A 115,343-nucleotide genomic window follows, 5' to 3' on the forward strand; every position below is an offset into this window, starting at 1 on the left:
GCAGCAAATCTTGGTGTCCTCAAAATTGCTCACAGTTCCGGTATGAAAATACTAACCGACAGTCCCCTGAATGTATTCAACAAACACAGTCTTCATGCACTTGAAGAAAAAGGGGCAGACACTGTCACACTCTCAACTGAAATGAATCTTGGACAGATTACTGATATCGCAAAATATGGTTATTGCGAATACATTGCTCATGGACAGATTCAGATAATGGAGTCTGAACACTGTCTTATAGGCGGTGTGCTTGGGGAAAAGGATGAGAATGGTTTCAACTGTACTTCCCAGTGTAAGAGTGGTAGCTTTGAAATAATCGATGAAAAAGGATTTGAGTTCCCTGTCAAAACAGATTCCCAGTGCAGAACGCACATCTTCAATTCGAGGGAGCTCTGCCTTCTGGATGATATTCCCCAGCTTATCAAAGCAGGTCTTTCAAGACTCAGGATCGATGCAAGGAATATGGATGATTATAACGTTGGCATGGTCACAAGGGCATACCGGGCTAATATTGATGCTTACTACTCAGGTGACACAAAACACATCTGGCAGGGAAGTGATGTCAGCGAGTTCCACACCAGGGGACATTATCACAGAGGTGTGCAATGAGAGTGTTCCTTTCAGCATCTATCAGGGGTGGCAGGCAGATGCTTTCCACTTACATGGAGATGTGCAGTTTCCTTCAGGATAGCAGACATGAAGTTCTTAGCTGGCATGTTGCTGACCCTGAACTTGAAAAAACAGAGTCCTTACTTTCAGAAGAAGAAATATACATAAGGGACATGGATTTTCTTGAAAAAAGTGAGTGCCTGATAGCAGAAGTAAGTACACCTTCAATTGGTGTTGGTTATGAGATCTGCAGCGCGCTTCAGAGAGAAATTCCAGTGCTTTGCATGCATGTTCCTGAAGCTAACGTTTCTGCAATGCTTCTTGGTGATAAGAGGATAATCTGCAAAGAGTACCAAACAATTGATGAATTGAAAAGAGAGATGACTAATTTTCTGAGTGATGCAAACAAACTCTAATTTTTTAGCAACGATTAAATACTTATCATAACAATATAAAAGTGGTGATTATGGCAGTTGAAATAATAACTCTTATAGTGGCTATAATAGTCGCTGTTATCCTCTGGAAGGTATTGAAGACAATAAAGAGCATGGTTATCAACACAGTTCTGGGTCTTGTAATACTGGTTGTTGCAAATCTTGTACTTGGCCTCAATATAGCTTACACATGGATAGTTGTTCTTGTGTGTGCAATTGGTGGAGTAGTAGGAGCACTTCTTATTATTGCGCTGAACTATCTGGGAATCGCATTCTAAAGACGCGCAATTACTCTTATTTGATGGCGCCTTTGAGGTTCGCCATGAAACTTTTTTTCTGATACAATGTCTTTCATTTCTATTATTTCAAATCCTTCGAGCAGTGATGCCAGTTCATCACGTGTGAAATAATGATATATTATACCGTTTTTTCTGATGAAAGTATCTTTTTCTACGGACTCGCCTCCATACCTCATATCTTCAGTTCCAAAGACTTCCAGCACAAAAACAGCGCCGCTTTTCATCACCCTTTTGATCTCAGAAATAGCCTGTTTTCTTTCACCTTCCAGCAGGTGCTGCAAAACTCCAAGACAAAGAATTGCATCAAATGAATTCCCAGAAAATGGAATTGAAGTGATACTTGAAGCAAGGCATTCAGCTCTTTTGTCAATTTCAACATTGCTTTTTATGAGATATTCCCTGGCTCTCTGAACCGCAGTTGGTGAGACATCAGTACCGATAGCATTGTATTTACGGGAAAGTGGTAAAAGGAATCTGCCGTTCCCGCAACCAAGATCAAGAATTAATGAACTGGAAGAAATTAATCCCTCCAGCATTGATATCGACCGGGGACCACCCCAGGTCACATGTTTGTATTCTTCATCCCAGGCAAGAAAATGAGACTTGCCCTGAAGGTCTTTGCCCGGGAAAGAATTGTTTGGCATAATCAGGATGAGGGCTTATACTCTGCTGCTTCCTTAAAGCGCATTGCGAGGAAATCCTTTTCAAGTGATGAAAGGAACCAGCCTGCCTTTGGACCTGAAGGCTGCCCCAGCACTGAAACATATATCGCCTTAAATAGTTCCTTTGGATTTACTTCAAGTGATTCTGCATCAACATTTAGTGACTCAGCCATCATTGTATTCAGTTCAGAACCTGCTTCCTTTGCAGAGTATACAAGATTGTGGTAGTCCTCACCGTTAAGCTCATCGCTTTTGTCAAGAATGGATGACAATGAACTGAGGAAAGCTCTCTGGAGATCGTTAAGCTGTGCAGTACTTACAGGAAGCTCTTCCTGGACACTGAACTTTGCATTATCAGGAGCGTACATCTCAAGCCAGTTGCCGACATTGTCAGTAAGTTCGCGTATGCATTTCTCGTTGCTGGTGTCGTATCCTGCTCTCTTTACGATATTCATTATCTTATCAAAGTCACCTGCAGCAACCTGGTAGATTGTTGTCATGTGCTTGAATGGAATATCTGTGTGGCAAAGTCCTGCTGCGTGTGAAAGCTCAATCATTCTCCTGTCATAATCTGTAGCCTTCTCGCTTGAGTGCAGGCGTTCAAACTCATCCACAAGTGTGAGCAGGGGTAATGCAGGATCGAACCTGATATGCTTTTCAGGTTTTGTACGGATGATAAGGTAACGCAATACTTCAGGTGGCACCACCTTGAGCATATCTGCAATTGAAACTACAACACCTGTAGACGATGACATTGCACCTTTCTTACCCAGCATAATCCATTCATAGACTATCGGATGTGGTGCCTCATAACCAAATATCTCTTTGGCAATAGCAACACCGGTATCATATGAACCACCTCTTGAAGCATGGTCCTTACCGAATGGCTCAACTGTAACTCCAAGTGCCTTCCACCTTGCAGGCCAGTCAACACGCCAGGTAAGTTTTCCACCGCCTTTCATCGGGACTGTACCCTTGCTTCCACATGAGCATTCATAGTCCACAGTCTCAGCATCGATATCAAAGCCTGTTACAGTGGTGGTGTTTACCTTTCCACAGTCATTGCATATAGGATTGAACGGGTTCCATGTATCTACCGGAGTCTTGCCAGATTTCTTCTGCAGGATTTCTGCGATCTCATCCTTTTTCACAAGAGCCTGCTTGATAGCTTCTACGTAGACACCTTCTTTGTAGAGCTCATCTGCCCTGTAGACCTTTGGGTGTATTCCCAGATGTTCAAGGGCTGTGAGGAAAGGCTCAAGGAAGTGTTCGGAATAATTCTTGTGTTTGCCGCATGGGCATGGAATTTCAGAAAGTGGTTTGCCAACGTGGGGCGCATAACTTTCGTCCAGGAAAGGATAGACCTTTCTTAATGGGTCGTATGTGTCTGCAATGTAGATGAACTCGACATCAGCATCTTTATCTTCAAGAGCCCTGAATGCTACATCTGCAGTTACGACCTCGCGCATGTTACCAATATGAATGTGACCTGAGGGTGTGATACCTGTTGCAACAAGGTGCTTCTTGCCTTTTGCCAGCACCTCGTCTGCGATGACATCTGCCCAATGTGTAATATCTGCCATGATTTCACCGATTTATGATGAGAATATAGTAATGTCCGGATGCTCCGGAGTCAGTAACCTTAGATGATTGTTACTATTATAATCTTTGCTTAAGACAAAATTCCTGAAAGGGATCTTATAAGAGTTTTTTGTCCGTTTGCGGACAGATTCCCACCTCATATAATTGCAACACGAAAGGTATTAATAAAAATTTACTGTTCAGTTTAATATGACCCGTATAACCGAAAATATGCACAGGATTTCATTAAGCACCTCTGAGGATATTTTCAATATGAAAAACCAGCGGGACCCGGAGAGCAACGAGCTCTGGCCATTTCTGGTAGTCCATGCAAATCATGCCACCATCAACAAGGAAGTTGTCGTATATGATGATGAAGGTGTGTATCAGGTATATACAAAAAAAGTCATGTCAGAACTGGAAAAACTACAAGATAATAAATAATCTGGAACTGGCACCAGTGCGTTACCAGTAAGTCTTGAAGTTCAGGAGTTCTTCTATCGTATCACGATCCTTATCGAAGAACCTGTAATCTTTTATCAGGTTTCCATTGTAACTGAGAGTATCTATATAACCGTACCAGTAAACGATCATACCGGTACCGTAATTCTCTTCATACTCCCTGAACTGTTTTTTAATGTAATATTCATGCTCTTTCTCATCACCGAAAAGAGCTTTGCTTTCTATCCAGAAAATGTCGATACCATCGATTACAATCTCCGAATCCAGCAAAAAGTCAGGAGTTTTTGAAAAACCTTCATCCCTCAGGTCATTCTCTGACCTGTATGTTATTTCGTGCTCAGTAAGCCACTCAGCAAGAATGGATTCCCCCATTTCACCTTTTTCAGCATGTAACTCATGAGCTTTCGGGGAGAAGAAAAAATCTGATTCCATAGCTGCAATTACTTCTCTTTTAAGACGTCCTTCGGGCTGTTCATCAAGATTTCTGATAAAACCTTTCTTAGGAATACCCATTTCCTTGAGCAGCATGGAAACAATAAGAGTTGCAGGAATATCATTCTTTTTTGCAATCTCAATGATGCTTTTTCCTTTTTTCCATTGCCTCAGGTGCCTTGGAGACTTACTTTTTACCCGGGAAAAATTTCTCTTTACCTTTGTGACGGTTTTCTGATTCAATATGGAATGGATAGTACCTATAGGCTGTGAGAACTGCTGCGATAATTTCTTCACATCATCTACGCTTTCCAGGTTTTCGTATATCTTGTTATAAGTCTCAATATCCATTCTCATTCAAATCCTTCAGAATACATTCATTACATCTTTTTCTGCCACAATAGGCTTTTGAATATTCAACTATGAGAGCGTGGTATTCCTTATAGATATCTACGTCTTTTGGAAGTTCTTCTTCAAACCTTTGCTGCAGCTGCATGTAGTTACCTTCAATTCCAATACATTTCATCATGCGTGTGGTGTATGCATCTATTACAAACTTGGGCTTGTTGGCAGCATAGAGCACGATGCTGTCAGCAGTTTCATTGCCAACTCCTTTCAAAGACAGCATGGTTTTCCTGAGTTCCACCACAGGCAGGGAAAATACATTTTCCATACCATTTTCTGCAAAAAAAACTGCAATTCCCTTTAAACGGGAAGCTTTTTGCCGGTAGAAACCGCAACATCTGACAAGTTCCTCAATAAGCCCGGTATCAGCTTCAGCAAGAGGCACTATTTCCAGAAGACTATGTTCCTTCAGGCCTTCTATGGCTTTTTCCACATTAGTCCATTTTGTCTGCTGCGTAAGCATAGCCCCAATAACAACTTCAAAAGCCGTATCAGCAGGCCACCAGTATTGAGGTCCCAGTTCATCCAGAAGCAGGTCATATACCCTGCAGAGTATTCCAGACGTCATGACATTTAAGAAGAGTTAGTCCCAGAACTTTTCTTCGTAATCTTCCGGAAGATCGTCCATTAATTTATCCAGAGATTTTTTGCTTTTATTTTCTTCCTCTGGTCTTTCTTTGCGAGCCTCAAAGACCGTTGTATCCTTATTATTTACCACAACTTCCTCGCGGCCCACAGGAGACATCGGTTCTTTTGGTGGAAGCCCGGCAATCTCTGTAAGAGCTTCTTCAGGAACTGACTGGCGCTGAAGATGTTGACGCTTTTCAGCACTTACTCCCGATTCAGGCCAGGCTTTTCTTTCTTCCGGAGCTTTCTTTTGGAGCCTCATGCGCGTACTTTCAGCATAAGTATCTTCCATTGGAGTTGATCTTGAAAACTCTTTGTGAGTTGAACTGTACCCGATAACGCACTGCTCGTCCCCTGTACGCCACTCTACTACGTAAAGATGGCAGGCTTTTTTCTTACACTGGGAAACTCCGTCTTTGGGACAAACATCGGGCAACGTCATTATAATACCTCAATATATTAATGTTCAGATACTTCTTAAAGCATTGGCTATAAGGGGTGCCACACTGACACAACTCTGTACCTTTTCTATTGTGTCGGTAGCTATAATATCTTTTACCCCTGCATTGTACAGGCGAAGCACCGCATTTCTTGCAAGAACCGGGTGTACACATGCAAGATAGACATCTTTTGCTCCCTGGGATTTCAGCAGTTTGATAGATTCTGCCATGGTTCCACCGGTTGCGATCATGTCATCAATAATTATGATATCCCTGTCCATCACATCGACATTTTTTGCTTTGATAGTAACTGAATCACCGGAATGCCTTGTCTTTTCAAGATAATCATATTCCAGTCCTACATCGGCTGCTGTGTTCTCTGCAAGATTAATTGCGCCCTTATCAGGTGAGACAATGAGAGGATTGCACAGGTTCAGTGATCTTATATGATAACCCAGCAGGCGTGAAGCATCAAGGTCAAATGCATCAGCATTAAAATAGTTCAGAACACTTGCCTCATGTATATTCACTGTAAAAATCCTGTCTGCATTAATTGTCCTTGCAATAGCCCTTGCAGTTATTGGTTCACCGGTTTTGAACTTTTTATCCTGTCTGGCATATCCCATGTATGGGATAACCACATTGATGACAGGTGAATCCTCGCAGGCATCAATAAGCTGTAATAATGCAACAAGATCAGAATCCGTTGTTGTACTCTGGATAATAGTAACTTCATCCACGTCCTCATCAAGTATGCGTGAATACAGTTCGCCGTCAGGGAACCTTGTGAAGTCACAAACAGTAGGCTCAATGTTAAGTTCTCTCGCAACCCTTGATGAAAGAGCCTGGGATGCTGGTCCTCCAATAATTTTCAAATAAATTACCTCTTTAAGATTTAGTTGTTTTTTAAATATGATAATTGATCAGTGTAATTTGAATGCTTCCTAATGCACCCCTCAAATACATTAGTTTTGGTTCATTTTGACTTTCTCAAGAACCTTGATATTTTGAATTCCGGTAGCAGGATAATTACCAGTCTCGTCTTTTTCTGCAGACTTGACCATATCCCACACAGTCAGCAGGGCAACTGAGACACCTGTAAGCGCCTCCATCTCAACACCTGTTTTTCCAACGGAACGCACCTCTACAGTTGCACGGACAATATTCCCATGAATTGAAAAGTCCACATCCACCTTGGTAATTGGAATCTGGTGACACATAGGAATAAGTTCCGGTGTCTTTTTTACCGCAAGAATTGAAGCCACGCGTGCGGTGGAGAATACATTTCCTTTTTCAACGCTACCCGAGCGAATCTTCTCAATGGTTGCATCATTAAGGACTATTTCCCCGGAAGCTATTGCCTTTCTCACAATGATATCCTTTTTACTGATGTCTACCATGACCGTGCGGTCGTTCTCAATATGTGTGAATGTAGCTTCCAATTAATCACCGTTTTTAATCAATTCTAATATTTTGTCTCTGCAGGTAATCCTCAATAGTAGTATTTAGTTGTTCTTTCAGACTGCGAGCCTCATCAATTGAAAGTTTAAGTATTTCCTCATCCCTTCCATGACTGACAATGATACGTATCCACTTTCTTTCAATATCCACACTAATTTTTCTGCTTTCCTGCCCCATTATAATACACCTGATATAACATCGGTAATCCGATCAATTATATCTGTCGCAAGCAAACCGTTTCCTTTTTCCTGAAATGCAAGGTCTCCGGCTGCGCCGCTGATGAAAACCGCACATAAAGCCGCATCCATTGCATTATTGACTGCAAAGAGGGCACCGGTGATTCCGGTAAGAACATCTCCCGTGCCACCAACCGTCATTCCGGCATTACCTGTCCTGTTAAGCCGGGTGACTGAACCATCGGAAATGACATCAATTTTTCCTTTCAGAATAACTGTGACAGCTTTATCAGAAGCAAAGCTGCCTACAACAACCTTTTTAGAATCAAGTTCTTTTGGAACAGAGGAGCCTGACAGACATGAGAATTCAGCAGAATGTGGTGTCAGAATGAATTTACCCTCACTTTTTACGGGTAACTTCAACCCAAAAAGCGCATCCGCATCAACAACAGCTTTCCTGCAAAGAGGGAGAAGTTGCTCCACCGTCTCCAGAGTTGCAGAGTCTCTGCCAAGACCAGGACCAATTACAGCAACATCATGAGTTTCAAGGAGAGTTTCAAGAACCGGAATATTTGAAGGATTTAACCTGTCACCTTCAAGTGGTATTACAATAAGATTTGGTGAAAACGAAGCAACTGTATCGGCAACATTTTCCGGCACAGCAACTGTTACGATATCAGCGCCGGTCCGAAGTGCTGCCATGGCTGCAAGGGCCGGAGCACCATAATATGCACCTCCGCCGATAACAAGAACTCGGCCTGAATTACCTTTATGAGCTTCTCTGTTTCTGCGTGATAGGGATATAAGATCACCCATGCCGACATATTCTTCAGCATCTTTGCATACACCTATTGGAACAACTTTTACCAGGCCGGTATATTTTTCAGAATCTGGAAGTTCAAGACCTGTTTTCATCCTGTGGAAAGTGATTGTCAAATCTGCAATCACGCTTTTGACAACTTCTGCACCATCCATATCATATCCCGAAGGAGAATCTACAGAAATAATGTATGAATTAGAAGAATTTATCAGGTCAATTGCAGTTGATTCTGGCTCTCTGGGAGCACCTTTTATTCCGGAACCCAGGATTCCGTCAACAATAATATCATTGTTTTTCCAGCCAGGGTATTTTTCAAGTTCTTTTGAATCTGCAATTTCTATCAGTTCTGTAAGACCGCTGTACCTGAGAAGAGAAAAGTTCTGTTTTGATTCTTCCGTCCTTATACGAGATGAGTGACCAAGAAGTATCAGTTTTACTTCATAGTTCCTGTTCATTGCCAGATGACGTGCAGCAACAAAGGCATCTCCTCCATTATTTCCCCTGCCGGCTACAAAAAGAACTTTACCATACCTTATTTTAGACATAATTTCCCGGGCAATTGCAGCACCGGCATTTTCCATAAGCTGCACAGGGCTTAAGCCAAGATATGCGCAATTAGCATCAATTGAACGCATTTTAGAAGAAGTGATAGAGAACATAGTTACCTATTTATTCCTTAGTTTGCATTCTATTTATCAGTTAATGTATTATTTCTGTTATTTTATTCAAAATTGTTTTATGCAAATATGACCCTTAACCAGATGGAGGTTATTCTATTAACAACGTTGCAAAGGAGATTAACGCAACTGACAAAACTAAAATCAAACCCACATACCTGATTCTTGGTAGTGGTAGTTTTGGATTTGCATTAGCCAAGGAACTCAGGGAACTTGACAAAGAGCTTATTATCGTTGATAAGGACTCACAGAAGGTTGAAACACTACGTGAGGAAGCATATGAAGCTCTGGTTGGTGATGTAAGTGATCCTAATCTTTTTGAAATGATCAACACCAAGAACCTTGCAGGAATCCTAATCCTGAGTTCTGATCCAAAGGCAAACAAAATAGCCCTCAAAAATGTCAGGGAAAAGGTATCACCTGATATCTACTGTGTGGTTAGAGCTCCTGATGTAATTAACATGCAGGAAATGGAGACAATTGGAGCAGACCTTGTAATAATGCCTCCAAGAATGGTGGCAAAATCCCTTTCAAGATCACTTGAACGTGCAGAAGCTATGCGCAGAGGTAACAAGCTCACTCAGTGGTTTGAGACAAATAAGGGGAAAAAACTCGGTATTGTTGTCCACGATAATCCGGATCCTGATGCTATTTCCAGTGCCCTTGCACTGAAAACTATTGCATCATCTTTCAATGTACTTGCAGATATTATTTATCACGGAGAAATCGGGCATCAGGAAAATAAGGCGTTTGTGAACCTTCTTGGAATTGATCTTTTCAGGTCTGAAGATGTTGGATTTACAAATTACGAGAACCTTGCACTTGTGGATTGTTCAATGCCTGGTGCAAACAACTCGCTACCACTTGATACTCATGTGAATATTATAATCGACCATCACCCACTTCCTGATGCTGACATAGATGCAGACTTCATCGATATCAGACCACATGTAGGAGCTTCTGCTACAATTCTCACAAAATACCTGCAGGAACTCAATATAGATATTGACAGTGAGCTTGCTACTGCACTGCTCTATGGTATAAGAACCGACACCCTTGATTTTAAGAGAAATACTGATTCTTCAGACCTTTCTGCAGCTTCATATCTCTATCCGTTATCTGACCACGATATACTGGAACAACTGGAACGTCCTTCAATGTCAATTGAAACTCTGGACGTACTTGGGGAAGCTATTAACAGCAGACAGGTAATCGGAAGTTATCTGCTCTCTAATGTGGGAAGTATCCGTAACAGGGATACATTGCCACAGGCAGCAGATTACCTGCTTAACCTTGAAGGTATTTCAACATCAATCGTATTCGGAGTGACTGAAGAAAAGATATACATCTCTGGTCGCAGTAACGATATCAGAGTTAACCTTGGAGACGTCATGAAAAGAGCTTTCGGTGAAGATGCAGGTGGCGGACATGCAACTGCTGCAGCTGCACAAATTCCACTGGGAGTATTCAGTGCGTCCAAAGACCGCCAGACACTGTTAAGACTTGTTAATGAAGCTGTCGTCAAGAGATTCCTGGCAGCTGTCGGTGTGGAAGAGAACGACGAATAATCTCTTCTATTCTGCTTTTTTGGAAATACTCGTTTGCAAAGATAGTAGTGTATTATACCTAATCAGAGGTATATAACATTAAATAGATGATATAATATCAATAAATGGTTGTAGATTATTGAATCAATAACAGCTATTTTAATCAAATTGACTTCTTTTCGCAAACATACGGACAATAATATGTGTGACCATACGTGCGAATACAAAGATTACGTATTAATCTGCATAAAGTGCGTGTGTTTACAAAAACATACTGACAAAAATTGGATATTACCTTATTCATACTGCACTCATCACAAATAAATTCAAGAACATACACAACACAATCAGTTTTTGAACACATAGCTCTGAAAAAGTCATACCCTATGAGTGATAAATGATCAAAACATTCAGATAAGCAGATGAATGAGAATTTGAAGGAAATCCTGATTGATGAGCTTGAATCTGAACTTGGTGCAGCTAGAAATATCAATGTGCAGCAACTTGCAAATGAGATTCAAAATATAGGATTTCAATGCATGATCTGTGGGAAATGCTGCCGCAGGGATTTCGGGGATAACAGGGTTGCAATAAACACTTCAGAGATACATGATATTGAGAATCAGAGCGACCTTAGATTGGAAGAGATTGCGGAACCATTTGTCGCAGAAGTCGAAACCCCCGAAGAAGAGTGTGAGATTAATGAAGCCGACGGACTCATCGATGAAGACGGTAATATACACACATTCGGATGGATGCTTCGTCGAAAGGAGAACAGAGATTGTTCTTTCATCCCGGATGAAACCACTGATAACAAATGCAGGATCTATAAACTAAGACCTCTTTTGTGCAGCACTTACCCCTTCTACATGGAAGGGCTCAAACTCAATACTTCAGAATGTGAAGGCCTTGGAAAAGAAATTGGAACTCAGCAAAGTTATGAACTTGCAGAGTTACTTGTGAAAAGATATATTCTGGAATTAGAAGACACAATTCTTACTTATAAGAATTACAATGGTTTCAGAACCGGGGAAAATGGCAGAATTATTGCAGAATCTTACCTGAAGCAAGGATACTTAAATTACATCGTCCATTATAGTGAGGGAAGTTACAGGATAGTAAAAAATATCTAAGTTTACCCTAAATTTGACTTAAAATTTCACTTAATTCCAATTTATCGATTGATTTATAATGAATAAACATTATGCAGGAATAAACATGTCCACTAATAATGAACCTATGACGATCTCTGAGAAGATCTTTTCGAAGGCTGCCGGGAAGACGGTAAAAGCCGGAGAATTCGTACTGGCTAATATAGACAGGGCAATGACCCACGACATCACCGGACCTCTTGCAGTAGATGGATTCTACGAGATTATGAGGGACAAGGAAGAGAAGAAGGTATGGGACCCTAGTAAAATAGTGATACTCTTCGACCACCAGGTTCCTGCAGACTCACTTAACGCTGCACAGAACCACATAATGCTCAGGAAGTTCGCAAAGGAGCAGGGCATCATCAACTATGACGTTTATGAAGGTGTCTGCCACCAGGTCATGCCTGAAAAGGGACATGTCAAGCCAGGAGACCTTGTAGTAGGTTCAGACTCACACACCTGTGCATACGGTTCACTCGGCGCATTCTCAACAGGTATCGGCTCAACTGACATGGCAGCAGTTTTTGCATCAGGAAAGCTCTGGTTCAAAGTACCTGATACAATCAGGTTTGAAGTTGAAGGAAAGCTTCCAAAGCACGTCTACTCAAAGGACATTATTCTCCACCTCATTGGGGACGTAGGTGCAGAAGGTGCAAGATACAAGGCAGCAGAATACGCAGGTTCAGCTATCAGCTCACTGCCAATGTCCGAGCGTATGACCATCTCCAACATGGCAATTGAAATGGGCGGTAAGGCAGGTATCATTGAAGCTGATGCAACTACAGAAGCATATCTCAAGGAAAGAATACCAGAATATGAGTTTGACCCATACTGGAAATCTGATGAAGGCGCAGAATGCGAGCTTCACAAGTATGATATCAGCAACCTTGAGCCACAGGTTGCATGTCCACACAATGTAGACAACGTTAAGCCTGTAACAGAAGTTGAAGGCACAAAGGTTGACCAGATCTTTGTAGGTTCCTGTACAAACGGAAGATTTGAGGATATCGAAGTTGTTGCAAAGATGATGGGTGACGAACCTGTTGCAAAAGGTGTAAGACTTCTCATAATACCTGCATCAAGAACTGAATACATGAAGATCCTCAGGGCAGGCTACATTGAACAGTTCATGGAAGCAGGTGCAATGGTAGAATCGCCATGCTGTGGACCATGTATGGGAGGGTCTTTCGGACTTCTCGGAGACGGTGAAGTAGGACTTGCAACATCCAACCGTAACTTCAAGGGACGTGAAGGTAGTCCACAGTCCTTCGTATACCTGAGCTCACCAGCAACCGCTGCAGCATCAGCACTCACAGGAGAAATCACAGATCCGAGGAAGATCTGAACTCCACCCTTTTCTTTCTTTTTTTCAACTGTGAGACCACAAAAGATATATTAAACAAATTTAATGATAGTTCCAGACGTTGGTATAACCAACACGGTCCCGTCATATTGTGTGTGGATTACAACCAACGTCACTATAACTGTTTTTTTGGATAATACCTTCTAAACTTACCGTATAGGTTGCCCGTTTGAACTGTGCGCTAAAATACACCATAAAGATGTAATATGATTACCATCTATCAGGAAAGGATAAATCATGCCTGAAACTGATCTCTCAATATTTAACGAGCTTTACGACATAATAAAAGACAGAAAGGAGAATCCTTCTGAAAACTCGTATGTATGTTCCTTACTCAGTCACAGAAAAGGTATTGACAAGATACTTGAAAAAGTAGGTGAGGAATCAATAGAAACAATTCTTGCTGTAAAGAGTGAGAACAAGGAAGAAATTATCTACGAATCATCAGACCTTTTGTTCCATCTTATGGTTATGTTTGTGGCTAAAGGAATAACTCTTGATGAAATTGCTACTGAGCTAAAGAAAAGAAGAAAATAGTTCTTTTGAACTATTTAGTCAACTATATTTAATACACTAGCTCATGGAATACATCCTTCTTAGAAAGAACTCCTTTTGGCATACCATCATAGGACACCAATAAGAAACCGATATTGTGATTGTCAAACATTTTCACAGCATCGTAGAGGGATGTTTCTGCATCAACAGTAATAAGATCACGGGTCATGATATCCTTGACCTTTGCAGTCATTTTACCGCTTGCTACGGCATCACCTATATCGGTGAAAGTAACTACACCAAGGATAATCTCTCCGTCCATTACAGGAGCACCGTGTATACCATTATCAACAAGTATGCGTGCAGTTTCCTGAATGGAAGCATTTTCACTAATTGATATCATGTTAGTGCGTGCATAGTTCTTAACAGGCTTCTTTGGCAGGGATATCATCTCATTTATTGAGAAAACAAGAGTGTTCTGGGTATCATCCCTTCCTACTATTTCCCCGCGTACGACCAATTTGTTTACTGGCGTAGGGCCTGCCTGGACAAGATCACCCTGTTCAAATCCCTTTATGTTACCAAGTACTTTTATCATACCATGGCAAAGATCAGGGTGCCTGACAGTGGTAAAACTAATCTCAGCTACTGTTGCTCCGTCCACAAGCTGATCGTTCCTGAAAATAGGAACACTTGCTTCATGATCCATTGCTGTGATACTTAAAGCTTCATAGGCCTCGCCTGTAGCTTTATATCCGCCCTTTGGACCAGGGACACCTTCAACGAGCCCGAGGACCTTCAGAGATTGCATCTGATTCCGGACTGTACCGGGGTTCCTGCTAATGAGCTCTGCAATTTCTTCGCCTTTAACAGCTCGATCTTTTTCTCTCTGGAGATTGATCAATGCAATAAGAATATCTTTCTGTATAGGAGTCAGTTCCACAAAATCACCGGGTCCATAAACTCAAATATAGTTTATAGATACTCTAAAGAGATATATAAAATATAGTATAGTATCTCTGCCAGATGACCTAAATATGACATTTTTGAAAGATTCTGTTTCCATAAAGGTTATATTTATAGGAATAGGGATTTATATGTTGAAGTGATTTGAAGCCACGACAGGAAGAAACATGATTTTCGAGAAAATTAATACAGTCCAGACATCCGAGGAATTACTGGACAAGGCATTCAGAAGGGCAACAAGAGCCATGTCCGGAAAGAATATCACTGGAAGAAAAACAGCAATTGAGGCTAACGAATCAATGATGCTGACAGCTGGTAATATACTCACGGATAACCTGAAAAATATCGTTAGAAGATTCCCTACTTTTGAGAATCTGCCACCTTTCTATTACGAACTGGCAGACGTTGTTGTGGGCGTTGACGACATGAGAAAATCCCTGAGCAGGCTTGACTGGGCCAGCGCAAAGATACATGAAGTTACAAGAGACCACGTAGGCAAGATTAGAAGAGCAAGAGACCCTTTACCTGTCAGAAAACAGTGTTTTGGAAGACTTTCATCCATTATGCGCTCAATTGACAAAGACCTTATTTTCCTTAACGAGTCACGTAATAAGCTCAGAAAACTGCCTTCAGTTAATGATGAGCCAACAATTGTTGTTGCAGGATACCCGAACATTGGAAAATCCAGTTTCGTTACTAAGGTAACCGGGGCAACTCCTGAGATAGCATCATACCCATTTACCACAAAAGGGGTTTCTATCGGACATTTCTTTGTTGGTAATGACAGGTATCAGGTAATGGACACACCAGGTCTTCTTGACAGACCAATGTCAGAGCGCAATGAAATAGAGCTCCAGGCAATCACAGCATTGAAGAACCTCGATGCAGTAGTTCTTTTCATTATCGATGCAACGGAAACATGCGGATATGAAATTGAAGATCAGAAACGCATGCTTGAAGAAGTTCGCAAGGAATTCAAGTTGCCTGTACTTGTTGTCGCTAACAAGGCAGACTTACCACAATTCAGAGATCTTGACTTCGTGGACATGAAAATGTCAACTGCAACCGAGGAAGGCATTGAAGAAGTCACTTCAACACTTATAGAGATGGTCAAAAAGGCTATCGCAGAAAAAGAAGTAGTTGAAGAAAATGAGATTATGGATGACTATTAAAGTCATCACAATACTTTTTCCATAATATCAAGAGCTTGTTTTAAATTGTCCATTGATGAAGCGTAGGAAAGACGGATGTGCCCTTCTCCCCGGTCACCAAAGGCAGTACCCGGGACAACTATCACTCCGTTTGAAATTAATTTTGATGCAATCTCTGCTGATGTAGTTCCTTCCGGAATTTCAGGGAAAGCATAGAATGCACCTTTTGGAGATTCACATTTAAGGCCAATTGAATTCAGACCTTCAACAAGCATATCCCTTCTACCCTTGAACTCATCACGCATTGCATAAACAGAATCCATTGAGCCTGAGATTGCTGCGTATGCAGCCTTCTGGGCAATTGAATTAGCACATGCCTGCACATACTGGTGAACCTTGATCATCTGCTCGGTATATTCTTTTCTTGCAGCAACGTACCCAATTCTCCATCCAGTCATTGAGAATGTCTTGGATACTGCATTAATAGTAATCACGTTGTCTGAGAACTGAGCAGGACTGACATGCTCACCTTCATAGGTGAAATGCTCATACACTTCATCGGAGATTATTGTTATATTGTGATCATCTGCAATCTCGGCAAATGCTTTCATGTCGCTTTTGCTCTGCACAGCACCGGTTGGGTTTGCAGGAGAATTAATGATTATAGCCTTGGTTTTCGGACCGATATTCTCCATTACAACTTCCGGACTTATCGTAAGGTCATCTGCAAGAGGAAGAGGTGTAACTTTTCCACCCATGATGTTTACCAGAGAATTATAGGACACAAAACCCGGATTGGCTATCAGCACATCATCTCCGGGATTTACCAGGGATGCCATGGCAAGCTCTAAAGCTTCTGAAGCACCTGATGTGACAATTATCTCATTTGGTGAGACTTCAAAATTGTTCTGATCTTTGAATTTGGAACTCAAAGCCTGTAGAAGTTCAGGAATTCCCGGGCCAGGCGTATAACCTGTAAATCCTTCATTGATGGCATCAATTGCAGCCTGCTTAATGTGCTGCGGTGTATCAAAATCCGGCTGTCCAAGACCAAGATTAATAGAGTTTGGGCCAGCACCTTCAAACATCTTTCTTATCCCGGAAATATCAATACCCAGGACCCTCTGTGCGAACTTCGAATCAGGCATGTTATCACTTAGCTTTATTCAATATTTGTGTGTCTTGACTTGAGATCTTCCTCAGAAGCACCTGTTATGAAGATGAGTTCTGCAATAACAGCATCAAGGAATACACTTGAAGAGGTTTCAAAAGAAGTGCCAAGTGGAGTAAGATAAGTATATTCACCACGCATGTGACGTTCAACATAGCCACCTGCGTCATCCTTTGATCTTCCCGGAAGGACTATTGTTGTGTCGGATATTTCCCCAAGAACAGATTCCTTGTTGGATGTAATTGTGACAAGTTTTGCGCCAATCTCTTTGGCAACTCTTCCAAGGTTTGCAATGGAGCGGGTCTGACCTGAACCTGATATTGCTATTACAACATCATCCTTACTGACAGCAGGAGTTGTAGATTCACCTACTACATGTGAGGTCAGTCCAAGGTGCATAAGTCTCATGGCAAAAGCCCTTCCTACAAGACCTGAGCGCCCTGCACCCATTACAAAAATACGTTTGGCACCCATTATATCCTCAAGCATCTGCCTGACAGAATCCTTGTCAAGTTTGTTTGCTACGGTTTCAAGGTGTTCAGCCATCAATAAAATAGAAGAAGTTAAGTATTTGCATTCAGTTAAGTGGATTTCTTTCATCAGAGGTCCTCAATAAATCAATCAGAAATTGTAATATCACTTTGTTTTTCTTTTGCATCGTCCTTATAATTGATGCTTTTAAGTTTCCAGCCTTCGATATTACTCAACTCTTCATACAAACGCATGATGTCAGAGTCATCTCCGGTCCAGTAGCAGTCTAAGAGCGTGTCCTTATCTTTAAGTTCTTCGGTTATAGAAGCTGCAAGTTTGTAAAGAGCTTTTTTGCTGGAAAAAGGAATATTGAAAGTAGTTCTGTAACCCTTTTTTGACTTTGCATAAGACACGAGAACGTATCCATGGCTTTCAAACTCCATTATTTCATCAAAGTCACATATGAGTTCAAGTTCATGGACAGCCGAATGATCAATCCTGGAAATACCAAGAAGTATCTTTCCTATGACTACATCCGGCGCCTGCCTTCCAAACCATATGGAAATTTTACCGTAGGTACAAACTACGTTCACATCATCTCTCCCCATCTCAAAAGAGGAAAGGGAGAGATATGGTGATATTTCGTATTCTTTACTTGATTTCTGACCCATTTATTGCTTCACGCAAATTACTTGTTTGTGGAAATGAGTGCGCTGATCATATTGCGATCCTTTTTCAGGGTCTTTAACTGATCAGCAGGTCCGATAACAGTCAGACGCGTCTTAAGAGCATTCTTTTTGAGGATCTTTCCTATGAAAGAGGTATCCACTTCTGACGGGTAACTTTCCATCTCAATACCGGAAAAACCGTCTGGCTCAATAAGAGTCATTGTCATCTCAATAAGGCTTGCCTCCTCTTCAGGGCTCAGGCCTTTTTCAAGGACCAGTATCTTTCCGCTTTTTACCTCATCAATAATAAACCTGACCTTTTCCACAGGTGACATTTGTGATAATCTGTGCTCTGATACAAGATCCATCTGGAAGCCCTGCATTGCGATCACCCGAACCTCTTTGCAAGTTCTTCATAGAAAGTCTCTATGTTCTTTCCCTCCAGAGCTGATATTGAAACCATTGGGTGCTGTGGGAAAGCATCCCTGATAGTTGAAGGTGAAGCTTCCGGAAGATCGACCTTGTTAGCAACTATTAAAAGTGGAAGGTTCCTTGCTTCCATATTACCGATAACTGTCACATTGACCTGTGTAAACGGATCCTCGGTAGCGTCCATAACAAGAATTACACCATCAAGGTTCTCAAGCCACTTTACAGCTTCAATGACACCTTCTGTGGCTTCCTTTGCACGTCTTTTGGACTCAGCTTCATCCATACCCTGCTCCATGAACTCATGGAAATCAATCTTTGTGGCAAGCCCGGGAGTATCAATAATATCAAGTGTGATGGAACTGCCATTGGTTTTGATGGTTACGCCTTCCCTGCGCCTCGCCCTTCTTGTTTCGTGAGCAACATGTGATACTGAACCCATTGCGTCACCGGTCCAGTCTCTTAGGATCCTGTTAGCAAGAGTTGTCTTTCCTGCATTTGGCGGACCGTATATTCCAATACGGGCATTCTGTTTTTTGAACAGTTTTTTAAATAGGTCTGAAAAATTCCTCTTGAACGATGTGATTACGCCCATTCATTCCCTCCGTGAAGTAGCATTATATTATATAATGGATAATTTTAGTAGTATAAACACTCATTGACATATAATTTTTATTATCTGAATCTGCAAATAGTCCGTTTTTACTACATTTAAGCCATGTTTTTGCATTATATGTTCTTAGACATTGCAGAGTTAATAGCAATTTCAGCTATATTTGAGCCATAATCACCTGTTCGGTCTATACTGTCAACGACTGTGCCAAGGGCAACTACCGTTCCATAGGATTTGATCTTGAGAATGGAAGCATTCAGCTTGTTGATCATTGGAGACATGCGGGCAACCCTGTCAATGACCTGATTTGCAAGATCAACATCAGAATTATAAAGGGCATCAATTGAATCTTCAACTACTTTCCTTGAGAGCTCAGATGTTGACTCTATCATCTCCATGATATCATCAGGAATTGGTTCACTAAGTGTACTTGTGACCTTTGCAATCTTACGTGCGTGGTCTGCTATACGCTCAATAGGGCCTGCTGCCATCCTGAGGTCATGATATTCATCAATTGAAGTTTCTGCTGCATCAGGTAGCCTTGCACCACGCAATATTGAACGGAATTGTTTTGCAATCAGTAAGAACAATCTGTCAACGTCATCATCCCTCTGGTCCACATCAAGTGCAAGATCTGCATCCAGCGTCTTGATAGCTTTTATTGCATCAATATGCATGGAATTGGAAATCAGGTACATTCTCCTTACACTCTTTTTAATGGATATTTCATCAGGATTTAGAAGATCCTGAATGACCACTTTTTTAGCAGTTTCTTCAATTATTTCAGGGCCAATAAGCTTGTAACACATACTACGGACAATATTCTTTTGTTCCGCCAGTATTCTGTCTGCTTTTACCTCAATGATGTCAGAACCTGCAAGATAAGCCGCTATCATGTCCCTGATCAGCGCATCTCCCATACTTCCGGTCACATCTATCTGTATTTTTCTTACCGGAGGAGCATCATGTATAGGGTCTATTACCAGTTTCCCATCAGGCTGAGGCTGTAAAGTGACTCTGCTGCCTGTTTTTATGCCGACTTTATCGGCCCAGGTTTTTGGAAGAGAAATAATATAAGTGGAACCACCTGTTTGCTGAACTTTTCTGGTTTCTATTGAAATCCCTCATTTATGTTTATAGATTACTTGAATATATAGAACACAATGTAATATATAGGCACTTCCCTTTGTACAAAAATATATATCTTGTATTATACAATAAGGAACTATGCGATTTTTGAGAATCAAACCGGATGATATGAAACTATTGAGAAAAATAATGCCATTCATATGTCTGGCTATTCCCTGGGAAATTTATTTTTATTCTGCATATTCCAAAGGTTGGGGAATTAAGTTCTCTGTATTCTACGCTAATTTTGATATCAATTACGGGACGATCTTTGTTAGTATAATCAAGCAGATGACCCTGCTTTCCATGGGAGGTTTCCTGCCATCCATAAGAACTATTGGATGGATTCTTGCATCCTTAATATGCATAGGACTGGCTGCTTATGAACTTTTCAAAGACAGAATTGAGAATGAAATCAACACAAAAACAGCAGCTTACATGCTAATAGTATGCGGTATCCTCTCACTGATAAGTTCTCTTGCAGTATGGAACAGCAGTTTCAAGACCCTGCCAATTGCTCCCCTGTTTTTCGGAGCATTTGGATACATATTATTGCAGGATACAGGGGATGAGGCACTCGATTGAGTTGATCTTCACATTTATATCCGCAGAAGTCGTGTTTCTGAAGGATACTATCAATGTGGCAAAAGAGATCCATTCAATCAGAATAACTACCATTGTCCTTGGTCCTTTTACGTAAAAGGGATGCTTTTTTACTTCGTCAAGCAACCTGGAAGAAAAAGAGGATAAAAAATGTCTTTCAAAAGGATATACGGATTGCAGGACATCAACTATATAGTTACAGAGAGAAATGAGTGTATTCTCATTTTCTGATCCCATCAGACAAAAATGAAGGGAAATACCCGAATGATCAGAACTGTAGTGTGGAGGAACACACTTTCTATTAAGCGGGAAATTACATATTGGAACTATATGCAAACCAGAAGTGCTATCTCTGTTTCCGCATGCCACCATGTAACCATACCCCATGAATTAAATGGCAGATTTTAATGGTGTTACTCATGTATCCGCCAACTTTGCAAGCACTTTTTTGAATGAAACTATTCACATATATATTAAATTTCCACTAACAATAGTTTAATAACTCTTTTTTTATGACCCGTATAACAAGCTCTTACAAAAATTATATATAGATAAATATTAATAACTGAATAATTACGGAAGTTTACAAAGATGATGCCATCACTGGCATCTGTATTGCAGGTACAAACAACTGGTGCAGGCCATTTATAGCTGGTTTTTGATCCGGTCTGAACAATTGTAGCTTTGGCTTTAGTAGTTCATTAGTATAATATTATACTCAAAAAATAATATTAGATAGCGAGAGCCCTTTTATTCATATGAGCTCGAACTGTACAATAAGTCTTCCGGGTTTTCCAGTAAAGAAATACGAACAAAACTACAACCAGCCACGCATTGATCCAACTCCCACTATCAATCTTCTTAAAAGTTCCATACTGGTTTCATTTTCCGGAGCATTGAGAATACATATTGCATTCCTGTTGCTCCACATACAATCAGTCTTTTTGAACTGTCTTGCAGGAGGATTGATAATTTACGCAGTCTACACTTTAGACAGAGCATTGGATTCTGAAGAAGATCTGGCCAACAGACCTGAATTAAAGGGAGCTTCAAAGAAAACTGCCCTGATAATTTCGCTTATATGTTTTTTAATTGGAGCTGCTATTCTTACGGTAAATGGCCTTATACTCTTTGCATTTCTCCCTCTAATAACAGGTTATCTTTACAGCAAAGGTGCAAAAATAGGCAAATTCAATCTCAAGCTTAAAGGCGGACTTGGGATGAAGAATATCGTTGTTGGCACAACATGGGGAGCTTTCATAGCAGGCATCGCAGGAATCTACGCAGCCAACATGATTGCACCTTTTATAGTCTTCGTTTACTTTGGTCTCAAGCTCTTTGTCAATTCTGCCATATATGATTTCAAGGACATAAAGGGTGACACACTTGCAGGAATAAAAACACTACCAGTCGTTCTCGGGCAAAAAAAAGCAAAAATAATGTTGTTCAGCCTGCATATCCTATCCCACATTATACTGTTAATGTCCATTATTGCAGGAACACTGGCTTTTGAACCTATAATACTTGCCTACAGTTTCATCATCGGACTGCTGTACATTAAGAGCTTTGCAGAACCGGTGGAAGTTGAAACAAAGAACAGACTTGCCAGAAGACTGTTCTTAATAGATGGTGAATCAACCACTATAGTTGGACTCAGGACAATTGCAAGCGGGCTTATAGCCTGAAATTCAGATAGATGTGACCTTGCGGGATTTGTTACGATAATAATCGAAAAGGTCACTTCCCCATTTTATTGCAGACTTATCATAACCTACCAGATCATCCCTTGGATCATAAGTATCAGGATTAAAGAACAATGACATGGAGAAAAACATATCGCTAACTACAAAAGCAAGTTTAACATCGTCTATGACATAAAGCTCCGTTTTTGAAGCATTCAAATAGAACTCCAGTTTTTCACGGTGCTCGTCCCTTACCTTTTGAAATACATTTTCAGTAAGTATCAGGGAAGTCGGCACATCTTTATTAGCAAGCTCCACTACAAAATCAGGATAAGTTGGGATAAATATAGAGGAGACTCCTTTGATAGTTGTAGATCTGAGGAGATTTTCCACAAATATTTTATGGGACTCATAAATATTCTCTATACTTCCTGATACTACATCGCATTCTTTCAAAGCTATGAGATCATTAAGTAAATGCTGGGGTATGTCTTCCAGGTAATGCTCTTCCCAGAAAGACTCGTTTTTCTCTATTGTTTCAATAATATCCAGAAAAGGTCTGAAATGGTGGATTATAGCTTTTCCAATGGGAGTAATCTGATAATCCTTATCTGTTTTTTCTATCAGGTTATGCTCCAGCATTTCCTTAATTCGCGGGGAAATTTCTGGAGAGGATACATTAAAATAGTCTTTTATATCGGACAATGTACATGACTTTTCTTCAAGTAAGAACAATATATCCTTTCTTTTTTCGGAAAATGTCAATATACTTAAAAGTCCCTTTGACTTCAAGTTTCCACCTCATTTTACGTTGAATACTCTATCCAACCAACAACTACCAAGTTAATTATATAAAAGTTGTTTAATGGGTAATAAGTGTTTTTGCTTAAAAAGTAGCAGAAGACAATTTTTAAATATCACAAGTAAATTTTAATTGATTTATATACAATTTTAATGGAAAGAAACTGAAAAAAATTAATTACCAGATAATTGGAATGGAGAATAAAAAGTAAAGAAACACTTCAATGTAAGAAGTGTCTCATTCCTGTGAAAACCAGTGATACACCCAATCTGTTAGCTGTATCAATGACTTCCTGATCCCTGATGGATCCTCCGGGTGAAAGAATATACATTATACCATTTTCTTCTGCATGCACAACACTGTCATCGAACGGGAAGAATGCATCTGATGCCATTACGCATTTAGCGAACACATCATTGCAATAGTCCTCATATGACATTTCAGGACTCTCACGGTCGTACATGACCTTCAGGTTCTCACGTGCCTTTGTAGCAGCAAGTTTCCTGATTGAATCCACCCTGTTTGGCTGTCCTGCACCCATTGAAATCATCATGTAACATCCGTCAACATATTCAAATGCAAGGGTAACTGCGTTTGATTTCACACATTTGCATGCATGCATGGCAAACTCGGAAACTGCACGAAGATCTTCAGGATACGGAGTTTCTGTCACACAATCCCATTTATCGTAGATACCTACATTGCGGGACTGTTCAAGTATACCACCGATAACAAACTTGTAGGTATTTTCAACCTCGAATGGCTCGTTAAGTTCAGGCAATTCAAGCAGACGGAGATTTGCACTCTTGTTCTTGAGATATTCAAGAGCATCCGGCTCAAATCCCGGAGCAAGAATAATTTCAACGAATTTACCATTGAGGAACTCTGCTGCCTTTAGATCAAAAACAGTGTTAGTACATATTATACTTCCATAAGCTGAGATAGGATCGCCATCCCATGCTGCACCGAGTGCCTGCAAAAGAGTGTTGCCGGTTGCAAGACCGCATGGATTATTGTGCTTTACAATTGCCACTGCCGCATTGGAACAGGATAATTCCTTAACGGTCTGGAGTGCATTATCAGCATCAATGTAGTTGTTATAGGAAAGTTCTTTCCCATGAAGCTGTTTTGCATTGGCAAGTGAAGGTCCGGTTACACCGTCCTCTTTGTAGAACTTAGCAGCCTGGTGCCAGTTCTCCCCATATCTGAGGGTTACGCCATCCTTGTAACTTAGACGCAACACTTCTTCTCCAAGAAGCTCCTTACTCAGGTATGTGTCTATAGTAGCATCATAATCTGCTGTGTGTCTGAAAGCCTTCACAGCAAGCACTTCTCTTGTCTTCTGGGATACGACTCCTGTTGAACGGATCTCTTTTAAGATGTGCCCGTAATCATCAGGGTCACATACAACGCTTACATAACGATAATTCTTAGCTGCTGACCTGAGCATCGCAGGTCCGCCAATATCAATGTTTTCAATAGCTTCATCAAGCAATACGCCTTCTTTTGAAACCGTGACCTCAAAAGGATAAAGGTTGACCACTACAAGGTCTATCATTTCTACTTCTGCTTTCTGGGCCTCTCCCATATGATCATGGTCGTCCCTTATACTAAGGATCCCACCATGAATTCGGGGGTGGAGAGTTTTTACCCTGCCGCCCATCATTTCCGGGAAGCCCGTAACATCCGACACGTCCATAACCTCAATACCTGAGTCACGAAGCATGCGGGCAGTTCCGCCGGTAGAGATGATCTGTATATCCAATTTTTCGAGTCCACGAGCAAAATCTACAATTCCGGTTTTATCAGAAACGCTGAGCAGTGCTCTTTTTACCAAAAAATCACCGTATAAGATTGGCGAATATATACTAAAAGGTTTCTGGTTGGATCAGGAATTGAATTTGACAACAGGACAAACACTTATACACTGACCACAGTGTGTACACCTGTCATTAATGATAGCAAGTCCCTTCTTTATTTTTATGGCACCGGCTGGGCACTTGCCAACACAGACTCCACAGCCACTACAAAGAAGAGCTCTCCTGACAGAAAGTTCAACCTTTCTCATGAGCCTGCGCGCAGACTTGTCAGAGTCACTTCTGGCAGTCACGCTACCTGAAGCAAACACCTGAGCACGGTCTTCGTCTTCAGTTACCATTGCAACACCTTCCATATACGAGCTGTTTCCAACCGCTTCAAGCATTCTGGTGAGTTCCAGTCGGTTGATATCAACAGGCCCGTCAAAACCACCTTCTGCAGAGATTCCACCCTGCTTACATGGACGATAACCTGTGGTTACAGTGAAATTGAGACTATACTCATTCTTACTTTGTGGAACAAGGTTGATTCCTTTTTTCTTTGCAATCTCTTTCAACGGAGCAGGCAGGTCTTTCCATCTCCAGAAACCGTGCTTCACCCATTCCTCTGAAAGACCCATGCGTTCTGCATAGGAAAGCAAGTAGTCATTGAGCTGTTTCTCCATTTCAGGATGGGTTTCCCTGAGTCTGTAAAGGTCAGCAACAGAGCAGGACGGGCATAGCCAGCAGCCTATCCTGTCAAATCCTTCAGCGTAAAGCGGGTTGTAGAGCAGGTCATTCTTGAAAATGTAAAGCCAGACATGCATTGCAGTCCAGTTCTGAATAGGAGCAGCTGCCACCTGGTTACCTACCCATGGGTTCTTCCAGACACGTTCACTCTTTGCCCTTGTGTCGGATTCATACTTTCTCTGACCGATGAAAGTGAGACATCCGTTATCGTAATTATCATTGATTATCTGGGTAATTGGTCCAAGTTTACACACTTTACAGCACCAGCGAACCTCAACGCTTGGAGGACCGAAGCTGTCAACTGAATCCCAGAAAGCATTTCCAGAGTTCAGCATATTCAGGGTTTTGCCATAAGTTTCTGCGACATCATGGACATTCTTTACAGTCTCAGGGAACTCAATACCTGTGTCTGCAAACAGAAGGTCATAGTCATCAAGGCATTCGCTTACAAGATGCAGAACCGCAAGGCTATCCTTTCCTCCAGAATAGGATACTGTGACCGGACGGTCTACAGATGAAGATACATTATTAATGAACTTGTGGGAACGCTCTATGAAATCGTTCATGTAGTTCTCATTGGCTTTTACAACATCGTCCCAGGTTTGTCCACCCTCTGGAACCGTGATCTCAGCAGGTTCTTCCTTAAACCTCACTTTTACACCAACACCCTTTCCTCTTTCGAGCATTTTTTCCCCGGTCATACGACTGCGACCGACACCAAGAACTTTTCCTTCATGCGTGAGAACAACTACCTCTTCAGCTTCTAAAATAGATGGCTCAGCATCTTTTATACCCGGAGCAAGCACACTGGCACCGCCCAGAATGAACTTTTCGGCACCAGCATCAATGACAACCCAATTTTTCAGGGTTTTGTAATCCACATTGTCAAATATGCGCCTTGCACCATTGATCCTCAGAAGAAGAGTCCATTTGAGTTTTTCAAGCTCAAAGCGTATGCTGCCTATGACCTCACCGTCTACAATTACCTCTTCCATACGGTCGTCATAGGGAGATTTGTTAAGTACTACTGTACGCTGATCTGTGATAAGCGGTGCATTGAATTGCTCAATGGAAATCTTATTGATAAGCTCAATTTCATACGGAAAAGCAGGTCTTATATCTCCCGGAGGAGTGATAGTTACCTGTTTGGTCTTTGTCCCGCAGGAGCATTCTTTTCCGAGTACAGGAACGTTACATGAAGGGCACCAGTAAAGGAGCAGTTCACCGAGGTAAAGAGGTTTGGACATTCTGTCATCCTAGATATTTAAGTCATAAATGCTTTTTGGCAATGTGCTCTTTTCTGAAAAATAGAGCATTTTCGGTCAATGACACCATTTTCCAGTCAAAATCGTGAACATTCGGATAAATTTATTTTTCATTCTTATTGAATCCAAAATAAAACGAGAATACCATCAAATTTATTTATAGACAATGCAACTTGGAAGATAGCTGTGAAGGATGTGATATCATCAAGACTCTTACCAAAATCGGTTTTGCCATCTTAATTATAATGCTCTCTTTGCGTATATTGTTATCAATGACACATCAAATATAAGGCTACATGAAGAAAACACCCTAAAACAAGTGGTATATGCTGGTCTTTTCTAATATTTTATTCGGATACGTGCATGGTTTTTCGGATAAAGCGGGTAATTCAGCTCTGCAGAAATCATATAAATGTAAGTGATACAAACTTTGATCTTTTTTTCCACAAAAACAACCTGTTAACTAGATACAAAATAACCAACCGCCGAAGGCGGCACATTCCAATGATTCCATACAGAAGATAATTGCATTTATGCCATTAAGAAGACAGGTGTTCTAAAAAGAACATATTCGGAATGATACTCAGATGATTTTGTTTATTCTTACGGGAAAACGCCGGCTTCGCCGGACCCTTCGGGATCATTCAAGTTATTCATAATCTACGATCGATCATAAATCTACATAACCACAAACTCTAAATCAAAAATTCCAGTCATCTGATTCTTTGATTCAAACACTCATAATAACTTTGAAGCAAGCGAAGCTTTCACGTTGCACATCTCTGTGAATTCACAACTGGCGCACAGTGCACTCTCGGTTTTATCCGGCATTTTACCATCTTTTATCTTTCTTGCACGTCCAATGGCTTTCAAGACCTGCCTTCGGTCATTGGAATGAATATTCAGCTTCCTGAAATTGCCTGACTTTGCATAGATAACAACAGCGGATTTTATAGGAACACCATGGGTTTCTTCTGCTAGCATTGCAAATGAGGTAACATGTAGTCTGTCGTTGTTCCAGACACCATTTTCAGGAGCTTTGGATGTTTTTATCATCACAGGAACGAATGAACCATCAATGCTGAGAAGCCTGTAAGGAACACCTGTTACATTCAGTTTTTCAGAGTGAAGATATGGTTCATTATCTGAAGAGGATATCAGGTTTGCAATTCTGGAGATTTCCGGATCTTCAACCTGCTCTGAAAGACTCTGCTGTATTCCTGCCATATAGGAACCAACTGTTTCTGCAAGTTCACTCATTTCTTCCTGAGTAAAGCCTGAGACTTCATTTGGATAGATAATACTCAGGTCACCCATGGTCTGCAAAAGAAGTGAATCAAAGTCTGTGGATAACACATCGTCTTTTGACGAAGAGCTCTTCAACACATCAGAATACTTCATAGCTACTTCTTTTAATACGAGGTGTTCCATATAGCTAAGAGAGGAAGAATGGAACTGCTCGTGGCCGCGGCATGAATAATATAATTTCCTTGCGCAGGAAAAATACATGGATAACTCGGACACAGTTATTTTTATTTTTTCGTTTTTAAGAAACATATTTTTATAGTGGATATATAACATACTATAAATAAGCAAATGGTTTGAATCGAAACCCATCGACAATAAACGAACTTGTATTCGTTAAATATATATGGTAATCAACCCTTAGGAATATAAAGCATGAGTGAAGACGAATCGCATGATATGGTTCGCCAGCGTCTTGCAGAAAAGATGGCAGGCGAGATTACGCTATCTGAGAAGCCTGGCGAAGCCCTGAAAAAATGGCGATTGAACTTCGAGATCGCACAGACTGACCTTTCGGGTTATCTGAGTGTTTCTCCTTCGGTCATCAGCGACTATGAAAGTGGCAGGAGAAAATCTCCGGGCACGCTAATTGTTAGCAGAATAGTCGATGCACTCCTTGAAATTGACGCACAGAGAGGAGGACAGAAAATTCATGCCTATGAGGGGATACTTTTCGCAGATAAGAAGTCTAAGGCCATTTACGCCACCTACGAATACACATTTCCCATGCAGGTTGCAAAACTTGCCAATATCATTGAGGCAGACATCGTTAACAAAGGAATAGAGAAACCACTTTACGGTTTTACTGTTGTTGACAGTAAAAAGGCTATTCTTGAACTTTCATCCCATGAGTTCCAGAAACTCTACGGATGGAGTACTGAACGTGCAATGATATTCACCAAGGTCACGACTGGAAAATCACCAATGGTCGCCATAAGGGTTACAAACCTTAAACCCGGGGCTGTTGTAATGCATGGCCTGCGAGGAAATGAAGTGCATCTGATGGCTAAGAAAATGGCTGAGATTGACAGGATTCCCCTTCTCGCAACGACAATGGATATTGACGAAATGGTAGAAGCACTGAAAAAGTACAGCGAATACCATGTAATCGAGTAAATACCACTAAATACACATTTAAACGGTGTTAAGATGAGTGTAGGGATAGTCTCATATGGTGCCTATGTACCAAAATACAGAATTAAAATAGAAGACATCGCCCGCGTATGGGGAGACGATGCAGAGATTCTCAAATCAGGACTGATGGTCAATGAAAAGGCAGTTCCTGATGTTGACGAAGATGCAGCAACTATTGCAGTGGAGGCTGCGAGGGCTGCAGTAAACAGGTCATGCATAGATGCGCAGAGAATAGGTGCAGTATACACCGGTTCTGAAAGCCACCCTTATGCTGTAAAACCTACCAGTACTATTGTAGCAGAAGCAACCGGAGCAACTCCGGTATTGACTGCAGCTGATTTTGAATTTGCCTGTAAGGCAGGAACCGCAGCGGTCCAGGCATGTATGGGTCTGGTAAGCTCCGGTATGATTGACCTTGGACTTGCAATCGGTGCTGATGTGGCACAGGGAGCCCCAGGAGATGCACTTGAATATACTGCCGCAGCCGGCGGTGTAGCATATGTCATCGGTAACAAGGAATCTGAACTTGTGGCAATTATCGAGGACACATACTCTTTTACAACTGATACTCCTGACTTCTGGAGGCGTGAAGGAATGCCATACCCTGAACACGGCGGAAGATTCACAGGAGAGCCAGGATACTTCAAGCACGTAACAAACGCTGCAAAGGGACTTCTGAACAAGCTGGACACAAAACCTGAAGATTATGATTATGCAGTATTCCATCAGCCAAACGGAAAGTTCCCAAGCCGTGCAGCCAAGATGCTGGGATTCAGCAAGGAACAGATAAAACCAGGGCTTGTAGTTCCAAGACTTGGAAACACGTACTCCGGCTCATGTATGATGGGAATTGCAGCAACACTTGACCAGGCAAAACCAGGAGACCGTATCTTTGCAACCGCATTCGGTTCAGGTGCCGGTGGAGATGCTTTCAGCATAACAGTCACCGACAAGATAGACGAGATACGCGACAATGCACCGAAAGTTGAAGAACTTCTTGCAGACCCGATTTATGTAGACTACGCAACATACGCCAGGCATAAGGGTAAGATAAAGATAGCATGAGGTGTGGAAAATGAGAGATGTAGCAATCATAGGTGTTAAAAACACAAAATTCGGTGAACTTTGGGACCGCTCTTTCAGAGACGTTGTAGTTGAAGCTGGTGTCGGCGCTGTCAGTGATGCAGGTGTTGTAGGTGAGAAGATCGATGCAATGTTTGTCGGTAACATGAGCGGGGGACAGTTTGTAGAGCAGGAACACATCGGTGCTTTAATTGCTGATTATTCAGGTCTTGCAAAAGACATTCATGTTCCTTCAACCCGTGTTGAAGCTGCCTGTGCTTCAGGTGGACTTGCACTCAGACAGGGAATATATTCTGTTGCTTCAGGAATGGATGACATTGTAATCGCAGCCGGAGCCGAGAAAATGACAGATGTACCTTCACCAAAAGCATCATCCGCCCTTGCAGCAGCAGCTGACAGGGAATGGGAAGGTATCATGGGTGCAACATTCCCGGGCCTTTATGCAATGATCGCAAGGATGCATATGCACAAGTACGGAACCACAAGTGAACAGCTTGCCCAGGTTGCTGTGAAGAACCACCAGAATGGTCAGCACAACCCGATTGCCCAGTACAAATCCCCGATTACCGTTGAGTCGGTACTCAAATCCATTATGGTGGCAGACCCACTTCACATATTCGACTGTTCGCCAATTACAGATGGTGCATCTGCGGTTGTGCTTGCACCTGCAGATGTGGCACACGAATACACTGACACTCCTATTTATGTGAAGGCAACTGCGCAGGCATCAGATACTATTGCACTGCACGACCGCAGGGACATTACAACCCTTGATGCAAGTGTAGCGGCAGGTAAAAGAGCATACGAGATGGCAAAGATGCAGCCAAAGGACATTAACCTTGTAGAAGTCCATGACTGTTTCACTATTGCTGAAATTTGCGCAATCGAAGACCTTGGCTTTGCTAAGAAAGGTGAAGGTGGAATCGTAACCCAGAATGGCGAGACCGCAATTGGTGGAAGGATACCTATAAACACATCAGGTGGACTGAAGTCATGCGGACATCCTGTAGGAGCTACCGGTGTAAAACAGGCTGTTGAGATAGTTGAGCAGCTTCGTGGAGAGGCTGGAAAGCGTCAGGTTGACGGAGCGGAAGTTGGAATGACCCACAACGTGGGAGGTTCCGGTGCGACTGCTGTTGTACACATATTCTCGAGGAACAGGTGATCATCATGTCAGTACCACGATTTTGGAGAAAACAGATAGCAAGATACAACCTTGTGGGAACACACTGCAAGAAATGTGATGACTACTTCTACCCACCACGTAACATGTGTCCTGCCTGCAGACGTGAAGGTGAGATTGAAGATTACAAATTCTCAGGGAAAGGAGAAGTTGTGACGTTCACTGTGATTCACACTGCAGCAGAAGGTTTTGAGAACCAGACACCTTATGTTCTTGGAATTATCAAACTGGAAGAAGGACCAAGTCTCACAAGCCAGATAATTTGTGATGCTAAGGATGTAAAGATAGGTATGAAGGTCAAACCTGTGTTCAGGAAGCTTGGACAGGCTGGAGAACGTGGAATGATCTACTACGGTACAAAGTTTGTACCAGAGCTAGAAGTTGCAGATAAATGTTAGAAATTGAAGTAAAGGCCCGTGCCGACCACCTGCCTGTAAAAGAGCAGTTGTCGGTTATGGGTGCTGTTTTTGTAGGTGTCCAGCACCACTGCGACACCTATTTTAATGCCCCGGACAGGGATTTTGCCAAAACGGATGAAGCACTCAGGATACGCTCCGTTGATGGAAGGTCTGTCATGACCTATAAAGGCAAAAAACTTGATACCCTTTCCAAAACAAGAGAAGAATTCGAAACTCCGGTTGATGGTGGAATAACCCGAAGCATCCTGATTGCACTTGGATTTTATGAGTCCGGCATCGTTAAAAAAACAAGAGAGGTCTATAGATTCGAGAATATGACCATCTGTCTTGACAGAGTCGAAGGACTGGGCGAATTCATGGAAGTTGAGATAGTGGCTGAATCCGATATTGAAACTCACCGAAAGCAGATATTCTCATTTTTAGCTAATTTTGGAATACGAGAAGAAGATTCCATCAGGACATCTTATCTTGAGATGGTTTTGGAGAATCAGTAGAAAACATATCAATTAAAATATCAACACGCTACTAATGAGTATAGCAATCAGAATTGTTGAGACTTCGCTTTGAACATGCCAAATAAAATTGATCTGTTTTTTGTATAAAGAAAACAAAGGATAGAATATGCAAGCAATTACAATGTTATAAAGTACAAATACATTGGTATACCAGTATGCGAAAGTTTCATTTCCACGATATTCTTTAGGGATTGCAATTCTCTTGATACAAAAAAAGCTTCCGTTCTCAGTTTCATAAATCGTACTACTTTCAGAAATATAGCTACCAACTACTTTTTCAGAATGCCTGTATCTTTCATCTTTAACTGAAACAGTGTACCATGAAATATTCCAATTTTCATATTTAGGATAATAAGTATCTTCAACATCATGTAATACTATGAGAGAATTATGGTTATCAACTAAAGCTTCACACAATAAATCTTCATTCTTAAGCGTTTTTTCATTTAAAATTGGCATAGCTATCAACAAACAAGAGAAGCTGCATATTAAAAACATTATTAACAAAAAAGAATAACCTTTTCTTTTATTTTTTATTTGAAACGACTGAGGTTTATCAATATTATTAATTTTTAAGAAAAAAATGATGTTTCCTATTAATAGAACGATTGAACAGATTAATAATAAATATTTATCATTCAAAGTGAATGTATCTATGATAACAGTTCCTTCCATAATAACCCTAAAGATAATAATGTAGCAAAAATTTCGATGTGATCATCTTAATTTATTAATGACATTATTCCATAAATAACATCACATCTAAAAATAAAATAATTTAGTAAAAGGTTAAAATCTAGAATATAATATGAAAATAACAAGAGTTGTAAGCCTGTTTCTGGAGTATATATTTTTATTGAGTATATACTAATATCATTCTTTCCCATCAACAGGAATCTCGAAATAGAAACAAGATCCTTTGCCAAGTTCACTTTTTACCCAAACCTTTCCTCCGTGCATTTCCACAAACTTCTTTACAAGAGCAAGTCCGAGTCCTGTTCCCTCATACTTTCGATTATGATCAGAATCTACCTGAGTAAATTCATAGAAGAGGTATTTCTGGTCATTTTCAGATATACCTATACCTGTATCCTTTACTGCAAACAGGACATAGTTACCGAGTTTTTTAACTTCAAGGGTAACACTCCCTTTTTCAGGAGTGAACTTCACTGAATTGCTCAGGAGATTCAAAAGAGTTTGTCGAATCTTAACCCTATCAGCTTTCATGGTTGTCAGTTTCTCATCAATATTAGATTTAAGAGAAATATTCTTTCTAACTGCAATTGAGGAAATAGTTCCCATAACCTCATCCACCAATTCAGAAACAACAACATTTTCAGTGTTTAAACTCATCATACCTGCTTCTATCTTGGACAGGTCAAGAATATCATTGATAAGATTCAGAAGGTGTTTTCCACTACCAGAAACATTGTTAAGGTAACGTTCCTGTTTTTCATTGATATCACCGAATGACTTCAGGAGTAACATATCTGAAAAACCGATAATTGAGTTCAAAGGAGTACGCAATTCATGACTCATATTGGCAAGGAACTGGCTTTTTAAGCGATTAGCGGCATCAGCTTCGATCTTTGCATGCAAAAGGGCTTCTTCATAAATCTTCTTTTCAGTGATATCACGGATAATTACCTGAACAGTTCCTTCCTCCTTATCAATGATAGAAGAACTGATATCAGCATCAATAACATTATTATTGGAAAGTACCAGTTTAATCTCTGACCTGACAGAACTTTCTCTGATAGTCTGCTTATAGATATCAACAAGACTGGTAGAGTCTTCCTCCGGAGATAGGAAGTCGATATTTATTTCAAAAAGATCAGGTTTTTCATATCCAAGTAATTCGGAGGTTTTGCTGTTCATATCAACCAATGAAGCACCGGGGCCAAAAATCATAATGGCATCATTTGACTGCTCAAAAAGAGCATGGTATTTTCCTTCCTTTTCCTCAAGTGAGTTTAACATATTATTGATATCATCAGCCAGCCAGTTAACCTGTTCATCGCCTTCTACTTCAATTCTGGATGAAAGATCTCCACTATCTCTAATGTTTTCAAGTTCCTTTACCAGAAGGTTGAACTCTATGAAACTCATATTCTTTGCAAGGTAAATATGGAAAAATAGTTCAATTGAAGTTACTACCAAAAGTGCAATTCCGATAGACATTGCCATTTTTAGTCCTATTGAAGAAGTATGGCTTGTTGTACCGACCTTTAACAGTTTCTCAGGATGACCCATTATATCATACAGCAGAACTGCACCTGCAGGATCTCCATTTTCAAAATTACTAAGCGAAATATCATTTGTCTTATAACCAGGTGCCTTTTTATCTGCCTCTGAAAAAGAACCTACATCCTCTAAAACAAAATATATGGACCTGTCTTGTGCTATTTCTAATTCATTAATGTCAATTGTACGTGAGACGACAACTACCAGACCATCTTCAACCGTTCCTTCAGCCGGAACAAAATATTCCATGGCAACTAACAGAGTCCTTTCCGGGAGGAATACAAGACCTGAAAGAGTAAAGTTATTCATGCACTCAGAAAATGCCTCAGGGTTTGAGGACAAATAAGCTTTAAGATCGTTAGACGGAGCTACACCATTTATCGTATGTTCAAATAGAGGAGATTCCTTAAAGGGATTATAGATTATTATAGATTCAATATCACGGTTTATAAGAAATTCATCGTCTGATAATTTGTCATCAAAATTACCAAGATCTTTACCTCTTACCTCATGTTGTGCACATAACACCAGATTTGAAGCACTGTAACTGAGAGTTTTCACTTCATCTGCTTCGATACCATGAACAAACATGTGAGTATTATGGAGCGAGTATCCCTCTTCCAGATCATAGAAATTGGATGAGATAAGGAAATAGCTGAAAACGACTATTATCATAATCCCTACTATAAACAGAAAGGAATGCAGATAAATGTCCTTTTTTTCTATTTGCATTGTGATAGCCTCAGTTAATTGATGGAAGCATAAAAGAAGCAAAAAAAGCAACTTTGTAAGTGTTCCATAATAACTAAAGTAATATATAAACCATTCATAAATAAAAATATCTTATGTAATAACAATATGAAGTAAAACACAAAACAAATCAAAAAGAAATAAAAACAAATGGGTGCGGCAATGCACCCTAAAATAAAACAAAATTATCTGATGCAGGAACCAGGTCCCATTTCCTTATCAGTTGACAATAAAGAAACTCTCTCACCGGCATCTGCTGCAAGGAGCATTCCCTGTGATTCAACTCCACAGAGTTTCACAGGTTTGAGATTCACAAGAACATTCACAATCTTGCCGACCATTTCTTCAGGGTCATAGTACTCTGCAAGACCTGCAACAACCTGTCTTGGTTCCTCATCTCCGATATCAACCTCAAGACGCAGGAGTTTCTTTGATTTTTTGATCTTTTCAGCGGTTACGATCTTACCAACCCTGATATCAAGCTTTGCAAAATCATCATATTCTATTTCGTCTTTGTATTCCATTATTTCTACTTCCTCAATACCTGCTTCCTTTGCCATTGCTGCCTTTATGCGCTTTGATGATATTGCTTCCATCTCATTGATCTTATCATCTTCCAGCTTTGTGAAGAGAATTCCAGGCTTTGCGAGTTTTGTTCCACTTACAACAGGAACAGTCGCTTCTTCATATGTAACTTCATGGACATCTGAGTCCATTCCAATCTGCTTCCATGCAACTTCCATGCTGCCTGGTGTCATTGGTTCGAACAGAAGGATAAGTGCCTTGGCAAGCTGGATACAGTTCTTTACAACCTTTCCGCAGGCATCTTTATCTTCTTTAATGAGCTTCCAGGGTTCATTTGACTGGAAGTATGAATTTCCGTATGATGCAAGAGCCATTGCAGTGTCAGCAGCTTTCTTGAACTCGTATTCTGAGTTTGCTCTTACTACTTCTTCAATGGTTGAATTGATCTTCTCTATGACCTCAGGGTCGATATCTCCATCAGGAATCTCACCGAAGTTCTTGAAAGCAAAGAGCAGGTTCCTGTACAGGAAATTACCTAATACACCAACAAGTTCGGTGTTTATCTTGTCCTGGAAGATCTTCCATGAGAAGTTGACCTCTTTTGTGTGTGAGGTATAACTTACAAGATAATACCTCAGAAGGTCAGGATGGAAGCCATGGTCAAGGTAATCTTCCTCAACCCATACAACATATCCACGGCTCTTGGAGAATGTCTTATCCTCGATTTTCAGCATACCTGATGCAACAACTGCAGATGCCTGACTGTAGTCTGCTCCCTTGAGCATTGCAGGCCAGAAAATACAGTGGTGGTAGATGATGTCTCCACCAATGAAGTGAACAATCGGACAGTCACCTTTCCAGAATTTCTCCCAGTCTCCGCCGGTTTTCTCTGCCCATTCTTCTGTGAAAGCCATGTAGCCAATCGGAGCGTCAACCCATACATAAACTACAAGGTCATCGTGTCCCGGGAATCTTACACCCCATTCAAGGTTCCTTGTGATACACCAGTCTGTAAGTTCCTGTTTTATCCAGCCCATTGCATAGTTGCGTGCATTCAGTGTGCCGCCAAGGTTCTCAAGGTGCTCCATGAGGAAGTCCTTAAACTCAGAAAGTTTGAAGAAAAAGTGTTCCTGTTCCTTGTATTCGGCAGGACCTTTACAGATTGTACAAACAGGTTCCTTAAGTTCTCCAGGCTCCAGGTGTCTTCCACAGCCCTGGTCACACTCGTCTCCGCGTGCCTGCTCACCACAGTGAGGACATGTACCTGCAACGTACCTGTCAGGAAGGAAACGGTCACACTGAGGGCAATATGCGATCTCGATTATCTTTGGGTAGACATATCCCTTTTCAATAAGTTTGTCAACTATCTCAGTGGTACGGTTGTGGTTTGTTTCGTCATCAGTTGTTCCGAATGAATCAAACTCCACTTCCATCTTCTTGAATACTTCATCAAAATGAGTATGATACTGCTGTACCAGTTCTTTAGGTGTGAGACCTAACTCCTCGGCATTTACCACAATAGGAGTTCCATGGGTATCTGAACCACAGACAAATGTAGTTTCCTGTGAGTTCTTCTGGAGTGACCTCACAAAAATATCTGCGGGAATGTATGTTCTAAGATGCCCAACATGCGCCTTTCCGTTTGCATATGGAAGACCGCATGTCACAAGCACGGCTTTATCAGAAGGAATGTTTGACATTTATTATCTCCACTAAAAATATGATCAATATATATGGTGTTGCATTGCGTGCAATTATAAAATATATTTCGCTCGCTGAGCATAAGGGAAGCTTTTTGAATGTGCAAATACATTTTATACGCGGGATGGAACGAATAGATGAACGGAGATAATTCAGAAAAAAACATAGAGGATGATACCGAATATCATCTTTACCCGTATAGTTATGATAAAAACGAGAGTGATAACACTCAAGAAGATATTGACGAGATTCAGACAAGTGTCGTATCCGAAAATGCTGAAATCGAAGCAAGTGATAAAATTGCCGAAAACGATTCACCGATTATAGTTGAAACATCTGAACCTGTCCTGGAAAAAGTTGAAACTTCAGAGGATGAGGATATTTCAAAAAACACTTCAGACGATATTGAGAATGGTGAACCTGTTAATTCTGCTCCTGAAAAAGAAACTCCTGTAAAGGAAACAAGAACAGAGCCTTCAACAAGAGCAGGATCAGGTTATTATGAACCATCCCGTGAAACTCCTGTAATTAAAAAGAAAAGCCGTAAATGGCAATATGCTGCCATTGTCCTGGCTCTACTGTTTGTCATTGGTGTCAGTTTTGCAGCTATCTACCAGTCATTTAACGGTGATCTTTACTCTTCCAACGATAAGATTGCTGTAATTTACATAGAAGGAACTATGGTTACAAGCAGTGTACCAGGTGGACTTGGCTATGCAAGCTCCGAAGTAATATCTGACAACATCAGAAAAGCACTGAATGATGAAGATGTGAAAGTCATAGTATTGAGAGTTAACAGTGGCGGAGGGTCTTCAACAGCTGGCGAAGAGGCATACGAAGAAGTCAAAAAAGCAAGTGAAAGCGGCGTACCTGTTGTAGTTTCAATGGGAAGCACAGCAGCAAGTGCTGCCTACCACCTTTCAGCACCTGCCGACCTGATAGTTGCTAACCCGTCAACAATGACCGGAAGCATAGGTACTATATGGCAATTCCAGAACCTGTCAGAATATTATGACAAAGAAGGAGTCGAGTACTACATAGTAAAGTCCGGTGAATTCAAGGACATGGGCAATGCTGCCAGAGGACTTTCTGATGATGAGAAGGAATACGCTAACAAGGTTGTAGCAGAAGTTTACAGCAACTTTGTGAGCGATGTGGCTGAAGGCAGGGACATGAGTGTCAGTGAAGTCAAAAGTCTTGCAGATGGTAGAATCTACACCGGACGAGAAGCAAAGGAGCTCGGACTTGTGGATGAACTGGGTAATTTCTATGATGCACTTGACATGGCAGCAGACCTTGCAGGAATAGATGACCCGACTATAGTCTACATGAACAAGCCAACACTTTCAAGCCTGCTTTTTGGCTCAGAGGCTGACGCAGCTGAAACTGCCGAACTGGTGTATTACTATGAAGACAGCCCATTCGGATATCTAACCTGATGTGAATGCCCTTCACACCTTTTCATCTAGGACCGGCCTTTCTTCTCGGAGAAATCTTCGAGAAAAAGGTCAATCTTTTTTCTATTTTAATCGGTAGTATCATAATTGATGTTCGTGCAACCTACTGCCTGTTTACAGGTTGTCGACCCTTGCACGGACCACTTCATACTTTTCTGGCTGCAACGGTTATAGGACTATTAATTGCATGGTTCATTTATTCTCAAAGAGCATGGTTGCAGAAAATTACCGATAAACTGAGAATAGAACAGAGTTATTCCCTCAATTCAATCGTAATTGGATCAATTATCGGAACATGGAGCCATGTGATTCTTGATTCACCTCTGTACACGGACATTACTCCACTCTGGCCGGCAACAAATAATCCATTTCTATGGACAATTGGTCCCCTGACAATATACGAATTCTGTGTATTTTCATTCCTGCCTGCAATTGTAATATTTATTTACAGGTACGGGAAGAGAGGACAATAATCCATTCAAAACCCCCTTACAAAAAGTATAAGTCAATTTGAACCAGACTTACTATAAAAAATCGAAGTTATTTCACGAGGGGGATTTTCAATGGTTATGAGCAAATATCTCAAATCAATTCTATTTTTATCAATAATTTGTATTTTATGCACTTCCTTTCCTGCTTTTGGTCTGGAACAGGTCAGGACTGATAAACTCGACATACTTGCAGCAGAGGTCTCACCTCAGCCTGTAAGACCAGGAGAAGAACTGCTTGTAAAAGTTAGTGTTGCAAATTACGATGACACCACCGTGAACAATATTATTCTTGATGTAGAGAACCAGTTCCCTCTCATTCTCAGATTCTCTGAAAAAGAGTATGGTGTAAAGAGTATTTCCAATAGCAGTTTCAGGATAGAGAGAATCAGCTCAAACGGAAATGTTGAGATCAACTACAATTTCCTCATTGATCCTGAAGCAAGAACCGGCACATACCATGTGACATTCAAACTCTCAGATGGAAACAGTGTTTTTGTTACAAGAACAATCTCCATAGAAGTTGAAGGTACACCTGAAATTGCCCTCATGAATTCCTCCTTCTCAAAAACAGGAATATCTCCTGGTGATGATTTTGTCCTGTACACTACCGTTGCAAGTGTTGGTAGTGGAAATGCCAAGAACATAAAGATTAGCCTGCAAATTGATGATGTCCCGGGGCTTGTAGCTGTAAATGACAACAGTGCCTTCATTCACACACTCGATGCAGGAGAAGAAAAAGAGATAGCTTTCAAGCTAAGTCTTGGAAAAGATGCTGATATAACATCATATAATATCCCGATATCCATAAGAGCTGTAGATGATACTGAAAGTTTGAATATAAGCTCAGTGGAAACTATCGGTTTTGAGGCTAAAGGCAAAGCGAAGATAGACATTGCAAATGTTAAGAATAGTCCCACAATGCCTGAAAAAGGAACAGAACTTACCCAGGTAATCAGGATCGAGAACGTAGGTGAGGGAGAAGCAAGGTCTGTTAAGGTCAGCCTTGTTGACCTTGACATGTCAGGAACTAAAGAAGCTTTCATCGGAAAACTTGATGCAGATGATGATGCTCCTGCTACTTTTTCATTCATCCCTCAAAAAAGCGGGGATCAGGAGTACACTGCACTTATCGAATATGAGGACGACTTTGGAAATCATTCCGTAGAACAGAAACTCACAATGAATGTTACAGGAACCTCTCCATATCAAATATTGCTGGTGATCATAGTGCTGCTGGTTCTTGGATATACAGCTTATACTCACAAAGACCGCCTGATAAGTAAAAACAAAAAATAAGAAACTGGATTGAAGAGAACATGTTTGAAAAAGCAAAGGTCTCGTTTTTCCTTGCATCAAAATCGATACTTAGAGGAAATAAAGGAATTGCTTTTTTTACGATTATTGTCCTGACACTTGTGTATCTTCAGCTTGTTTTCTTTTCCAGCATGATAGGTGGAGTGACAATGAAGTTCAACGACGTTCTTGTGGATTATCAGACAGGAAACATCGTTATTGAACCGGCACAGAATGAAGCCTACATAACAAATGTTGATGCCCTGAGCAAAAAAATAGAGCACATACCTGATGTCACAGGAGTTTCTCCCCGGCTGCGGCTGAAAACCAGCGTATCTTATAAAGAAAAAGAAGTAGGTGCCACAATTTACGGCATCGACCCACAGGAAGAAGAGCTTGTAACTGATTTCTCATCTGCTATGGTTGAAGGGGAATTCATAAGCAAACTTGACAGGGGAGAAATAGTGCTCGGCAGGGAGATTTCAGGAGGATACGGAGCGGTAATGCAGACAAGATCCCTTGAAGATGTGGAAGTAGGCGATATCGTAACTGTCCTGATAAATGGACAGGAAATGGATTTCAGGGTCAAGGGAATTTACAGCACCTTGTTCTTCATGTCTGATTCTTCCGCCTTTGTTAACATTGCAGACCTTGAAGACGCTCTTAATGCCGATAATAAAGCTCAGGAAATTGCCATTAAACTTCAGGATGGATCAGATGAAGACGTTGTGATGAATGAAATCCTGTCTCTCGGAGTACAGGAAGAAGTTCGCTCATGGACTGAATTTGCCGGCATCCTGCAGATAATAGAGGGCACGCTGTCAATGGTAAGAAACATCTTCACGGCAGTCGGACTTATTGTTGCCTTTGTTATCATTTTCGTTGTTATTTTTGTCAACATCGTAAGTCAGAAAAGACAAATCGGTGTCCAGAAAGCCATTGGAATTGAAGAGGAAGTGATTATTGCATCTTTTGTGCTGCAGGCGATGTTCTATGCTTTCATTGCAATGGTAATTGGTTATTCCCTGATGCAGTTCGTCATAACCGGGTATACCCAGGCACATCCAATCAGCGCTCCAATAGGCAATGTCAGTCTGGATCTTAGCAACTCAGAGGCTGTAATCCGTGCTATGATGCTATTCATGGCAGCGGTGCTCGGGTCACTTATACCATCCTACAAGATGACGAAAAGAAGTCTTCTTGACCTTATATGGGGTTCTAACTGATGATTGAGGCCAAGGATATTAAAAGAACTTTCCTGATGGGAAAAGTGGAAGTGCAGGCCCTTAAAGGTGTCAGTCTCAACATTGAAAAGGGAGAGTTTGTTGCCATTGTCGGTTCAAGTGGCAGTGGGAAAACCACCATGCTCAACCAGCTTGGAATTCTTGATACACCAACATCAGGACAGATAATTATTGACTCTACAAATGTATCGGAACTTAGTGACAGGGAGAAGATCAGATTCAGGCTGAATAACCTTGGATATGTGTTTCAGGACTATGCACTAATCCCCACTTTAACAGCACATGAAAATGTGTACCTTCCATTGATGATGCAGGGATATCCTCAAAAAGAGCTGGAGGAAAAGGCAACAAATATACTTGAAGACGTTGGTCTTTCTGAGAGAATGCATCACCTTCCATCAGAAATGAGCGGAGGGCAACAGCAAAGAGTTTCAATTGCAAGGGCACTTGTGCACGAACCAAAGATTATTTTTGCCGATGAACCATGTGCCAATCTTGACAGTACGGCTTCCAGACAGGTGCTTGAACTATTCAGTGATTTCAACAAAAAGAATGAGCAGACCATCGTCATGGTCACTCATGAAGAGTGGCATCTGGATTACGTTGACAGAGTTATTACTCTGAAGGACGGAATGATGGCAGATTAAACTATGATGTAAAATGAGGATTAAGCTCACTTCATTTTCCTGCATTCTTCATACCTGAAGCAATCCACTACATGATCATTTACCATTCCCACTGCCTGCATGAAAGCATAGATTATCGTTGGACCCACAAAATTGAATCCTCTTTTTTTCATGTCCTTGCTTATCTTTTCAGAAAGCTCAGTTTTTCCAGGAATATCCTGCATGGATTTCCATGAATTCTGTATTGATTTCCCATCAGGCAGGAATGTTTTGAGATAAGCATCAAACGAGCCGAACTCATTTCTGATTATTATGTACACTTTTGCATTATTGACAGCAGAACGCACTTTCAGTTTGTTCCTGATAATTCCGCAGTCCTGCAAAAGTTCGGCAATTTTTTTGTCATCATAAGCAGCTACTTTCTCGAAATCAAAACCATCAAAGGCTTTCCTGTAATTCTCCCTTCTTTTCAGGATAGTGTCCCAGCTAAGTCCTGCCTGTGCTCCTTCGAGTACCAGAAACTCGAATAGCTTCCTGTCATCATGTTCAGGAACTCCCCACTCTGTGTCATGATACTCAATTTCATGCTCGTTAGTTTCGGCCCATTGGCATCGTATTTTCATGAGTTAAAGATGATAGTAAATAGTTTTATACTTTAGTTTTGAGAAAAAGGCAAGAGTTTGAATTTACTTAAATTCTAATTACTTTTCTGATTTGGTTTTTTGCGGACTTTGGCAATTTTAAATGGTAACTGCAAAATTTCACTATTACCTTTAATCCAAGTTTTCTGATCTTCACTTAATTTGTCTTTAGATGATTTCACTTCAACAAAGAAAAATTCACTATCATTAAAAATCAATAAATCAGGCCATCCACAAAATCTACCCCAATAGTCTTGTATTAAGTAGTTAAGAATCTTTATAATCAGTTCAGATGGTAAAATACCAATAATATTCCTTGCAATATCAATATCTTTGCTAGCATGTGCCCAGAGATATTGTCTCAGATTAGCGCTTGGTTCTATCCAATAATCAAAACACCACAATAAATCTTGTTTGTTTTTAGGAAGACTCTGAAGATGGGATGTTATTTCGTTTAGTCTGCGATTGTAATATCCTTTGGTTCCAAAGTCAAATGGAAGTCCCGTCCAAATAAGATCATTCTTAGTTTCATTTTCAAATTTGCCACGACGACCAAATCCAACAACTTGACAGTGAGAATCTTGGGGATCTTGTATTACCAACCACATAAAGACAGCAAAAATTACATGAAAAGGTCTACTTTCTGTAAATAGAACATTGTAACCTTTTTCTCCAAAGTAATTTGCAACAAATTCTTCCACTGAAAAATATTTGCCATTGTCGATGATTTGAACTTTTCTTGAAAAAGTAGCAGAGTATGGAACAAATAAATCAATTACTTCAATAGTGTAAAGAGAAATGATTTTATTGTCTGAATGGTCTATGTATTCGTATTTTGGATTTATTTCATGAAGGTGTTGAAGCTCTTCAACTACATCTCTTTGAATAGCACCGTGAATACTAGGGTTTTCTTGTTGAGCAACAAAATAATCTGCATAGCCATTTTGTTCTGCCCATCTTCCAAACCTTTTAGTTGTTTCAATTGTAATTTCTCTCCAATAATACCTACGAATTTTAGTTGTTCTCCCACGAGCTTGAGATAGTGGATAAGACTCTTCTTTTTTATTTCTGCAAGTATTGCAAATATTGGGTTGAAAACCTATTGTCACAGGTATCTTTTTTTGAGTGTCAAGTTCAGTTGCAATATCAAGCTGATGAGAATAATATTTTCTACCAAATTCTTCATCGCATGAACACATCATAACCTCACCACACAAATTACAAAAATACTTACGAATTGTTTCATAAGGATTTATACAAGTGACGTCTTCATGATTACAATTACTCATTTCCTCCACCATCTTTCATTAAGAGAAATAATACAATGAAAAAACTAAATTTCACTTTAAATTCTTCATATTATAATCTTGATTTTGTATAGTAATATGACTTTCCATAAACAAATATCGAACAGATAAGGATAGAGATATTAAGTTAAAAAATCAATTATTCATAGTGAAAAAGTAGGGGTTGTTATCATGAGTGGGACAGGCAAAGAATTCATGGAAAAGACGCAGTATCGATATCTGGACATGTCAGACCAGTCTATGGGCTACCCTAATCCTGATCTGGAACTTAGTGCAGAAGAGAGTGACAGGATAATTGACCTGCCTTTGCCACAGAATATAAAAGTTGAGAACATCGACCTCAGAAAAGCAATAGAAAAGAGAACAAGTGTCAGGAATTACAGTTTTGAGCCACTTTCTCTTGAAGAGCTCTCCTAGCTGCTCTGGTGCACTCAGGGAGTGAAGGAAGTTGTCAGGAATGCAGCTACTTTCAGGACAGTACCGTCAGCAGGAGCAAGACATGCTCTGGAAACATATATTCTCGCAAACAATGTCAAAGAACTTGAAAATGGCCTCTACAGGTTCCTTCCAATTGAACACAAGCTTGTGGAAATAAACACTGAAAAGGACATTGGAACAAATATCAAACGTGGGTGTCTGGACCAGCCTTTTGTAACCAGCTGTGCTGCAACTTTCATCTGGACAGCAATTCCCTATAGAATGACATGGAGGTACAGCCAGAGAGGTTACAGATACCTGCATCTTGATGCCGGTCACGTATGCCAGAACCTCTATCTCAGTGCGGAATCCGTGGGCTGTGGTGTTTGTGCCATTGCAGCATTCCTTGATGAAGAAATAAATCCTGCAATGGGAATTGATGGTGAAAACGAGTTTGTTATTTATGTTGCAACCGTGGGGAAAAAGTGAGATTTGAGGAAGTCATGATGAATACAAAAAAGAATGAAACTTCCAACACTGAAAGTGATAACTACAAAACCATTACTAAAGAACTGATGATAATCCCGGGTGTTGGAAAAAAGATTGCTGATGACCTCTGGAATCTTGGAATCCGCGGTGTTTCTGAACTTAAAAACAGAGACCCTGAAAATCTCTACCAGCAATTATGCGATTTTCAGGGGATGCACGTTGATAGATGCATGCTCTATGTTTTTAGATGTGCAGTTTATTTTGCATCTAATGATGAGCATGATCCTGAACTTCTAAAATGGTGGAACTGGAAAGACTGAGATTAAAACTGAAAGGCAAAACCTTTATGAAAATTAGAATTAACCCGAAGGGTCCGGCGAAACCGGTGTTTTCCCATCATGTCGTACAAATAATTGACATGTTGCAGTGGAATACTTTCTTTGCGTGCCTTCTGTAGAATTCTCAGGCATGAATGCAATTTTCTCTGTGCAGGGATTGGAATGTGCCGCCTTCGGCGGGTGGTTACTTTGTATTTAGATTGCCAGTTGTTTATGTGGAAATAAAATAAATCAACAGTTGTGTTAATCCTGAAACAGGATTTCTACATAGCCCATTTATGATACTCAAACTTCAATATCAAGACCCAGATAATCCCTGAGAATTGTGAAAGCCATTGCAGGCGGGAAAGCACCGACTTCTGTGATAATCAGGTCAATATACTCTGCCGGAGTTACATCGAAAGCAGGATTCCTGACTTTTACGTTTGGAAGCTCTTTGAGAATCTCAGCATCTATTACTTCATCACTGGAGCGGTCCTCAATTTCCACCATTTCACCAAGGAGAGTGCGAGGGCTGAATTTATAGGTCTCTGCAGCAACAATCAGATTCCTGCGGGCTTCCTGAGCTGCCATTGCAAGCTGGGAAGTACCTATTTTGTTTATGAGTGCTCCGTTTATGGAAATTGAATCTGCACCGACTACTACGAGGTCAACCTCCTTCATGGTCAGTCTCACAGCTGAATCTACGATAAGAGTTGTAGGAATTCCATAATCATTCAGTTCTCTGATTGTGATAAAACCCTGTCTTCGGGGTCTGGATTCTGTGGCAATGACTGAAATATCCTTGCCCTGATCAAAAGCAGTTTTAATAATAGAAAGTGCTGCGTGGGAATTACAGTGTGTCATGATGACATCACCGTCATGAATACGTTCAGCACCTATCTTTCCCATCTTACCAAGTGCCTGCTCCGCATTTGTTATGAACTTTTCAGCATTTGCCTTTATCTCATCGATAGCGTCATAGACGTTTGTGGCGCTGTGCCTTTTTGTAAGAGCAACTGCATTTGGAAGTGAGACTGCTGTTGGTCTTGTGTCCACAAGTATCTTAGCGGCTTCTTCCAGTTTGACATTGAACTCGCTCATTGGCAATGATTTCAGTTTCATTGCATAGTCCCTGAGTGCTGCAGAAGCTGCAACTGCAATTCTTCCGGCACCTCTTATCTCCATCGTCTTTATCTTCTCTGCTGTAGTATTCAGGTCGTCCATGGCATCCATACTTATAAGTCGTAGTCAAAGAATTTATATTTAGCCTATATTCAGCCAGTCAATCAATGGTCAAAAACGGAGACATTAAGCATGTACCAGCCTGATTTCCAGTATAACGACAGAATAGTGCGACTACTTGCACGAATACATGCAGCAAGAGAGATAATTCTCAACACACATGTACCACCAGCGTGGGAAAGGAGATTGCAGATCAACAATGTTTTCAGACTTACATACCATGCTACAAGTCTTGAAGAAAACGGACTTTCCATCAGGCAGGTTACAAAACTCGTGAACGGCCAGGATATTTTTGGGGATGAGACTGACAAGAAACAGGTACTGAACTTCCTGGAAATGAATCAATACCTGCAGGATATGGATTATGATGAAATTACTGAGGATACGATATTCACACTCCATAAAATAGCCATGAAAGATATTGTTCCTGATGATGAGTTAGGAAAATACCGCACTACCATTGCAGAAGGTTTTATGGAACCGGAGAGAGTGAGATATTGCATCCGGGACCTGCTGGAATGGGCATACGGTGAGGAATCGGAAAATATACTCCCAACACTGAAAGCAGGCATTGTTCTTTTTGAGCTTTACAGGATGCATCCTTTTGAAAAAGGAAGCTGCACCATTGCCACAAGTATTTCATCCTATATGCTTTCCCAAAATTTCAGGGAAGCAAAAAAGCTGTTTACCGTTGAAGAGTTCTTTAACCAGAGAAAGAGGGACTATTTTGAAAAACTTGAAGGAAGAGGAAACAGTAAGCCAGATATAAATGAATGGCTGGAATATTATCTCTACGGACTTGCTCTTAAAGTGTCAAGGGTTGAAAACGCAGTGCTTAACATCAGTCGTGATTACGGAACCATTGGAAAATACATCCAGACAGGACTGAAAGACCGCCAGCTGGAAGCTATTAAGTTTGCACGTGAGATGGGAAAGATAACTAATAAAGAACACCAGAAATTATGTAATCTGAGTGTTTCAACCTCAAAACGTGATCTTCAGGACCTTGTACAGAAAAAGATATTCGTGCAGGTTGGAAGAACCGGAAGGGGAACCTACTATAAACTCAGGTTTGACCATCTTGACGAACTAATATGATTGCTATCTGATTAAACAGACAATTAGAGAGAAAATGATGGGGCGATTATAGGCATTCTGTAACTATGCTTGTGTAAATCTTATTCATGAGGGCGTAATATCCTGAAAGTTCCTTGTATATATCTTCTGCAACATCCTCGTGATATGTGTGAGTTGTCATGTTCCTGTCATCGGTCATGTACAAAGCCTGCATGCTCTCATCCTCATTTATGAGATGCATTTTGAAAGCTTCACGGAAGCATGATTTTGGGGAATTGCATATCACACCTTCTCTTTCAATCAGATACTCTTTTACAAGTTTCCAGATAGCTTCAAAAGTGTATTCAAAACGCTGTATTGCTGCATCCCTGATTATAACGGAGTATGGTTCATCAATTATTTCCTGAAGAGTTTCAAGGGCTCTTTTTGCAACCTTTGCTTTCATTCCGAGTTTACACTGCCTTTCCCTTTCCATACTTCTCCCTCATTAAGCACCTGCTGCCTGAAATCCTCAGAAACTGTGGAAAGGTCTACAAGGTCCACAGTATAGGGGATGTTCATCTCTTCTAATTCTGCTCTCAAGGCAGTTATCTTTTTTCTGTCAAAACAACCTGACGACAGGATCCCAATATCAATATCTGATGTACTGTGAGCATTTCCCCTTGCTCTGGAACCGAAAAGGAATATGCTGACATTCTCATTTTCAAAAGCCTGAAGAACAGCCAACTTGACTCTTTGTATTGATGTTTCAAAAACAAAAGATGAAGGTGTCATAACTAACGTTCCAATCTGAATCAATCGTTTCTGCATTCAATTAGAGCAGTCTCAACATTGCGCTTTAACTCATCAAGATTATTTGCTATTATATCCCAGACAATTTCTAAATCAACACCAAAATATTCATGGATTATAATATTCCTTAATCCTACAATCTTTTTCCATTGAATCTGAGGATACTTTTCCCTAATATCTATAGGTACGTTACCTGCTGCTTCACCTATTACTTCAAGATTCCGCAACACTGCGTCAATTCTCATTTCATCTTCTGAAAATGAATCATAGGATAAAGAAGAAACATACCTTTCTATTTTGTCAATAGCCAGAAGCATATCATCAAAAAAAACATAGTAATCTCTAGGCATAAACAGCTTCCCTCATAATATAATCCTTTAATCTGGGTTTAATAGCTGTTTCAATTACCAGATCCACATCTCTTCCAAAAAGCTCTTCAAGATAGAATTTTAGTTCCATAAAATTATCAAATGTCTTTTTGCCTTCGGCAAACTCTACAAGCACATCAACATCACTTTTATCCTGTGCTTCGCCTCTGGCAAATGAACCAAAAATACCTATTTTTTCAACAAAAAAACGCTCTTTAATAACGTTTTCATGCTCTTTCAGAAGCTTTAAAGCATCCATAATCAATACTTGTTCACAAAGTTTAAATGATTATCCTTGAAATTTGCTTGAAAATTACAGGCCATACAACAGGTAAGTCGTAACATAAGCATAAATGAGAGCTAAAAAGACAATTATCAGACTCCATATTACGGAATATATCCTGTTGTCTGTTCTGGAATGCATTGCATAAGGTATTGAAATCACCAACGTATTCAACAGATACATCCCTATATTTTTCAGGGTTACATGAAACATCCAGCTATTTTGGCTAAAATCTGTGATATCAGAACCATTCAATGGAGGATTGTCCATTGTCATGAAAAATCCAATGAAACTGCCTGCCAATAAGGATATAATTCCCCATACAAACAATGATGCAATTTCAATATCCTTCATTGCAGAGAATTTGCGATAAAATAGAGTGGCTATCATTGAAGGAATTACAAAAAACGCCACATGAGGATAAGTGACGAACCTTGCTATTGATTCAACAAAAAAACCAAGAATTACAGAAGCTGAAATAATCAGGCCCAGAAAGAACAATAGGGCTATTGCCCGGTTTATTAGATTTTTATCTTTAAATCTACTGTTGTAGATCACCAGTAAATAAATTCCGACCAGTACCAGAATAATTGTCCCTATAGCCATTAGTATACAATATAATTACAATGTTGCATAAATTAATTTTGTTTGTATCGTTCAAAACCGATTTCAATTAAAAGTCACATAGAATTATTGAAGATTATGTCCGGCAGAATTCCAGTTTCCGATGACTCCGTCCTCATGCGCTGGATGAAAATTGAAGTAGGAAAGATTAACGATGGACTTGTTTCTGAGCGCAAGAGCCTTGCCCAGCTATTAACGGAAGAAAGACCAGCATCCCAAACAAAAGCAGGAAATGAACATATCTTTGATAAGGATATACTGGAAGAACTGGGAAATAAACTACCAACCAACCTACATAGAAAACTAAAGATACCCATCATCTTTTTTTCAGATAATAGGGTTCCTGACAGTTGTTATCTCAATGACCCCGTGGCTCTTGAAGCTTTACAGATTTTAGGAGAAATGAGTAAAATGAGAAGGATGCAGCAGGGGAAATTATGGATTGGCAGGTCCATAGCTTATACAATTATGAAGAAGTATCTGAGTGTTGTCCAGATAGCTATGATGTAAGATTAACAAGAGAATTTATAGAGTGTTTTTCAGATTACATGTTAACGCCGTTAAATAAAATTATGCCTTTATTATTTCATATGCCATTGTGAATAAAAATGGAGTTACTTGATATAACTTGCTAAACATATGAAGGAATTGGAGTATGGGACTAAACACATGGGGAATGGGTTTAGCGTGTATTAATCATATAACAAAACCAGGTGGTACGGGGTTATATGATTAATATGCTTCAATTTAGTTTGGTAGAGGGATTATTATGTGGATCATACCAACCAACCAACCACCTATGATCTACCAACCCTCTATCAGACATATCACTTATTGCTGCCCTAACATCTTTTATTTTGCCTTGTGGGGAAGAAACGCTTTGTCCTCCGATCCTATAACAGCTGACTTTTCCACATAAGGCAATTTTTTTAATATCTTCGTGGATATTTAACCGTGGAGATGTAATTAACATTCTCTGGAATCATCATGCAAATGTTTCAATTAAATTCAGAGGATTGTGTCTGACAAGTTGTCTGATAGAATAAATATTGACACAATTGTAAGTGTGTTTTACGTGAAATCAATATAAAAATAGTTCTCATTTTTTAATCATACACTCAACAATAGCAAATATGTAAGATTCCAATCATTATAGCATCAGAGGAATATCATGACCACAATCTCATCCATCAACCCTACAACGAGTACAGTTATCAGTGAAGTTGAAATGCACACCGATGAACAGGTGAGCCGGATACTCAAAAAATCTGCTGAAACTTTCAGGGAATGGAAAAAGACCGATATTTCTGAGCGTAATGAGCTTCTGAAGAACTTTGCTGAGATTTTGCGGAAAAACAAGGAAGAGTATGGAAAACTCATCACCACTGAGATGGGTAAGGTCATGAAGCAGGCTGTTCCTGAAGTTGCAAAATGTGCAACCATGTTTGATTATTTTGCTGATAATGCCGAGAAAATGCTTGAACCTGAGCCTGCGGAAGAAGGTGCATGCGACCAGATGATCCACTATGAACCAATGGGAACGGTTCTTGCAATCAAACCCTGGAATTTCCCGTTCTGGCAGGTTTTAAGTGCAGCAGCACATGTGCTGGCTGGCGGAAATGTTATGCTGCTCAAGCATTCAAGCTATGTTCCCCTGTGTGCTCTTGAGATTGAGAACATTTTCCTTGAAGCTGGATTTCCTGAAGGTGTCTTCCAGACAATGATAGTTGATGGAAAGACTGCATCCTCACTTATTTCAAGAGATGAAGTGAAAGCCGTATCATTCACAGGAGGGTACGATGCAGGGCAGAAGGTTGCCGAACTCGCAGCCCACAACATGAAAAAATTCGTACTGGAACTTGGTGGGAGTGACCCGTTCATAGTCCTTGATGATGCAAATGTCGAGATGGCTGCAAAAGTTGCTGTTCCAAGCCGTTTCATCAATACCGGACAAACTTGCATTGCAGCCAAGCGTTTTATAGTCATGGAAGAAGTAGCCGAGAGGTTCACAGAAAAGTTTGTAGAGGGAACTCTCAACCTGAAAATCGGCGACCCAATGGATCCTGAAACGGACATCGGACCAATGGTTAGGAATGAGCAAATGCTTGTGCTCGAAGATCAGGTTAAAGATGCAATATCAAAAGGGGCAAACCCTCTTATCCCAGGTGGAAGAATGGCAAGTCAGGGATTCATGTATTCTCCAACCGTTCTCAGCGGAGTTACAAGAGACATGAAAGTCATGACAGAGGAAACTTTCGGACCTGTGGCACCGATTATTACTGTAAAAACAGAGGATGAAGCCATCGAACTTGCAAATGATTCCGAATTCGGACTTGGTGCCAGTGTCTGGAGCCAGGAACGTGACAGGGCTATGAAAGTTGCATCAGAACTGGAAACCGGAATGGTCGGGGTGAACTCATTCTGCACACCTCAGGCATGCCTGCCATTTGGTGGAGTTAAGAAAAGCGGAATGGGTCGAGAGCTTTCAAGACATGGTTTTCTTGAATTTATGAACATTAAAGCTGTGAAGCTGATGTGAGGTTAAAAGGAAACGATATCAGAAAGATAAATTTTATCCTCTGATGAAAATGAATATAATCCAAGTCCAATTGCAACAAATATTAAGAAAATACCAATAATGCTGCTAATAAATATGCCTCCAATAAATGCCATTATGAGAGCTAATAACCCAAGAACTCCTCCCCAAGCATAAACAATTAAAACTTGTATTATAGGAAGAACAACAAATAGGAGAATCCAAGAAAAAGGTCCATACCATTCAAACTGTGACCCTTGAAGGAGAGAAATGAATACATTTAATACTTCTCCCAATGGATTTACACCAGCATTAATCCACAGTCCTTCAGCTGCTCCAAATCCAATAACTAATTCTTTTACAGCTATAACTGTAGTGTCTTCGGTATTTGACATATTTTCAATAAATCAATTGGAATATAAATTTATTTAAACTTATTCACCTGTTTTCATTTTTTCATTTTCTTGTTCATGATATTCATAAATCGCTTATTGCTAATCGGATGATGACTGATGATTTCTCCATCATAGATTATACAAAAAGTCCCGAAAGCACATGGAGAATTCTGAACATCTTTGTGTCCTTCAAGATCAATTAGAGTGACATCAATCCGGAATTCCTCTTTTGCAGACTCAATGATGGCATTCACATTCTTTTCAGTATAAGGACACTGGGCTGAACGTAAAACATAAAGTCCTTCTTTGTATTTTTCCAGTTGTTGCTCCATGTTCTTGAATTTAGGATTTGGTGCGTCCTCGTTGAATTTCAGAACCAGCAATTCAAAATCGGGTTTGGCGTTGTCAACTTCAACAAACCCTTTCTTGATGAAAATATCCTTTTTAGCCATGAATGAGCCTTTTCTGGTTACAACAGAAACTCCGTTCATACCCTCATTTTTTGCCTCTGAGATGCATTCATCTATCATCAGGGAAGCGTAACCTTTGCCCTTGAACTCATTTCTGAATCCTACAAAAATACACTGGATAAACATGTAGCCATCAGTATCTACAGGCCTGTGTGCATACTCACCTGGAATATACTCAAGCATTCCCTGGTACAGTCCATTTTCAGAGAGCAGAGCTTTAATCCTCAGACCTTTCAGATAATATTCATTGAACCAGTCTATCTTTTTTCTGAGTTCAAGATGCTTCTTTATGTCTTTGTAACCGCACACACCATATTCTGAAATATTATCCGGATTCAGGTCTATAACTTCAATATCACTCATATTCCCATCTCTACTTAGCCCTACCAAAATATCTCATTAGAACCATTTGGCAAGGTTGTGATATATCTTTCCAAAAGATCATATTCATGTTTTCGTAATTGAAAAATAAAAAAGAAAAATGAAAGAAACAAAGATTTACTCACACCCTCTGGGATTGTGCTAATCTTTTAAAGTCCTTGTCTCAATGATATCTATAGATGACATTAGATTCCTGATAAACTAAATTCTGGTTCAAAGAGAAATTTACTTACTCATTGCTGTTCTCTGCAAATGCTAAAATGTATCCATTGCAGTCTCTTATGTAAAATTCCTTCATCCCGTACCATGTTGTTTTCAGATCTACTACAACATCGACTTTCGATCTTATATTTTGATAAAATTCATCAATGCCCTCAACTCCCATATAAAAAGATACAGATGCACCCTGTTCTACATCCTTAAGGGGTGGAATATCTTCTCCAATACTATCTGAACGCTGGAATTGTAAATCAACTCCATCCCTGTCCATCATAGCATAGATATAAGTCTTATTTCCATCAAGCTCGTTATCAATTCCACTCTTGTCTTCCGGAACAGCCATCAAAACCGTAAATCCCAGAATGTCCTGATAATATGAAACTGTCTTTCTTATATCCTTTACAGCAAAATTCGGTGTCAGTTTGGTTAATTTCATGATTTACTCCCCATAATGTCAAAGAACTATTTCATAAAAAATCAATTTCGATTCTACAATTAGTATGTATTCTGATTTTAAATAGCTTCTACAAATCTATGAGTTCAGGCAAATAATATAAGTTGCTTTATCAGGTTCTATAGTCCTTGTCTTTTCATAATGAGAACACCTATTTTTCATATGGTTCCTTGCAACTATAACAATAACCTTCATGCATGCAAATTGTACCGCCACATTTAGAACATGTCCATTTACTCTTTTCATTCTGCAAAAACAGCTCAATACCTGATTCCTGGATAGTTTTCAGGTTTCCAACAAGGCTGGTATAATATTTGTCCCGGTATCTTTTATCCAGACGTTTTAACCTCGCACATGGAAAGCTGTCACATTCAAAACAAAAATGAGATTCACTGTCCTGAAAAGTCCCACATCTCTTTATCTTGCATTTGATTCTGCTTATAGATTTTTTATCATCAGGCCCCCTGCATCCGGGGCATTTATTCTTTTCACGCAGATATGCCATGCAAACACTGCAATTAATGCCACATGGTGCAATGAGAAAAGCATTTTCTGAGATTTCCATGATAATTCTATAAAACTTATTTTTTAAAACAATTCCTGTAAAGTTCAGATTTAGATTTCATATTTAAAGAGTAGCTTTCTAAGCAATTATATATCATGCCAACTATTATATAAAAGAAAGAATCTGGCTGTTTAAAGCCTTTATTCAAATAATAAACTAGAGGAATTCCAATTGGGGAAAATAAAGTCTATTAATCCTGCAACAGAAGAATTAAATGAGGAATTTAACCTCTATTCTCAGCAGGTTGTGAATCAAAAGATAGGAGATTCCCGAAAAGCATTTGCTCAATGGAAAAACGAACCTCTCTGTGAAAGAACATTTTCCATCGAATGTGTGGGTGAAGTTCTGAGGGACAGAAAAGAAGAGCTTGCAGAGCTCATCACAACAGAAATGGGCAAGCCTATAAGGGAGGCACTGTCAGAAATTGAAAAGTGTGCATGGACATGTGATTACTTTGCTAAGAATGCTGAAAGCTTTCTGGCATCAGAGTTTGTGGAAACAGATGCTGAAACCTCCGGGTATGTTTACGAACCGGCAGGTGTTATACTCAGTATAATGCCATGGGATTTTCCATTCTGGCAGGCACTGAGATTTGGTATTCCGTCTGTTGCCGGCGGAAATACTGTACTGCTGAAACATGCCAGTAACGTTCCCATGTGTGCCCTTGAAATTGAGAATATTTTCATTGAAGCTGGTTTTTCAGAAGGAATTTTCCAGACACTTCTGATAGATGGCAACACTGCATCCTCACTGATTTCAAGGGAGGAAATAAATGCTGTTTCTTTTGCTGGCAGCCGCCCGGCTGGAGAAAAGGTAGCAGAAGCCGCAGGAAAATACATCAAGAAGTTCATCCTTGAACTTGGAGGAAGCGATCCTTTGATAGTTCTAGAAGATGCAGATATCGATAAAGTTGCTAAAGCAGCAGTCATGGCCAGATTCCAGAACTGCGGACAAAGCTGTATTGCAGCCAAACGTTTACTGATTGATGAGAAAATTGCTGACGTTTTCATAGAGAAATTCACGACGCATGTGCAAAATCTCAAAATTGGAGATCCCACGGACCCTGCTACTGATATGGGACCAATGGCGAGTAGAATTCAAATCGATTGTCTGGAAGAGCAGATTAAACAAAGTATGAAATCGGGTGCACAAACAATTCTTGAAGGAGGCAGAACAGATGAAAGAGGATATTTTTACAAACCGGTTATCCTCAGCAATATCAACGAAAATGCCCCTGTTGTTATGGAAGAAACGTTTGGTCCTGTTGCACCTATAATAACTTTCAATAATGAGGAAGAAGCTATTAAAATAGCAAACAATACAGAATTTGGACTTGGAGCCAGCATCTGGAGCAGGGATAAAAACAGAGCCATGAGGATGACAAAACACATCGAAGCCGGAGTTATAACTGTCAATAACATCGTGTCATCTGATCCCAGACTTCCCTTTGGAGGAATGAAAAAGAGCGGAATAGGCAGGGAGATGTACCGCCATGGGATGCTGGAATTTATGAACGTGAAATCCATGAAGGTGTACTAAAATGAAAGCAAGCGATCTTTTTGTGAAATGTCTTGAAAACGAGGGAGTAGAATACATATTCGGAGTTCCGGGAGAGGAAACGATTGACCTTACCGAATCACTCCGAAAATCAAAGATAAAATTCATCCCGACAAGACATGAGCAGAGTGCTGCTTTTATGGCAGACATGTATGGAAGGCTCACACACAAACCAGGTGTTTGTCTTGCAACACTTGGACCGGGAGCCACAAATCTCATAACAGGAATTGCAGATGCCCAGCTTGACAGGGCACCACTGGTAGCAATCACGGGACAGTCTGCCCTTGAAAAAACTCACAAGGAATCGCATCAGTATATCGATATTGTAACAGCTTTCAAGCAATTCACAACCTGGAATTCAAAAATCACAAGACCTGATTTTATTCCCGAAATAGTCCACAAAGCTTTTGATATTGCAGCAGACAGACCGGGAGCCACACATATTGAGCTTCCGGAAGATGTTGCCAAAGAAGAAACATCTAAAGAACCGATATTAAAAAAGAACTATCCACATGTGAGTCTTCTCGATGAAAGTGAGCTTAAGAAAGCTGCAAAGATGATAAAGGAAAGCTCAATGCCAATAATCCTTGCAGGCAATGGAGTTTTCAGAGAAGATGCAGCTGCTGAGCTTAGAAGACTTGTTCAATTCTCAGGACTTCCTGTTGCTACCACTTTCATGGGAAAAGGTGCAATCCCTGCCGATGATTGCCATTATCTGGGTTCAATGGGAATCAAGGACCATGACCACATAATGTGTGGTTTTGAAATGGCTGACCTTGTAATATGTGTTGGCTTTGACTATGTCGAATACACACCTAAATTCTGGAACCCTGAAAAATCAAAGAAGATAATTCACATCCATACAGACCATCCGGAAATTGATGAAACATATATTCCTGATATACTACTAGTTGGAAGCATCAGGCAGACACTTTTCAACCTCAGACAACAATGTGATTTTGAAAAGGAAATGCATGAAAGGTTCCAGAAAGTCCGCAGCAGAATGAAAGCCGAAATTGAAGATTATGCTGAAGACATGTCTTTCCCAATGAAACCACAAAAGATACTCTCAGATGTTAGAGAAACAATGGACCGTGGAGATATACTCATCAGTGACGTAGGTGCCCATAAATTATGGATTGGAAGGCTCTTCCCTGCATACGAACCGAATACTGTTTTCATTTCCAACGGACTTGCAACCATGGGATTTGCACTTCCAGGTGCTATTGCAGCCAGCATGATTAAACCTGAAAAGAAGGTTGTTGCAATTGCAGGAGACGGTGGTTTCCTTATGAACTTACAGGACCTTGAAACTGCTGTAAGACTTGGATGCAATTTTGTTGTTGTAATTTTTGATGATTCAAAATACGGACTCATCGAATGGCACGAGAGAAAGGCTTTCAACGAAACCATGGGAATTGATTTCACAAATCCCGATTTTGTTAAACTGGCAGAGAGTTTTGGTGCAAAAGGTGTGAGACTTGAAAAAGCTGAAGAGTTAAAACCAAAGCTTGCCGAGGCTCTGGAAGCAGGTGGTGTCTGGCTGCTGGATGTTCCTGTGGATTACTCAGAAAATATCAAGCTTACGGAGAAATTAAAGAACAATTTCTGTGAGATTTAAACTTTCAATTTTAAGTTTTAAGCTTTAAGTTTCAAAATTAAAGACACCTAAAGTCAACTCCCTGAAAATCAGATACATTTATAAAAAATCCACTTCATCTTTCTTATTGGGAAGTCGTTATCAAATTACAGTTATGGATAACAAGCGATTTTCGGGGTGTTAAACGTGAAGAAGACTATTTTGATACTTTTAGTTGTAATTATGGCTCTCTTTGCAGCCGGCTGCGCTGAAGAGGCAGACGAAATGCAGGAAGACACAGGCATGGATGGCGGAGCTGATTCCCAGATGGAAAAAGGCACCATTGTGATAGGCTCAAAACTTTTCCAGGAATCCTATATTCTTGCTCATATGACTGCTATTGTGCTTGAAGACGCAGGATATGAAACTGATGTAAAACAGGGACTTGGTGGCACTTTTGTAAACTATGAAGCTCTGAAGGCAGGCCAGATACACACATATGCCGAATACACAGGTACTGCTTACAGCCAGATACTCAGTCTTGAACAACTTGATGACTGGGACAGGCAGGTCGTTTACAACATGACCGAAGAAGGTCTCATGGAGCAGGACGGAGTAATGATAGTAAGCAACCTTGGTTTTGAGGATGCATATGCCATTGCAGTAAAAGAAGACTGGGCTGCTGAAAACAATGTTACAAAAATAAGTGATCTTGAACCATATGCTGCAGAAATGACAATAGGAACCGATCCTGAATTCGCCACACGTGAAGACGGACTTCCACGTATCACCGAAGTATATGGATTTGAATTCATGGACTATAAACAGGCTGTTGCTACTGTAATGTATGAGGCCATCAAAAATGACGAAGTCAATGCGATCTCTGCTTACACTACAGATACCAGAAATGAGGTGTTTGAACTTCGGGTACTTGAAGATGATAAGAATGCACTGCCACCTTATGATGCAATTCTTATTGTTACAGAGGAGTTTGCAGATGAGAATCCTGATGCAATTACTGCAATGAGGAAACTTGACGGTGCAATTGACACCGACACAATGAGGCAGCTGAACTATCAGTTCGACATTGAACAAAAGGAACCCAGGGACATTGCATACCAGTTCCTTGTTGACAAAGGAATTATTGAGGGAGAATAAATCCCTCACTTTTTTGATATCATTATCTAATCTCCGGGTATTGACATGCAAACAGAAAGACTGTTTGACAGGATTGATTCTATCCAGTTCAAAGGAATCACCAAAAAATATGGTGAAGGATTCGCAGTGAAAGACCTGGATCTGGAAATAACAGGCGGAGAACTCCTGATATTAATTGGACCCAGTGGTTCAGGGAAAACAACAACTCTGCGTATGATAAACCGCATGATAGAACAGGATGAAGGTTCGGTTACTATCAACGGAATTGATACAAAAGATGTTGATCCTGTACGGCTTCGCCGTAATATTGGCTATGTGATACAGAATATCGGCCTGTTTCCCCATATGACGATCGGAGAGAACATTGGGCTTGTTCCCAAAATTGAAAAACAAAGCAAAAAAGATATAGAAGAACGTGTGAGGACACTGCTTGACTTTGTATCACTCCCTCCTGATATGTTCATGGACCGCTATCCGAAGCAGCTTAGTGGCGGACAACAGCAGCGAGTAGGACTTGCAAGAGCTATGGCAATGGATCCACCTCTTTTTTTGATGGATGAACCCTTTGGTGCACTGGATCCTATATTAAGAAAGCAGCTCCAGAAAGAGTTTTTAAAAATAAAAAATGAGATTAACCGTACAATCGTTTTTGTGACCCATGATATTGAGGAGGCTCTGGTGCTAGGAGACAGGATTGCAATAATGGATCAGGGAGAACTTGTGCAGGTAGGTCCTCCTGAAGAACTCATATTCAATCCTGCAAACGAGCTTGTTTCTGATATCGTTGACAACCAGCGTAAATTCAAGCATATGGATACCCTCAAAGTCAAAGATCTTATGTCTCCTTTTGAGAAGAAATATGTGCTTGATTCTAAAAATGAAGCCTGTAACGCTGTTGATGAAATGACAAAAAGAGAGCTTGAAACTGCTTTTGTATTTGCCGGGAATGAACTTTTGGGACAGGTGGAAATTGTAGAACTTATGAAATGCAGAGACAGGGAAGAAAAACTGAGTGAACTTGCAAAACCTGTCAAAAATTTCAAACCAATGGATTCTGTCGCTTTTGCACTATCTGAGATGAAAAACAGTGGAGAATACCTTGCAATTGTTATGAATTCAAAATATCCGGTTGGTATCCTTGTATCCGATGAGGTTTTGCTGAAATTGATCTGATTGAAATAGGATTGGAGAACAGACTATGTTGTCAATACAGGTTATAGCAGATGTCTGGAACAGGCATCTTATGACTATGCGAACAATTGAGCATCTGCATATGTTCAGCATAGCCCTGCTCCTCTCAATAATAATTGGAGTCTCAGTTGGTGTTTTCATCTATATGAAACCTAAAACTGCAAATCCTGTACTTAATTTCCTCAACATTGTTGAAACAATTCCGGACCTGGCACTCATCGTACTTCTTCTCCCAATACTAAAACTTGGAGCGGGCCCTACTATTGCTGCATGTGTACTCTATTCCATACTGCCAATTGCGAGAAATACCTACACAGGACTGAAAAATGTGGATGAGCAATACACATATGTTGCTCAGGCAATCGGACTTTCTCCCAGGGAGGCATTGCTGAAAGTGAGAATTCCCATGTCACTTCCACTTATTGCAGGGGGGATCAGGATTGCACTTGTGTTCTGCATGGGTGTTGTGACTCTTGGAGGGCTTGTTGCAGCAGGTGGACTTGGAACCGTGTTGCAGAATGGCATCCAGCTTTACCAGAAAGATGCAATTCTTGTTGCAGGACTATGGACTGGACTACTTGCCGTTTTACTGGACGGTTTTGCGGGTTTAATCGAGAAAAAACTCCATGAGAGGTACGGAACATGGTAGTCCTTGAAACTGTGCTTGATGCTACATGGGAACACATAGTCCTTGTCTACACCACTCTTTTTGCAAGTATAGTAGTTTCAGTGCCACTTGCCTTTGGAGCACTTTACAGCAGGAAACTGGAATTTGTTATAATGAAATTTGCAAACCTTGTTCAGGCAGTTCCAAGCTTTGCTGTTGTTGCTATAATGGTCCCGTTCCTTGGAATCGGTTTTACCCCCGCACTTGTTGCAATAATGTTGCGTGCTCTGCTTCCAATAATCAAAAATACCTACATTGGACTGAGCAACGTAGACCCCGCATTGATAGATTATGCAGAAGGTGTGGGACTGAGCCAGTGGCAGATACATCGGCATATAAGACTGCCTAATGCATATCCTGCCATGTTTGCAGGAATTAAATTTGCAGGAATTCTTGCCAACAGTATTGCAGTACTTACGGCTTTCATCGGTAGTGGCGGTCTTGGGGAGATAATATTCCAGGGACTTATTGGATACAACACCAGCACCCTTCTTGCAGGAGCTATACCTGCTATCCTGCTTGCAATTCTGATAGATGTATCTTTTTCAATGCTTGAAAAGAAAGTAACTCCCGGACATTCCAGTGAATAAAACAAGATGTTAAGCCAATACTTTTAATCCTTTATTGCGTTAGAGCAAAAAGACAGAAAAATGAGTCTTAAAGATGACTTGAAAGGAAGAATTCCTGAAAAGGAACTTGATATCTTACCCAAGCGTTTTGATATAATAGGCGATATTGCTATTGTATCCATTCCTGAAGAACTGGAAAGTTACAAAGAAGACATAGCCAGAACCATCATGGGAAAGATGCAAAATATAAAAAATGTGCTTAACAAAGTCTCGAAACTTGAAGGCAACAGGAGAGTTGCAGATTTTGAAATCATTGCTGGAAACAGCACAGAAACCATCCACAAAGAGTTTGGATTCTCTTATAAAATAGACCCCATGCAATCTTTTTTCAACGGAAGGCTCGCCTATGAACGAAAGAGAGTGGCATCAATGGTAAAGCCTGGAGAAAGAGTGCTTGTTCCTTTCAGTGGCGTAGGTCCATTTGCAATACCTGCTGCTGCGTCTGCTGAATGTGTTATTGCAGTGGAAATGAACGGGGCTGCTTGCAAATCTTTTACAAAGAACTGCAGACTCAATAAAACTGAAGACAGGATTCATATTATCAATGCTGATGCCAACAGCATACCAAATTTGCTAAAAACCGAGTATGACAGGGCAATAATCCCGACACCTTATGGTATGGATCATTTTCTTGAAACGATTTCTCCGCTAGTAAAAGATGGAGGATTTATTCATTTCTACACCTTCAAACCAAAAGAGGAGATTCCGGAACTCATTGAAAAATATGAGGATATGGGATTTGAGGTTCTTTTCTACCGAAGATGTGGAAATGTAGCACCTGGAATAAGCAGATGGGTATTTGACCTTAAAAAATGAGACTTAAAAACTTGATTCTATTTTCAAAAAAAGAAATGATATGAGAAAGACTCACTTTCTCACATTGATTCAGGTGCACCGATACCAAGAGTATCAAGAGCATTTGCAAGGACTATCCTTGCACAGTTCACAAGAGCCAGCCTGCTTGCCCTGATGTCATCCTCTTCAGCACTTACAACAGGTACGAACCTGTAAAACTGATTGAATGCATCTGCAAGTTCTCTGGCATAGATTGCAATTGTGTGTGGTTTCAAATCTTTTGCACAGACATCAATTATGCTGTCAAAAGCTGCCATCTTCTTGATAAGGTCAATCTCGGTATCCTCGGTAAGAAGTGAGGGGTCAATTTCCTCTGCAGGATTCCACTTGCCTTCCTCTTCTGCCTTTTTGAGGATATTACATGCCCTTGCATGGGAATACTGAATGAAAGGTGCTCCCTGTTTCTCAAAGTCAAGTGCTTCTTCCCAGTTGAAAACAGTGGACTTCTCAGGTGAGACTTTCACAATATCATACCTTACAGCACCGATACCAACCATGCTGGCAACTTCCTTTTTGAACTCATCTTCCATTTCAGGTCTGCGTTTATCAACTTCTGCATAAGCCTGCTGTTCTACCTGCTCAAGCAGGTCATCTGCTGAAATGAATTTTCCACGGCGGGTGCTCATGGAACCTTCCGGAAGTGAAACGAATTCAAAAATAACAATTTCAGGCTCTTTCTTGCCTATTGCATTAAGGGTTGCTTTAAGCTGTCCTGATATGAGTTTGTGGTCTGCACCCAGAACATCGATCATCCTGTCTGCACGCTCGCCTTTCCATTCATGATAGGCAAGGTCACGTGTTGTGTAAAGGGAAGTTCCGTCACTACGCTGGATAACAAGAGTCTTTTCAAAACCATAATCTTCAAGGTCAACTACAAGAGCACCGTTGTCATCTGCGGTTCTTCCTGTGTTCTTGATTTCCTCAACGATTCTGGAAACTGCACCGGAACGGATAAAACTAGACTCATGAGGGAAACTGTCATGACTGACGTTCATTTTCAGGAGAGTCTGCTTGATGCCTGTTACTGCAAATTCCACAGCTTCATCAAAGCTCTTAATGGTTTCCTCATCACCGCTTTCCACAAGCTGCATGCGTTTGTCAATTTCTGCAACCTTGTCAGGTTCTTCATTTAGCAATGCATTAGCCTTGATGTAAATATCTGCTATCGCATGGTCAGGCTTTCTGGATGTGTCAAACTCAAAAAGAGAGAATGCCCATGAAACTATTGCAATCTGGCGACCCATGTCATTGACATAGTACTGGGTCTCAACTTCATAGCCTGCTTTTTTGAGAATCCTGACAAGTGTGTCACCAATAATTGAGTTGCGTATGTGACCAACGTGAAGTGGACCATTTGGATTAGCAGAAGTGTGTTCAAGAAGAATCTTACCTTCGCAGAAATTACCACCAAAAGCTTCCTTTTCTTCAAGGATAGCTTTTACAGTATTGTCAATGTAACTGCGGCTTGCGTTTATGTTGATATAAGGACCAATAGGATTGATATCCCCTATCAGGGAACCTTCAGGTAATTCAACTGCAGCGACTATTTTATCAGCAAGTTCTTTTGGATTGCACTTTGCCTGTGCAGCCAGCTTGAAAGCTACCTTTGAAGCAATATCTGCATGCTGTGAAGGCTCAAGTCCTAGATCATCTGCTTCATATCCAATTGAAGCAAGAGCATGGTTCAGAGCTTCTTCAACCTGTTTTTTAAATTCAAGAAACAAAATAACACCTACATTATTATTAGATCAGACACCAGTACTGAATCTTAGGATTGCTACAATTCCACCGAATGCATTCAGAAGCTGGGAACCTTCATCGAAATCAGTTGATATGAATTCCACCTGTGTTGCCATCTGGTCAGCAAGTTCTGAAAGTTCATCAACAATATCCACTCTTTCTAGTAATTCTACATTTGAACCGCACACAGGACAAGGAATATTAGAAGTATCTTCCTCTCCGGGTTTGAAGTTACGGGTTATTCCACCCTCGTAATCCCCGTTAGGACATTTAAGAGTGAGTCTTTCGGCCCTGAGACCCTCTGATATCATAAGGATCTCTACTGCACCGATATTCAGATTTTCACGTACCTGTGCCTCTCCATATGCTGCCTTGCCGGAGTCGGAAACCAGTTCTGCAAAGAAACGCTGCATGAGCTTTTTCTCAACCATAAGGTCCAGATCTGAAAGCCTTTCACTGGCAGCGTTCACTAGTTCAGAAAGACCTGATTCATCGGTGTATGCTACATCAAAGAGACCAAGCACTTTTTTCTGTATTTCGTGGTGCAGGAACTCTCCGGACTCAAATTCTTCCTTTGTAGGGGAAGGACCACCTATCAGTACACCTTCGAAGTCCTTGTGGTCAATTGTAAGGAAAACATCACTTGCAGCGTCTCCAATACGTTTGTAGAAATCATGAATTGCAATAAGCCTGAGCTGCTGGAACCTGTGAGCACTCTGACCTCCTTTTCTCTGTTTTCCCGGAACAGTTGAAGTCAGGTTTCTGTGAGATTCTATACGCTTTCCTACAAGAAGACCGACTGTTGCTTCCCTTCTGTCAAGTACAAGAAGACCGTATGTCTTTGCATCTTTGAGCATTTCCTCAAGTGGTTCGAGGAAAAATGCGGAATCACAATGATACCTGTATGTTACAATTGGCTGTGGCGGCTCAATTATACGCGTTTCCATGTTGGTCTTATTAGCACCGATGTCAACAGCACCTGTGAAGAAAACAATACCGTTTTCAGGAACTTCCACATACCTGAGCCTTGAAAGCAGGGATTCAAGCGCACCCTGCACATTATCACGTGTAACTTTGGACTTAATATTAGCAGCCTGGCCGTGCTCGGTTCTGAGCTGGGATGTGACATCTGATATTTGCTTTGTGGGGGGGATATACAGAGAGATAAGTTCGGTACCACGTCCTTTTTTGGTACGGAGCTCCTCCAGTGATTTTTTAAATTCATATTTTGAATGAGCAGATTGTTCTGACATTGTGTGAATACTCCATTAAATAAAGTGATTATCTATATCTTCGATTATTTTGGTTGCATATCTATGCCGTTGCTATAAATATAGATTGTGACAGGTATCGTAACAGATTTTGACAACAACTACAACAAAATCGTTGGCTAAATGATTAGATGCAGAGTAATATAATGTATTAAACATGGTCATGGACTCCATTCTGAAAAAAAGAATTTGTCAAAGAAGAGGGGCAACTGACCCGTCTTTTGACAATAAAACTACTCTGCTGACCTCAACGTCATCGGCTACTTTGTAACCAAGATGCTGTGCCAGTTTTTCTGAAAAATCCATTACTTCATCATGTTGAGGCATTGCTTCACGTGGAAGTCTCTTACGTGAAAAACCAAGATGCATATAGGCTTTGACCTCGATGTAATCAGGTTCTGCTATTTTTATGAGTTTAGCATAACCTTCCGAATCAAACATATTGACGCCTTTTATAAGTGTAATGCGGATAACTGTTCTTGTTTCCTTACTCTTAAGTATTTCCAGGGATTTGAGAATATTGTCCCAGAGTACAGGAGATTTCGGAAGGCAAACCTTTTCGTAGGTTTCCCTGTCAGGAGCATCCAGACTCATATATAACTGAGCAGGATTTATCTTTGCCATCATTTCAGGAACAGTACCGTTGCTCACAACAAAAGTGGTAAAATCCTGCGCTTTAAACTCATCGATAAGTTTGTCAAGATGAGGGAAGAGAGTAGGCTCTCCTGAGAGAGAAATAGCAACATGCTTTGGATCGTTGCCTTCTTTCCAGCGTTCAAGGGGTGCAGAACCTCCAAAACCAGATATGAGCTTTCTCTGTGACTCAATTGAAGACCCCACTATTTCCACTGGAGAGTCCCATCCAACGGGCATGGGTACATCTACTTCGGTAGGTCTCCAGCAGTGCAGGCACTTCTGGTTACACATAAGAGTAGGGGTCATCTGAAGGCATCGGTGAGATGTGATTCCATAGAATACGGACTTGTAGCATTCGCCTTCATCTTTCATAGACCTGCGAAGCCACATGCAAGTCTTGACAGCGCTATGTTTGCCTGCAAGGCTATAGCCCTGTTTTCTTAACAGGCTCTTAAAATCTGTGATTCCTGATTCGTCATCAATGGAATCCTTATTTTTATTTTTTCTTTTGCGAGGCATCTCTGGGTCTAGTAGAAGTTCAGCATATATAAATCTGTGGAAAAGAAGAATATTATCAGGAATTACCTGAAAGGAAAGGGTAGCAGACACCGGCCTAAGAATATAAAAGCAGACCGGTGCTACGGAGGGGAAACAAGGTGTTAACTCATTTCAACAAAAATTACACATCTAGTACATCTAGTATTTGTGGCTTTTAGCCATCTCTACCATTGCCTGGAGGTTCTCGGTAGGAGTCTTGCTCACAATACCACATCCAGGTGCCAGCAGACCGATTCCTGCATCCAGTACCTTCTGTGACTGTTCCTTTATTGCCTCAGTTGTCTGGTTCCAGAGCATGTTTACAGGATCAAGGTTACCGACGATGACTGCATTCTTTACATTTCCTACAGCTGTTGCAGCGTCCACATTCTGGTCAACACTTATACCGTCTACACCACAGGTTTCCATGAGTGAGAGACCAAGAGTTGTGTCACCACATACGTGAAGTACTACTGGTACATTGAGTTCATGCATTGCATCGCAGATCTTCTTATGGTAAGGTACCACAAATTTCTCGTAGAATTCATTACCGATAAGTTGAGCACTTGCTGTTGGATCAATGATTACCATTGTGTCGGCACCGTTCTCAACCATCTTCTTTGCATAAGCAACATTAAATTCTGTTGTGAACTCCATTAGTGCAAGACCGAATTCCTCATTTGTCATGATAGCCATGAACCATTCGTCACCATTGATGTGCTGAGCAAGGGAGAAAGGACCAATCATACTGCCCATGATAGGGAGTTCGTCTCCATACTTGTCTGCAAGGATCTTAATTGCGTCACATACAACATTGATCCTGCCGTTGCTAAGATCGTAGCCTTTAAGATTTTCGATATCTTCCATGCTGGATACGACATGACCAATTACGGATGGCTGCTGTTCCTGTGTACCATCCTTGATCTCACAGCCAAAGAATTCAGCTTCAGCAGTGATGTCGAAAGGAACACGTACTGCTTCAAAGCCAATTACAGTGTGTCCTGCTTCGGCAAGTGTTGCCATCTTTTCAGCATCATAGTTTGCTTCTGGCCAGAAAGCTCCACAGGCTTCCATCTGCCCAACTGTTCCGGTCTGGGTTACTGAGACTGCAGGCATCCTGTCTACAGGCTGGCCTGTTAATGCGCGTGCTAATCTTTCTTTAGGGGTGTATTCTGCCATAAATTCAATCTCCTTATTGTGATTATCTTCAAATTCTCCTCGCTAGCATATATATTTTACTATTCAATATGGACAAGGTTATATACAAGGGATTAGAAGGAAGGATGGGAAAGAGATAAATATAAGATAATGAAGGAAATCGAAATATTATAACACAACATAAAACAAAGACATAAAATAAGTTGATTGATATTGATTTACACATATAGAAGATCAATTTGCAAACATAAAAAAGTAGAAAAATATTGATATCAAATTCACACTCTTGATTATAGGAATCACAATTATCACAATTCACCATATACAAAAAATATAAATATAAGTTATTTTGAGCGGGCAAGTTGAAGACAAAAAACACACATAAAAGTAACCCTTATAGAACTGCATGTTATACAAGAACATTGTCTGCTGCAATATTAGTTACATATAAGAATTACTATTATTTGCTTTGTGAAAGTAATTATTAATTAAAAAATCAACATCAATTGACAGTATATAAATTTAACATATTAATAAAACAGCAAAATATAGAAAAATATAAGTAATGGAAGCAATTCTATTTGTAATATAAATACAAAAACCTAATACGACCTATACTGAAAACTTATATTTTAAGGAGATTAGTCATGCAAAACATCTACAAGTACCTCAAATATGCTATTGGAGGGGAAAAACGCACAGAAAGAGAGCATGACATCATGGTGTTCAAGAAATCAGAAGAACTTGCTCTGAAATATGGAATAGAGTATGACCCTAAAGTTTTTGTACCCGATGACCTTGAAATGGGAGATGCTGTTTTTGAAGCAGGCATTGAACTTCTGCACTCAGTAGGAATTTTCTGCAGAAGCACTCAAAGAGTTATCAACATCGATGAAGAGGACATACTTAAAGCACTTAACACCACTAATCCCCTTGAAATAGGTCGGCTCAAAGAAAAAGTGGTTGTACCACATCGGTACCCTATGATATCATTCCCACCGGTAATTATCGGTGGACCTACAGGTGGAAGTGTTTCTGAACAGAATTTTCTCTATATCAACCTGAGTTCTGTGCAGGAAAATGTTGTACAAGGCATATACAGTGGAGCAATGAACCAGTTTGGAGGAGAATACATACAACCCCGAAGTCCTCTGGAAATGCTTGCAGTCCTCAAGGCTTCCAGGAATGAGAGACTGGCTACAAAAATAGGTGGCAGAGAAGGACTGGCACTTATGGGCCCAAGCACCTCTACGCTTACAACATCATCTCTGCTAGTCTCATCAGATGAGCTTTATTCAACCTGTGACCCTCAGGAAGTCTACATGGACGATCTTAAGGTAGACTACGAAACCCTTTCAAAATGTATCTACCACCAGGAGCATGGTAACCACTATATAACAGGACAGGTACCTGTTTTCGGAGGACCTTGTATAGGTTCACCTGAAGGACTGGCGATTATGGATGTTGCAGAGACACTACAATCAAAGGTTCTGGCCCATTCAAGTATACATGCATGCGGTGCTGTACACGCTAACACGGGTTCATCATCTGCAAAGGAGATTATGTGGGCATCCAATTTGGCATCACTTGGTATTTCCAGGAATATGAACTACTATACTGCACGTTACTACTGGAATACTGCAGGCATTTGCACCGATATGATGTTCTACGAGACTGCTGCCCAGGCAATCGGAGATACCGTTTGCGGAAGAAATATGCTGCTTGGTCCAAGCGGAAGACGTGGAAGTGCTCCTGATCACTCCTCAGGGCTTGAATCGAGGTTCATGGGAGAAATGGCGCAGCTTGCTACGCAGTTGAATCTTACTGAAGCAAATAATCTGGTATCGAAAATTTATTCCAAATATGCTAACCGCCTGAATAATCCACCAGAAGGTAAACCTTTCGAAAAATGTTACAACATCCGCTCAGAATACGATATGGAGCCCACCGAGGAATATCTGGCGCTCTACAGGAAGATCTCTTATGAGATAATGGGTGATATGCCTGGAGAACCTGTTTGAATCTTAAAATCAACTTTCTTTTGACATTATCTCCTTTATGTACACGCCACCTAATACAGGCCCGATAAAAAACAGGAAATAAAAAAGTAATGAGGAAAGCAACGCATAATATCCAAAAAACGAGAATGTTGCTTGATAATAAAAATCTAATAATTTGCTAACCAGTAAAATTAATAATGCAGTTGCTGCAAAGCCAGGAAAAAACTGCAATTTTATATTTTTCTTACATCCGATTGATCGGGCGTAAATATAGAAACTCACAGGTAAAATTACCACTAGTACCAGTGTTGTGAAAAACTCAATATTTCTTACTGTATAAACACCAATATTAAGTCCCAGATTCATCTTCAAATGAATTAGAATAGTCCATAATCCTATAAATCCTGAAGCTGCAAATAAAGGTATTCCACTGACATTTCTGTAATTTAAAATTTTAAAGCCAATGATGACCACAGGTAAAAGGTAAATACCTGCCACAAAAAAATGATAAATATACAAGCTAGGGTAAATCATATTAACTAAAGTCATTCCAAAAACCGACCACCCTAACCACATCCATCCAATGAAAAGAATTGAGGCTTCCCAGGGTATTTCGGTGAGAGTATCTTTAAATCTGAAATTCATCAGGGTTACTATACTCCTTTTAAATATTAAAATAATTGTCATTTTTATTTAAGAAATATCTTAATGAATATCAAATTATCAAAGATAATCAAGAAAAATACAAATGTCAAAAAACAAAGGTGAGCCAGCGGTGATAAATCGCTGGCTCGTTAGGGAAGTGATAAACTACGTTATCACAGGGATTCATTGATTTCAGAATGAAAGTCCGAACTCTTCGAGCTTCTTGCGTGCACCTTCGTAGACCTTGACGTATTCGTCGGTTGGTGTTACGGTTGCAACATCGTAACATTCCTGGAAAGTCTTACCCTCTGGTGCAGTTGCATAGTTGCCTTCGTATGAGCTGACAAGAGCGTCAAGGATCTTGTTAACCTCAGAAATATCCATTCCAGAGGTTGCCCTTGCAACTTCTCCCATCATCCTTGCTTCCATACCTGTGGTCTTGTCCTGGACAACACCCTTTGCAGCTGCAACACCGGAGAGGATCTCACGGCCTGATGCTGTGTCAGTTATAGACTGAGCGGATGCTTCAAGGAGACACATCTCTGTACATGGACCTGCACATGGATAGTACTGGTTACCGGAGATAATGTCTGTGAACTCGGAGATAGTTGCACATGTCCATCCTGCAATCATGAGAGTCTCACGGGTGTTTGTGGATCCCCAGCGGATGTGGACTGGACCGTCAAGGTGCCAGCTTGCATTGCTCATTACAAAAGCGTTGATGTGAGTTGCGATATCAACGATAGCAGTTTCTTCTATGCCACCGGCATAGCCACCAAAGATAGGCATCTGTTCGTCCATTATAATATCACTGTTACCCTGATAGTGTGCCATTACACTGATAGCATCAAGGTCTATCTTAAGCTCATTGAGCTGTGATACTTCGTGACTGTCACTACAGACCTGGCCACCGACGCAGTCTGAAGCGATATTTCCCTGAGCGGACAGGGAAGTCTCTGGTCCCTATATGCCCATGCCTGGCCTTCCGGCCATTGCGGCTGCATTCTTAATGAGCCTTGTCTCGGTCTTTGCTGCAAGAACCTCGTACGGACTCTTTGGAATTGGTGGCTTGCCACGGACTGTCATCATGACACCGTTGACAATTGTGTCGACTTCTTTCTCAAGAGCGTAGCTCATGTGAACTGGCATGAACATGTCCTCGGAAATAGGGGAACCGGTAGGACCACCCTGGACGATTGGCTTTCTCTTGTCGCCAACACTTCTCTTCTGAACCCTTACAGCGTCTCTGCCGGTACCGAGTGTGAATTCCTTCTGGACATTATTAAGAGCGTCAAGGATTTCAGCTTCAGTGTATTTTACCACACGGCTTGTGTCGGTACAGAAGATACCGCACTCAAGGAGCATATCGAAACCTGCTTTGAAGAGATTCTCCATCATGTCCTTGTCAGTTGGAACGAACTCGTTCTTGAAATCAAGGTTGTATTTCTGTTTGAGCTCCATTGCCTTCATTGGGATTGTCATGAGGTCCCAGTCATCCTGGGTCATCTTCTCTCCCTTCTTTGCTCTCTCATAGAACTCAAAACAATCCATTGATCTTGAAAATGTCATATTTTATGCCCCCTTACTGCATGATCTCAAGTGCTACACGAGCTGCATCTGCTGCGTTTTCTGCTGTTGCGTCTGCTCCGATCTCTGCGATCCATGCGTCAGATACTGGTGCTCCACCGAACATTATCTTGACAGAATCTCTAAGACCCTCTTCTGCAAGCATGGATACAGTGTCCTTCTGTCCGAGCATTGAGGTTGTCATAAGTGCGGAACCCACGAGCAGTACTTTCTTGCCCTTGTGTTTTGCAATTTCTTCAACAATGTTGTCGTTTGGTACATCTACGCCCATGTCAATTATTCTGAAACCATTTGCTTCAAGCATGGTGGTTACAAGGCGGTGGCCGATATCGTGAATATCGCCTTCCTGCACGTAAGTAACAGCAAGACCGACACCTTCATCATCTGCACCTTTTTCTTCTGCAAGGATAGGCACAAGGATCTCCATTGCTGCATTCATTGCCTTTGCGGACATCATGATCTGTGGGAGATAGACTTCTGCTGCCTCGAATTTGTCTCCGATGATCTTCATACCTACTGAAAGACCATCGTTGATGATCTCAACTGCTGTCATACCGGAGTCCAGGGCTTCCTGGGTAGCTTCGGCACAGCCATTAATATTCTGAGTGACAATTGTGTCTCTAAGTTTGTCTAACATTTCCTGATTTGACATTATTAGCCTCCAAAATCTATTTCCGTTTTTTATTTATGAAAAAAAGGTAATCAAAAAGGAAATGAGTTTCACTAACAGTGAAACTCAAAACTGATTACCTGAGATATTTACTTCAACTGGCCTCTGAATTTCTCACAGCTGTTGATTTTAAGATCGAGAAGTTTCTCGATGTTCATTTTAGCTGCAATTCCCTTTGGAGCACCTGCTACTGAGGTGATGACCCCTATACCAAGTTCTTCTCTCAGTTCTCTCATTACATATTCGTCACTGAGGTCATCTGTGGTTACGTCGAGTTTCTTTGCAACGTAATCCTTTGCTTCTCCAATTCTCATTCCCTTTGCAAATTCCATTCTTGCAACAAGGTCACCAGCAGCTCTGATTCCGCTCATTCCTGAGGTCATTATGTGGGAGATCGGCATACCCATCGGGTCGCCGACCCCTATCTATATACCATCCACGCCAGCAATTTCAACCATCGCCTTGCTGGCTCTTGATACAGCATCAATTGTAGGGGTTTCAAGCATTGGAATACCACCAACACCCATTCCCATGTTCACATGGCATGGTAGTGTTGAAGCTTCAACAGCTGCTTTAATGAATGTAACAGCTCTTCCAAGGTTCCATGCTGCACTCTTACTGGTGTTTGTGTTAACTACTGGACCGAATACGTTTGCTCCTGCCTTTGCAACAAGTGGAGCCTGCTCATGTGGCCAGAGACCTGCAAGAGTTGTACCATCGTACTCAAGCTCGCCGTGCATTCCAAGCATAAGTTCTCCTGCCATACCTGCTTCAATGTAGATATCAGGGAACTGCTTTCTGAGTGCTTCGATTGCATGAAGTGATGCATACATGTCACCGTCACCTGCAGCACCGATAGTATCGAAGTTGACACCGTCAGAACCAGATGCCATCATCCTCTGCATGATCCAAACAATATCCCTTGTGAGGTGTTCTGCAGAGTGTTCCATGGATTGTCTTGCTTCTTCGATCTTGAATGCTTTCATGAGATCTCCAGGGTTCTCAAATGGACCGTCTGGTGTGTAATAAAGACCCATGTTTGGCATTGCACCGTACAGAAGAGGAACGATCATGTTCTGCTGGCAGATTTCCATTGTCTGCATTTCCTGTGCAATTACAGGCTTTGCTGGCTTGTAACTGTAGTCAATGTGACCGAGTTCCATTGTGTCAGCACCAAATGCACGCTCGTGCATCATTGCACCGACAAGTCTGCTGGATGGGATTCCTACACCACTGTTACCCTGGTCACCATCAATTCTTATGGTTCCGATATCGTGGGTTACTGGAACTTCCATTCCCTGCTCAACACCAACCATCCTTGAAGGCATGGTGATAATGTCTACGAGCTTATCTATCTCATCTGCACTGAGATCTGGAATGCTTCCAAGGTCTGCAGCATCTGCCATACCTTCTTTAAGGTCAGCGACGATCTGCTCCTTTGTCATGAAAATACGCTTTCCGTCTCCCATTCTCAATTTATATTCTGTTGTCATGATAAAACCTCAATTAAAGTAGAAGTTCCTTAGCTTTTACAACAGCTTCACTTGCATTTTCTGCATAGCAGTCTGCACCGATCTTGTCAGCCCATGCCTGGGTTGCAGGAGCACCGCCGACCATGACCTTTACGCCATCCCTCATACCATTTTCTTTGAGCATCTCGATGACATCTTTCTGTCCCTGGAGAGTGGTGGTCATAAGTGCTGAAAGACCTACCATGTCTGCATTTGTCTCTTTTATCTTGTCGATGAAATTCTGGAGTGGAACATCTCTTCCAATGTCGTGAACTTCAAAGCCAGCTGACTGAAGCATAGTGGATACAATTGCCTTTCCTATGTCGTGAACGTCACCTTCGACAGTACCGTTGACAATTACACCGAGTTTCTTGCTGACAGCGTCCTTTGGCATGTCTGCTTCAAGAAGCTTGACACCTTCTTCCATCGCGCCTGCAGCCATCATTACGTGAGGAAGGAATAACTTTCCTCTTTCGAAAAGGACACCGACTTCGTTCATTCCGGACGCAAGACCCTTCTCGATGATCTCGGGTGCAGGAATGCCCTCGCCCTTTGCCTTCTCTACAGCTGCTGTGACAACATCTTTCTTGCATGTGACGACAGCATCTGCGAGTTCTTTGAACATTTCTTCATTGCTCATTTGTACACCTCATTGATTTTTAATAATTTTAGACGATTCTTATTATGTTCTGGTTTGAAGTTGGGGGTATAACCCGGAGGTTAATCTGCATAGTCATACGATAGATATATATGTTACCTTTAAGTACACTATATAAATATTACTCATGCATTTTGATAGTATCTTGTATTTATATTTTTCTATTATATTGACTTACGTAACCTCCGAGGCAGTTGACTAAATAAATATGAATAGACACAGTTTCGTCACAGGAATGACCATGGGATAAGAATCCTGCAACTTCACTGTGTCCATCTACTCAACGAATCTTAAAGATTCTTTTTTAGCATCTCCTCAGAATTGGGAAACAAATGTTCTTGCTTGCCAGAGTGCTACTAATGCTACTATGAGGATGGCAACCATCCACAGAACATCAGCAGCGGGCAGGGGTGAATTCACCCAGTAAGCATTATAAGCTTCCATTGCAGCTTGTGTCTGTACCATTTTGAATCACTCCTTATACATACATTAAACAGGCATCTGCAGCCCTTATTTTTCCAAAGTCTGTCAGTTCGTACTTGTGCAAGAGGAAACCTTTCTTGTAGATTCCTTCTTCGTCAACCTTAACCTCTACATCTTTCAGCATTCCGCCTGATGCGAGTTCAATGATATCGAAGTTTATGGAATCCCTCTGGAAATTGCCTTTCAACCCATACTCTTTCTGTATTTGCTGGACAATTTCATAGTTCCATTTGCCGCCGTTACAAAGCTCAAGTATCCTGAATTTAATAGGACGTCGTCCTGCCATTTTAGTCACCTCTCAGAGATTCCATTTCACCGGTGTCTTCAGAGAACATGATTGAGCTACCTCCAAGACAGAGTGCACCTCCCAGAAGGATAGTCCATGAAGGGACATCTCCGAAGAAAAGGAAGATGAATATTACAGCGAACAGACCGTACAGGTTACCGATACCCTGACCCCTTCCAACACCAATAAGTGGGAAAGACTTGTACCATGTAACGTAACAGAAACCAAATGTAATTCCTGCAAAGACAAGTACCAGAAGTGTGAGTGGTTCAAATGCCATAAGTGCATACTTAAACATTGGGAAACCAACAATAGCCAGTATTGGGACAATGATAATCCACCAGATGATGTTTTCACCGAGGAATCTCAGTGTCAGACCAACATCAGGTTCTGCGATATCAAGACCTTTACCTGCTATAGCACCTTCAATACCCCATCCGGCTGCTGCCATAAGGCCACCGAGATAACCAATCCAGGCAACGTTTCCGCTTCCAAGCTCAGTAAGTAGTCCACCACCGAATATGGTGATACCACCTGCAATAATGAAAGCAATACCAAGATAAGCCCTCTTTGAGATCTTTTCACCATACCACTTCTGAGCAAGGATAGAACCTACAACAGGATACATAAGAGCTGCAACCGCTGCAAAAGCACCGCCAACAAATCCCATTGCGATAAAAGAACCAAGAATGGCCATTGGACCACCAAAAATAGATGCCAGGAAGAACCATTTTGAACAAGGATGGAATTCCTTCACTGTCCTCTTCATTTCACCGAACTTACCTAGAACGCCATTCCAGACGGTAAGAGCCAGAATAACTGTTAATGCATTAAATGCTGTGATCAATACAGCCACGATTACAAGTGCCATACCATCGCCGCTTCCTGCAGCGATTTCACCATACATTTCATCGAATGGGTTAAGTACCCATACAGTAGTACCGGGAATATACCACATACCCCAGAGAACTGCACAGAAGAGAGCCCACATGTAACCATACTTGACCCTCTTCTGGTGTTCTTGCTTTTTTAAAGCTTTTAAATCCATAGTCAATACCTCCAATTTCAAACCTTCATGAACATAGCGGCCATTTCTGACCATTTGATTCCGGTTGTACCGGAAAAGAATACTCAAAAAAATAGAAAGCTACAACGCCGATCAAGTTGAAAGCAATCATTTTTTCTTGAGGGCACTACGAAGGAATACTCCTATTCCCCCTAGCACCAATTACCAGGAAACAATAAATACGAAATTATTGTCTTCCGGTTGTGAGGATGCCTAAACATCCTCTCAACTTAATTTGCCCTCTCAGAAGAGTGCATTCAGTTTTGTTACAACGTCTGTTGCGTTTTCTCCGTAGATGTCTGCGCCGATCTTTGTTGCCCAGTCCTGGGTTACAGGTGCTCCACCGACCATTGTCTTAACGGAATCGCGAACTCCTGCTTCCTTGAGCTGTTCTTCGACCTGGATCTGGCTGACCATTGTGGTGGTCATAAGAGCAGATGAAGCTACTACATCAGCCTTGTTTGCTTTTACAGCCTCGACATACTTACCGATAGCTACATCTCTTCCAAGGTCTACAACCTTGAAACCAGCGATCTTGAGCATTGTTGCTACAATGTCCTTACCGATTGAGTGAATATCTCCCTCAATTGTACCGATAACTATTGTACCCTTACTTGCTGTTTCTGAACCTTTTGCTTCAAGAGCTGGTGTAAGTATTGCTACTCCTGCGCTCATTGCTTCTGATGCTGCAATGACGTGTGGAAGGAATACTGTACCTGCTTCAAACTGGTCACCAACTTCATTCATAGCTGCAGTGAATCCATCCTGAATAAGGTCAACAGGATCTACATCTGCGTCAAGACCTTCCTGAGCTGCTTCTGCTGCTGCATCCTCATCAAAGTCTAAAATTGCTGCTTTTGCTTTTGCAATAATCTCTTCTTTTGTTGCCATTTTTTAAACCTCCTTGTTTATCTGCTGTCCCTGAATGCCTTGTCAGCCTTCTCAACGACTGCCTGCATATCCTTGAGCAGATCTGCGTCTATTGGCTCAACTTCGTGGTTCTTCATGATGTCAACGACTTTTTCATGAGCCACTGTAGCGATGTCCTTTGAACCTGCCATTTCCCAGTCTCCGAACATAAGCCTGTCAATGAGCATTGGGCTGGATGGGAGGTTGATGTTCTGTCTTGTTGTCTTGTGTGCAAGGAAGTTGTTTCCAATACCAACCTGGTCGATGGATTCAACTGCCATGGTCTCCTCTGTTACAGGGATTCCCTGCATTGCCTTCTTTGTCATGGAGATCATGTCATTGTCAAGAACAAGCTGTTCAAGTGAGAATGTCATACCGAGCTCAAGCATACCTGCACCGTAAAGGGTGTTTGCACCAGACAATGCGGGGAAAAGAGTAGTCATTGTTTTCTCATGGCCAGCCTGGCCATCAGGTATCTTGGCATCTGCCTACGATCCTGCTACAAATGTAGGAAGACCATAGTACTGACCGAGTTTTGCTACAGCTGCACTGATAAGACCAAGTTCAGGGGAACCCACAGGAGCAGTACCCTTCTTCAGGTCGAATGTTGTGGTAGAACTACCATACCATACTGGTGCACCTGGCTTGACAAGCTGTGCGAGTACGATACCGGAAAGTACCTCAGCGTTGTGTGTTACGAGTGTACCTGCAAGGTGTACTGGTGATGAACCGCCAGCCATTGCCATACTGAGTACGTTAACTGGTGTACCGAATCTTGCACCCTTTATGATAACCTGACATGCATTGTCACCAAGCTCCAGTGGGCTTGTTGGACAGAGCAATGTTGAGAAGATAGGCTTCTTGCGTGCTTCCTCGTCATCTCCGCCATAGTATGCAGTAGCAAGCTGCTGGTAGTACTCAACGTTCTCGCCCACAGGATCAATGTGGTGGAAGTGTTTTGTTGTGTTCATCAATGGTGTCAGTGTCTCGTGGACATCCTGTGCACCCTTTCCTGCCCAGTCCCTTGCGGAAACTGAAAGTGAGAAGTAGTTGATATTTTCTGCCCAGTCACAGAGTTTTGCTGTGTCTGCAAGATCCTTGTCTGTTGAGTCAACAGTCACGTACTTACCAGGTGCCTGGTAGTTGCACATCTTGACACCGGTACCGAAACAGGTCCAGTGTACCTTTCCTTTGTGCTCCTGCTTGACGTTGTGCTGCTTGTCACGTCCCCAAAGGACGAACTTGGATGGGCAGTCACGAAGTGCTCTGTTCACTACAAACTCAGGAATCTTGACGATATGTGTTTTTTCGTCGACTAAACAGCCACCTTCTTTAAAGATAGCTCTTGCTTCAGCATCTGATACCTGAATACCAGTGTTAATGAAGACATCCATTGTAGCATAGTGAAGGGATCTGAGATCATCTTCAGAAAAAAGTTCCAGAGTTACGCCTTCTAATGGACTTCTACCTGGGTAATATTGTTTTACCATTTCTTAACCTCCAATTTAAATTTTAATCGGAATACATGTAAAATATTCCGAAGGAGTGAAACATGCTTAGAGCATTGTTATTCCTCACAAATAGGTATCATATTCAAGTATATAAAGATTCCCTACTAATCTACTATATATATTTTCCTATTTGAGCGGTTTTGAATGCCATATATAAAGATAACGCAATACAAAAGATGACAAAAAAACAAAAACACAGACATAGATTGCATTTACTTATTTTTATAGGAAGAAGCCCAAGATTACTAATTATTTCTTAGTAAGAACTAATATTTATACTTTACTCAAATAGAGTGCCAAAAACTCATATATAAATACATCGTCTAAAAAGATATTTTATCAGATTCTAGTCGAAAATTAATATATTCAAACCCGCAGAGACTGTCACAACTCTTAGTTACCAATCCACAGATTAAGAAATCTATCACAATTATACCATATAATTATTTCTACCTGCCATTAGAAGACAAATAAGTAATTTTTAAAAAAAAGCCTATTGATTGTGTTTTTTGAGTTAACAGTGTGAAAGGGTTTACAAAAAATATATATACCATAATTTTGGAACATTCTGGCAATTAAACAGACAAAAATAATGGAGTTCACATAAATGAGTTATAGCCTAGGTATTGATGCAGGAGGGACGTATACTGATGCGGTTCTTTTGAAAGATGATGATAACACAATTATCCAGTCAAACAAAGCACTGACAAGTTATCCAGACCCTCTGGAAGGGATAACAAAAGCCATAGATGGATTGGATCCCGAATGTCTCAGAGATGTAAAAGTAGTGTCAGTATCCACAACACTTTCCACAAACAGTATACTTGAAGGAACGGGTTCACCGGTAGCCCTGATACTCATAGGAAATTATGATATCAAGCAGGAACTCCCTACAAAACATTTCATAAAAGTAAAAGGAGGGCACGACCACAACGGTATAGAAACCGATACTCTTGAGGAAGAAGCAATCAGGGAATTTGCCCTTAGTGTCAAAGACAAAGTTTCAGCCTTTGCAATCTCATCTTATTTCAGTGTAAGAAATCATGAACATGAACTCCGCGCAAAAGATATTATTATGGAACACACCGGCCTTCCAGTCGTCTGCAGTTATGAACTTTCTCAGGATCTCGGTGCATTTGAAAGAGCTGTTACAGCATTTTTGAACGCACAATTAATACCTGTAACTGAAAGATTTATGACGACAGTAGAAGCTGAAATTAAATCCAGAGGAATTGATGCAAAAGTATTCATGCTCAAATGTGATGGTTCAGTAATTGGAATACAGAGTGCTCTTAAAAAACCTATAGAATCTATATTCTCGGGACCTGCGGGGAGTCTTGTAGGTGCCTCATTCCTCGCAAATGAAGAAACATGTGCCGTAATAGATGTAGGAGGAACCAGCACGGATATATCTGTAATCTATAAAGGTGTTCCTGAAATGAGCGATGCAGGCGCAGTTGTAGGCGGATGGAAAACGAGAGTTAAAGCCATTAAAATGGAAACATCAGCTATGGGAGGCGATAGTCATGTATGGGTAAAAGGAGCAAATATCAATATAGGCCCAAGAAGAGTTATTCCCCTCTGCAGGGCTGCTGTACTTTACCCGGATTTCCTTGAACAACTCAGAGCAAATCCAATGCCATCAAAACTGAAAATTGGAGTGAATTACCAGCCAACTAAATTCTATCTAAGGACAGATTATGAAGCATTGGAAGCAAGTCAGGAGGAACAGGAAGTTCTTGAAGCTGTTAAAAAGGAACCAACATCCACAACAGAAATCTTTAACCGCATAAAAAAATTCCCTGCAAGCAAGGTATTTGACAGCCTCATACAAAAAAGATTGTTGCAACCAATTGGTTTCACACTTACAGATGCCCTTCACGTACTCGGTGAATACACTGAAAGGAATGTTGAAGCTGCAAATGTGGGTGCGGACATGCTTGGTTCCCTTGTAGGAATGAACAGGCATGAATTTGCCCAACATATCAAAAAAGAATTTTCAAAGAACATGGCATGTGACCTTGTATCATTCTTCTTTGACGGAGTTGAAAAATCTGAGATAAGAAAAATGTTCGATATCCAGTCACCTGCAAAGTTTAAGATAGAGGTACCTATAGTATTAATAGGAGGACCTGTGTCCGCATTCGTAAAAGAAATGCAGGAAATACTGGATGCCAGAATAATCCTTCCTGAATATTCAAGTGTTGGAAATGCTGCCGGGGCGCTGGCTGCAAAAGGCATACGCAGATTTGAAGTACTTATAAGACCTGCATCCATGGCTGCTCCTGATTGGGAATTCCTTGTTTTCTCAGAACATGGAAAGAACAACTTCTATGAATATCAGGAAGCTCTGGACTATGCTGTAAACCTTGGTGAAACCACCGTGCTCAGCTATATGAAAGAAGCAGGACTTGACCCTAGCCACATAAAGATAGATATTAAAAAAGAAGAAGTCATCCCTGTGGGCTGGAAAACTCCCATGGAAACTAAACTTGTAGTCCTTGGAGTAGGAAACAGAGACGACAGCCTGGAATACTGTTAAGTTCCAGGCTCTTTTATCGGGGAAGATATGGATATAAGAACATCCTGTCCGCCCCAGTCACCAATTGTAAATTTTGACTTCACAGGCACAAGAATACCTTCTTTGCTTACAAGTGGGATGTCACAAGTAGAAAGTTTTCCTGCCATAATCTCGTCCAGTGTGGACAGAACATCGTCTTCCCAGTCTTGCGGATAGAGCATCAGGAAATCCTTCATTTCAAGGTCCCTTGATGAATAGTTAAGAATTTCAATAAGAGTTTTATTAATATGAAGAATCTTGCCTTCCATATCCATTATAAAAACAACCTCATCAAGTGCATCAAGCAGAGAATTCATATTGTTCTTACTTTTCTGGACACCGGAATCTTTTTTCATCCTGGATATGATGATACCAACTTGATTGGCTATGGTTTCTACTAGGTTCCTTGAGTTTGCAGGAATCTCCAGCTCTGTATGAGAACCAAGCACAATAGCAGCCACCAGCTTTTCATTGAATTTTACAGGTATAAAGGCCATTGCCTGCAACCCTTCAAAATCAAGATTTACAGCAGGCATCATCATATTTATCTCTGAGAAATATTTATACACAGGAAAACCTGTTGTAAAAAGACGTGCCATAAGTGTGTTCGGACCAAAATTGGCCAATGAAGAGACAAAATCTTCGGACAGGCCACGGTAGGAAATGGCTTCAAATCCTCCAGTCACATCATCCACAACATACATTATACCAGAATCTATAGCTTTGGCTTCAAGGGTAAAATCAAGCAATTTCTCAAAGGTCTCTTCAAGTCCTCCTGTTTCACCAAGCACATTATCAAGATCACACTCAATACGCAGGAAATTATTAGCCTGCTTGCGTTCAGTTATATCAACAATTATACCCTGAAGATAATCCACCATACCTCTTTCATTATAGTGTAGCAGTGTCCTTTCATCTACCCACCTTACATCTCCGGATTTTGTAAGTATCCTGTATTCCTGACTAAAATCAGAGAAACCTTCCCTTGATGCTCTTTCAACTTCACTCCTTACCCTATGGAGATCAGATGGATGAATTATGTCACCATAAATTATTTTTCCTGAGATGAAATCGTTCACATTGTAGCCAAACTGCTTAATATTTTCAGAAACAAATTCAACAGGCCAGTCCTGTTCAGGTTTCCATAGGAAAACAATAGCAGGACTTGAACTCATGATAGATTCAAGCATCCTGCGCATCCTTAGAGCTTCATACAAAACTTCGTTTGTGTTCTTGTACTGGACAAGTTTCCACATACCTTCCATAAGAAGTGTCAGTTGGCGTACATCGGACTCGTCATAGTTCTTTGGCTTATTAGCAACGCTTGCAACTGCTACTATCTGCTCATTGTCAAATACAGGAACTGTTATATGATTTTGCATGCGTTCTTTTTTGCCGGGGTATATCTCATCAAGATTATCCGAATCATACGAACTATTGACTATTACGGGTTTTCTTTCACGTATGGCCTCTCCCCAGAAACCTGTTGACTTGAGAGGATGAACAAAGGGCTCTTCAACACCGGAAATACCGGCTTCAACATCTACAGGCCAGTGATAAGTTTCCAGCACATTCTCATCTTCATTCAGGAATTCCAAATAACCTGTAGTGCTGGTGGTTAGTTCGGCAGCTTTTTGAATTGCATATTCTGCAATTTCACTCATAGGAAAATCCTGCATCTGGTACAATTTCAGCAGGGCTTCAAGCCGCATCTCGTTGAGAGCCAGTTTTTCTTTTGCATCTTTACTGACTTCAAGTATACCTATACCTCCAAGTAAAGAACCATCGTCATCCATTACAGGAGTGAAACTGGCTTTTAGTGTTATTTGTTTTCCACTTATACTGGAAACAAATGTGCCTTCATAAAAACCCGGGTTCCCCAGGAAAACAACATCCACAGCATTTTTAAGCCTTTCATCTTTAAGAGAGGAAAGGACGCTGAAACCGATTATTTTCTTTACCGGAGCACCAATTATGCTGGAACAACTTTTGTTACAGTGAGTGATTATTCCATTTTCATCAAAATAAAGGATCCCTACCGGAGAACTCTCAAATATTATCTTGTATTTTTTACCGGTTTCCAGTAGCTCTCTTTCCGTTTTTTCCAGTTCAGTATTATCTATGATAATCCCCTGGAAATGAGTAATGTTCCCATTTTCATCCCTTTTGATAAAAGATCTTTCAGTAACCCAACGTACTTCGTCAGAACTGGTCAGAATTCGATAATTCAGAGAGAAATAGGATGTGTTCTTTTTCTCAGAATGTTTTTTGACTTCAAGAAGAATCCTGTCAAGATCATCAGGGAAAACTATATCCCCATATGCCAGTTTGCCTGAAAGGAATTCATCTGGTGAGTATCCAAGTTGAGTAATATTCCCGGAAACATATTCAACAGGCCAGTTCCCTTCAGCTTTCCAGATAAAAGAGATGACTGGACTGCTGTTGTAAACTGCTTCGAGTTTTTTGTCGACTAAAACAGTGTCAGGAACATTTCCTTTCTGAACACTACTGTTTTCGGAAATTTTTGTATCTGATATGTATACCACGCCCAAAATTGCATTCATTCATTTTCATGCTGCTATGGTGGATAGAAGCTCAAAACTTACATGCGTCTCAAATTTAAATGTGTTTTTTACTTTGACACTGGAAGTAGCATTTCAGTATATATTATTAACGATTGGAGTCTTCAATTGATAATATATAAAGTTTATGCAATAATATATATGCATGAGCTTTAAAATCCTGAAAAAAGAATAGGAGCAAACAACAATAAAAAAACTACCCTGCACAAACTATATATAGGTATTTCTGAACAATCATTTTCTGGACAAAGAAAGTGAAATAAGAGAGGCAAGTAAAACTTTAATAATATGTAATTTCTCCCAACGTGAAATCAAGAAAAAGAATAGGTATAAATATCTTGCGTATAATGATTTTAGATGCATTTTGAGAACAAAGTAACAAAAACATAATCATAAGACGTATATTACTTTATTTTACAGTGAGATTAGTGTTTTAGCTATCATAAAATATAAATACTAGATTAGTCATAGTAGTGTTTGGGATTTAACAAGTCACCTTGACTAGTAATTGGGTCTACAAATCCTTTGGAAATTCTACCTCCTTCATTTGCTCCTTGGTTTTAACTCCACTAAAACTGTAAAGGAGCAGGAATTTCCTATTACTTTTATTCTTGAGGTAGAAATATGCTTAAAAGAATGATTAGTGGAAGATTGATTTTCTCTGTCTTTCATTTCCAAAACCAGTATATTCTTTTTGAAAAAAGAAAGTTGAACCCTGACAGTACCTAGGAGGTACTCTAATGGAGTACAGCCTTGGAATAGATGCCGGAGGCACCTATACTGATGCTGTCCTGATCAGGGACTCTGATGGCAGCATAATAGATTCAAACAAGTCATTGACTACATATCCTGACCTTTTAAAAGGCATCAGGAATACTCTGGACGGGCTTGATCAGCATCACCTTGAGAAGGTTGGTTATGTGTCTGTTTCTACAACCCTTGCAACCAACAGCGTACTTGAAAAAACAGGCTACCCTGTAGCTCTTATTCTTGCAAATGATGCGGATGTACCCAACAGATCAAAAATCGAACATTTCAGCCTTGTAAAAGGAGGACATAACAGTGCAGGGAACGAAGTTTGTCCTGTTGACCTGGAATCTGTAAGGGAATTTGTACTCAGAGTAAAAGATAAAGTCTCTGCATTTGCAGTTTCATCCTATTTCAGTGTACGGAACCCGGATCACGAATTAAAAATAAAAGAACTTATCACTGACCTCAGTGGACTTCCGGTTGTCTGCGGACATGAACTTTCACAGGATCTTGGCGCATATGAAAGAGGTATCACTGCATACCTGAACGCCAGGCTCATACCAATATCAAGTCATTTTATGAAAGCTGTCAGTTCTGAAATAGAAAGAAGAAATATTGACGCAAAACTCATGATGCTCAAATGTGACGGTTCAGTTGTAGGTATCTCTGAAGCCCTGAAAAAACCGATCGAATCTGTATTCTCAGGACCTGCTGCAAGTTTAGTTGGAGCATCATATCTTTCAGGAACTGAGGACTGTGTTGTCATCGATGTTGGAGGAACCAGTACCGATGTTTCAGTTATACACAACGGTATTCCCGAACTCAGTGATTCCGGTGCTCTGGTAGGTGGATGGCAAACAAAGGTCAAAGCCATAAGAATGGAAACATCCGCAATGGGAGGAGACAGTCATGTATGGGTCAGAAACCATGTGACAAATATTGGACCAAGAAGGGTAATTCCACTTTGTCTTGCTGCCAATGAACACCCCGAAATAATTGAAAAGCTCAAACAAAATCAGGTTATTCTCCGCAATCAAATAGGGGAGAACCTGCAACCAACAAAATTCTTTATCAGATCAGGACTGGAATTACCGGACATCAGTTCTGCAGAAGATGACTTACTTTCAAGAATAGGAGACAAACCACTTACTGTCAGTGAGATTTACTGGAATGAGAACAGGCTTCCGAGCCCAGCTACACTTGACCTGCTCATACAGAAAAGGCTCATAAAAACAATTGGATTTACACCCACAGACGCTCTCCATGTTCTTGGAGAATACACCCAGTGGAACAAGGAAGCTTCAGTTCTGGGAGCCGGTATTCTGGCTGCCCTTTCAGGAACCGATAAAGAGGAGTTTTGTCTCCGGATAAAGGAAGATGTTGCCATAAACATGGCACAGAACCTTATTTCATTCCTGCTTGAAGGTGTAAGCAGGGAAGAGATAGAAAAAGTGCTCAGGGGAAAGTTCTTTGCCGGATTCAAAGTCGATCTCCCCGTAGTTCTTCTTGGCGGACCTGTAAAAGCTTATGAGAAGGGACTTGCAGATTTCATAGATGCACAGATTATCCTTCCCGAATACTGCAGCGTCGGAAACGCCGTTGGTGCAGTTGCAGGGAAAGGTGCAAAGAAACTTGAGGTTCTGATAAAAGCCAGCTACACGGAATCAAAATACAATCTCAAAACATCATCTTTTGTTGTATTCTTCCCGGGAGGCAGGGAGGAATTCGCATCATATCACGAAGCTCTGGAATTCGGTGAAGAAATTGGCAGCAAGCTCATAATGAACTACATGAGTGATGCCGGCCTGGACACTGCTGATGTTAGCATCGATATGCATCGAAGTGATATTATTACACACGAAGGAGGGCTTCCTGTAGAAACACGACTCGCCTTTTCAGGTATTGGAGAAGCCGGAAAAGGAAGGAAAATGGAGGTAGAATAAATGCAGTACAGTCTTGGAATAGATGCCGGTGGGACGTACACCGATGCAGTAATTGTAAGGGATTCTGACAGAAAGGTTATTGATTCCAATAAAGCCCTTACGACATATCCTGACCTTTTAACAGGAATAGAGAATGCAATCGATGGACTTAACGGCAAGTATCTGTCTGATGTCAAACTTGTTTCAGTTTCAACAACCCTTGCAACCAACACCATACTTGAAAAAACCGGCTACCCGGTTGCTCTTATACTCATAGGAAAACACACACTCCCTGCAAATACACCAATAGCCGATTTCATTGTAGTAAAAGGTGGACACAACGTAGCCGGGCTTGAAGACGATATTCTTGATATGGAAGCCATAAGGGAATATGCTCTTAAAGTCAAAGAAAGGGTTTCCGCTTTTGCTGTCTCCTCATATTTCAGTATCCGTAATCCTGATCATGAAATAAAAGTGAGGGATATGCTTTCAGAGCTAACCGGACTTCCAATTGTTTGTGGACACGAACTGTCACAGGATCTTGGAGCATATGAAAGAGGTGTTACAGCTTATCTTAACGCACAACTACTTCCGATTGCAGACCAATTCATCCACGCAATTCTAACCGATATTAAAAAACGTGGCATAGATGCAAAACTCATGATGCTGAAATGTGACGGCTCTGTAATAGGCATACACGAGGCCATGGAAAAACCTATCGAGTCTATATTTTCAGGACCTGCTGCAAGTCTTATGGGTGCTTCCTTCCTTTCAGGAAATGATACTTGTGCAGTTATTGATGTCGGAGGAACAAGTACCGATGTTTCACTGAACTACAGTGGTTTCCCGGAACTTGTGGACACAGGAGCCGTGGTCGGAGGATGGCATACAAAAGTGAAGGCCATACGTATGGAAACATCTGCCATGGGCGGTGACAGTCATGTATGGATCAAAAACCGCAATGTCAATATCGGACCACGCCGTGTTGTACCACTCTGCCTTGCTGCTATTAAATATCCCGGTTTCATGGAGCAATTGAAATCTGGCAGGACGCCTTCAAGGGTGCATCTTGCAGAAAATGTACAACCAACTAAGTTTTTCGTCAGGACAGGAAAAGAAGCCACAAACCTTAGTTCATTTGAGAAAGAACTCATGGAAATAATTCAGTTTGAACCTGTCTCACTGAACGATATATTCTGGAAGATAGGAAAGCCAATATCTCCGGATAGTGTTGATTCGCTGATACAAAAAAGACTGGTTCAGGCCATTGGCTTTACTCCGACGGATGCTCTTCATGTGCTTGGAGAATACACAAAATGGGACCGTGAAGCCTCACTTACAGGAGCTAAGATCCTTGCAAGGCTCACATCAATGGATGAGACCGAACTTTGTATGCATATTAAAAAGGAAGTCGCAATCAATATGGCACTTGATCTCATGAGCTTTATGTATAAAGGAATTTCAAAGCCTGAGATAGAAAAAATGATACGCGGGGATTTCCTCTCACAGTTTAAAGTGAATGTTCCGGTGGTGCTTCTTGGTGGACCTGTCAGTTGCTATGTTGAAGAACTTAACAGGCTTATTATTGCCGATATTGTAGTTCCTGAACATGCCGATGTTGGAAATGCTGTCGGGGCTCTTGTGGGTAAAGGAGTAAAAAGCATTGAGATACTTGTAAAATCATTTTACAAGAAGACTGAAAGAAGCATTCTGGTGTTTTCTCCAGTGGAAAGAAGGGAGTTCCCAACTTATTCAGATGCTCTGGAATATGCAAACGAGCACGGGAAAAAACTGATACTTGAATACATGCAGGAATCTGACCTGAAACCTGAAAATGTGAATATTGACATCCAAAGAGAAGATATCACAATGACTGATGGTGATGATGGTACTCCGATAGAAACTAAACTTATTTTCCTTGGTACCGGAATTCCTGAAAAAGAAAACTGATATGAAAATCAGATATATGTTTAAAATTTAAATAAATTGAAATGATACAAAAAACAAAATGTTGAAACGGTTAGTAATCAACCGTTTCTGTTTCTCTTATTTTTTCCTTGAACAATGTGTAAGCCCATAGCTGGTAAATGATAACCAGTGGCACAAACACAAGTGCTCCCAGAAGCATTACTGTCAGAGTAAGCTGGCTTGAAGCTCCCTGATATATATCAATACCATATTCAAGCGCAATGGATGACTTGAGCATGTACGGATATATACTTGCAAGACCGCTTTGTACAATAAAGAGTATTACTCCAAGATTGCAGCAGAAAGCAAGGAAGGCCTTTCCCTTCATTGCAAAAACAACTGCAAGGATAGCAGTCAGAACTGCAATTGCCGGCAGCACATAGAATACAGGTGTTGCAGCGTAATTAACTGTGAAATTTGCAATTCCTGCAAAGGAATATACCAGGTACACAAGGGTGAGTACAAGTACTGCTATACTGCTCTTATTTGCGAAATCTTCTGCCTTTGTAGCAATTGGACCTTCTGTCTTAATCTTGATCCACAGGGCACCTGATGTTGCACTGATAAGCACAAAGAGTATTCCTCCAATCAATGCATAAGGACTGAAAAGTCCAAGAAGCGTACCCTGGTAAACCCATCCGTCAGCAATGGCAAGTCCCTTGAAGAAGTTTGCAAATGCAACTCCAAGTACAAGAGAGATTACAAGGCTTCCTGTAAACCATCCCCACATGAGAATGTTCTGTATCTTGGGACTTTCATCCTTGTGGAGATACTCAACTGAGATTCCTCTCATTATAAGTCCAATAAGAAGGAGCATCATTGGAAGATAGAGGAATGTGAACATCTTTGAGAATACCAGTGGAAAAGCGGCAAATGTTCCACCTGCAGCCAGTATGAGCCAGACTTCGTTTCCACCCCAGAAAGGACCGACTGCCTTCTGGATCTGAATTCTCTGTGTCTTATCTGATGCTATGAAAGGTGTGAGAAGACCTGCTCCAAGGGAAAATGAATCTACTATGAAATAGATTCCCCAAATTACACACCAGAGGAAGAACCAGATATTAGCAAGTAAATCATGTGTTAAGAATTCCAGCATTTTACTCAGCTCCTATTGCATTGACAACAGTCTTCTTGATCAGGTAATACTCAAAGACCCACAGGATCGCATAGAATCCGGTTATGAGTATAACACTCAACATGACTTCTGATGTTGGAACCATTGAGATTCCATCAGGTGTCTTAAGCAGTCCGTAAACTATCCATGGCTGCCTTCCAATTTCTGCAACATTCCATCCGGCTATTATGGCAATGAATGGAAGCGGAATGGACCACTGCATCAACTTGAGATACAGATCAGACCTGTACAGCTTTCCGGTCTTCTGAAGATATAGACCTGCGAGTGCCTCTGCTATGAAAACGAAACCTAAGACTGTCATGAGCTTGAAGTTCCAGAATACCATTCCAACCGGTGGAATCTCATCGGCTGGCATCTGGTTCAGGCCGGTGATCGTACCACTGAAACTTCCGGTATACAGGAAGCTGGCAAGACCCGGGATTCCAAGTAGTTCTACGCTGTTAGAACCTGTACTTGAATCCGGAACCTGTATGAGATACATCGGAACCGATGAACCGGTTTCCCAGATTGCATCCATTGCAGCGCCCTTTGCCGGCTGGATCTCTGTAACATATTGCGCATAACCATGTCCGAGAACAGGAAGCAATATTGATGTTGCGAGTGCGATGACAATTGCCATCCTGAATGACTTCCTGAATACTTCGCTGTCATTTCTCTTAAGGAACTGATAGGCACATATTCCAAGAATTACGAAAGCTGTTAGCAGGTAAGCTGAAAGAAGTGTGTGAACCAGCATGTACCATACATAACTATTAGTTACAAGCGCAAGGAAATCAGTCATTATGACCTTGCTTCCGTCAGGTAGCAGCTCGTATCCTACCGGGTTCTGCATGAAACCGTTGGCTGTGATGATCCACAGTGCAGAGATGTTTGTTCCAAGAGCAACCATCCACATGGAGAAAGCCTTGAGCTTCTGTCTGTTGCGGTCAAGGAAGATCCATGCACCAAAGAAAGTTCCTTCAAGGAAGAAAGCCATTAGTGCTTCTACGGCCAGTGGTGATCCGAATACGTCACCCATAAATTCTGAATATGGACCCCAATTAGTACCGAACTGGAATGTCATTGCAAGACCCGTAACAAGGCCTATTGCAAAGTTTATTTTGAATATCCTTCCCCAGAAATCAGCCATTTTACGCCAGGTTTCATCCTTGGTCTTGTAATAGACTGTTTCCATATAAGCCACTAACAATGCAAGTCCCAGTGTAAGTGGAACGAACAGGAAGTGGAATGCTACAGTTATTGCAAACTGCAGACGGCTTAAATATAGCAAATCTAACATTCTTTAGTCCCCTTTGTATTACTTTTATTTTGTTTGCTTTTGTCAATTCCGGGAACAACCGGAATTCGCAATTACTTGCATAATGATGACAACTCATTGATGATGTTTTATCTTAGATAATAATTATTATCATGTAGGAACAATCATCAAGTAAGAACTAATACTACATTTGAATAAAAGTTTATAAACCTTCTTATGGTTCATGATAAATAATGATAAAATTATGAGAAATTCCCTATTCATGCAGGCAAAGAAGAGAAGCAAAGTGAAATCCAAACAAACAGAGAAGAAGAAATGTTCTGCATGAAACACATCCTATATCAATATTGTGGGCTAAAAAGATAATACTATAAGAAAACAGCAAGTTTAGACATTAACAGTATATGAAGAAAAGATAGAGCTAGATAGATATAAATACTATTAATTCCAAGTAAGAAATAGATTCAACCAATCATCATGGAAATCAGATCAGGTTGATCGAATGGACTCTAAATCCGTTCAGTCGGGTTAAATTCCCGAGGTTTCCGCCATATGCGTTTCATTGTGTGATCAGAGTCACATAATGACAAAATCTTTTTTCAAATTTTTCAAATATTTTTCCTAATTATTTGCGCGCTTGAGCTGGCAGCTTTTATTTATCACTCTAACTGGAAAAATGTCCTGAAAACCTCTATGGAATCAAGGAAATCCTGTTTGCCCATAAGTTCTCTTGTTGAATGCATCGCAAGCATTGGAACTCCGACATCAACAACATGAACAGGTAGATATTTGCTGAGAAGAGGACCAAGAGTTGTTCCACCCCTTTGATCAGAATGATTCACAAATTTCTGGTACTTTACACCGGCTTTATTACAAAGCTGTTGAAAAGCTGCAATTGTCTCAACTTCTGAAGCATATGAACGGCTACCACTTATCTTAATTGTTATGCCTTTGTTCATCACGGGCTTGTTAGTAATATCGTTCTTTTCAGCATAATTAGGATGTAAACCATGTGCACCATCAGCAGAGATGACAAAATAATCCTTTACCTGACATTCCGATCTCTGATCTATTCCCTCAATTCCTGCATGAATCTTTTCCAGGATGCTGCTTAAAAGTACAGAATCTGCACCCTGTTTTGTCATGGAACCAACCTCTTCATTATCCATGAATGCAGCAATGTTAATACCGGAATTGTTATCTGAAACCACAAGTGCTTCCATTGCAGCATAAACCATGGAAAGATCATCGATTCTTGGACAGGATACGAATTCTTCTTTTAAGCCAACCAGCATCCCTTCCTCACAACAATAAACGTTCAGATCCATATCCAGAATTTCTTCAGCATTTACACCGATTTCCTTTGCAACAAGGTCAAGCAGATAATTATCTTTGACTTCATCTTCCATCAACCGGGTCAAAAGAGGCTGCATTTCTTTTTGCACTTTGATCTCTGTACTCTGGTTGGGTCCCGGATTCATATGAATGGCAAGGTTTGGCAGAGTAAGTATTGGTCTCTGAAAATCAAGATGAATTACTTTTGGCTTCAGCACTTCATCGGACTTTACAGCAATTCTCCCTGCAATGGATAAAGGACGATCAAACCATGTGTTAAGAATTGGACCTCCATAGCGTTCCACATTAAGTGTCAGCATTCCTTCACTGCTCACTTCCGGATTCGGTTTTATTCTGAATGCAGGGTTATCTGTGTGAGCCGCAATGATTCTCATACTTTTTGTGAGAGAATCACTTTTTCCAATGGTAAAAGCGATAATCATAGAAGGATAAGGTGACAGCCAGTATTTCCCTGATGCTGAAAAGTTCCACTGCTCATTCAGATCCAGTTTTGAGAAGCCTTCAGCATCCAGACGTTCTATTATAGTATCTACAGTCTGAACAGGTGTTGTCGCCTTTTTCATAAAGTTAAAAAACCCACTGGTATAATCCTTTGAAGTATCCATATTATCACTTGTGACAGAATCTCTTTTCTTTAGTACTGGCACAATAGTAAATAAGAGATTCTCAATAAGAGCGTGTGCCCGGAACATAAAAAAGTGAGATTCGCTACAAAACCAAGCATTCCAATTATACTTCAGTAGCCACTGTATATTAGAAAATAATAAGTTAATTCAACATATCAACCAAAAAGATGACTGGTAAATGGAAGAAGCCAGCCATCTAAATGGAATTGAAGGAGGGTTTGATTTTATCGATTGGTCTTAGAATGTTAGTCCGAACTCTTCGAGCTTCTTGCGTGCACCGTCGTAGACCTTCATGTACTCGTCAGTTGGTGTTACGGTAGCGATATCGTAACATTCCTGGAAGGTCTTACCCTGTGGTGCGTTTGCATAATTGCCCTCGTAGGAGCTTACAAGGAGATCAAGAACCTTGTTGACATCTTCGATGTCCATTCCTGCTGTTGCCCTTGCAACTTCTCCCATCATCCTTGCTTCCATACCGGTTGTCTTATCCTGGACGACACCCTTTGCAGATGCTACACCGGAGAGAATCTCACGACCGGATGCAGTGTCAGTGATAGACTGAGCGGATGCTTCCAAAAGGCACATCTCAGTACATGGACCTGCACATGGGTAATACTGGTTACCGGAAAGCATGTCAGTGAATTCGGAGATTGTAGCACATGCCCATCCAGCGATCATGAGAGTTTCCCTTGTGTTGGTTGAACCCCAGCGGATGTGAACCGGACCGTCAAGGTGCCAGCTTGCATTGCTCATTACAAAAGCGTTGATGTGGGTTGCAATATCTACAATTGTGGTTTCTTCTATGCCACCGGCATATCCACCAAAGATAGGCATCTGTTCATCCATGATGATGTCACTGTTACCCTGATAGTGAGCCATTACACTGATAGCGTCAAGGTCGATCTTAAGCTCGTTGAGCTGTGATACTTCGTGACTGTCACTGCAAACCATACCACCGGCACAGTCAGCAGATATATTTCCCTGAGCGGACAGGGAAGTCTCTGGTCCCTATATGCCCATACCTGGCCTTCCGGCCATTGCTGCTGCTGCCTTAATGAGTCTGGTTTCGGTCTTTGCTGCAAGGACCTCATAAGGACTCTTTGGAATTGGTGGCTTGCCACGGACTGTCATCATGACACCGTTGACAATTGTGTCGACTTCTTTCTCAAGAGCATAGCTCATGTGAACTGGCATGAACATGTCTTCGGAAATTGGGGAACCGGTAGGACCACCCTGGACAATTGGCTTTCTCTTGTCACCAACACTTCTCTTCTGTACTCTTACAGCATCCCTGCCGGTACCGAGTACGAATTCCTTCTGGACGTTGTTGATTGCATCCCAGATCTCATCTTCTGTGTATTTTACTACACGGCTTGTGTCGGTACAGAAAATACCGCACTCAAGAAGCATCTCAAAACCTGCTTTGAATAGGTTTTCCATCATGTCCTTGTCAGTTGGTACGAATTCGTTCTTGAAGTCAAGGTTGTATTTCTGCTTGAGCTCCATTGCCTTCATTGGGATTGTCATAAGATCCCAGTCATCCTGGGTGGTCTTCTCGCCCTTCTTTGCCCTCTCGTAGAACTCAAAACAATCAAGTGATCTTGCGAATGTCATTATTAATACCTCTTTTACTGCATAAGACTGAGTGCAACTCTTGCTGCATCTGCTGCGTTTTCTGCTGTTGCGTCTGCTCCGATTTCTGCAATCCATGCATCGGATACTGGTGCTCCACCGAACATTATCTTAACAGAATCTCTAAGACCTTCTTCTGCCAGCATAGCCACAGTGTCCTTCTGTCCGAGCATTGAAGTTGTCATGAGTGCTGAACCAACGAGTAAGAGTTTCTTGTCCTTGTTTTGTGCAACTGTTTCTGCAACCTTTTCATTTGGTACATCTACGCCCATGTCAACGATCTTGAAACCATTTGCTTCAAGCATGGTTGTTACAAGACGGTGACCGATATCGTGAATGTCTCCTTCCTGCACGTAGGTGATTGCTGTTCCTACTCCTTCGGTGTCTCCCTTCTCCTCTTCAAGTACTGGTAAAAGAAGTTCCATTGCTGCGTTCATTGCCTTTGCAGACATCATAATTTGTGGGAGGTAGATTTCTGCTGCTTCGAACTTGTCTCCGACAATCTTCATTCCCGGGGAAAGACCATCGTTTATAATTTCAACTGCACTGAGCCCTGCATCAAGAGCTGCCTGGGTAGCTTCTGCACAACCGTTGATGTTCTGTGTAACGACTGTGTCTCTGAGTGTATCTAACATTTCCTGATTTGACATATTTTTGCCTCGAAAGTGAATTGTAGCTCAAATCATTGTGATGAGCCTTGTTCCGATGTCATTCATGATGATTTGCAGCCATTATGGCAAACCATAAGAATACGGTAATCTTGTACCGTGCCACTAATATTTATAAATTTCCCTTGAAAAAGAGAGAAAATAAGACAATGACATAAAAATACAATAATATAATTTTAGGTAAGAACTACCATAATGTTAGAATAATTTCAAAAAATAACTTCTATTGAACCTGTTTTTAAGCATATACAAGCAAAGCCTTAGAAGCAAACTCAGGAACAAATTAAAAAGTAATATTCCCGGGAATAAAAATTCAGATTGCCCAAAAGAAGGATTTGACCGGGAGAGAACAATATTTATAATTTGTGGTTCTTTGCCATTTCTACCATTGCCTGGAGGTTCTCTATAGGCGTCTTGCTGACAATACCACAGCCTGATACAAACAGACCTACTCCTGCACCAAAAACCTTCTGTAACTGTCCCTTAATGCCTTCAGGAAGTTCATTTTCATAATTGCCTGTCAGTGAAGAATAAAATCAGAGAAAAATGCTTACTGATTCTGAATTTATTAAGTTTTAAAAAACATTGGCCCTATTTCAATGATTATAATAGCACTTTATGATTATAATGCTGTTATAATCTTAATAAGAGTCTATTATAAAGTTAAAGATTACAGTTAATATTGTAAGTATTGCAACTAAGGCATTCAGAATTATACAACGCTGTCAATGCAGGCTCTGAAAATGAAATGGAAAAGCACCTCACTTAAGTTCAAACTAATTCTTTACATAGTAGTAGGTACTTTACTTGTGCTTGCAGCAAGCACTGCAATGACCATTTCCACTGTGACAAATCAGGAAGAGGAACTTGCCTATAAGCAATCCATCGAAATGGCCAAGACCTACGCAAATGAGTTCAACGGAGATATGGAAACAAACCGGGCCATTGCTGAAACCATAGCAGTGAGCATGGGAAGCTATGACTCTATGAGCAGGGAGGAAGCAAACAGAATGTTGTACAACCTGCTTGCTGAACATCCTCACTTACTCGGCACGTATGTTGCCTATGAACCCAACGCCTTTGACGGTGATGACAGTCTGTATGTTAACACTCCAGGACACGATTCCACAGGAAGGTTTATTCCCTACTGGAACAAGATAACCGGGCCTATTACACTCGATCCTCTTCTGAATTATGAGACACTGGATTATTATCAGGTGCCAAAAAGCACAGGAAACGAAGTAATAACCGAACCCTATTACTATGAAGGGGTTTTCATTGTAAGCTATGTTTTCCCGATAGTAAAAGATGATGAATTTATTGGAATCGGTGGGGTAGATGTTTCACTTAATTATCTGGACGAAATAACCAGTGAAATAAAAGCATTTGATTCCGGCTATGCTTTCCTGACTGGCAATACCGGCATCCTTGTGTCCCATCCTGCAAAGAAGGACTGGATCGGGGAAAGGAAACTCTATGACCTTGGTATAGAAGAATCCTCAATAGCTGCAGACGATATTATTAATGGCAGGAGCGGTCATATTGAAACCATCGACCCTACCACTGGTAAAGAAGTTGTAATGTTCTACGAACCTATAGAAACCGGCAACTTTTCATTTGTTCTTGTAATTCCAAAAGATGAGATGCTTGCAGGTGTGAACAGCCTGAGTAATAAACTTCTCCATATTTCCTTTGCAGCCGTAATTTTCATGGCCGCAATCTCATACTTCATAGCCCTGTCCTTTACAAGACCCATTAAGGAGATAGTTACTGATTTTAAGAATATATCGAAAGATGCGGTAATGGGAAAACTCGACTCAAGAGCTGAAACGAACGTGGAGATTGATTTCAGGGAGATACCCATGGGTCTCAATGAGATTCTGGATGCAGTAATAACCCCTATCCATGATGCCATAAGACTTACAAATGAGCTCGCAACAGGAAAACTCAATGAAAGAACCCATTTGAATGTCCACGGGGAATTTAGACAGCTCACAGACACACTGGATGTTTTTGCGGAGCTGCTGGATACTATCATAAAAGATTCAAATAAAGTACTTACTGCAGTACAGAATAACGATTTCTCAAGAAACGTCCGGGTATACGGTGAAGGTGATTTCCTCATACTTACCGAAGGAATCGAACAAACGAGGGAAACGTTGTCAAGTATGATGGATGAGCGCAAAAAAGTTGAAGAGATACGCAAGAAGGAGATTCATCATCGTATTAAGAACAATCTTCAGGTTATTTCAAGCCTGCTTGACCTTGAGTCTGACAAATTCGAAAACGAAGAAGTTGTCGAGGCATTCAGGGAAAGTCAGAACCGTGTAATATCCATGGCCCTTGTGCACGAAGAGCTTTACAGGTCACAGGATATGGAAAGCATTGATTTTTCTGATTATCTCATGAAACTTGTAAATGAGCTATCCTATTCATACATGGTGGAAAAGAAAAATATCGAGATAAAACTGGATCTTGATATTGTCTTTGTTGAAATGGATACTGCCATACCACTGGGAATGATAGTTAACGAGATTATTTCAAATTCACTTAAACATGCATTTGAACCGGACCAGCAAGGAGAAATATTTGTAAAACTGGATCTTGCAGATGGAAAACTGACACTGACAATCGGTGATAACGGGCGTGGTTTCCCCGAAGATCTCGATTATACCCGGACAGAGTCCCTTGGGCTCCAACTTGTAACTACATTAACAGCCCAGATAAACGGAACCATTGAACTTGATACCAGTGAAGGTACTAAATTCAGGATAAAACTAAATTAAACTAAACTAAAGCAGAACAGGTGATATTGTGGAAGACACGAAAGATATAAAAATACTTGTCGTTGAAGATGAAAGCATCATTGCCTTAAACATAAAAAAGAAGCTGAAGAGCTTCGGATATACCGTACCAGCTCTTGCTACCACAGGCGAAGAGGCCATCAAAATGGCGGAGATAACTTTCCCGGATCTTATCCTTATGGATGTCAGATTAAAAGGCGAAATGGACGGAATCCGGACGGCTGAAGAGATACGTAAAGACTTTGACATCCCGATAGTTTATCTCACTGCATATTCGGATGATGAAATCCTTGAGAAAGCAAAGAAAACAAAGCCTTACGGGTATATAGTCAAGCCTTTCAAAGCCAATGACCTGCGCAGCAATATTGAAATGGCACTATACAGGCATGAAATGGAAAAAAGTGATCAGGAAACAGTCTGTAATGGCAACACATAAATCTTTTGAAGCGATAGTAATCTTTTTGCAAACTGTGTATGAAACTGTGGTAGTTGGTTGGAATGAACAATTCGTTAATAGATATAATCTTTAATTCGGAAAAACGGAAAAATGTTCTGCTTCTCCTTATGGAAGGAGAGAAAAGCCGTGATGAAATAAAAACAAGCCTGAATGTAACTTCCACAGCCCTTATTCCGCAGATAAAAAAACTGAAGGAAAATGGTCTTGTCATACAGAACGGAGACCATTATATACTGACAAACATGGGAAAAGTACTGGTCGCAAACATGCTGCCTCTTTTGAATGCTGTTGAGGTCTTTGAGGAAAACAGCCACTACTGGAGAAACAGGGATCTTAGTGGAATACCTGAAAACATCCTGAAAAGACTTGGCGAACTAGGTAACTGTGTTATCATTGAGCCTGATCTTAATTACCTGTTTGAGTTCCCTAAAGAGTTCACAGAGAACATACACAAAGCCAGCTATGTTATGGCCTTTAACGCTTATTTCCATCCTGAATATCCGGCTCTTTACTCAAGTCTTGCCGAAAAAGGGATTCCTGTATCTCTTGTTACAACGAATTCTGTCCATGAAAGAATGGAAAATGATTACAACGAAGAGATGATGAAATTCACCGGTTATGATAATACAGAATTTTTCGTATCAGATGAAACAACCGGTCTTGCAACACTGGTTTCCACAGACAGGTTTCTTTTTCTCTGTTTATTCAATAAACAGGAACAATACGACCATACAATCCTCATGAGTTTTGACAGTAACGCACTCCAGTGGAGTAAAGAATTGTTCTTCTATTTTAAAGAGAGAGCTGAAAAACTCGTTTGAATTAAATTGTAAAAATAAGCTTTTCAGCTTCTTTTCAATCCCTTCAATATCTCCATTTTGAATTCTTAAAAGTACATAAGATTTCCAGATGATTAAAAAATCCGGTAGCTACAGGTATTTTCTTTCGAACTACCGGATAAAATGTTTGCATAATTGGAGGTTATGCGGTAATAAAAATAAAATGTGCAGTAAGCATTTTTAGTGCTGACTGCAGTATTATATCAGGCTGCTTGCGATTCAGCTATTCTTGCTACATGGTTCTCATGCTGTGAGTAATACCACATAGGAACATACAGACCCAATACAAGTATTCCAACACCGGTGGAGAACCAGCTTCCTTCAATACTGTTGAGATAAATTATGCCGATAAGACAGAGAGGAATGTTGAAAAGACCAAACATGAGTGCAACATTCTTCCAGCCGGTTGGAGCCTTAAATGGTCTTTCAAGACCTGCAAGATGCGGATCTGCCTTTGCCTTTACGTATGCAAAGAGACTGATACCGTTTGCACATACATATCCTATAGCGGATGCTGCAAGGATAGCTGTTGGAGTGCCCATTGAAATGAGCGCCAGGTTGAAAATACCTATAACAACCATTGCAAGTATCGGGGTTCCGTGAGAGTTTACTTTACCGAATACCCTTGGAAGGTTTCCTTCAATTGCCATGGAGTGCATTGCCCTTGCAGAACCAAGGTATGCAGTCTGTATGATAAGGACCATTGCGGCAATGAGCATTACAATAGCAACTGTTGAACCCATGTCACCAAGGGCTGCCTGTGCTACAGGAAGCATAGGATCGATTGGTGCGTTGGCAATTCCATCAACACCAAGTACTCCGGTTACTGTTGTCTGAACGACCACAAATGCAAGGAGACAGATAGCGCCACATGTGAAAAGTGCCTTTGGTACATCCTTACCAGGGTTCTTGTATTCTGGACCGTAGATAGCTGCTGTTTCCCAGGCGCATGCACTCCATTGTGCCATTGCAAAAATACCCAGGAGGACAAGAATACTGTTCAAGTTCCATACCCAGTCAGTTGGCAACCATGTGCTGGTGATGTTTGCCAGTACGAAGTCACCTGTTGCATAAGGTGCCAGTGCAATTATGATCAAAGGTACAAATGCAAGTGCTGCAAGAATATAACCTACCAGTGCTCCACTTGAAACACCACGATAATTAATAAGTATAAGACCTCCGAATATAACAATTCCTGCAGCCAGTGAAAGCTGGTATTCACTGAAAGTAGCTGCCAGTCCCGGGAAGAGGCTGTGCAGGTAAAAACCTACAAGGATAGCAAAGATAGCAAGTACAGGATTCCATGCAAACCAGTAACTCCATGCACTGAACCCACCTACAAGTTTACTTTTGTCATATTTGCCCGTATAATTGCGGGTTTTGAAAACGTTCTGTGCGAATCCGGGAAGTCCGGATGCTTTCGGGAAAGTTGTTGCAAGTTCACCATATGCCAGATTCTGCATGAATCCCTGGAATACGGAAAGACCCCAGACAATTATAGCAGCAGACCATAGCCAGCCTGCAAAATATCCAATTGATGGCAGGATCAACAGAGGAACTCCCACAGCAATCGCAAGACCCTGTTTCCAGTCGATTGAACGTTCAAGTCCGCTTTCTTCACCGGTTTCACAAACCACTTTAGAGCACTGTTCTGCATGATGCCAGTCTATTCCTTCTTCTTTTTCCATTTATTATTCCCCCTTCTTCCAAAAATAGTTAACACCTGTATTTACTTAAAAAGCAATTACAGGTGCTTTCTATATTTTCTGTATCCGAAGATTTTCCAGATTTTTGAAAGAAAAATTCTTTACTTCAACTGTCCTCTGAATTTCTCACAGCAGTTAATTTTGAGATCGAGAAGTTTCTCGATATTCGTCTTTGCTGCAATTCCTTTTGGAGCACCTGCTACTGAAGTGATGACCCCTATACCAAGTTCTTCTCTCAGTTCCCTCATTACATACTCGTCACTGAGGTCATCTGTGGTTACGTCAAGTTTCTTTGCAACGTAATCCTTTGCTTCTCCAATTCTCATGCTCTTTGCAAGCTGCATCCTGGCAACAAGGTCACCGGCTGCTCTGATTCCGCTCATTCCTGAGGTCATTATGTGGGAGATCGGCATACCCATCGGGTCGCCGACCCCTATCTATATACCATCCACGCCAGCAATTTCGACCATGGCCTTACTGGCTCTTGAAACAGCATCAATGGTCGGAGTCTCAAACATTGGAATACTACCAACACCCATTCCCATGTTTACATGACATGGTATTGGTGAAGCCTTAACAGCTGCCTTGATGAATGTAACAGCTCTTCCAAGATTCCATGCTGCACTCTTACTGGTGTTTGTGTTAACTACAGGACCGAAAATGTTTGCTCCTGCCTTTGCAACAAGTGGAGCCTGCTCATGTGGCCACAGACCTGCAAGTACTGTGCCATCGTATTCCATCTCACCGTGCAGACCTAGCAGAAGTTCTCCTGCCATACCTGCTTCAATATAGATATCAGGATACTGCTTCCTCAATGCTTCAATTGCATGGAGTGATGCATACATGTCACCATCACCTGCTGCACCGATTGTATCAAAGTTAACACCGTCGGCACCGGAAGACATAAGCCTCTGCATTATCCAGACTGTGTCCCTTGTAAGGTGTTCAGCTGCATGCTGCATGGATTCCTGGGCTTCCTGGATCTTGAAAGCCTTCATAAGGTCACCGGGATTTGAAAAAGGACCATCAGGTGTGTAGTAAAGACCCATGTTTGGCATGGCACCATAGAGCAGTGGAACTATCATGTTCTGCTGACAGACTTCCATTGTCTGCATCTCCTGTGAAATTACAGGTTTTACTGGTTTGTAACTGTAGTCGATGTGACCGAGTTCCATTGTGTCAGCACCAAACGCTCTTTCGTGCATCATTGCACCAACGAGCCTGCTGGATGGAATACCTACACCACTGTTACCCTGGTCACCATCAATTCTTATGGTTCCGATATCGTGGGTTACTGGAACTTCCATTCCCTGCTCAACACCAACCATCCTTGAAGGCATGGTCACAATATCAACAAGTTTATCGATTTCATCTTCACTAAGGTCAGGAATAGCTCCAAGATCTGCAGCATCTGCCATACCTTCCTTAAGGTCAGCGATGATATCTTCCCTTGTCATGAAAATACGCTTTCCGTCTCCCATTCTCAATTTATATTCTGTTGCCATGATAAAACCTCAATTAAAGCAGAAGCTCCTTTGCCTTTACAACAGCTTCACTTGCATTTTCTGCATAGCAGTCTGCACCGATCTTGTCAGCCCATGCCTGGGTTGCAGGAGCACCGCCGACCATGACCTTTACGCCATCTCTCATGCCCTGTTCCTTAAGCATCTCGATGACATCCCTCTGCCCCTGGAGAGTGGTTGTCATAAGAGCTGAAAGACCTACCATTGTGGCACCTGTTTCCTTTATTTTATCGAGGAAGTCCTGTAGCGGGACATCTCTTCCAATGTCATGGACTTCAAAACCTGATGACTGGAGCATGGTAGAAACAATAGATTTGCCGATGTCATGGACGTCACCTTCAACGGTACCATTTACAATTACAGCGAGTTTCTTGCTTACAGCATCTTTTGGCATGTCCGCTTCAAGAAGCCTGACTCCTTCTTCCATTGCGCCTGCCGCCATCATTACGTGAGGAAGGAATAACTTACCTCTTTCAAAAAGAACACCGACTTCGTTCATTCCGGCTGCAAGACCTTTTTCAATGATCTCTGCAGGTGGAACCCCCTCACTCTTTGCTTTCTCAACGGCTGCTGTTACAACATCTTTTTTACATGTGACAACAGCGTCTGAAAGTTCTTTGAACATTTCTTCGTTGCTAATAATAATACCTCCATACTTTTTGCCTTCAGTTCATAACAGGGAAATTAGACTTGAAGAGCAATCAGCTATAGAAGTATAAGAAGAAAATGTATATATCATAAACTCAAGTAAATATGTCTACTGAGCCTGAATTTATAAAGATGGAGTCAATATTGATCTATAGTTGAAGCATTACAACAGCGTTGTAATCTTAAAAAAAATCCAGATGGATTATTGACGTTGAGATGATTTTCAATATAGTAGCAATAATTATAATCTCAGAATTTGCACCAGAGAGACTTCATCCTATAAAATATTTGGATTAGTAAAGAGATAAAACCACAGACCACCAATTGCCAGGGTTTCAAGTACTTTGATTCCTGAAGGTAAAGGATTTGTTGCTGCATAAATTAGGAAACTTACCAGAATGGCAATTCCAATATTAGCAATAATGAGATCTTCAATTTCCATTTTTACACCCGGTGAAAGCAGGCAAAAATGCCATTTTTAATTCTTATCTTTTTCAGTTTCAGACTATTAATATCTAAAAATATCTAAATATGAAAAAGGGATCCTGATATCCTCGATATCAGGTTCCTGTGTCACTCATAGTATTTTACTTATTCTTCCAGAGGAAGTGGTTCTGGTTCAAATACACCATGTTCTCTGTGTACTGCACTGGAAACAGGCATTCTGTTCCTCTCACGCTGTGAATACACCCAGAGTGGAATGAAGAGACAGAGCATGAAGAAACCTACACCAGTTGTTGCCCATCCAAGTTCAAGGCTGTTGAGGTAGATTATACCTATCAGGAAGAATGGAGTGTTCAGTATGGTTGTTGCCAGAGCGACTTTTTTCCATCCCCTTGGAGCCTTAAAAGGTCTATCCAGTTTTGAGAGTTCAGGATCGTTCCTGACCTTAACATAGGTGTAAAGACTGATACCGTTGGCACAAATATATCCAATTGCAGAAGCAGCAAGGATAGCTGTTGGTGTTCCAAGAAGAATAAGGAACATGTTGAACCCTGCATCAGCAAGCATTGCGTTCATTGGGTGTCCGTGCTTGTTCAGCTTACTCAGAAATGATGGCAGATTACCTTCGACTGACATTGAATAGATGGAACGTGCAGATGAAAGGAAGGCTGTCTGGATAATCAGAAGCATTGCACCTATCAGCATTATAATTGAAATGGAAGCACCAATAGGACCAAGTGCCATGTTTGCCAGTGGAAGCATTGGTGAAATAGGTTCCGCAAGAACTCCGTCAACTCCAAGAGCACCTATTACGGATGTCTGTACAAGTACGTAAAGAACAAGGCAGATTGCTCCACAAACAAGCAGTGCCTTTGGTATATCGGAATTTGGCTTCTTGTATTCAGGACCATAGATTGCAGCGGTTTCCCATGCAGCAGCACTCCATTCAGCCATTGCCAGAAGTCCGAGAAGGATAAGTATGTGCTCCCAGTCCCAGCTCCAGTCTGTAGGGAACCATGAATTTGTGATGTTTGCCATCTGGAAATCACCGGTAAAGAATGGTGCAATGGTGATGACCAGAAGAGGTACCAGGGAAATAGCAGCTAAGATAACTCCGGCGGCTGCTCCGTTCTTGAGTCCTTTTGAATTAATGATTGCAAGGGAACCGAAGATGAAACCTCCTACTACCAGTGCCATAAGTGTTGAGTTTATTCCTGCAATTGCAGGGACCATTCCCTGAAGATAATCTGATATAAGAATTGCATAGATAGCAAGGACAGGACTCCATCCGAACCAGTAACTCCAGGCACTGAAACCGCCGATGAACTTACCGAACTTGAACTTGCCCTTGTTGTTCTTATCTTTATCCGAACCAAAGACCGTTTGCGTATAACCAGGAAGACCTGATGCCTTTGGGAAAACCGTTGCCAGTTCTCCGAATGCAAAGTTCTGTAAAAATCCAAGAAGCACGGTGGCTCCCCAGATAACTATGGCGAAGGACCAGACATAGCTTGTAAGATATCCGATTGAAGGAAGGATAAGAAGAGGAACACCCAGCGCTATTGCAAGACCCTGTTTCCAGTCAATGGATCTCTCAAGTTCCTGAGGGTCACATATATTTTTAGCACACTGAGCACCATGTTCCCAGTCAATTCCAGGGGATGCATCTGTTTTCTTGCTCATGCACACACCCCATGATAATTCAGGTCTGTTCTACAGGAAAGAGGCGTACCCATCGGGTAGCCGTTTCCGGCCTATATTCCGACTACAGGACAATAGTCATGGACAAGACAATCCACATATTCATTCAAAATGATGATTTTGTTCATTCTAACACCTTAGATCTCAAAGCAACCCACCTGAACAATAAATATATATATGGAACTTCAAGTACGCTACTTATATTTTACGGATATCCTATTCCTGCTACTAATACTTATAATTGACGGAAATGTACTTCCGTCATGGATGCCCTAAAAAAGATGGATCTACTGGTGTAATCTCCGATAATATTACATAGTCTTCCTTTATGGAAAATCAAAAAGGCCACAAATCAAAATCTTCAAAATTAAATTAAATGGCTCTCTTTAACATCGTGTGGGTAAACGAAGTTTACCCGCCATCAAGAATATCATTGTATTCCTACACTTCTCAGTCTTCAATCCATATGATCTCTTAAAAGCAGTTTTAATTTTGTTGTTCAATCCTTCAACAACACCGTTGCTGATACCTTGTTTGATTGATTCCAATATCCCATGAGAATTTCTTTTAATCATCTTGGCCAATGTGATAATTTCCTTGATGTTGCTATGTGTTCCCCAATAATGCCATTTGTCAAGATATTCCCTCGCTACCTCTATATTTTTTATATCCCACAGACGTTGAAGTCCAAGCTTAAATCTGTAAGCTTTTGCTGTTTTAGTATCCAAATCTTTGATTGATCGAATCTTAGCTATTTCCCTATCCGATAGATTTTCAGGATTTTTCAACCACATGAATCTCGTTTTACCCAGATCTTTATTTGTTTGATACTCCTTTCTTCGAACCTTATCAATTGCATCATTCATCATTTTGACAATATGGAACTTATCGTAAACGATCTTAGCATTTGGGAAATATTCCCTTGCTCCACCCCTAAAAGCAGGATACATGTCCATTGAAATATACTTGATATTATCAGGGTCTATTTTTCTGGAAAGAACTTCCCTGAAGTTCTTGAAAACACTTCTTTTCTTTCCATTTTCAATATGAATTACTCTTGATTGATTTAGATCATAGAACAAGGTCACATAGCTGTGACCTTTTTTGACAGATATTTCATCTACTCCAATAGTATCTAACTCAGAGAGATCCATCTTTGCTCTGGCTTCTTCAACATAATGAGCTAGAATTATCCATACAGAATTTTCATGAATATTGATCAATTCAGCAATTGAAGAAACACTCATTTCTTTGGACATTGCAACGATTAGTGCTTCGAAAAATAATGTAAATCCAGTATTTTGTCTTGTCCATGGAACTTCTACAAGTTTTACATCATCTCCATCACACTTTGTTCGGGGAACTCGTGCATGAATGTATGTTTCATGATGGAAGAAATCAAGGTGTCTCCATACTTTTTCTTTGGTATCATGGAGATCACACAGTTTGTTGCAAACTGGGCAAGGGAACTTCGTTCCCTTGGTAAAATCTAGATAAATATCCATTCTTTTCTTAGAAACATTAAGATCAATGTCTTTCACATACCATGGAGGGGTTATTCCCAGAGCCATTTGAATCAAGAGTTTATCGTCCATCCAATATGGATTGGATGAACAGAATATTAAATTACCCACTCAATCTTGAGGAGATCCTTATTTTTTAATATAGGACTCCCGTGGACAGGTGCAGGAGTTGTCTGGCTAACCATATTAGCATACTACGCTAAAGCATATTATAAAATAAAAGTAAAGGTTCAAAACATAATAACTCTTTTTTTATTCATATTAACAACTATAGTTGTATATCAAGCAGCACAGCAATTTGATGTGATACTAAACAACATTCATGCACCTCAATTTATTATCAAATGTATTATTGAAAACTTTCAATATATCAAATTAACTTAAAAACAGAACCGTAGTTAAATCCTTGATAAATAATATCAAGGACTTGTTGATTTCTTAAAGCTTAGTGCGTCCTTTGGACAAATATCAATACATCTTCCACATTTGATACAATCAGGATTGTGTGTCATTTCCACGATATTCAGATGCATTGGACATATCTTTTCACACTTGTGGCATTTGATGCATTTTTCAATATCCATTACCAGAGGATACTTGTTCACACCCACTATACTCTGAAGTGTTCCCATTGGACAGAAAGTGCACCAAGTCCTTGGAGCGATTGTAACTCCCAGAATAACTGCAATTGAAGACGTGGTCAGGCACATAATTACAAGAACCATGCCTATCTGATTCACGATTCCGTGAGTGTTCATGAGCCTGTAGCCCATAAAGACCATCATGAGCATGAAAAGAGGAACTCTGATAAAGTAGCTTTTGAGAATTTTAGGTATTTTTCTTTTTTCTGAAACTTTACCCACCCAGAAATCCATGAAGCTTCCCCTTGGGCAAAGATTTCCACAGAACCAGCGACCCCTGAATGGTGCTATCAAAAAGATGGCAGCAAACACAAGTAACATGAAATAACCAAGCAGTGGGAACCATAATCCTGCAATTGAAACAATGATGACAAGCGGCCCCATATAGGGAGTTATTTTCAGCATTCATTCACCTTCTGCTATATTTTTACACTTTTATAGATATTAACTTTTGCTTATTCTTTTGAAATTTATGACTCCAAAGAGTTCTTAAAGTCTGCCACACCAAGTATATATGGGTTTAAAATCCAAACATAAATGGGGAATTATTGTGGAAGATGATAGAATATCATATCATGAGTCAGTGCGCACAGTATATAAAAGAATAAAAGAAGACGGTATAACCAACATCTGGGACCGCTATGAAGCACAGGGAATGGGCAGCAGCCCGGATAGAAGATGTAACTTCTGTCAGGGAGGAATGCGTTGCGACCTTTGTTCTAATGGGCCATGCCGTGGAGATGCACTGAAGGATAAAAGAGGAGTTTGTGGAATAACTGCCGACGGAATGGCAATGCGTATGATGCTTTTGCGAAACGTTATGGGAGCTTCGACATATCAGTACCATACGAACCAGACAATAAAGACACTGAGAGCCACAGCAAAAGGGGAGACGCCTTTTAAAATAACCGAAGAAGATAAACTTAGAAACTTCGCCGAAAGACTCGGAATAGATTCCAGTGGAAATATAGGAGATGTTGCTATGGAATTCTGTGATTTTGTGGAAGAAGATTTTACAAGAGAATACGGACAGCCGAGTAAAATTGTGGAGATGCTTGCTCCAAAAGAAAGACAGGAGTTATGGAAAAAAACAGGCATCTTTCCCGGAGGTATCCAGACAGAAATTCTTAGGTCAACAAGTTCATCCCTGACCAATGTGGACGGAAATTATGTTAGCCTTGCATTAAAGGCCATGAAGCTTGGTGTGGCAATGGCATATCAGAGCCAGATAGTCAATGAATATTGTCAGGACATCATATTCGGATTACCCAGACCTCACAAAATGAGAGTTGACCTCGGAGTCCTCGATCCGGATTATGTTAACATTCTACCAAACGGACATGAACCATTCCTTGGATTTGCAATGGTGCAGCTTGCAAGAAAAACTGAGTGGCAGAATAAGGCCAAGCAGGTTGGAGCTAAAGGTCTGAGGATAATTGCTAACATTGAGACAGGACAGGAAATGATCCAGCGATGGGAAATGGATGACGCTTTCTATGGATTCACAGGTAACTGGATAATGCAGGAGGCTGTGCTTGCAAGCGGCTGTGTGGATATTTTTGTTGCGGACATGAATTGTTCTATGCCGATAGATCCTATGTATGCTGAAAAATATAAATTCAAACTTATCCCTGTAAGTGATCTTGTTTCTTTTGAAGGGGTAACCGAACGTCTTGAGTATATTCCTGAAAAAGCCAGTGAGCAGGCAGCAAAACTACTCCAGATGGGCATTGATAACTTTAAGGAAAGAAAGGCAAGCGTTAAGCCTGTTACAGATTTGCCGATGAGTGAAGCGGTGGTGGGCTTTTCCACAGAAAGCATACTTGAAACCCTGGGAGGAAAACTTGACCCGCTTCTGGATGCTATCAAAGACGGAACCCTACGCGGAGTTGCGGGACTTGTTTCCTGTACAACCCTGAGAGACACGGGTCAGGATAGCCACAGCATTGCCGTTGCAAAGGAACTTATCAAAAGGGATGTGCTTGTGCTTTCCATGGGATGTGGAAATGCAGCCATGCAGGTTGGAGGACTCTGCAGTCCCGAAGCAAAAGAACTTGCCGGACCCGGACTGAAGGCAATCTGTGAAGCACTTGGAATTCCTCCGGTACTCAGTTACGGAACCTGCACCGATACGGGCAGAATCGCTGATCTGATAGCAGCTGTATCTGCAGCACTTGGTAATGTTCCTGTACCCGATCTGCCAGTTGTTGCAACAGCTCCTGAATATATGGAACAGAAAGCAACGATAGACGCGGTATTTGCACTGGCATTCGGTCTTTATACACACGTAAATCCTGTTCCAACTGTAACAGGAGCACCGAATCTTGTGAAACTCCTAACCGAGGATTGTAAAGATGTCACAGGCGGTGTGATGAATGTTGAAACAGATGCTGTAAAAGCAGTGGAACTCATGCTTGACCATATTGAGAACAATCGTAAAAAACTTGGAATCTGAGAAGAAGGTTGTCGGGAAAAGATGGAACATAAGGACCATGATGGCTCTGCCATAAAAGAAGAGAATGGAATGCATGAGCATAAAACTAATCATGAGGGCGGTCATGCAGAAAATCATGAGATGAATCATGAAATGACAGAGAAAACTTATGCAGAGCATGAAAGTTCTGGCACCTATGACAAACATATGAATCATGAAGGTCATCAGGGTCATGAAGACCATTCCAGCCACCATGCAATGATGGTTCAGGATTTCAGGAAAAGATTCTGGTTATCACTTGTTCTGACGGTGCCGATTCTTCTTCTGTCTCCAATTATACAGGATTTCCTTAAATCAAGTGTTGGAATTGCCATTCCATCTTTTTCAGGTGACACATACCTGCTGTTTGTGTTCTCAACTGCGGTCTTCTTCTATGGAGGCTGGCCTTTCCTCAAAGGAATAAAGGATGAACTTACAGCAAAAAATCCAGGTATGATGACACTTATTGCGGTTGCCATCACCGTTGCCTACGGATACAGCAGTCTTGTTGTTTTCGGACTTGAAGGGAAGCTCTTTTTCTGGGAACTGGCAACCCTGATAGACATCATGCTTCTTGGTCACTGGATGGAAATGAAATCTGTCATGGGAGCTTCCATGGCTCTGCAGGAACTGGTAAAACTCATGCCATCAGATGCACATCTCCTGAGATCGGACGGAGGAACAGAAGATGTTCCAATTGATGAACTTAAAATGGAAGATAAAGTCCTTGTCAAACCCGGGGAGAAAATACCTGTCGATGGTGTTGTGGTTGACGGACAAAGTTCTGTAAATGAGGCAATGCTTACAGGTGAATCAAATCCTGTTCCAAAGGAAAAAGGGGACGAAGTTATTGCCGGTGCTATTAACGGTGAAGGCTCACTGACTATTGAAGTTCGTAAAACCGGAAAAGACTCTTTCCTGTCACAAATGCTTGATCTCGTTTCACAGGCACAACAGAGTAAATCAAAAACCCAGAACCTTGCTGATAGAGCTGCTCTGTGGCTCACAATAATTGCTCTGACAGCAGGTACACTCACTTTTTTTGCATGGCTCAGGCTGGCAAACACTGACCTTGCATTTTCACTTGAAAGGGCCGTAACTGTTATGGTTATCACCTGTCCTCATGCACTGGGACTTGCAATCCCTCTTGTAGTTGCGGTCTCCTCTGCAATAGGTGCACGTAATGGGCTGCTTATCAGAAACAGAGGACCATTTGAAAGAGCAAGAAATATTGATGCGATTGTTTTTGACAAGACAGGAACTCTCACAAAAGGAGAATTCGGAGTCAGTGACGTTGTTATCTTTGATGAGAATATTCAGGAAAAAGAATTACTCAGTTATGCAGCATCCATTGAATCTGATTCCGAGCATCCGATAGCACAAGGAATCCTGAACTCTGCTGAACCTGACTATAAGGTTGAGAATTTCAATGCAATTTCCGGAAAAGGAGCACAGGGGACTGTAAAGGGAAAAGATGTAAAGGTTGTGAGTCCTGCATATCTGAAAGAAAAAGGGATCAGTTATCCTGAGGAAAAACTGGAAAAAATAAACATTCAGGGGAAAACCACGGTCTTTGTTCTTATTGAAGGAAACGTAGTTGGTGCTATTGCACTTGAGGATGTGGTCAGGTCTGAATCAAAGGAAGCTGTGGGCAAACTCAAAGAAATGGGTATCAAATGCTTTATGCTCACAGGTGACCAGAAGCAGGTGGCAGAGAGGGTTGCAGACCAGATCGGCCTTGATGAATACTTTGCAAGTGTTCTGCCCGATGAGAAGGCTTCCAGAATAAAGGAAGTTCAGGAAAGGGGACTTACTGTTGCAATGGTTGGGGATGGCATTAATGATGCACCTGCACTTGCACAGGCTGATGTGGGTATAGCAATTGGAGCCGGTACTGATGTTGCAGTGGAAACAGCGGACATAGTACTTGTAAAAAGTAATCCGCTTGATGTGCTGGCCATAATGGAACTCTCAAAGGCAACTTACAGCAAAATGAAACAGAATCTTTTCTGGGCAACAGGCTACAATGCTCTGGCAATTCCACTTGCAGCAGGGGTGTTGTATCAACAGGGAATTTTATTGTCACCGGCAGCAGGAGCCGTACTGATGTCAATGAGCACAATTATCGTTGCTGTAAATGCAAGACTTCTATCCATAGACCGGGAACACAAGCCGGAGTGATTTCAATAAATATATATATAAATACAAATCAACAATATAAAAGCCATGGATATCCTCATACCTGATATTGTTGATACAGCTCTAATAAGTGGTGTAATATCACTTTTCCTTATTGCAGACATCCTGATCAAAAATTACATGAAGATCAACCTGAGAGATGTTGGAGCTGATCTTGCTATCGGTTCTGTGGTTATCCAGTTTGGTTATATTACCCTTATACTTGTGAACCAGCAGATGGAAATCTTCTGGAATAATGTTCTCCTTGCAATATGCTTCGGGCTTTTCTGGGCCGCATGCCTCTGGCTTGCGAGCAAAAGAGATGCCCTGACAGATATGTTCTCTTACACAATCGGAACTTTTACCCTGGCAGCATCCATAATGCATTTCCTTGGAACTTTCAAACCCATGGGAATGATTATGCTGTTTGTATATTCACTCATCCTCTCAGTATTGGCTTTCCTTCTGGCTGATTATCTCAGAACAGAATCAGTGAAGAAAACTTATGAGAAACTTACAAGAGACCTGCAGATATATGATATGAATGAGAGCTACAGGAAACTGGAAGCAGGCAAAGAGAATATTGACCCGCTGCAACCTGTGGTTGATATAATACGTGGAGCTGTCAGGAATAATGACGACTTTACCGCAATTGTGGGTGTTAAAACAATTCCAAAGCTGGCCTCAAAAGTTCTCATTTCCAGTGGAAAAAAGAACCTCATTATAAAGTATATCAATATACACCTGTACCAGCTTGCCATTCTTGCAAGGGAAGAAAAGAACAGGCTAGTATTGATGGAAGTGATTGATGCATTCGGTTCCATTGGAAAAGGATGTTCAGAAACCGGTATGGAAATATTTAGTTTGCAGACGCTGGACAAGATGACTGGTTTCTTTGAATTGCACAGGGAAATTGAATACTTCCCGCCGGTAGAAAAACTCACACTCATCAAACGTTCAAAGGGCATTAAGGAAATAGCCAATGTTTTCAGGAATAAGATGGTTTCAAGTCCTCTTCACAAACTTGCAATTGCAACAGGGGACATCGGGGTCGCATCAGCTAAAAAGAATATGCTGGACAGTACTGAAAAATCAGTTGTCTTGCTTAAGAAGATAGCACTTGATGCAGCGGTTAACAGGGATACCGCAACTCTTGGAAATATCCGGGAAGTACTGCTTGAAGTCGCAAGGACAGTTGACAGTAAAGACCAGAAGCACTTGAAAAAACTCATTATCTACACTCTGAGAGATATAGGAATTAAAGCTGTGCAGGAGTCTCCTGAAAGAGAAAGACACGATTGTCTTGATAAAGTGATTGAAGCCCTTGAAGAAGTCGGACAGATTTTTGGAAGGGAGTCACTTGCCGATGTTACATCTGCACTGAAAGATATAGGCGTGGTTGCCGCAAGGAAACATTCAGATGAAAAAGTCTCAAGAATAATTCCTGTTATGGAACAGTTCTGTACTGTTGCGGCATCAGATAATCAGGCGGACAACGTCTCACTTGCTGTTAATGCTATTGTTGAGGTATGCGAGATATCAATCAAGGAGCAGATGGTGGAATCTACTGCCAGTTCCTCAAAGAGCCTTGCAAACCTTTCAAACATCGAATCGATTTCTGTGATTGTCAGTGAAGCTATTTTTGAGATAGGTAAGTATCAGGAAATTGACAGGGAGATGTTTGCCCTTTTTGATAAAACCTACCGCAAGTCAGGCGGAAGGTAGTCTTCTTTTAGTCTGCATTTCGAAGAGTATATGTATTGTAATTGTGTTGTATTACTGCTATAGCTAGTGCAACATTTTGATGTTGCCTGCTAATTTTAACTTAAAACAAGGGATTATTATGGAAATCAATGGAGTAGAAATCGAAGATACTTTTGCAGAAGCGTTCCCAATCAAGATCTCAAGAGTACTTATCACCGCAGCAACAAAACGCTGGGCAGAGATAGCTGCACT

General features: G+C 40.9%; 103 protein-coding genes and 5 pseudogenes (2 of these 108 cut by a window edge). 46 read left to right on the top strand and 62 right to left on the bottom strand.

What is annotated here, in order from left to right:
* The 3 genes in view from V7O61_RS14220 to V7O61_RS14230 are tightly spaced (at most 50 nt apart) and all read left to right on the top strand, a layout consistent with a single transcriptional unit that may run on beyond the window.
* Nucleotides 1-609, top strand: partial view of a DUF3656 domain-containing protein gene (locus V7O61_RS14220; protein WP_407283243.1) — the 3' portion only. The gene continues 1,872 nt to the left of window position 1, outside the view; the window shows 609 of its 2,481 coding nt (coding positions 1,873-2,481); its start codon lies beyond the left edge, outside the window; it ends in the stop codon at nt 607-609.
* The gene (locus tag V7O61_RS14225; RefSeq protein ID WP_023845326.1) at nt 606-1,025 is read left to right on the top strand and encodes a deoxynucleoside 5'-monophosphate N-glycosidase; all 420 of its coding nucleotides are present in this window, start codon (nt 606-608) and stop codon (nt 1,023-1,025) included. Before V7O61_RS14220 ends, V7O61_RS14225 begins: the two co-directional genes overlap by 4 nt.
* A gap of 50 nt (nt 1,026-1,075) precedes the next feature.
* Nucleotides 1,076-1,321: a pro-sigmaK processing inhibitor BofA family protein gene (locus V7O61_RS14230; protein WP_023845325.1), complete on the top strand. Its 246-nt coding sequence runs from the start codon at nt 1,076-1,078 to the stop codon at nt 1,319-1,321.
* On the opposite strand, the gene V7O61_RS14235 is transcribed toward V7O61_RS14230, so the two are convergent.
* Both V7O61_RS14235 and lysS read right to left on the bottom strand, forming a co-directional pair.
* On the bottom strand, nt 1,318-1,986 hold the full coding sequence (locus V7O61_RS14235; RefSeq protein WP_288070951.1) for a class I SAM-dependent methyltransferase: 669 nt from the start codon (nt 1,984-1,986) through the stop codon (nt 1,318-1,320). The two genes, V7O61_RS14230 and V7O61_RS14235, sit on opposite strands and share 4 nt — an antisense overlap.
* Before the next feature lie 2 nt (nt 1,987-1,988).
* Complete coding sequence (gene lysS / locus V7O61_RS14240; protein ID WP_407283242.1) at nt 1,989-3,587, bottom strand: lysine--tRNA ligase; 1,599 nt, start codon at nt 3,585-3,587, stop codon at nt 1,989-1,991.
* A gap of 208 nt (nt 3,588-3,795) precedes the next feature.
* Here lysS and V7O61_RS14245 point away from each other — a divergent pair, with 208 nt between their 5' ends.
* Nucleotides 3,796-4,029, top strand: a complete 234-nt coding sequence (locus V7O61_RS14245) for a hypothetical protein (protein ID WP_023845322.1) — start codon at nt 3,796-3,798, stop codon at nt 4,027-4,029.
* Between the two features lie 21 nt (nt 4,030-4,050).
* Here V7O61_RS14245 and V7O61_RS14250 read toward each other — a convergent pair whose 3' ends face one another.
* From V7O61_RS14250 to V7O61_RS14280, 7 genes are all read right to left on the bottom strand, one after another.
* Nucleotides 4,051-4,836, bottom strand: coding sequence for a C15orf41 family protein (locus V7O61_RS14250; RefSeq protein WP_407283241.1), 786 nt, complete (start codon nt 4,834-4,836; stop codon nt 4,051-4,053).
* On the bottom strand, nt 4,820-5,452 hold the full coding sequence (locus V7O61_RS14255) for an endonuclease III domain-containing protein (RefSeq protein WP_407283240.1): 633 nt from the start codon (nt 5,450-5,452) through the stop codon (nt 4,820-4,822). Before V7O61_RS14255 ends, V7O61_RS14250 begins: the two co-directional genes overlap by 17 nt.
* Nucleotides 5,453-5,467: 15 nt before the next feature.
* Nucleotides 5,468-5,953, bottom strand: a complete 486-nt coding sequence (locus V7O61_RS14260; RefSeq protein ID WP_407283239.1) for a hypothetical protein — start codon at nt 5,951-5,953, stop codon at nt 5,468-5,470.
* A 24-nt stretch (nt 5,954-5,977) separates the two neighbouring features.
* Nucleotides 5,978-6,826, bottom strand: coding sequence for a ribose-phosphate diphosphokinase (locus V7O61_RS14265; RefSeq protein ID WP_023845318.1), 849 nt, complete (start codon nt 6,824-6,826; stop codon nt 5,978-5,980).
* A 90-nt stretch (nt 6,827-6,916) separates the two neighbouring features.
* The gene (moaC, locus tag V7O61_RS14270; RefSeq protein WP_407283238.1) at nt 6,917-7,393 is read right to left on the bottom strand and encodes a cyclic pyranopterin monophosphate synthase MoaC; all 477 of its coding nucleotides are present in this window, start codon (nt 7,391-7,393) and stop codon (nt 6,917-6,919) included.
* Nucleotides 7,394-7,406: 13 nt separating this feature from the next.
* Nucleotides 7,407-7,589 carry a hypothetical protein gene (locus tag V7O61_RS14275; RefSeq protein WP_407283237.1) on the bottom strand — a complete coding sequence of 61 codons (183 nt, stop codon included), beginning with the start codon at nt 7,587-7,589 and terminating at the stop codon, nt 7,407-7,409.
* A complete protein-coding gene (locus tag V7O61_RS14280; RefSeq protein WP_407283236.1) occupies nt 7,589-9,067 on the bottom strand; it encodes an NAD(P)H-hydrate dehydratase in 1,479 nt (492 codons plus the stop codon). The genes V7O61_RS14275 and V7O61_RS14280 overlap by 1 nt, the downstream gene beginning before the upstream one ends.
* A gap of 116 nt (nt 9,068-9,183) precedes the next feature.
* On the opposite strand from V7O61_RS14280, the gene V7O61_RS14285 reads away from it, so the two are divergent.
* The 4 genes from V7O61_RS14285 to hisE all read left to right on the top strand — a co-directional run bounded on the left by V7O61_RS14285 (nt 9,184) and on the right by hisE (nt 13,686).
* Nucleotides 9,184-10,653 carry a DHH family phosphoesterase gene (locus tag V7O61_RS14285; protein ID WP_023845314.1) on the top strand — a complete coding sequence of 490 codons (1,470 nt, stop codon included), beginning with the start codon at nt 9,184-9,186 and terminating at the stop codon, nt 10,651-10,653.
* A gap of 401 nt (nt 10,654-11,054) precedes the next feature.
* Nucleotides 11,055-11,765, top strand: a complete 711-nt coding sequence (locus V7O61_RS14290; RefSeq protein ID WP_407283235.1) for a YkgJ family cysteine cluster protein — start codon at nt 11,055-11,057, stop codon at nt 11,763-11,765.
* A gap of 85 nt (nt 11,766-11,850) precedes the next feature.
* Nucleotides 11,851-13,131: a 3-isopropylmalate dehydratase large subunit gene (locus V7O61_RS14295; protein WP_407283234.1), complete on the top strand. Its 1,281-nt coding sequence runs from the start codon at nt 11,851-11,853 to the stop codon at nt 13,129-13,131.
* Nucleotides 13,132-13,386: 255 nt separating this feature from the next.
* Nucleotides 13,387-13,686: a phosphoribosyl-ATP diphosphatase gene (gene hisE / locus V7O61_RS14300; RefSeq protein WP_023845311.1), complete on the top strand. Its 300-nt coding sequence runs from the start codon at nt 13,387-13,389 to the stop codon at nt 13,684-13,686.
* A gap of 28 nt (nt 13,687-13,714) precedes the next feature.
* Here hisE and V7O61_RS14305 read toward each other — a convergent pair whose 3' ends face one another.
* Nucleotides 13,715-14,587: a CBS domain-containing protein gene (locus V7O61_RS14305; RefSeq protein WP_407283233.1), complete on the bottom strand. Its 873-nt coding sequence runs from the start codon at nt 14,585-14,587 to the stop codon at nt 13,715-13,717.
* A 190-nt stretch (nt 14,588-14,777) separates the two neighbouring features.
* Here V7O61_RS14305 and V7O61_RS14310 point away from each other — a divergent pair, with 190 nt between their 5' ends.
* The gene (locus V7O61_RS14310) at nt 14,778-15,782 is read left to right on the top strand and encodes an NOG1 family protein (protein ID WP_023845309.1); all 1,005 of its coding nucleotides are present in this window, start codon (nt 14,778-14,780) and stop codon (nt 15,780-15,782) included.
* Nucleotides 15,783-15,787: 5 nt separating this feature from the next.
* Here the strand turns inward: V7O61_RS14310 and V7O61_RS14315 are convergent, their stop codons facing one another.
* The 6 genes from V7O61_RS14315 to V7O61_RS14340 form a co-directional block, all read right to left on the bottom strand.
* A complete protein-coding gene (locus V7O61_RS14315) occupies nt 15,788-16,909 on the bottom strand; it encodes a pyridoxal phosphate-dependent aminotransferase (protein ID WP_407283232.1) in 1,122 nt (373 codons plus the stop codon).
* A gap of 14 nt (nt 16,910-16,923) precedes the next feature.
* The gene (hxlB, locus tag V7O61_RS14320; RefSeq protein WP_023845307.1) at nt 16,924-17,532 is read right to left on the bottom strand and encodes a 6-phospho-3-hexuloisomerase; all 609 of its coding nucleotides are present in this window, start codon (nt 17,530-17,532) and stop codon (nt 16,924-16,926) included.
* 17 nt (nt 17,533-17,549) lie between these two features.
* Nucleotides 17,550-18,074: a hypothetical protein gene (locus tag V7O61_RS14325; RefSeq protein WP_407283231.1), complete on the bottom strand. Its 525-nt coding sequence runs from the start codon at nt 18,072-18,074 to the stop codon at nt 17,550-17,552.
* Nucleotides 18,075-18,091: 17 nt separating this feature from the next.
* Nucleotides 18,092-18,454, bottom strand: coding sequence for a DUF2073 domain-containing protein (locus V7O61_RS14330; protein ID WP_048135959.1), 363 nt, complete (start codon nt 18,452-18,454; stop codon nt 18,092-18,094).
* 5 nt (nt 18,455-18,459) lie between these two features.
* Complete coding sequence (locus tag V7O61_RS14335) at nt 18,460-19,095, bottom strand: Era-like GTP-binding protein (protein WP_023845304.1); 636 nt, start codon at nt 19,093-19,095, stop codon at nt 18,460-18,462.
* Between the two features lie 134 nt (nt 19,096-19,229).
* Entirely contained in the window at nt 19,230-20,234 is a 1,005-nt protein-coding gene (locus tag V7O61_RS14340; RefSeq protein WP_023845303.1) for a phosphate uptake regulator PhoU, read from the bottom strand.
* A 106-nt stretch (nt 20,235-20,340) separates the two neighbouring features.
* On the opposite strand from V7O61_RS14340, the gene V7O61_RS14345 reads away from it, so the two are divergent.
* From V7O61_RS14345 to V7O61_RS14355, 3 genes are all read left to right on the top strand, one after another.
* Nucleotides 20,341-20,826, top strand: a complete 486-nt coding sequence (locus V7O61_RS14345) for a hypothetical protein (RefSeq protein ID WP_407283230.1) — start codon at nt 20,341-20,343, stop codon at nt 20,824-20,826.
* Nucleotides 20,810-20,941 carry a hypothetical protein gene (locus tag V7O61_RS14350; protein WP_407283229.1) on the top strand — a complete coding sequence of 44 codons (132 nt, stop codon included), beginning with the start codon at nt 20,810-20,812 and terminating at the stop codon, nt 20,939-20,941. Before V7O61_RS14345 ends, V7O61_RS14350 begins: the two co-directional genes overlap by 17 nt.
* A gap of 661 nt (nt 20,942-21,602) precedes the next feature.
* Nucleotides 21,603-22,529: a UbiA family prenyltransferase gene (locus V7O61_RS14355; protein WP_023845300.1), complete on the top strand. Its 927-nt coding sequence runs from the start codon at nt 21,603-21,605 to the stop codon at nt 22,527-22,529.
* A gap of 3 nt (nt 22,530-22,532) precedes the next feature.
* Here the strand turns inward: V7O61_RS14355 and V7O61_RS14360 are convergent, their stop codons facing one another.
* The 4 genes from V7O61_RS14360 to V7O61_RS14375 all read right to left on the bottom strand — a co-directional run bounded on the left by V7O61_RS14360 (nt 22,533) and on the right by V7O61_RS14375 (nt 28,648).
* Nucleotides 22,533-23,318, bottom strand: a complete 786-nt coding sequence (locus tag V7O61_RS14360; protein ID WP_023845299.1) for a winged helix-turn-helix domain-containing protein — start codon at nt 23,316-23,318, stop codon at nt 22,533-22,535.
* A gap of 230 nt (nt 23,319-23,548) precedes the next feature.
* The gene (gene purH, locus V7O61_RS14365) at nt 23,549-25,165 is read right to left on the bottom strand and encodes a bifunctional phosphoribosylaminoimidazolecarboxamide formyltransferase/IMP cyclohydrolase (RefSeq protein ID WP_023845298.1); all 1,617 of its coding nucleotides are present in this window, start codon (nt 25,163-25,165) and stop codon (nt 23,549-23,551) included.
* Between the two features lie 51 nt (nt 25,166-25,216).
* The gene (locus V7O61_RS14370; RefSeq protein ID WP_407283228.1) at nt 25,217-27,121 is read right to left on the bottom strand and encodes a phosphoadenosine phosphosulfate reductase family protein; all 1,905 of its coding nucleotides are present in this window, start codon (nt 27,119-27,121) and stop codon (nt 25,217-25,219) included.
* A gap of 756 nt (nt 27,122-27,877) precedes the next feature.
* Nucleotides 27,878-28,648 (bottom strand): Dna2/Cas4 domain-containing protein, encoded by a 771-nt coding sequence (locus V7O61_RS14375; RefSeq protein WP_407283227.1) that lies wholly within the window; start codon nt 28,646-28,648, stop codon nt 27,878-27,880.
* Between the two features lie 171 nt (nt 28,649-28,819).
* Here V7O61_RS14375 and V7O61_RS14380 point away from each other — a divergent pair, with 171 nt between their 5' ends.
* From V7O61_RS14380 to cyaB, 5 genes are read left to right on the top strand one after another with little or no spacing between them, the layout of a single operon-like run.
* Nucleotides 28,820-29,560 carry a helix-turn-helix domain-containing protein gene (locus V7O61_RS14380; protein ID WP_023845295.1) on the top strand — a complete coding sequence of 247 codons (741 nt, stop codon included), beginning with the start codon at nt 28,820-28,822 and terminating at the stop codon, nt 29,558-29,560.
* Nucleotides 29,561-29,593: 33 nt separating this feature from the next.
* Nucleotides 29,594-30,643: a hydroxymethylglutaryl-CoA synthase gene (locus V7O61_RS14385; RefSeq protein WP_023845294.1), complete on the top strand. Its 1,050-nt coding sequence runs from the start codon at nt 29,594-29,596 to the stop codon at nt 30,641-30,643.
* A gap of 10 nt (nt 30,644-30,653) precedes the next feature.
* Nucleotides 30,654-31,826, top strand: coding sequence for a thiolase domain-containing protein (locus tag V7O61_RS14390; protein ID WP_407283226.1), 1,173 nt, complete (start codon nt 30,654-30,656; stop codon nt 31,824-31,826).
* A gap of 5 nt (nt 31,827-31,831) precedes the next feature.
* Entirely contained in the window at nt 31,832-32,242 is a 411-nt protein-coding gene (locus V7O61_RS14395) for a Zn-ribbon domain-containing OB-fold protein (RefSeq protein WP_211232187.1), read from the top strand.
* Complete coding sequence (cyaB, locus tag V7O61_RS14400; RefSeq protein WP_407283225.1) at nt 32,236-32,757, top strand: class IV adenylate cyclase; 522 nt, start codon at nt 32,236-32,238, stop codon at nt 32,755-32,757. Before V7O61_RS14395 ends, cyaB begins: the two co-directional genes overlap by 7 nt.
* 12 nt (nt 32,758-32,769) lie before the next feature.
* Here the strand turns inward: cyaB and V7O61_RS14405 are convergent, their stop codons facing one another.
* From V7O61_RS14405 to metG, 3 genes are all read right to left on the bottom strand, one after another.
* Nucleotides 32,770-33,453, bottom strand: a complete 684-nt coding sequence (locus V7O61_RS14405) for a hypothetical protein (protein ID WP_407283224.1) — start codon at nt 33,451-33,453, stop codon at nt 32,770-32,772.
* A 198-nt stretch (nt 33,454-33,651) separates the two neighbouring features.
* Nucleotides 33,652-35,754: an ATP-binding protein gene (locus tag V7O61_RS14410; RefSeq protein WP_407283223.1), complete on the bottom strand. Its 2,103-nt coding sequence runs from the start codon at nt 35,752-35,754 to the stop codon at nt 33,652-33,654.
* Between the two features lie 203 nt (nt 35,755-35,957).
* Nucleotides 35,958-37,997 carry a methionine--tRNA ligase gene (gene metG / locus V7O61_RS14415; RefSeq protein WP_407283222.1) on the bottom strand — a complete coding sequence of 680 codons (2,040 nt, stop codon included), beginning with the start codon at nt 37,995-37,997 and terminating at the stop codon, nt 35,958-35,960.
* A 138-nt stretch (nt 37,998-38,135) separates the two neighbouring features.
* Between metG and sppA the strand changes: the two genes are divergently transcribed.
* From sppA to V7O61_RS14440, 5 genes are all read left to right on the top strand, one after another.
* Nucleotides 38,136-39,437, top strand: coding sequence for a signal peptide peptidase SppA (gene sppA / locus V7O61_RS14420; protein ID WP_407283221.1), 1,302 nt, complete (start codon nt 38,136-38,138; stop codon nt 39,435-39,437).
* Between the two features lie 149 nt (nt 39,438-39,586).
* Nucleotides 39,587-39,928: a metal-dependent hydrolase gene (locus tag V7O61_RS14425; RefSeq protein WP_052324320.1), complete on the top strand. Its 342-nt coding sequence runs from the start codon at nt 39,587-39,589 to the stop codon at nt 39,926-39,928.
* Between the two features lie 90 nt (nt 39,929-40,018).
* Complete coding sequence (locus V7O61_RS14430; RefSeq protein ID WP_407283220.1) at nt 40,019-41,242, top strand: COG1361 S-layer family protein; 1,224 nt, start codon at nt 40,019-40,021, stop codon at nt 41,240-41,242.
* A 20-nt stretch (nt 41,243-41,262) separates the two neighbouring features.
* Entirely contained in the window at nt 41,263-42,465 is a 1,203-nt protein-coding gene (locus V7O61_RS14435; protein WP_407283219.1) for an ABC transporter permease, read from the top strand.
* Nucleotides 42,465-43,130, top strand: a complete 666-nt coding sequence (locus V7O61_RS14440) for an ABC transporter ATP-binding protein (protein WP_407283218.1) — start codon at nt 42,465-42,467, stop codon at nt 43,128-43,130. Before V7O61_RS14435 ends, V7O61_RS14440 begins: the two co-directional genes overlap by 1 nt.
* Nucleotides 43,131-43,156: 26 nt before the next feature.
* On the opposite strand, the gene V7O61_RS14445 is transcribed toward V7O61_RS14440, so the two are convergent.
* Both V7O61_RS14445 and V7O61_RS14450 read right to left on the bottom strand, forming a co-directional pair.
* Nucleotides 43,157-43,732, bottom strand: a complete 576-nt coding sequence (locus tag V7O61_RS14445) for a DNA-3-methyladenine glycosylase I (protein ID WP_407283217.1) — start codon at nt 43,730-43,732, stop codon at nt 43,157-43,159.
* A gap of 74 nt (nt 43,733-43,806) precedes the next feature.
* The gene (locus V7O61_RS14450) at nt 43,807-45,039 is read right to left on the bottom strand and encodes a VRR-NUC domain-containing protein (RefSeq protein WP_407283216.1); all 1,233 of its coding nucleotides are present in this window, start codon (nt 45,037-45,039) and stop codon (nt 43,807-43,809) included.
* Between the two features lie 189 nt (nt 45,040-45,228).
* Between V7O61_RS14450 and V7O61_RS14455 the strand changes: the two genes are divergently transcribed.
* From V7O61_RS14455 to V7O61_RS14465, 3 genes are read left to right on the top strand one after another with little or no spacing between them, the layout of a single operon-like run.
* Nucleotides 45,229-45,474 (top strand): hypothetical protein, encoded by a 246-nt coding sequence (locus tag V7O61_RS14455; RefSeq protein ID WP_407283215.1) that lies wholly within the window; start codon nt 45,229-45,231, stop codon nt 45,472-45,474.
* 21 nt (nt 45,475-45,495) lie between these two features.
* Nucleotides 45,496-45,963, top strand: a complete 468-nt coding sequence (locus tag V7O61_RS14460; protein WP_407283214.1) for a SagB/ThcOx family dehydrogenase — start codon at nt 45,496-45,498, stop codon at nt 45,961-45,963.
* Complete coding sequence (locus tag V7O61_RS14465) at nt 45,960-46,283, top strand: helix-hairpin-helix domain-containing protein (protein ID WP_407283213.1); 324 nt, start codon at nt 45,960-45,962, stop codon at nt 46,281-46,283. The genes V7O61_RS14460 and V7O61_RS14465 overlap by 4 nt, the downstream gene beginning before the upstream one ends.
* 303 nt (nt 46,284-46,586) lie before the next feature.
* On the opposite strand, the gene V7O61_RS14470 is transcribed toward V7O61_RS14465, so the two are convergent.
* On the bottom strand, nt 46,587-47,507 hold the full coding sequence (locus V7O61_RS14470; RefSeq protein WP_407283389.1) for a ribose 1,5-bisphosphate isomerase: 921 nt from the start codon (nt 47,505-47,507) through the stop codon (nt 46,587-46,589).
* A gap of 90 nt (nt 47,508-47,597) precedes the next feature.
* Between V7O61_RS14470 and V7O61_RS14475 the strand changes: the two genes are divergently transcribed.
* Nucleotides 47,598-48,623: a Fic family protein gene (locus V7O61_RS14475; RefSeq protein ID WP_023845276.1), complete on the top strand. Its 1,026-nt coding sequence runs from the start codon at nt 47,598-47,600 to the stop codon at nt 48,621-48,623.
* A gap of 46 nt (nt 48,624-48,669) precedes the next feature.
* On the opposite strand, the gene V7O61_RS14480 is transcribed toward V7O61_RS14475, so the two are convergent.
* Genes V7O61_RS14480 through V7O61_RS14500 form a run of 5 tightly spaced genes read right to left on the bottom strand, consistent with a single transcriptional unit; the run spans nt 48,670 to nt 50,651 of the window.
* Nucleotides 48,670-49,077 carry an HI0074 family nucleotidyltransferase substrate-binding subunit gene (locus V7O61_RS14480; protein ID WP_023845275.1) on the bottom strand — a complete coding sequence of 136 codons (408 nt, stop codon included), beginning with the start codon at nt 49,075-49,077 and terminating at the stop codon, nt 48,670-48,672.
* Nucleotides 49,044-49,412, bottom strand: a complete 369-nt coding sequence (mntA, locus tag V7O61_RS14485; RefSeq protein WP_407283212.1) for a type VII toxin-antitoxin system MntA family adenylyltransferase antitoxin — start codon at nt 49,410-49,412, stop codon at nt 49,044-49,046. Before mntA ends, V7O61_RS14480 begins: the two co-directional genes overlap by 34 nt.
* A complete protein-coding gene (locus V7O61_RS14490) occupies nt 49,397-49,744 on the bottom strand; it encodes a DUF86 domain-containing protein (RefSeq protein WP_407283211.1) in 348 nt (115 codons plus the stop codon). The genes mntA and V7O61_RS14490 overlap by 16 nt, the downstream gene beginning before the upstream one ends.
* Nucleotides 49,737-50,021, bottom strand: coding sequence for a nucleotidyltransferase family protein (locus V7O61_RS14495; protein ID WP_407283210.1), 285 nt, complete (start codon nt 50,019-50,021; stop codon nt 49,737-49,739). Before V7O61_RS14495 ends, V7O61_RS14490 begins: the two co-directional genes overlap by 8 nt.
* Nucleotides 50,022-50,075: 54 nt before the next feature.
* Nucleotides 50,076-50,651 (bottom strand): hypothetical protein, encoded by a 576-nt coding sequence (locus V7O61_RS14500; RefSeq protein ID WP_407283209.1) that lies wholly within the window; start codon nt 50,649-50,651, stop codon nt 50,076-50,078.
* A 96-nt stretch (nt 50,652-50,747) separates the two neighbouring features.
* Here V7O61_RS14500 and V7O61_RS14505 point away from each other — a divergent pair, with 96 nt between their 5' ends.
* Both V7O61_RS14505 and V7O61_RS14510 read left to right on the top strand, forming a co-directional pair.
* Nucleotides 50,748-51,179, top strand: a complete 432-nt coding sequence (locus V7O61_RS14505; protein WP_407283208.1) for a DUF61 family protein — start codon at nt 50,748-50,750, stop codon at nt 51,177-51,179.
* Nucleotides 51,180-51,840: 661 nt separating this feature from the next.
* Nucleotides 51,841-53,208, top strand: a complete 1,368-nt coding sequence (locus tag V7O61_RS14510) for an NAD-dependent succinate-semialdehyde dehydrogenase (RefSeq protein WP_407283207.1) — start codon at nt 51,841-51,843, stop codon at nt 53,206-53,208.
* Nucleotides 53,209-53,210: 2 nt separating this feature from the next.
* On the opposite strand, the gene V7O61_RS14515 is transcribed toward V7O61_RS14510, so the two are convergent.
* The 4 genes from V7O61_RS14515 to V7O61_RS14530 all read right to left on the bottom strand — a co-directional run bounded on the left by V7O61_RS14515 (nt 53,211) and on the right by V7O61_RS14530 (nt 55,689).
* Entirely contained in the window at nt 53,211-53,600 is a 390-nt protein-coding gene (locus V7O61_RS14515) for a hypothetical protein (RefSeq protein WP_407283206.1), read from the bottom strand.
* Nucleotides 53,601-53,653: 53 nt separating this feature from the next.
* Complete coding sequence (locus tag V7O61_RS14520; RefSeq protein WP_023845270.1) at nt 53,654-54,433, bottom strand: YoaP domain-containing protein; 780 nt, start codon at nt 54,431-54,433, stop codon at nt 53,654-53,656.
* A gap of 247 nt (nt 54,434-54,680) precedes the next feature.
* Nucleotides 54,681-55,106: a VOC family protein gene (locus tag V7O61_RS14525; protein ID WP_288068198.1), complete on the bottom strand. Its 426-nt coding sequence runs from the start codon at nt 55,104-55,106 to the stop codon at nt 54,681-54,683.
* 169 nt (nt 55,107-55,275) lie between these two features.
* Nucleotides 55,276-55,689, bottom strand: a complete 414-nt coding sequence (locus V7O61_RS14530; protein ID WP_288068199.1) for a DUF3795 domain-containing protein — start codon at nt 55,687-55,689, stop codon at nt 55,276-55,278.
* 171 nt (nt 55,690-55,860) lie between these two features.
* Here V7O61_RS14530 and V7O61_RS14535 point away from each other — a divergent pair, with 171 nt between their 5' ends.
* The 7 genes from V7O61_RS14535 to V7O61_RS14565 all read left to right on the top strand — a co-directional run bounded on the left by V7O61_RS14535 (nt 55,861) and on the right by V7O61_RS14565 (nt 63,286).
* On the top strand, nt 55,861-57,228 hold the full coding sequence (locus tag V7O61_RS14535; protein ID WP_407283205.1) for an NAD-dependent succinate-semialdehyde dehydrogenase: 1,368 nt from the start codon (nt 55,861-55,863) through the stop codon (nt 57,226-57,228).
* Nucleotide 57,229: 1 nt separating this feature from the next.
* Nucleotides 57,230-58,867 carry an acetolactate synthase large subunit gene (locus V7O61_RS14540; protein WP_023845266.1) on the top strand — a complete coding sequence of 546 codons (1,638 nt, stop codon included), beginning with the start codon at nt 57,230-57,232 and terminating at the stop codon, nt 58,865-58,867.
* Between the two features lie 165 nt (nt 58,868-59,032).
* The gene (locus tag V7O61_RS14545; protein WP_288068202.1) at nt 59,033-59,983 is read left to right on the top strand and encodes a glycine betaine ABC transporter substrate-binding protein; all 951 of its coding nucleotides are present in this window, start codon (nt 59,033-59,035) and stop codon (nt 59,981-59,983) included.
* A 45-nt stretch (nt 59,984-60,028) separates the two neighbouring features.
* Nucleotides 60,029-61,156 (top strand): ABC transporter ATP-binding protein, encoded by a 1,128-nt coding sequence (locus tag V7O61_RS14550; RefSeq protein ID WP_288068204.1) that lies wholly within the window; start codon nt 60,029-60,031, stop codon nt 61,154-61,156.
* 25 nt (nt 61,157-61,181) lie between these two features.
* Entirely contained in the window at nt 61,182-61,823 is a 642-nt protein-coding gene (locus V7O61_RS14555) for an ABC transporter permease (protein WP_288068206.1), read from the top strand.
* On the top strand, nt 61,817-62,431 hold the full coding sequence (locus V7O61_RS14560; protein ID WP_288068208.1) for an ABC transporter permease: 615 nt from the start codon (nt 61,817-61,819) through the stop codon (nt 62,429-62,431). The genes V7O61_RS14555 and V7O61_RS14560 overlap by 7 nt, the downstream gene beginning before the upstream one ends.
* A 60-nt stretch (nt 62,432-62,491) precedes the next feature.
* Nucleotides 62,492-63,286: a class I SAM-dependent methyltransferase family protein gene (locus tag V7O61_RS14565; protein WP_288068211.1), complete on the top strand. Its 795-nt coding sequence runs from the start codon at nt 62,492-62,494 to the stop codon at nt 63,284-63,286.
* Between the two features lie 59 nt (nt 63,287-63,345).
* Here the strand turns inward: V7O61_RS14565 and argS are convergent, their stop codons facing one another.
* The 4 genes from argS to mtbA form a co-directional block, all read right to left on the bottom strand.
* Nucleotides 63,346-65,049 carry an arginine--tRNA ligase gene (gene argS / locus V7O61_RS14570; RefSeq protein WP_407283204.1) on the bottom strand — a complete coding sequence of 568 codons (1,704 nt, stop codon included), beginning with the start codon at nt 65,047-65,049 and terminating at the stop codon, nt 63,346-63,348.
* 24 nt (nt 65,050-65,073) lie between these two features.
* The gene (prf1, locus tag V7O61_RS14575) at nt 65,074-66,318 is read right to left on the bottom strand and encodes a peptide chain release factor aRF-1 (RefSeq protein ID WP_023845259.1); all 1,245 of its coding nucleotides are present in this window, start codon (nt 66,316-66,318) and stop codon (nt 65,074-65,076) included.
* A 210-nt stretch (nt 66,319-66,528) separates the two neighbouring features.
* Nucleotides 66,529-67,491, bottom strand: a complete 963-nt coding sequence (gene twy1, locus V7O61_RS14580; protein WP_407283203.1) for a 4-demethylwyosine synthase TYW1 — start codon at nt 67,489-67,491, stop codon at nt 66,529-66,531.
* 177 nt (nt 67,492-67,668) lie between these two features.
* A complete protein-coding gene (gene mtbA / locus V7O61_RS14585) occupies nt 67,669-68,688 on the bottom strand; it encodes a methylcobamide:CoM methyltransferase MtbA (RefSeq protein WP_023845257.1) in 1,020 nt (339 codons plus the stop codon).
* A 626-nt stretch (nt 68,689-69,314) separates the two neighbouring features.
* Here mtbA and V7O61_RS14590 point away from each other — a divergent pair.
* Nucleotides 69,315-70,688: a monomethylamine:corrinoid methyltransferase gene (locus V7O61_RS14590; protein WP_023845256.1), complete on the top strand. Its 1,374-nt coding sequence runs from the start codon at nt 69,315-69,317 to the stop codon at nt 70,686-70,688.
* Between the two features lie 9 nt (nt 70,689-70,697).
* On the opposite strand, the gene V7O61_RS14595 is transcribed toward V7O61_RS14590, so the two are convergent.
* The 10 genes and pseudogenes from V7O61_RS14595 to mttB form a co-directional block, all read right to left on the bottom strand.
* A complete protein-coding gene (locus V7O61_RS14595; RefSeq protein WP_407347421.1) occupies nt 70,698-71,312 on the bottom strand; it encodes a hypothetical protein in 615 nt (204 codons plus the stop codon).
* Between the two features lie 192 nt (nt 71,313-71,504).
* Nucleotides 71,505-72,881, bottom strand: a pseudogene (locus V7O61_RS14600) (monomethylamine:corrinoid methyltransferase).
* A 13-nt stretch (nt 72,882-72,894) separates the two neighbouring features.
* Nucleotides 72,895-73,551 carry a methyltransferase cognate corrinoid protein gene (locus tag V7O61_RS14605; RefSeq protein WP_023845253.1) on the bottom strand — a complete coding sequence of 219 codons (657 nt, stop codon included), beginning with the start codon at nt 73,549-73,551 and terminating at the stop codon, nt 72,895-72,897.
* Between the two features lie 107 nt (nt 73,552-73,658).
* Nucleotides 73,659-75,062, bottom strand: a pseudogene (mtbB, locus tag V7O61_RS14610) ([dimethylamine--corrinoid protein] Co-methyltransferase).
* A gap of 13 nt (nt 75,063-75,075) precedes the next feature.
* Nucleotides 75,076-75,720, bottom strand: coding sequence for a dimethylamine corrinoid protein MtbC (gene mtbC, locus V7O61_RS14615; RefSeq protein WP_023845251.1), 645 nt, complete (start codon nt 75,718-75,720; stop codon nt 75,076-75,078).
* A gap of 333 nt (nt 75,721-76,053) precedes the next feature.
* Entirely contained in the window at nt 76,054-76,203 is a 150-nt protein-coding gene (locus tag V7O61_RS14620; RefSeq protein WP_023845250.1) for a hypothetical protein, read from the bottom strand.
* Between the two features lie 13 nt (nt 76,204-76,216).
* Nucleotides 76,217-76,507, bottom strand: coding sequence for a hypothetical protein (locus V7O61_RS14625; RefSeq protein WP_023845249.1), 291 nt, complete (start codon nt 76,505-76,507; stop codon nt 76,217-76,219).
* 1 nt (nt 76,508) lies between these two features.
* Entirely contained in the window at nt 76,509-77,555 is a 1,047-nt protein-coding gene (locus tag V7O61_RS14630) for a DMT family transporter (RefSeq protein WP_023845248.1), read from the bottom strand.
* A gap of 261 nt (nt 77,556-77,816) precedes the next feature.
* Nucleotides 77,817-78,464 carry a B12-binding domain-containing protein gene (locus tag V7O61_RS14635; RefSeq protein ID WP_023845247.1) on the bottom strand — a complete coding sequence of 216 codons (648 nt, stop codon included), beginning with the start codon at nt 78,462-78,464 and terminating at the stop codon, nt 77,817-77,819.
* A 17-nt stretch (nt 78,465-78,481) separates the two neighbouring features.
* A pseudogene (gene mttB / locus V7O61_RS14640) lies at nt 78,482-79,972 on the bottom strand ([trimethylamine--corrinoid protein] Co-methyltransferase).
* 628 nt (nt 79,973-80,600) lie between these two features.
* On the opposite strand from mttB, the gene V7O61_RS14645 reads away from it, so the two are divergent.
* Nucleotides 80,601-82,535, top strand: coding sequence for a hydantoinase/oxoprolinase N-terminal domain-containing protein (locus V7O61_RS14645; protein ID WP_023845245.1), 1,935 nt, complete (start codon nt 80,601-80,603; stop codon nt 82,533-82,535).
* Here V7O61_RS14645 and V7O61_RS14650 read toward each other — a convergent pair.
* Nucleotides 82,532-85,117 carry a PAS domain-containing protein gene (locus V7O61_RS14650; RefSeq protein WP_407283201.1) on the bottom strand — a complete coding sequence of 862 codons (2,586 nt, stop codon included), beginning with the start codon at nt 85,115-85,117 and terminating at the stop codon, nt 82,532-82,534. The two genes, V7O61_RS14645 and V7O61_RS14650, sit on opposite strands and share 4 nt — an antisense overlap.
* A 758-nt stretch (nt 85,118-85,875) precedes the next feature.
* Between V7O61_RS14650 and V7O61_RS14655 the strand changes: the two genes are divergently transcribed.
* Nucleotides 85,876-87,828: a hydantoinase/oxoprolinase N-terminal domain-containing protein gene (locus V7O61_RS14655; protein ID WP_407283200.1), complete on the top strand. Its 1,953-nt coding sequence runs from the start codon at nt 85,876-85,878 to the stop codon at nt 87,826-87,828.
* A complete protein-coding gene (locus V7O61_RS14660; RefSeq protein ID WP_407283199.1) occupies nt 87,829-89,757 on the top strand; it encodes a hydantoinase/oxoprolinase family protein in 1,929 nt (642 codons plus the stop codon).
* 70 nt (nt 89,758-89,827) lie between these two features.
* Here the strand turns inward: V7O61_RS14660 and cydB are convergent, their stop codons facing one another.
* The 5 genes and pseudogenes from cydB to V7O61_RS14685 form a co-directional block, all read right to left on the bottom strand.
* A complete protein-coding gene (gene cydB / locus V7O61_RS14665; RefSeq protein WP_407283198.1) occupies nt 89,828-90,871 on the bottom strand; it encodes a cytochrome d ubiquinol oxidase subunit II in 1,044 nt (347 codons plus the stop codon).
* Nucleotide 90,872: 1 nt separating this feature from the next.
* Nucleotides 90,873-92,189: a cytochrome ubiquinol oxidase subunit I gene (locus V7O61_RS14670; RefSeq protein WP_023845240.1), complete on the bottom strand. Its 1,317-nt coding sequence runs from the start codon at nt 92,187-92,189 to the stop codon at nt 90,873-90,875.
* A gap of 638 nt (nt 92,190-92,827) precedes the next feature.
* A complete protein-coding gene (locus V7O61_RS14675) occupies nt 92,828-94,129 on the bottom strand; it encodes a M18 family aminopeptidase (protein WP_288070101.1) in 1,302 nt (433 codons plus the stop codon).
* 258 nt (nt 94,130-94,387) lie between these two features.
* Nucleotides 94,388-95,764: pseudogene (locus tag V7O61_RS14680) on the bottom strand (monomethylamine:corrinoid methyltransferase).
* A gap of 14 nt (nt 95,765-95,778) precedes the next feature.
* Complete coding sequence (locus V7O61_RS14685) at nt 95,779-96,432, bottom strand: methyltransferase cognate corrinoid protein (RefSeq protein ID WP_023845237.1); 654 nt, start codon at nt 96,430-96,432, stop codon at nt 95,779-95,781.
* A gap of 761 nt (nt 96,433-97,193) precedes the next feature.
* Between V7O61_RS14685 and V7O61_RS14690 the strand changes: the two genes are divergently transcribed.
* The 3 genes from V7O61_RS14690 (at nt 97,194) to V7O61_RS14700 (ending at nt 100,532) form a co-directional block, all read left to right on the top strand.
* Nucleotides 97,194-99,236, top strand: a complete 2,043-nt coding sequence (locus V7O61_RS14690) for a histidine kinase dimerization/phosphoacceptor domain -containing protein (RefSeq protein WP_407283197.1) — start codon at nt 97,194-97,196, stop codon at nt 99,234-99,236.
* 28 nt (nt 99,237-99,264) lie between these two features.
* On the top strand, nt 99,265-99,690 hold the full coding sequence (locus tag V7O61_RS14695) for a response regulator (protein ID WP_023845235.1): 426 nt from the start codon (nt 99,265-99,267) through the stop codon (nt 99,688-99,690).
* Nucleotides 99,691-99,818: 128 nt separating this feature from the next.
* On the top strand, nt 99,819-100,532 hold the full coding sequence (locus V7O61_RS14700) for a winged helix-turn-helix domain-containing protein (RefSeq protein ID WP_245596096.1): 714 nt from the start codon (nt 99,819-99,821) through the stop codon (nt 100,530-100,532).
* A gap of 221 nt (nt 100,533-100,753) precedes the next feature.
* Here the strand turns inward: V7O61_RS14700 and V7O61_RS14705 are convergent, their stop codons facing one another.
* The 7 genes and pseudogenes from V7O61_RS14705 to V7O61_RS14735 form a co-directional block, all read right to left on the bottom strand.
* Nucleotides 100,754-102,238 (bottom strand): APC family permease, encoded by a 1,485-nt coding sequence (locus V7O61_RS14705; RefSeq protein WP_023845233.1) that lies wholly within the window; start codon nt 102,236-102,238, stop codon nt 100,754-100,756.
* Nucleotides 102,239-102,357: 119 nt separating this feature from the next.
* Nucleotides 102,358-103,761 (bottom strand): annotated as a pseudogene (gene mtbB, locus V7O61_RS14710) ([dimethylamine--corrinoid protein] Co-methyltransferase).
* A gap of 13 nt (nt 103,762-103,774) precedes the next feature.
* Complete coding sequence (gene mtbC / locus V7O61_RS14715) at nt 103,775-104,404, bottom strand: dimethylamine corrinoid protein MtbC (protein WP_407283196.1); 630 nt, start codon at nt 104,402-104,404, stop codon at nt 103,775-103,777.
* A gap of 300 nt (nt 104,405-104,704) precedes the next feature.
* On the bottom strand, nt 104,705-104,869 hold the full coding sequence (locus V7O61_RS14720; protein WP_407283195.1) for a hypothetical protein: 165 nt from the start codon (nt 104,867-104,869) through the stop codon (nt 104,705-104,707).
* 149 nt (nt 104,870-105,018) lie between these two features.
* A complete protein-coding gene (locus tag V7O61_RS14725) occupies nt 105,019-106,554 on the bottom strand; it encodes an APC family permease (protein ID WP_407283194.1) in 1,536 nt (511 codons plus the stop codon).
* 404 nt (nt 106,555-106,958) lie between these two features.
* Complete coding sequence (locus V7O61_RS14730) at nt 106,959-108,167, bottom strand: ISL3 family transposase (protein WP_023843742.1); 1,209 nt, start codon at nt 108,165-108,167, stop codon at nt 106,959-106,961.
* Between the two features lie 347 nt (nt 108,168-108,514).
* Nucleotides 108,515-109,141 carry a 4Fe-4S binding protein gene (locus V7O61_RS14735; RefSeq protein ID WP_407283193.1) on the bottom strand — a complete coding sequence of 209 codons (627 nt, stop codon included), beginning with the start codon at nt 109,139-109,141 and terminating at the stop codon, nt 108,515-108,517.
* 145 nt (nt 109,142-109,286) lie between these two features.
* Between V7O61_RS14735 and cooS the strand changes: the two genes are divergently transcribed.
* From cooS to fhcD, 4 genes are all read left to right on the top strand, one after another.
* The gene (gene cooS / locus V7O61_RS14740) at nt 109,287-111,191 is read left to right on the top strand and encodes an anaerobic carbon-monoxide dehydrogenase catalytic subunit (protein WP_407283192.1); all 1,905 of its coding nucleotides are present in this window, start codon (nt 109,287-109,289) and stop codon (nt 111,189-111,191) included.
* A gap of 21 nt (nt 111,192-111,212) precedes the next feature.
* Nucleotides 111,213-113,390 (top strand): heavy metal translocating P-type ATPase, encoded by a 2,178-nt coding sequence (locus tag V7O61_RS14745; protein ID WP_407283191.1) that lies wholly within the window; start codon nt 111,213-111,215, stop codon nt 113,388-113,390.
* A 45-nt stretch (nt 113,391-113,435) separates the two neighbouring features.
* Entirely contained in the window at nt 113,436-115,112 is a 1,677-nt protein-coding gene (locus tag V7O61_RS14750) for a hypothetical protein (RefSeq protein WP_407283190.1), read from the top strand.
* 118 nt (nt 115,113-115,230) lie between these two features.
* A protein-coding gene (gene fhcD, locus V7O61_RS14755) for a formylmethanofuran--tetrahydromethanopterin N-formyltransferase (protein ID WP_407283189.1) crosses the window boundary here: on the top strand, nt 115,231-115,343 show its 5' portion. 781 nt of this gene lie beyond the right edge of the window; only the first 113 of its 894 coding nucleotides appear in the window; the start codon lies at nt 115,231-115,233; the stop codon falls past the right edge of the window.

The sequence above is a fragment of the Methanolobus sp. WCC1 genome (genome assembly GCF_045690315.1).
Classification (GTDB): Archaea; Halobacteriota; Methanosarcinia; order Methanosarcinales; family Methanosarcinaceae; genus Methanolobus; species Methanolobus tindarius.

What these genes read in the sequence shown, in the direction of transcription:
- V7O61_RS14605 (WP_023845253.1), bottom strand. Translation starts at nt 73,551, where the DNA reads ATGTCAAATCAGGAAATGTTAGACAAACTTAGAGACACAATTGTCACT.
- V7O61_RS14735 (WP_407283193.1), bottom strand. Translation starts at nt 109,141, where the DNA reads ATGCTGAAAATAACTCCCTATATGGGGCCGCTTGTCATCATTGTTTCA.
- V7O61_RS14540 (WP_023845266.1), top strand. Translation starts at nt 57,230, where the DNA reads ATGAAAGCAAGCGATCTTTTTGTGAAATGTCTTGAAAACGAGGGAGTA.
- V7O61_RS14660 (WP_407283199.1), top strand. Translation starts at nt 87,829, where the DNA reads ATGCAGTACAGTCTTGGAATAGATGCCGGTGGGACGTACACCGATGCA.
- V7O61_RS14525 (WP_288068198.1), bottom strand. Translation starts at nt 55,106, where the DNA reads ATGAAATTAACCAAACTGACACCGAATTTTGCTGTAAAGGATATAAGA.
- V7O61_RS14405 (WP_407283224.1), bottom strand. Translation starts at nt 33,453, where the DNA reads ATGGAAGGAACTGTTATCATAGATACATTCACTTTGAATGATAAATAT.
- V7O61_RS14410 (WP_407283223.1), bottom strand. Translation starts at nt 35,754, where the DNA reads ATGCAAATAGAAAAAAAGGACATTTATCTGCATTCCTTTCTGTTTATA.
- mtbC (WP_023845251.1), bottom strand. Translation starts at nt 75,720, where the DNA reads ATGAGCAATGAAGAAATGTTCAAAGAACTCGCAGATGCTGTCGTCACA.
- V7O61_RS14635 (WP_023845247.1), bottom strand. Translation starts at nt 78,464, where the DNA reads ATGGCAACAAAAGAAGAGATTATTGCAAAAGCAAAAGCAGCAATTTTA.
- mtbC (WP_407283196.1), bottom strand. Translation starts at nt 104,404, where the DNA reads ATGTTCAAAGAACTTTCAGACGCTGTTGTCACATGTAAAAAAGATGTT.
- V7O61_RS14290 (WP_407283235.1), top strand. Translation starts at nt 11,055, where the DNA reads ATGAATGAGAATTTGAAGGAAATCCTGATTGATGAGCTTGAATCTGAA.
- V7O61_RS14685 (WP_023845237.1), bottom strand. Translation starts at nt 96,432, where the DNA reads ATGTCAAATCAGGAAATGTTAGATACACTCAGAGACACAGTCGTTACA.
- V7O61_RS14245 (WP_023845322.1), top strand. Translation starts at nt 3,796, where the DNA reads ATGACCCGTATAACCGAAAATATGCACAGGATTTCATTAAGCACCTCT.
- V7O61_RS14380 (WP_023845295.1), top strand. Translation starts at nt 28,820, where the DNA reads ATGAGTGAAGACGAATCGCATGATATGGTTCGCCAGCGTCTTGCAGAA.
- V7O61_RS14490 (WP_407283211.1), bottom strand. Translation starts at nt 49,744, where the DNA reads ATGCCTAGAGATTACTATGTTTTTTTTGATGATATGCTTCTGGCTATT.
- V7O61_RS14225 (WP_023845326.1), top strand. Translation starts at nt 606, where the DNA reads ATGAGAGTGTTCCTTTCAGCATCTATCAGGGGTGGCAGGCAGATGCTT.
- V7O61_RS14435 (WP_407283219.1), top strand. Translation starts at nt 41,263, where the DNA reads ATGTTTGAAAAAGCAAAGGTCTCGTTTTTCCTTGCATCAAAATCGATA.
- V7O61_RS14645 (WP_023845245.1), top strand. Translation starts at nt 80,601, where the DNA reads ATGAGTTATAGCCTAGGTATTGATGCAGGAGGGACGTATACTGATGCG.
- V7O61_RS14395 (WP_211232187.1), top strand. Translation starts at nt 31,832, where the DNA reads ATGTCAGTACCACGATTTTGGAGAAAACAGATAGCAAGATACAACCTT.
- prf1 (WP_023845259.1), bottom strand. Translation starts at nt 66,318, where the DNA reads ATGTCAGAACAATCTGCTCATTCAAAATATGAATTTAAAAAATCACTG.
- V7O61_RS14280 (WP_407283236.1), bottom strand. Translation starts at nt 9,067, where the DNA reads ATGTTCTCTATCACTTCTTCTAAAATGCGTTCAATTGATGCTAATTGC.
- V7O61_RS14470 (WP_407283389.1), bottom strand. Translation starts at nt 47,507, where the DNA reads ATGGACGACCTGAATACTACAGCAGAGAAGATAAAGACGATGGAGATA.
- V7O61_RS14595 (WP_407347421.1), bottom strand. Translation starts at nt 71,312, where the DNA reads ATGAATTTCAGATTTAAAGATACTCTCACCGAAATACCCTGGGAAGCC.
- V7O61_RS14730 (WP_023843742.1), bottom strand. Translation starts at nt 108,167, where the DNA reads ATGGACGATAAACTCTTGATTCAAATGGCTCTGGGAATAACCCCTCCA.
- V7O61_RS14260 (WP_407283239.1), bottom strand. Translation starts at nt 5,953, where the DNA reads ATGACGTTGCCCGATGTTTGTCCCAAAGACGGAGTTTCCCAGTGTAAG.
- mtbA (WP_023845257.1), bottom strand. Translation starts at nt 68,688, where the DNA reads ATGGCAGAATACACCCCTAAAGAAAGATTAGCACGCGCATTAACAGGC.
- V7O61_RS14375 (WP_407283227.1), bottom strand. Translation starts at nt 28,648, where the DNA reads ATGTATTTTTCCTGCGCAAGGAAATTATATTATTCATGCCGCGGCCAC.
- V7O61_RS14295 (WP_407283234.1), top strand. Translation starts at nt 11,851, where the DNA reads ATGTCCACTAATAATGAACCTATGACGATCTCTGAGAAGATCTTTTCG.
- hisE (WP_023845311.1), top strand. Translation starts at nt 13,387, where the DNA reads ATGCCTGAAACTGATCTCTCAATATTTAACGAGCTTTACGACATAATA.
- V7O61_RS14625 (WP_023845249.1), bottom strand. Translation starts at nt 76,507, where the DNA reads ATGGCAGGACGACGTCCTATTAAATTCAGGATACTTGAGCTTTGTAAC.
- cyaB (WP_407283225.1), top strand. Translation starts at nt 32,236, where the DNA reads ATGTTAGAAATTGAAGTAAAGGCCCGTGCCGACCACCTGCCTGTAAAA.
- V7O61_RS14725 (WP_407283194.1), bottom strand. Translation starts at nt 106,554, where the DNA reads ATGAGCAAGAAAACAGATGCATCCCCTGGAATTGACTGGGAACATGGT.
- V7O61_RS14690 (WP_407283197.1), top strand. Translation starts at nt 97,194, where the DNA reads ATGAAATGGAAAAGCACCTCACTTAAGTTCAAACTAATTCTTTACATA.
- V7O61_RS14670 (WP_023845240.1), bottom strand. Translation starts at nt 92,189, where the DNA reads ATGTTAGATTTGCTATATTTAAGCCGTCTGCAGTTTGCAATAACTGTA.
- V7O61_RS14560 (WP_288068208.1), top strand. Translation starts at nt 61,817, where the DNA reads ATGGTAGTCCTTGAAACTGTGCTTGATGCTACATGGGAACACATAGTC.
- V7O61_RS14370 (WP_407283228.1), bottom strand. Translation starts at nt 27,121, where the DNA reads ATGTCCAAACCTCTTTACCTCGGTGAACTGCTCCTTTACTGGTGCCCT.
- V7O61_RS14495 (WP_407283210.1), bottom strand. Translation starts at nt 50,021, where the DNA reads ATGGATGCTTTAAAGCTTCTGAAAGAGCATGAAAACGTTATTAAAGAG.
- V7O61_RS14750 (WP_407283190.1), top strand. Translation starts at nt 113,436, where the DNA reads ATGGATATCCTCATACCTGATATTGTTGATACAGCTCTAATAAGTGGT.
- V7O61_RS14335 (WP_023845304.1), bottom strand. Translation starts at nt 19,095, where the DNA reads ATGGGCGTAATCACATCGTTCAAGAGGAATTTTTCAGACCTATTTAAA.
- V7O61_RS14325 (WP_407283231.1), bottom strand. Translation starts at nt 18,074, where the DNA reads ATGGGTCAGAAATCAAGTAAAGAATACGAAATATCACCATATCTCTCC.
- V7O61_RS14450 (WP_407283216.1), bottom strand. Translation starts at nt 45,039, where the DNA reads ATGAGTAATTGTAATCATGAAGACGTCACTTGTATAAATCCTTATGAA.
- V7O61_RS14655 (WP_407283200.1), top strand. Translation starts at nt 85,876, where the DNA reads ATGGAGTACAGCCTTGGAATAGATGCCGGAGGCACCTATACTGATGCT.
- V7O61_RS14500 (WP_407283209.1), bottom strand. Translation starts at nt 50,651, where the DNA reads ATGGCTATAGGGACAATTATTCTGGTACTGGTCGGAATTTATTTACTG.
- V7O61_RS14255 (WP_407283240.1), bottom strand. Translation starts at nt 5,452, where the DNA reads ATGACGTCTGGAATACTCTGCAGGGTATATGACCTGCTTCTGGATGAA.
- V7O61_RS14480 (WP_023845275.1), bottom strand. Translation starts at nt 49,077, where the DNA reads ATGGAAAGGGAAAGGCAGTGTAAACTCGGAATGAAAGCAAAGGTTGCA.
- metG (WP_407283222.1), bottom strand. Translation starts at nt 37,997, where the DNA reads ATGTCAAACATTCCTTCTGATAAAGCCGTGCTTGTGACATGCGGTCTT.
- V7O61_RS14745 (WP_407283191.1), top strand. Translation starts at nt 111,213, where the DNA reads ATGGAACATAAGGACCATGATGGCTCTGCCATAAAAGAAGAGAATGGA.
- V7O61_RS14630 (WP_023845248.1), bottom strand. Translation starts at nt 77,555, where the DNA reads ATGGATTTAAAAGCTTTAAAAAAGCAAGAACACCAGAAGAGGGTCAAG.
- cydB (WP_407283198.1), bottom strand. Translation starts at nt 90,871, where the DNA reads ATGCTGGAATTCTTAACACATGATTTACTTGCTAATATCTGGTTCTTC.
- V7O61_RS14345 (WP_407283230.1), top strand. Translation starts at nt 20,341, where the DNA reads ATGCGATTTTTGAGAATCAAACCGGATGATATGAAACTATTGAGAAAA.
- V7O61_RS14330 (WP_048135959.1), bottom strand. Translation starts at nt 18,454, where the DNA reads ATGCAGGGCTTCCAGATGGATCTTGTATCAGAGCACAGATTATCACAA.
- V7O61_RS14555 (WP_288068206.1), top strand. Translation starts at nt 61,182, where the DNA reads ATGTTGTCAATACAGGTTATAGCAGATGTCTGGAACAGGCATCTTATG.
- V7O61_RS14590 (WP_023845256.1), top strand. Translation starts at nt 69,315, where the DNA reads ATGCAAAACATCTACAAGTACCTCAAATATGCTATTGGAGGGGAAAAA.
- lysS (WP_407283242.1), bottom strand. Translation starts at nt 3,587, where the DNA reads ATGGCAGATATTACACATTGGGCAGATGTCATCGCAGACGAGGTGCTG.
- V7O61_RS14565 (WP_288068211.1), top strand. Translation starts at nt 62,492, where the DNA reads ATGAGTCTTAAAGATGACTTGAAAGGAAGAATTCCTGAAAAGGAACTT.
- V7O61_RS14445 (WP_407283217.1), bottom strand. Translation starts at nt 43,732, where the DNA reads ATGAAAATACGATGCCAATGGGCCGAAACTAACGAGCATGAAATTGAG.
- V7O61_RS14650 (WP_407283201.1), bottom strand. Translation starts at nt 85,117, where the DNA reads ATGAATGCAATTTTGGGCGTGGTATACATATCAGATACAAAAATTTCC.
- V7O61_RS14550 (WP_288068204.1), top strand. Translation starts at nt 60,029, where the DNA reads ATGCAAACAGAAAGACTGTTTGACAGGATTGATTCTATCCAGTTCAAA.
- V7O61_RS14355 (WP_023845300.1), top strand. Translation starts at nt 21,603, where the DNA reads ATGAGCTCGAACTGTACAATAAGTCTTCCGGGTTTTCCAGTAAAGAAA.
- V7O61_RS14455 (WP_407283215.1), top strand. Translation starts at nt 45,229, where the DNA reads ATGAGTGGGACAGGCAAAGAATTCATGGAAAAGACGCAGTATCGATAT.
- V7O61_RS14440 (WP_407283218.1), top strand. Translation starts at nt 42,465, where the DNA reads ATGATTGAGGCCAAGGATATTAAAAGAACTTTCCTGATGGGAAAAGTG.
- V7O61_RS14620 (WP_023845250.1), bottom strand. Translation starts at nt 76,203, where the DNA reads ATGGTACAGACACAAGCTGCAATGGAAGCTTATAATGCTTACTGGGTG.
- V7O61_RS14675 (WP_288070101.1), bottom strand. Translation starts at nt 94,129, where the DNA reads ATGGATACTTCAAAGGATTATACCAGTGGGTTTTTTAACTTTATGAAA.
- V7O61_RS14315 (WP_407283232.1), bottom strand. Translation starts at nt 16,909, where the DNA reads ATGCCTGATTCGAAGTTCGCACAGAGGGTCCTGGGTATTGATATTTCC.
- V7O61_RS14520 (WP_023845270.1), bottom strand. Translation starts at nt 54,433, where the DNA reads ATGAGTGATATTGAAGTTATAGACCTGAATCCGGATAATATTTCAGAA.
- V7O61_RS14385 (WP_023845294.1), top strand. Translation starts at nt 29,594, where the DNA reads ATGAGTGTAGGGATAGTCTCATATGGTGCCTATGTACCAAAATACAGA.
- V7O61_RS14235 (WP_288070951.1), bottom strand. Translation starts at nt 1,986, where the DNA reads ATGCCAAACAATTCTTTCCCGGGCAAAGACCTTCAGGGCAAGTCTCAT.
- V7O61_RS14705 (WP_023845233.1), bottom strand. Translation starts at nt 102,238, where the DNA reads ATGGAAAAAGAAGAAGGAATAGACTGGCATCATGCAGAACAGTGCTCT.
- twy1 (WP_407283203.1), bottom strand. Translation starts at nt 67,491, where the DNA reads ATGCCTCGCAAAAGAAAAAATAAAAATAAGGATTCCATTGATGACGAA.
- V7O61_RS14700 (WP_245596096.1), top strand. Translation starts at nt 99,819, where the DNA reads ATGGAAGGAGAGAAAAGCCGTGATGAAATAAAAACAAGCCTGAATGTA.
- V7O61_RS14250 (WP_407283241.1), bottom strand. Translation starts at nt 4,836, where the DNA reads ATGAGAATGGATATTGAGACTTATAACAAGATATACGAAAACCTGGAA.
- V7O61_RS14230 (WP_023845325.1), top strand. Translation starts at nt 1,076, where the DNA reads ATGGCAGTTGAAATAATAACTCTTATAGTGGCTATAATAGTCGCTGTT.
- V7O61_RS14390 (WP_407283226.1), top strand. Translation starts at nt 30,654, where the DNA reads ATGAGAGATGTAGCAATCATAGGTGTTAAAAACACAAAATTCGGTGAA.
- V7O61_RS14475 (WP_023845276.1), top strand. Translation starts at nt 47,598, where the DNA reads ATGTACCAGCCTGATTTCCAGTATAACGACAGAATAGTGCGACTACTT.
- V7O61_RS14530 (WP_288068199.1), bottom strand. Translation starts at nt 55,689, where the DNA reads ATGGAAATCTCAGAAAATGCTTTTCTCATTGCACCATGTGGCATTAAT.
- V7O61_RS14310 (WP_023845309.1), top strand. Translation starts at nt 14,778, where the DNA reads ATGATTTTCGAGAAAATTAATACAGTCCAGACATCCGAGGAATTACTG.
- V7O61_RS14275 (WP_407283237.1), bottom strand. Translation starts at nt 7,589, where the DNA reads ATGGGGCAGGAAAGCAGAAAAATTAGTGTGGATATTGAAAGAAAGTGG.
- V7O61_RS14350 (WP_407283229.1), top strand. Translation starts at nt 20,810, where the DNA reads ATGAGGCACTCGATTGAGTTGATCTTCACATTTATATCCGCAGAAGTC.
- V7O61_RS14505 (WP_407283208.1), top strand. Translation starts at nt 50,748, where the DNA reads ATGTCCGGCAGAATTCCAGTTTCCGATGACTCCGTCCTCATGCGCTGG.
- V7O61_RS14515 (WP_407283206.1), bottom strand. Translation starts at nt 53,600, where the DNA reads ATGTCAAATACCGAAGACACTACAGTTATAGCTGTAAAAGAATTAGTT.
- V7O61_RS14510 (WP_407283207.1), top strand. Translation starts at nt 51,841, where the DNA reads ATGACCACAATCTCATCCATCAACCCTACAACGAGTACAGTTATCAGT.
- hxlB (WP_023845307.1), bottom strand. Translation starts at nt 17,532, where the DNA reads ATGAAAGAAATCCACTTAACTGAATGCAAATACTTAACTTCTTCTATT.
- V7O61_RS14720 (WP_407283195.1), bottom strand. Translation starts at nt 104,869, where the DNA reads ATGGAAATTGAAGATCTCATTATTGCTAATATTGGAATTGCCATTCTG.
- mntA (WP_407283212.1), bottom strand. Translation starts at nt 49,412, where the DNA reads ATGCAGAAACGATTGATTCAGATTGGAACGTTAGTTATGACACCTTCA.
- V7O61_RS14430 (WP_407283220.1), top strand. Translation starts at nt 40,019, where the DNA reads ATGGTTATGAGCAAATATCTCAAATCAATTCTATTTTTATCAATAATT.
- sppA (WP_407283221.1), top strand. Translation starts at nt 38,136, where the DNA reads ATGAACGGAGATAATTCAGAAAAAAACATAGAGGATGATACCGAATAT.